Source organism: Corallococcus sp. BB11-1, assembly GCF_026626625.1.
In the GTDB taxonomy this organism is placed as follows: Bacteria; Myxococcota; Myxococcia; order Myxococcales; family Myxococcaceae; genus Corallococcus; species Corallococcus soli.
In genome coordinates this window covers 343,833-427,033 of record NZ_JAPNJY010000022.1, presented here as the reverse complement: position 1 = coordinate 427,033, position 83,201 = coordinate 343,833, and the positions used below count along the sequence as shown (strand labels likewise).

The following is an 83,201-nucleotide window of genomic DNA, read 5'->3' as shown; positions in this document are numbered from 1 at the left end:
GGGTGACGACGGGGCGGGGCCACTTGCCCGACGCGTTGACGCGGGCCTTCACCGTCTCCGCCGTCTTCCTCTGCGCGTCCGACAGGTAGAAGAGGGCGGAGCGGTACTGCGTGCCCACGTCGTTGCCCTGGCGGTTGAGCGTCGTCGGGTCGTGCATGCGGAAGAACCACTTCTCCAGCAGCCCCTCGTACGTCAGCAGCCTCGGGTTGAAGACGACGCGCACCGCCTCCGCGTGGCCCGTCGTCCCCAGGTGCACGTCCTCATAGGTGGGTTGGCTGGACGTCTTCGCGCCGCCCGTGTAGCCGACCTCCGTCTGGATGACGCCGGGGATCTTCCGCAGCAGGTCCTCCATGCCCCAGAAGCAACCACCGGCGAGGTACGCGGTCTCCGTGGTGGCCTCCGTCGGGGTCGCGGCCATCGCCAGCACCACGGCGCCGGTGGCGGCGGGCGTCGCGGCGCCCTGGGATTCGCCCGGGGCCTCGCGGCCGAAGGCCGGCAGCCACGCGCCATAGCCCTTCGCGGCCAGCTCGTTCACGGGGACGAAGCGCAGCGACGCGGAGTTGATGCAGTAGCGCAGGCCGGCGGGCTCCGGGCCGTCCTCGAAGACGTGGCCCAGGTGGGAGTCACCGTCCCTGGAGCGGACCTCCACGCGCACCATGCCCAGGCTCGCGTCGCGCTTCTCCACGACGTGCTCCTTCGCCAGCGGGCGCGTGAAGCTGGGCCAGCCGGTGCCGGAGTCGAACTTGTCGCGCGAGGAGAAGAGGGGCTCGCCGCTGACCACGTCCACGTAGAGCCCTTCCTCGTGGTGGTTCCAGTAGGCGTTGCGGAAGGGCGGCTCGGTGCCTTCCTTCTGCGTCACCTGGTAGACGGACGGGGACAGGGTGCGCCGCAGCTCCTCGTCGGACGGCTTCGTGTACGCGCGGCCGTCCTTCACCTGCGCGACCTCGGTGGCCTTCGTGCCCGGCGCGGCGCCGCGCGCCTCGGTGCACGCGCTCAGCGCCGCGAACAGGACCAGCGCGACGGGCCACAGCCGGCGCGCCACCGTCGGCGGGGCACGACGGGCAGGGGAGGAGACGGTTGGGGCGGGCGACATGGACTCGGGCCTCCAGCACACGCCCGGGGTGGGCGCTTCTCCCTGGTACGCGGGACCCCCGGGTGCGGTTTCAGGGATTGTTGAGTCCTGGGGACACCGGGCCGCCAGACGGGCCATTCCAGCCCCTCGCGCAGGCCCGGGCAGTGGCCGGGAAGGCAGGCCGGCGCTACCTTTCCCCTGACGGGGAGGCAAGCCAATGGGCGAGGGACGTGGACCAAGGGGCCCGATCGGGCGGGTGACGGGCATCTCGCGGGCCGAGGGCGCCAGCGTCGTCCTCCGCATCCGTGCCCTCCACCGGGTGGAAGGCACCACGGCCATCTCCTCCAACACCGCCACGCGGCGCTCGTTCGCGGAGGTGCTGGAGCGCCATGCGCAGGGGCTGAACTGGTCGCAGCCCCTGCCGCTGCCCGTGACGCCCCGGGCCCTGCCGCCTCCCGTGCGGGGCCACGAGGACGCGGAGCTGATGCGCGCGGAGCCGGCGCCGGACACCTTCGCCGGCCTGCTGTGGTTGAAGCTGAAGCGCTCCCGGTAGCGGGTCGCGGGGCCGAGGAGGTCGCCGGACCTGGACACGTCGCTCCGCCCGATGAGGCCCGGGGCTTCCCGTCAGGCGCCCACGCGGCGGTACATGAGGTCGGTGCGGAGCGCGTACTTGCGGCCCTCGGTGACCTCCGCGCCTTCGTGAAGCAGGTGGTGGTTGAAGAGCAGGGCGGTGCCCATGCTCGGCGTCACGGAGTGCCCGAGCGAGAAGAAGTTCGTCGCGCCGCCGTGCATGCCGTCATTCAGGTAGACCATGAAGGTGAGCAGGCTGCGCTCGTCGCGGTGGCGCACGAAGGCGCCGTCGTAGTGCGGAGCGAAGTACTGGCCCACGTCGTAGCGATAGCAGCGCAGTCGCTCGTTCGTCCCGCACGCCTCCCATTCGCGCTCCAGCCGGCGCGGGATGTGGGGAGCGATGCGCTCGAACAGTGTCGCCGCCAGCGCGACGTCGTCGAACATCGCCCGGGTGTTGTTGCGGATGTCGGGGCGCATCACGAAGCCCGACGACGTGGTGATGGGCGCCGCCGTCGGCCCCACGCCCTCGATGCGCTCAATCAGCACGCGGCACTCCTCGGCGCTGAGCAGCCTCTCGACGGTGACGAGGAGCGGGTTGCGCGTGTCGAGCTCCTCCTCGGGGTCCGGAAGGATGTTCAGCATGGGGCTCTCCGAAGGCGCCAGGCGGCGGGTCGCGCCTGGAGCCCATGATGCCCGAAGTGTCCCGCCCTGGGGGCCCTGGCGCTCGTCGGTCTGTCCCGCTCCCTGGTCTCGCGGGCAAGGGCCTATTCAGCGCAGGGGCGGGCCGTGCCGGGCCGCGGCGCCAGGGTGAGGTCCACCGCCACGGCCGGAGCGCCAGCGCCCAGCAGCGCGGAGACGTCACGGCCCCGTGCGTTCGGCGTCACGAGGTCCGGCTTCCCGTCGCCGTTGAGGTGCCCCACCGCGACCGCGTAGGGCCCGTCCCCCGTGGCGAAGCGGGTGCCCGCGCCGAAGGTGCCGTCGCCCCGGCCGGGCAGGACGGACACTGTGTCGTCGAAGAAGTTCGACGTGGCGAGGTCCAGGTCCCCGTCCCCGTCGAAGTCCCCGGTCGCGACGAAGTACGGCCCGCCCTCCACGGGGAAGTCCCTGTGGGGCAGGAACGAGCCGGTGCCCGTGCCACGCAGGACGGACACGCTGCGGCCCAGGAAGTTCGACGTGACGAGGTCCGGTGCCCCGTCACCGTCCACGTCCGCCACCGCGACCGAATAGGGAGAGTTGCCCGTCCGGTGGTCCACCGGGGGCGCGAAGCTCCCATCACCCCGGCCGAGCAGCACCGACACCGTGTCCACGAAGTTGGCGGTGACGAGGTCCGCCTTGCCGTCATGGTTGAGGTCGCCCACCGCCACCATGAAGGGACTGGTGCCGGTGGGCGCGTCCTTCCGGGGCCTGAACGTCCCGTCGCCCCGGTTCAGCAGCACCGACACGGAGTCGGTGCGCGCGTTGGACGCGACCACGTCCCACCGACCATCGCCATTGAAGTCACCGACGCCGACCGACGAGGGCTCCCCGCCCACCGCGATGTCGGTGCGGGGCAGGAACGTGCCGTCACCCCGGCCGAGCAGCACCGACACGGTGCCCACGAAGTTGCTGGTGACCGCGTCCAGGAGACCATCGCCGTTGAAGTCGCCCACCGCGACGGCGTTGGGCTTCAGGCCCGTGGCCGTGTCCAACGGCGCCGCGAACGTCCCATCCCCCAGGCCCCTCAGCAGCGACACGTTCCCCTCGCGGTGGTTGGCCGTGAGGACGTCCATGCGGCCATCCGCGTCGAAGTCGCCCAATGCCAGCGCACGCGCTCCCGTCCCGGTGGGAGACGCCAACGGCGGGTCGAGCAGGGGCAGCGACGGAGGCGGAGTCGCTTGAGGCACCGCGCGCGTCAGCCCCATTCCCAGCAGGCTCGTCACGCTGAAGAGCAGCACGCCCGCATGGGCCATCCCGTGATGTCGCATGTGATTCCCCCTCTACAGGTCTCAACCAGCAAGACCGTACGAACTGGTTTTCCATGACATCCCCGCTCGTGGTTCAAGAGTTATGACGGAAGTCCGTGGGGAACCATGCCCCTGGGGGGAGGGGTGGTGCCGTGCGGAGGACAGACGCAGGCCGGCCTGCACGCGCGAGGTAGGCTGCGCGGCCCGCCATGTCCGCCTCGTCCGAGCCGTCGTCCCCGTCGTCGTCCGAGCCGGTGTCCGAACCCGCCGGGTCGTCCCGTCGCCATGCGCTGGTGGTCACGACGTCGGACCGGGTGGACGCGGCGCTCGCACAGCGTGCGCGGGGTGCGGCGGAGTCGGTGGGGGTGCCCTATGTGGAGCGCCACCACAAGCTGCCCTTGCGGAAGCTGCTCACCGACATGGCGGACGCGCTCATCGTCTTCGAGTCCTCCGCCGTGTCCCTGGTGGACGCGGAAGGCGCGCTGCGCTTCTCGCCGGGGCTCGCGCACCTGCGCGTGAAGCAGCTCGACGCGGGCGTGCCGGAGGACATGCTGCTGCGCATGGCCGGGCTGCGCGAAGGGGAGCGCGTGCTGGACTGCACGCTGGGCCTGGGCGCGGATGCGCAGGTGGCGGCGCGGCTGGTGGGGCCCACGGGGCACGTCATGGCGCTGGAGAAGAGTCCGGCGCTCTACCTGCTGGTCCACCACGGGCTCGCGGGTTTGCCGCGCCATCCGGCCTCGTGCGCGGTGGAGGTGGTGCACGCGGACGCGGCGGAGCACCTGCGCACGTTGCCGGACGGCGCGTTCGACGTGGTGCTCTTCGATCCGATGTTCGAGCGCGAGCGCAAGTCCTCCGTCGCGTTCGAAGCGCTGCGCCGCCACGCGGACTACGCCCCGCTGACGCGCGCCACGGTGGAGGAGGCCCGGCGCGTGGCGCGCAGGGCGGTGGTCATCAAGGGCTCGCGCTACTCGCGGGACTTCAAGAAGCTGGGCATCACCCCGGAGCCCGCCCGCCCCAACGCCACCGTGCTGTGGGCGAAGGTGCCGGGCTCAGGGCTTCGGTGACGAACGACGACGCCCTGGCTTGAAAGGACGCGACCATGCATGCCCGCGCTTGCATCGCACTGCTGCTGATTCTCTCTGCCTGCGCCACGTCGGGGCCGAGCCCAGGCGAAGCCGTGGCCCGGAGCCCAAGGAACGCCAACCTCCAGAGAGCGGCGGCGCTGCCCTGGGAGGATGAGGGGCGGTGTGTCGTCCAGGAGGCCTCCCATCCCTGGCCGGAGGTGGTTGAGCAGTGCTTCCACGCGCTCGACCAGGAGCGGATCCGGTTTCGAGATCCCACGGGGCGCTGCGCTGTCGCCTCCGCGGGCGCGGCTGCCATGGGCATCGGGTTCTGCGTCCTCGCGGCCCCGGAGATCATCGTGGGCGCGGTGATCGTGGTGGGGGTGGTGGTGGTGGGCATCGCCATCAAGGAAGCGCTGGATGCGTATGAGCTGAAGCGGGCCGATCCCGAGGATGCCGTGCCCGTGCTTGAAACGAAGCCCGCTCCGCGTGAGGCCGTGGCGGAAAGACGGCCCAAGCCGCAGCCCGCAGGGCAGGACTGGCTTCCTCCAATGCCCCCCGATGCCCGGGAGCGGGAGCGCCGCCCGGAGTGCAAGCCCCTCCCGGTGCCTCACCTGGGTGGCGATGTCCTGCACAACATGTGCGCCGACAGGGTGCCTCGGAATGGCTTCCCTGGCTCGGACGTGCTCGTCAACGGGAAGCGGTTTGACGCGCTTCAACTCCACGCGCGCGTGCTGTGGGAGGTGAAGACCGACAACTTCGACACGTTCTCGGTCTACCTGCAGCGGACCGTGCCTGAGAAACAGGTGCAGGAACTGCGGCGAGAACGTGACCTCGCGCTGGCCTGCGGATTTGAATTCCGGGTCGGTGTGCGAAGCGCCGCGCACAAAGTCGCGCTGGATGACTTGGATGGCAGCCTCGAAATCGTCGTGATGGACTGGTGCTGACATGTCGCCTGCGCGAAGAGATGAAATTTCCCTCGCTGTCTACGCGCCCGCACTCGTGGGCAACGATGGCCGCCCCCTGGCCATTGTTCGTGCCATGGAACGCGCGTCCCCGGGCTTGCGCTTGGAGTGGAAGATTTCTGACGAGGGGCAACCCGTGCCACTTACAGACCGTGATGCGTGGGTAGTCCAAGGGCGACCGAACGGGCCGGGCTTTCCGCTCATCTGCAACGGCGGCCCCGAGGACGACCTCGTGACGCTCTTCGGGCTGGAGATACCGGCGGGCCTCGGGCCGGGAGGTCGGCCGATATTCGATGTCCATGCGCATCTGCCCCTGAACGCAGGCACCATCGCGGTGGCAGAGGCTGTGCTGGAAGCCATCGCGGAGGGCGCTCGCGCGTTCTGGGGGTACGCGACGCCCTTCAACACGAACGTGGAGATTTCGCGGCAGGTGCGCCATCCGGTGCGCAAGCCGGGAGTTCCGCCAAGGGGCCTGCCAGCACTCAGTCTCAGCGAGTTCATCCGCTCGCCTGAGATTCCACATCGCCTGGGGTGGCTGAACTACTGGTCATCCGCTACCGCAAGCGTCATCGGGTTCCCGGACCCGGCCCGTGACCTGGACCTCCTCTCACGAGCGAGGCGCACCGCGATGGGGGGATGGGTCGTCAGGCTCACGGACGAGCCGCTCGACCTGGACAACCCTGCCCACCTGGAAGTGCTCCTGCGGACCTACGAGCGCTTCCCGGTGATTGGCGGGCGCGCAGCGCCTTGACCCCCGGGGTTTCCCGAGCGCCACCCGGGCTTCGTGAAAACGACCGGGGACGCTGGGGACTGGCATCACGCGCGCCTGAAGGCGCTCGCGTCCGGCAGGCCGCTGCCTCCCAGGTCCGCGCCCATGGCGGTGAGGACGCCGGAGAAGATGTCCGGCTCGTTGGACGTCATCTTGCCCGGCTGCGCCTCTCCGGTGCGCGCGTCGAAGCCGTAGGTGAGCGTGGTGTTCGGGTCCATGCCGCCCAGCACCGTGTTGCCCTTCACCATGGGGGACAGGAGCAGGAAGCCGTTGTTCAGGTCGTGGCCTGAGCCGAACTCGGTGGCGTTGGTGGGGCGCGGGCGGGTGCGGCCGAAGTCCGTGGCCACGTAGATCATCGTGCGGTCCCACATGGACTCGCCAGTCGCCGCGTCGAACGGCTCCGACTTGAGCAGGCCGATGAGCGAGTCCACCGCGCCCAGGATGCGCGCCCACATGAATGCCTGTCCTCCCCGGTGGTCGTTGTGGCTGATGTCGAACGCGAGCGGCGGGTTGGCGATGCCGTTGGCCCCGCCCACCGCGACGTTGAAGTCCGGCCCCAGCGTCACCGACACGGACACGCGGTACTTGAGCAGCAGGAACGCGAGCGCCGCCTGTCCCTCCACCGGGTCGGTGAAGAACGCGGGGAAGGCCGCGCGCAGCCGCGCCCCATCCGGGGAGCTGTCCAGCCCGTACTTCGCCAGGGGAATCTGCGGCGGCGCGTTGGGCAGGATGTTGAGCCGGGTGATGAGGTCCATGCCCTCCAGCTTCGGCTGCTGCACGCTGCGCTGCTCGTTCCAGCGCCGCAGGGCCGCGCTGTCCTGGAAGGTGCGGCCGAAGATGGACTTCTCATCCAGCGCGTTGCGTGTGGAGCGCGCCAGCGCCATGACGTCCTTCGACGGCGCGTTGGCGATGCCGCGCGATCCGTCCAGCCCCAGGGGCCAGAGGGACGGGTTGACCACCGTCTCCCCGAAGCAGGCCAGGGGCAGGTCCGGGTCGGTGCCTCGCTCTGAGTAGCCGCCGGTGCCCATGTTGACGTTGGGCAGCGGCATGCTCGCCCCCCACTGGAGCGCGACCGCCTCCTGGAGCGTGCGGCCCCGCCAGGCCGCGTTGCCCGTGAGCGAGCGCTTCTGGGCGATGCCGTGGTTCACCGACGTGCCCACGGACGTGGCCACCAGCATGTCGTTCATGTGCTTCTTCACGAACGCCAACTGGTCGGTGTTGACCGGGATGGGGATGCTGCCCAGCCGGCTGTTGCTGTACTTCACCGCGCGGAAGGGGCTGCCCGTCACGGACTGCACCTGCGCGTCCGGGAAGGTGTTGAGCGCGCCCGCGTTGGCGCACTCGGACTGGCGCACGGCGAGGAAGCTGTCGACGATGGATGCGCCTCCCGCGGCCCCGATGACGATGAGGAACTTCGGCTTGCCGTCGAGCGCGTCGCGCTCGCGGCCCAGCTTCTCCAGCGCCTCGGGCGTCTGGAGGGACTCCCGGCAGCCGGAGAGGAGGGGGCCCAGGGTGGCGGAGCCCGCCGCGCAGAGCGACAGCGCCCGCAGCATCTCCCGACGCGACAGCCGACCGGTGTGTTTGAGGGTCATGGACGGGTTCCTCAGTAGAAGACGGCTTCAGCGGAAGAGAAGACGGCGAGACACGCGGCCTGCATCCAGGCGACGCCCGGGTTGGACGTGCCGGTGGCTTCCACATCGAGCGCCAGCCGCACCAGCGTGTCGCGCTCCTCCTGGGTCGGGTCGCGCAGCCAGGCTCGCCGCGCCAGGGACGACACCGCCGTGGCGACGGCGGGGCTCGCCGCGTCGGTGAGCTTGCCGTTCGTCAGCGTGACGCCCTTGAACACCACCGCGGTGGCCGGCACGTTGACGTCCAGGGCGATGCGCGCGTTGCAGGCGGAGAGCACGGTGCGCTCCACCGCCAGCGGCGCGGCGGCGCCCGTCACCGGGGCCGTCTCGTAGACGCTGTGCTCGTACGGGTCCACGCCGCCCAGGGACACGCCGTGCACCTTCTGACACGGGTACTGGCCCAGCTCGTTGCACACGGCGGAGGCGGGCAGCTCCAGCGCGGTGGCCAGGTCCAGCGACAGGCGCTCGGGGCCCTTGAAGCGCAGGTTGCCCTTCTGGGACTTCGCGACGCCGCCGTCGTAGGCGGGCGCCACCCCACCTCCGGCGCCAGGGCCCAGGTCGGTGGCGAGGGGGACCTTGTCGGAGCAGCCCGTCAGGAGGAGGCAGGTCAGGAGCAGGCGTTCAGGGCGCACCGTAGGCCTCCGTGCGGATGAGGTCGTGCAGCATCTTCTGCACGCGGTAGTCGTGCGGGCCGCGCAGGGCCTGCCACGTGCGGACGAACTCCTCGTTCTCCTCCGGCGTGGGCGCGTGGCCGATGAGCAGCTTCCAGTAGTCGGTGACGGTGGAGATGGCGAAGGCGTCGCTGTTGCTCGCCACCTGCGCCCACTCCAGGAGGTTGTTGACGGGCTGGCCCAGGATGACGCCCTTCTCCGGCGTCTGCTTCAGGGTCTCGACCTCGTTGGGGAACAGCAGCTCCAGGCGGTTGGGCAGGTAGCGGTTGGACAGCCCGCCGCTGATGCCGTTGTAGTTGCGGTACGGGTACGACAGCGGGTCGAGCGTCGCGTGGCACGCGGCGCACTGTTCGGCCTTCACGCCCTTGGCGTCGTAGTCGCGAGGCTCGCTGGGCACGCTGTGCAGGCCCTCCTGCTTCGCGATGTCCAGGCCCAGGTACGCGCGGTACATCTGCGAGGCGGCGTTGCGCGGCAGCGCGGTGAACATGACGAACGCGGTCAGCGTCCACGCGCTCGTCATGTTGCCGGCGCGGTGCGCGGCGTCCACCGTCTGGGAGGAGAGCGCGTTGACGGACGTGTACGTGGTGGGTTTCGTGCCCGAGCGCTTCACGAAGTACCGGGCGGTGAGGACCTCGCGCGCGTCGTGGTCGTCCGTCTGGGACCAGGCGAAGAGGGCGTAGTCGTCGTAGTAGTCGGCCAGGGGAATCTGGCCCGCGTCCTCGCCGGACTTGATGGAGCCCACGGGCCGGATTTTGGGGTGGGCCAGCTTCCAGAGCTGCCCGTGCTTGCCGCGCCAGAAGTCGGACTGGAGGCAGCGGTCCAGCTCCTGGTCGATGAAGGCGCGCTTCTTCTCCTCGCTGCCCAGCTCCAGGAACGTCCGCACCTGCACGTAGGTGGGGGACACGCCGCAGAAGTCGCTCAGCATCCGGCGGTACACGAAGCGCGTGTCGTACTGGCAGACCTTGAACTGGGGGTTCTCCCCGCCGCCGCAGACGCCGCTGGGCGGGAGGCTCCGGGCGTCGCCGGGCAGCGAGCCCTGCTGAATCTCAAACTGGTTCGGGGCCTGGTCGCCGTCGGTGTCCTCGGTGGCGATGGCGCGCAGCGCGGCGGGCAGCGCCTGGGCGAAGTCCGCGTCGGAGAGGGGGCGCGGCTTGCCGGGGGCCAGCGAGCCCTCCAGCGCGGCGCCGTACGTGTTCCGCTGGGGCGGGGCCACGTGACAGTAGGTGCAGGCGGGCTGGGTGCCCTGGCACGCGGGCGCGGTGGGGTACTCGGCGCAGAAGAGGCCGGGGCCGCCAGGCTTGGCCGCGACCGGGGTCGCGAACCCCAGCAGCAATCCGAGCAGCAGCCAGCGGCTCGGGGGTTCAGGAAGTGGGGGCACGCGGGCTCCGAAGGTCGGGGGCAGTCCTCTACGGACACTTCAACCCGGTGAATCAGAAACGGTTTCGGAGATTCGTGCGAGTGGGGAACTGTCGGACGTTCACCGGGGCCCGGTCACCACGGCTTGCGCTCCAGCAGGTGCCGCGACTGGGGCGAAGGGGAGAGGAAGGTCACCGGGGCACCCGCGACGCGCTCCACCTCCTCGACGTGCCTGCGGGCCGCGTCGGTGAGCTGCTCGAAGCGCCGGGCCCCCCAGTTGGTGGTGGCCAGCGCTCCCCCCAGTCCGAGCACCAGGTCCGTGGGCGCGTTGAGGGACGCCGACCTGCGCAGCCCCACCCAGTCGAACGCGAAGGGCTCCGCGTCCTCCAGCGTGGGGCACACCAGGACCGTGCGGGCCACCCGGCCCGGCGCGATGCCCGCCGCCGCCAGACAGCCGCTCGCCGTCGCGTCGGAGGATGCGGCGCGGGTGGGGGTGCCTTCCAGGAGCACGCGGTGCCGCAGGGCGAAGGCGTCGTCCAGCACGTCGAGCGTGGGGCGCAGGAAGCCCTGGAGCGCCGCGACGGAGTGCGCCTCCTTCACGCCCGGGTGCCCCGCCTCCAGGACGACGGCGCGCGGGTCGATGAAGAGCTGCTCCGGCTGGACTCCCCGCTCCTCCAGCTCCAGGCGCAGGCGCTCCACGCACACGGGTGTCCCCGGGCCCAGCACGAGCCGCGCACCGGAGCTTGTATGGGCGCCGGAGGGGAGCTGCGGGAAGGTGGAGAAGTCCCCGCGATGCTCCGGAGGGAGTCCGCCCACCCGGAGCAGGACGTCGTAGCCGGGCGCGAGGTGCGCCGCGATGGGGCCCGTGTCCTCCTGCCCCCGCGGTCCTCCGATGAGGACATCCACGAGCCGCTCGTCCGGACGTCCATACAGCCCCAGCCGGCTGGCCACGCGCACGAGCACCGCGTCGGCGGAGAGCCGCTGCGTGTCCAGGACGAGATCCGCGAGCAGCTCCAGGTCCCGCAGCGCGTGCTCGGAGGGCTGGCCCCAGGCCGCCTCGGAGTGGAGAGGGGCTGCTTCGCGCGCGGCGCCTGACGCGGCCCGCGCCGGCCCGGACGCCTCCAGGTGGACGTGCACGACGCGGAGCCGGGGGCTCCTGCGAAAGCCCTCCACCTGGGGTGGGCTGCTCACGGCGTCCACCACGACGAGCCCGGGGTGGGCGTGCTGCGTGAGCACGGCCTCCGCCAGCCAGCGTCCCCCGGTCTCCTCGTCCAGCGCCGCGCTCCAGTCCCGGGGCGGGCCTTCACCGTCGCGCGTGGGGAGGAGGTCCCGCGCGCGCAGCAGCCGCGCCCCGAACCGCCGCGCGAGCCCCTGGGCGAGGGTCGTCCTTCCCGCGCCTCCGGCCCCTGACACCACCACCACCGTGACCGCCATGCGTTGCCCCTTCCGTGAAGAGGCGCAACGTAGAGAGCGCCGCGCGGGCCGCCCATACCCCGGAGGAGGGAGGCGCTACCGCCGCTGGGAGACGCGCACCCAGTCCACTTCCATCGTCTGGGGGCCCTGACGCAGCAGGTCCGCGGTGGCCTGCGGCACGCCGAAGTAGGGCTCCTTCGCGCCGTTGACGCCGGAGGGGTAGGTGCCGCCCACCGCGAAGTTGAGGATGATGAACAGGGGCTTGTCGAAGGCCCACGCGCCGTGCTGCTCGACCTCCGCGCGCGTCGTGGTCTTCACCAGCGCCCCGTCGATGAACCACTGGATGTCCGTGGGCGAGGACTCGACGCCGTACTCGTGCCAGTCGCTCACGGGCGTGCTCGGGTGGAAGCGGCCGTTGATGGGCGTGTTGCCGGAGTAGCCCTGGCCATGCAGGGCGACGGAGATCCAGTCGCCGTAGCCGACGTTCTCCATGATGTCGAGCTCACCGCACGCCGGCCACCCCGTCTTCGCGATGTCCGCGCCCAGCATCCAGAACGCCGGCCACAGGCCCGGCCCCACCGGCAGCTTGATGCGCGCCTCGACGCGGCCGTGGCGGAACTCCCGCTTGCCCACGCTCTCCAGCCGGCCGGAGGTGAACGGATAGCCGTTGTTGGACTGGAGGCGCGCGGTGAGCTTCAGCGTGCCGTCGCTCACCGACACGTTGTCGGGCGACGTCGTGTACTGCTGCTGCTCGTCGTTGACGTGCACGTTCGTGTTGATGATCCAGTTGGACGCATCCACGGACGTGCCGTTGAACTCGTCGCTCCACACCTGCACCCAGCCGTCCCCGGCGCGGGCGGCCTCCTCGCGCTGGGGCGCGACCGGCGCTCCCGCACAGGCCATCAGCCCCGCGCCCAGCGCCCAAGCCCCCACCGTCCTGCTCCATGTCGACGCCATCACTGCTCCTCGAATGTGTACCCCGAAGGGGGATGAATGCCGGCCGACCTGCTGGCGAGGCGGTCCGGTGCGCGCACACCGGGCCTGGGTGAAGCCATGCGGACCCTACTGGAGCGTCCGTCGGTCCACCGGCGCGTCGGGGGTCTCCCCGCGGTAGGGCGTGGCGGGAGGCAGCAGCAGCGCTTCGTGCAGCCGGCCCTCCACGTCCAGCGACACGTCCACCACGGGCTGGCGCACCGGCTCCACGCTGCCATCCGCGTGCAGGAGCACGCCGCCGCCCTGCGGAATGCCGAGCCCCCGCGTGGGCAGTCCCCCCTGCCGCACCGCGAGCTTGAGGCCCGGCCAGTCGGGCGGCTCGTGCACGCCGATGAGGTAAGGCGCCAGCCCCAGGGTGGGGAAGGGCTCGCCCTCCCGGGGCAGGTCGCCGCACCACGCGCCCAGCCCCAGGTGCATGGCGCCCGCGGACACGCCCAGCAGCATGGCGCCCGCCTGATGACGCTCGCGCAGGAGGGCATCCACCCCGTGCGCCTGGAACGCCTCCCAGCCCACGCGCGGGTCACCGCCCGCGAGCAGGATGATGTCCGCGTCCTTCAGCCACGCCAGGTCTTCGGCGGAGGGCGCGGCCGGAATGGGCCGGCACCGCGCACCGGAGAGGCCAATGCCCTCCATGGCCGCGGTGAAGATTTCATAGAAGGCCGGCACGTCGCCGTTGGAGGCGCCCAGGTAGGCGGCGCGCACGGGCGGCACGCGCAGCTCCGCGCCGGTGAGCACCCGCACGCAGTCCAGGAACGGGCGTCCGTCCACGCGCCAGAACAAGGGGGCGCTGTCGGCCAGCAGGAGCAGGGGCGGGAGCGGCATGCCCGCGAGGATAGGTGGGGCGGAGGCGGGGAGCCACTGTGTGGCTCCCCGGGACGACTACCGCCACTGATAGGCGCGGACCCAGTCGACTTCCATCGTCTGGGGGGTGTTGCGGATGAGGTTCGCGGTGGACTGCGGCACGCCGTAGTAGGGCGTCGTGGCGCCGTTCAGGCCGAAGGGATAGCCCCCGCCCACGGCGAGGTTGAGGATGATGTACAGGGGCTTGTCGTACGCCCACGCGCCGTAGCGCTCCACCTCACCGCGCAGCGTGGTCTTCACCAGCGCCCCGTCGACGTACCACTTGATGTCGGTGGAGGAGTACTCGGTGCGGTACACGTGCCAGTCGCTCACGGGCGAGCCCGTGTAGAAGCGGCCGTTGATGGGCGTGTTGCCGGAGTAGCCCGGGCCGTGCAGCGCGCCGGACACCCAGTCGCCGTAGCCGACGTTCTCCATGATGTCGAGCTCACCGCACGCCGGCCAACCCACCGTGTTGATGTCGTTGCCCAGCATCCAGAACGCCGGCCACAGGCCCGCGCCCACCGGCAGCTTGATGCGCGCCTCGATGCGGCCGTGGCGGAACTCCCGCTTGCCCGCGCTCTCGATGCGGCCGGAGGTGAACGGATAGCCGTTGTTGGTCTTGAGGTGCGCGGTGAGCTTCAGCGTGCCGTTGCTCACCGACAGGTTCTCGGACGCCGTCGTGTACTGCTGCTGCTCGTTGTTCACGTGCACCGACGTGTTGGGCGTCCAGTTGGACGTGTTGAGGCTGTTGCCGTCGAACTCGTCGCTCCAGACCTGCACCCAGCGGTCCTCGCCGCCGCCGCCCACGATGCCGAAGGAGAACGCCTCCCAGCAGCCCACGCTGGCCCGGTTGGCGTACAGCGGCGCCGTGCTGCCCTGGTTCGCGTCCGCGGACACGAACTGGCCCGTGCTCTTGGCCCTCAGGGCCACGGTGCCGTCGGGCTGGGGCACCCAGGTGAAGCGCTCCCAGTCCCCCAGCGCCGTGCGGAAGCCCGTGACCTGCCCGCCCGCGTTCGGATCCGCCGACACGTACAGCCCCGTCTCGCTCACGCGCAGCGAGATGAAGTCATTGCCCGCGTCCCCCACCACGAACTGCTCCCAGCCCAGGAAGCTGTCGCGGTTGGCGACCAGCGGCGCGTTGGCGTGGATGTTCCGGTCCGCCGACACGTACTTCTGCGTGGCGCACGCCTTGAGCCACACCGTCCGGCCCAGCGGCGCCGCCGTGGCCGACCGCTCCTGCGTGACGAGCGCTTCGGGCGTCACCGCGTCCGGCTCCGTCGGGGCCGGGGCCCCGCCGCACGCCGTCAGCCCCACCAGCATTCCCAGCGCCCACAGCCCCTGCATCCTGCTCGGTCTCGATGCCAAAGCGTCCTCGAAGTCGGGCCCGGACCAGGAAGGGATCCGGGAGTTGTTCAAGTCGATTTGTACGAAAAACCAGTAAAACGCAAGGATGGCTTGCTGCCGCGCTGAAGCAGCCCGGGAACACGGGCGGCCCCCTCTGGAAACCCGGGTTCCGCCCCGTGAGGGCCGGGTGGGGTTGGGTAGGCGCGGGACTGTTGACTACCATTCTTTCCATGCAAAACCGAACTACCTTGAAGCTGGGTGTGTTGCTTGGTGTCGCGCTCGCGGTGGTGCCTTCGGGGGTGTTCGCGCAGGGGCGCCCGTCGCTGGTGAACACGCGCATCCGGACGCCCTTCGGCTCGAACGGACACTCCTCGACGGTGGATGGCCGCGTGTTCGTGGGCAACATCCGGGAGGACTCGGCGACGACGACGACGACGTGGATTGCCCGGGTGTTCCGTCCGGAGGCGGTGACGTACGACGCGGCGGGCAAGCCGTCGTTCTCCGCCGCCTTCTCCGCGGGCAGGACGGTGGACGTGCGCAACGGGGAGAACGCGCTGGCGTTCTGCTTCCCCGACCCGGCGAAGCCGTACACGCTCTCCAACGGCGTCGCGGTGTACCAGCCGTTCCTCTTCGACTCGCAGATGTTCAACGGGGACAACATCTTCCGCCGCCGCCCGGTGGACGTGCGGGTGTCGCAGCCGTTCACGCCGCAGGCGGAGGTCTCGTCCTTCACCACCGGGGCGCTGACGCGGCTCACCACCGTCACGGGCGCGGCCATCCGGGGCATCGAGCCGACGATGACGTCCGACGGGCGGCTGCTCATCTACCAGGGCGGGCCCGCGAACAACGGTGGCATCGACCACCTGATGTACGCGTACAACCCGACGCCGTGCGCGCCGTCGGGCTGGAGCAACCCGCGCCCGCTGTCGATGATGTTCAACGACCCGGACGCGGGCGTGAAGCGCTACCCGCTCGCGTGGAAGCGCCTGAAGGCGGCCACGGGCGAGGACTTCGGGGACACGACGTCCGGGGCGCTGGTCCGGGGCGCGTACGCGTGGGTGGACCACGAGGGGCGCAACCTCGTCTACATCGCCGTCACCTACAGCGATGGTGCGCGGCGGGAGGCGGTCAGCGTGGTGGGCGCGGACACCAACTGGACCGCGTACCACATCGACGGGGCCATCAACACGGACCGCATGGACCTGGCGCACCTCTTCTACTCCGGGCCGATGTGGAACTTCGAGCAGGAGCGCCTGCCCTCGCAGAGCTTCCCTCCGGGCCAGAGCAACGAGGCGCACTACCTGCCGGTGACGAAGACGCACGACGTGCTGGCGCTCTTTGGCAGCAACACGTCGGACTACAACGAGGTGGACCTGGGCGAGCTGATGGACCCCTTCTCCCTGCTCTTCCTGCCCATGAACGAGCTCGTCACGCGCGCGGGCGCGTACGACCTGACGCGCACGCCGGACCTGTCCGGCCACTTCTTCACCGGCACGCTCAAGGGCACTGCCTCCATCTCCCCGGGCAACGCGGTGACGCGCTCGCCCGCGGACTCGCTGTGGCAGCCGCACGGCAAGGGCAAGGCGCTGATGGTGCCCGGCGGCGGCGCGCTCGCGGTGGACCTGACGGACGCCTCTGGCACGGTGCCCGGCGTGGGCGGACTGGTGCGGGGCCTGTCGGTGGAGTTCGCGGTGCGGCCGGACGCGGACATCCAGACGGGGTGCACCAACGGCAATCCCTACCGCTACCTGATGCAGAAGTCTGGCGGGCTGGACGTCATCTACGAGGCGAGCCACCGGGTGCAGTTCTCGCTGGTCGTCAATGGCCAGCGGGTGCGGCTGGGCGTCAGCCCCGTGCTCCCCGTGGGGGAGTGGAGCCACCTGGCGTACACCTGGGATGGCGCCACCGGCGTCTTCAACGAGTACCTCAACGGCGTGCCCACCAACCGCGCGCTGCCCGTGGCGCCGGGGACGGCCCGGCTGGGCGCGGGGACGCTCTACATCGGCGCGGGGGCGAACCTGGACGCGCAGCGCTGCCCGGTGAACGGCGAGGGGTCGTTCCGGGGAGCCATCGACGAGGTGCGCCTCTTCACGCACGCGCGCTCCAACCGGAGCATCTGCATGACGGCGCACGGCGCGAACTGCCGCGAGGAGGCCATCCAGCACACGCCCTCCGCGGGCCAGTTCGCGATGAGCGCGCAGGCGCCGGCCTGCACCGGCACGGCGGCGCTGAACACGCAGGCCTGCGCGTCCGCGATGCACCGGGGCTGCGCGCAGCGGGGCGCGGGGGACGCGATGGCGAACACCTCCAACACCTGGGACACCATCATGCAGCTCGTCAGCAACCGGCCGCCCATCTCGCTCGCGGGGGCTCCGGTGGCGTCCACGGCCACGGACCTGACGGTGGCGTGCGCGCCCATCCAGCACCAGAGCGTGGCGGTGACGTTCGAGGAGCTGGCGCGCATCCACGCGGGCTGCACGGATGAGCGCGTGGTGACGGGCACGCACTGCACCGCCGCGGCGCACCGCTTCTGCAACAGCCAGGGGTGGACGACGGGACAGGTGTTCGAGGTGACGTCCCGGCCGTGGGTGGGCTGCTTCAACTCCGGGCTCCGGACGGACGTGGAGAAGTCCGTCCTGGGGCCGGTGTCCAACCTGGGCGACTACACGCTCCCGGGCTCGCGGTTGGAGGTGAGCCAGTGGTGCCGCGCCCGGGGCTACGGGGCCGGCGTCGTGCAGGAGATTCCCAGCGCTACCAAGGCCCACGTGCACTGCTTCCAGCCGGCGGTGACGGCCACCTGGAAGTACGCGCCGTAGGGCCCCGGAGCACCGCTGGGGCCGGTGTGGCTCCAGCGGTGCACCGGCGCTCTGGGCCTTCGTAGGCCCCTGACGCACGGGAGTGGGGCGTCAGGGACTGGTTGGCTCCAGGAGCCCGGCAGCGGCCAGCCGGTCGCGGACCTGCTCCGCCAGCGCGACGTGTTCCGGGCTGGTGACGGTGAAGCGATCCGGGGTCAGGATGATGAGCGTGCCCAGGTCCTGCACGGGTTCGACGCGCACGGGAGAGGGCAGGGGCGGAACGGTCCCTCGATGGTGAGCGAGGTACGTGACCCAGCCGACATGGGGCGTCTTCTGGGCGCGACGAGGCTCCATCAGGTCGCGATGCGCGTACGACATGGCGACGCCCCAATCCGGTGCCCATGCCAACGCGGTGGCCTTCAGCACGTTCGCGAGCACGGGCCCGGTGAGCACCCTCTTCGCGGAGGGCCCCCGGGTGGGCAGGTCGAACAACCAATAGTTCCGGACCCGCTGTGAGCTACCGCCACAGGTGGTGTCGAAGGCGCTGGCATCGAAGTCGTCGTGCTCCCCATTCCAACCGCTCAGCCGGAAGCCGAGCTCCTCCACCGCCCGGTCTCGACCCTGCTCCAGCAGCTTCTCCAGCGTCCCGGCGGTCGTCTGGATGGGATGCTTCAGCGCGGCCTTGGGGGATGAGCCCTGCTGGAACCAGCAGGCGAACGAAGGGTCGACATTGGACACGGAGGAGAACAACACCTCCGCGCGGGCCGCGCACTGCTTCGCGGTCTCCCTCCGGGCGCCCCAGTAGGCTCCCAGGTAATAGGTTTCGTCCATGCGCGCCCCTCCTCACGGCAGTGGTGGCGTGAAGACCACCTCAATCTCGTAGATATCCCGGCTCTTCAGCAGCTTCTGGATGGCGTCGGCCGCTGACTTCTCCGCGACATGCCAACGGATGGGAATCCCCGCGGGCGCTCTCGCCACCTGCCGCTGTGCCTGTTCCACCAATGCCTGGGCTCCGGAGTTCTTGAACCACCGCTTCGGATCAAGTCCCTCGAAGAAGCTGGCATACCCGGGCCCCTTCGCCTCCAGTAGCACGCCGTCGTTGAACCCGTCGAACTTCACGCCCCCGCTGTTCCTGCCCACGCCGCCAACCCAGTAGGACTCGTCAGCGGAGTGCCCTGAAATCTGCTCCTGATAGCGCCGGGCCGGCGGTGACATGGACTCCTGGGCTGGACCCCAACTGCCGGGTCCCGGGGTAGAGGGAGCGGCGCCCTGGGAGGCCGTGTTGGCGCGCTGAAGAATGAGCGCGGCCCCTGGACCCGCGCTCAACACCGTCGACAGGCGCCCCGCCGGCACCGCGACGTGCTCCAGGGCCAGCGCGCCTTCCGCTGACAGCGAGAGCACTGGCACCGTGGCCTCCGCGCCCAGGGTCAGCCCTTTCAGCGTGCGCGCCGAGACCGAGGCCGCGCCCCAGGTGACGATGAGGCTCGTCGCCAGCCGGGATGCCTCCCGGATCTGCTCGCCTGACGTCATGTACGTGAAGCGCTCCAGATACTCAGGCGATGAGGTGATGAGGGCGGCGACACCGGTCGGCAGGTGTCGCAACGCAGCGAGCGCTTCTGCTGGAGAATGGGAGAGCAAGCCGCCCAGTGCGCGGGCCAGCTCCACGAAGGCATCCTCTGCACCGTCCAGCGAGCGGTTGATGACGTCCGCGTCGTCGTACACCTCCGCGAGCGGAGGCCCATCCACGGTGCGCAACTGCGCATCCGTGTGGCGGAAGACGCCGGTGCGTCCGCTGTAGAAGCGACCCAGCTCGAAGTGGCCCGCGCGAAACACCCCATGTGTCCACGCAAGAGGCGCCACCTTCTGCTGGGTGCTCCCATCCAGGGCCCATGCCAGGTAGCCGTCGGGTCTCAGCACCGCCACCCGCTCATTGCTGAAGCGGGCCACCCGTCGCACCAGCTCCTCGCGGGAGACCTCGCCCCGTGTCAGGACTTCCCGCAGCAGGAAGCCCGCGGCCATCCGGGGAGGGAAGGTGCGCAGCGTGACCGGCTTCTGCATCAGCCGCCCCAGCACCTCGACCGCATCCTCGGGGGTGAAGGGATTGTGTCGCAGCGGAAGCTCGTCCAGTGCGTCCAGCCCCGCGCGCACCAGCAGCTTCTCGAAGGCGTCCACCTCCAGCAGGCCCAGCTCCACCGCCCACCGGCTCTGTTCTCCGGGGCTGTCGGCGACAATCACGGTCCCCGTGGGGATGCGCACCGCGTGCTGCCGGAGTGTCCGCGCGCCAGTCCGACCGGAAGAGGGCGCTACTCCAGCGCAGCCCAGGAGGAAAACGGCCAGACATCCCGCCAGGAGATCCGCGCGCATCCCTCACTCCACGTCGGTGCGCACGATGAGAGCGGTCCCACCGCGTTCCAACTGAAGCCCCACGATGCCGACCCTGAACCGGTGTCTGCCCATTCCCGTCTCCCTTGTCTGACCTGAGTTGCGGCCCAGGCCCTCTAACAAGCGGTGCGTGGAGGGGCAATGACGAGCGGCGCGACGTGCTGTCGCGCCGCATCAAGGGCGGCTGAAGCGCTACACGCGCTCCAGGATGGTGGCGATGCCCTGCCCACCGCCGATGCACATGGTGATGAGCGCGGTCTGCTTGCCGGTGCGCTCCAGCTCATCCAGGGCGGTGCCCAGCAGCATCGCGCCGGTGGCGCCCAGCGGGTGGCCCAGCGCGATGGCGCCGCCGTTGACGTTCACGCGCTCCGGGTCGATGCCCAGCGCGCGCGTCGTCTGGACGACGACACCCGCGAAGGCCTCGTTGATCTCCCACAGGTCGATGTCGCGGGCCTCCATGCCCGCAAGGCGCAGGGCCTTCTCGCTCACTGGCGCGGGCGCCGTGAGCATGAGGAGCGGCTCGGTGCCCAGGGTCGCCATCGCGCGGATGCGCGCGCGGGGCTTGAGGCCCTTCTCCTTCACGTAGCGCTCCGAAGCCAGCGACACCACGGCGGCCCCGTCCACGATGCCGCTGGAGTTGCCGGCGGTGTGGATGTGCTGGATGCGCTTCGCCTGCGGGTAGGCCGCGAGCGCGATGCCGTCCAGCGTTTCACCGTTCGGTCCGACGACCGTGTCACCCATCGCCACGAACGCGGGCTTGAGCGCCGCCAGCCCCTGGGCGCTGGTGTCCGGGCGGGGGAATTCGTCGCGCTCCAGCAGCACCGCGCCGGTGCCAGGGTCCTTCACCGCGAAGAGCGACCGGGCGAAGCGGTTCTCCTCGATGGCGCGAGCCGCGCGCTGCTGCGAGCGCAGCGCCAGCGCGTCCACGTCCTCGCGCGTGATGCCCTCCAGCGTGGCGATGAGGTCCGCGCTGATGCCCTGGGGCACCTGGAAGACGCGCTCGCGCAGGCGCACGTTGCCGCCGTCCTGGCCGCCGCCGTCCGCGCCCAGGGACAGGTGCGACATGCTCTCCACGCCGCCGGAGACCACGAAGTCCATCGCGCCGGAGGCCACGCCCATCGCGCCGAAGTTCACCGCCTGGAGCCCGGAGCCGCAGAAGCGGTTGAGCGACACGGCGGACACGTCCTGCGGCCACCCCGCCGCCAGCACCGCGTTGCGCGCGATGTTCGCGCCCTGCTCGTTCACCTGCGACACGCACCCCGCGATGACGTCCCCCACCTCGCGCGCGTCCCAGCCGCCGCGCCGCTGGAGCGCGTTGAGCGCCTGCGCGAGCAGCTCCTGCGGGTGCAGCCCCGTGAGGGCGCCCTTGCCCATCTTCCCGCGACCTCGCGGCGTCCGGACGGCGTCGATGATGTAGCTGGTCGTCATGCGCGGCTCCTTGGATTTCGAATGTAATATTACGGTCGTAATTTTCAAGTCAAGGCAAGCCGCCTGGAACGACGACGGGCCCGGCGCCTGGGTGGCACCGGGCCCGTCACGGGGGAGCGAAGCGTTGGGGAAGGGACCTACCCGGCGACCCGCAGGGACAGGTGGACGGGGGTGGGGTGCGCCAGGTTGTCGCTCACCGGGCAGCGCGTCTCGATTTCGCGCTGGAGGTGGAGGAGCTGCTCCGGGGTGGCGCTGCCCCGGACGTGGATGGTGGCGGTGAGGGACTGGTAGCCGGCGCGGACGTTCGCGTTCGTGCCGGCGAACTTCGCGGGGTTCAGCGAGCCCTGCACGGTGATCTCCGTGCCCGTCACGGGGATGCCCAGCTCGCGGGCGATGTAGAAGGTCATGTAGTTCAGGCAGCCCGCGTGCGCGGCGAGGACGAAGTCGAGCGGGCTGGGCGCGCCGTTGCTGCCTCCCAGCTCCACGGGCTCGTCCATGAAGATCTTGAACGCCTGCGCCTCCGTGGTGCTGCGGGCCATGCTCTCCCCCACGGTGCGGACCTGTCCGGTGTACAGCGGCTGTGTCATGACGTTTGCCTCCTGACCTGGATACGAACGCACGAGGCCATCCCGGTCGTTCACCGCGGAGTGCGTGAAGACGTCAGGCGCCGCGCGGCCCTCCCCGGCCCGGCAGGGCCATCAGGGTCGTCGCTCCTCGCGTGCCTGTCGGGACGTGTAGAGCCGGTGCAGGAAGTCGTAGAGGACCAGCTCCTGTGCCCGGGCGGCGGTGCGCAGCAGTCGGTTGGTGTGCATGTGGATGAGGCTCTCGGCCACGCGTTCCAGTGGCTGCGTCAACGCACCCTCCAGGGCGTGGGCGCGCAGCCGCGCGGTCACCTCCGCCTGACGTTCGGAGCGGCGGCTCAGCGCGGCGAGTCCCGGCGCGAGCGGCCCGTCGGAAGGCCCCGGCCGCCACAGCAGGGACTCCAGCTCCTGACGGTGCGTGCGGAACCGCTCTCCCAGCCTGCGCTCGAAGGCGCCGTCCACCTGGAACTCCTGGCCGTAGCCCTTGCGCAGGTCCGCGAGCAACCGGCAGCGGTCCTCCAGATTGAAGTCCAGGTCGCCCAGCAGCCGGTCGATGCCGCACAGGAGCAGGCGCCAGCGTGCCTCCGCGCCGTCCTCCCCCGCCACCATGTCGAGCAGCTCCAGCGCCGTCTCGCTGTCCATGTGGAACAGCCGCTCCGCGAGCGGCAGGCCCGCGTCGCCGCCATAGCGTTCGGCCTCGCGCTCGTAGGTGTCCACCTGCACGCGGTGGACGAGCCCGTCCCGTCGCAGCGGGCGCAGCAGTTCGTGGAGCCGCGACAGCACGTCCGTGTGCAGCCGTCGCGGGTCGCCGTGGAAGCGCACGCGCAGGTGCCAGTCCGGGTCCCCGTAGCGCAGGAAGAACCACTGGTGCGCGGCGCCTGAGGCCAGCGCTTCGCGAGCGAGCGGCGCCACGGCCTCCGCCAGCACGCGCTCCGCGAGCGCCGTGCCGGTGTAGAGCTTGACGTACAGCCACTCGGAGCCGGGCGGAAACGACCGCTCGAGCCTCGGGGGCTTCGCGAGCCGCGGTGCGGGCGGAGGCGCGGACGGGGCGTCGCGCACGAAGGGCACCACCACCTCGTGGACGAAGCTTCCTTCGGGCCCCCGCACGCACAGGTCCTCGTTGGTGGGCAGCTCCACCAGGACCACCTCCGACTGGTGCCGCACCAACTGGACGAAGGTGTCGATGCTGAGCACGTTGTCCAGGTCCACGGGCAGCACGTTGTCGCGGTCCTCCAGGCCTACGGTGCGTGGGAGCCCCAGGCGCGCGCGCAGCCGCTGCGCTTCACGGAAGCGCTCGGCGCCCTCCAGCGCTCCAAGCGCGTGGAGCGTGGGCGCCTTGATGCGCCAGCGGGCGCGGTGGAGCACCAGCCCGCCGTGCGTCACGCGGGGAAGGTACGCGCTGGTGGCGAGCGGCCCCCAGTTCCACCGCAGGCCCAGGCTCACGCCCTGCTGCTGGAGCGTGCCCAGGAAGGTGTAGGGCCGCAGGTGCGAGCGGCCGAAGTTGTGGACGTGGGTGACGCGGGGGAGGACCTCCCGCCCCAGGCTCGCGGAGCGCAGGACGATGCGGGAGCCCTGGACGCGGAGGTGCAGGTCCGTGAGCGGGAGCTGTTGCTCCGGCGGCGCGCCCGAGCGTCCCAGGAACACCAGCTCGTGGTCGCGCAGCACGGGCCGGCAGAGGATGTTGCCCACGCGTCCCTCCGGCAGGTGCACCACCTCCGCGAAGACGGCCTCCGGCCGCAGCGCCTCCTCCGCGCGCAGGTGCGCCGTCACGTGCCGCAGCAGCTCCGGGTCGCCATGGCAGAAGCGCCCGAGGAGCGCCGCGCCGGAGGGGCCAATCATCGAATCGAACACGAGCTGGAAGCGCCCCGCGTCCACGTCCTCCTGGGATGCGGCCAGCACGGTCGCCATCACGGCGAAGGCGTCCGGCAGCGGCGAGGGCCGCGGGTTCTCCAGCGCCTCCAGGTCCGCCGCGTCCAGCTCCAGGGGGCCGCCCGTGCGCAGCACCTCCGACAGCCGGTAGTTCAGGTGCGCCCAGGTCTTGCCCCAGGCGACGCGCTCCTCGGCGGGAGGGGACGGGAAGGCCAGGTCGCGCAGCAGGGGGGAGGCCTCGGCGGCCTCGGGACTCGCCAGCTCGAAGCCGACCCCCACGTCCTCATCCAGGGCCTCCAGCAGCGGGACTTCGCGCTCCTCGTAGCGTTGGACGAAGGCCTCGCGGAAGCGCCGCAGGCTGGGTGACTCCGACGCCGGACTCAGCCGGTGCAGCAGGGCCACGCCCCGGGCCATCGCGGCCACCACCCGGGGGCCCAGACTCAGCGCTTCGGTGGGTTTGCGCAGGTCCACCTGGAAGAGGCGGCTGGGGTCGACGGGGGCGGGGAGGGCCTCCAGTCCCTTGGCGAGCGCGCGGTAGCGCGACGGCTCCACGCCTGGCGGTGCGTCATCCAGCGCCGTCAGCGCGGCCTGGACGTGGTGGAGCGTGCGTGCGGTGTCGGCCAGCGCCGGCACGGCCTCCAGGCGCGCGAGCAGCTCGCGCAGTGGCTCCGGCCCGGTGACGAGCGGCGCCAGGTCTGGAAGGAGCAACTGGTGCTCCACGAGCATTTCTACGTAGCCCCGGGCCTCATCGGAGGACACGTCGGGGTCGGCCTCCACCAGCGCCTGGGCGAGCGTCGCGAGCGACGCCCCCGCGCGGGCCCGCTCCAGCGTGGCCTCCAGGTACGCGGTGGGCTCCACGCCGACGAGCTGGTAGGTGCGCGAGCCTCCGTCGCGGCGCGACTCCGCGTAGCGCAGCCTCCCCGCGGCCCGGTACAGGCTGGAGTTGGGCCGGTAGCGCAGGGCTTCGCGCAGCACGGGCAGGGCCGCGAGCTTGTCCGTCAGGGCATCGACGTAGTCCATGTCCAGCCGCGTGTGGCGCCGGTATGACTCGCGCGGGGACAGCGCCAGCCGCGTCATCCCAGCGAACGTGCCCAGGCTGTTGCCGGCGAACAGCCCGAAGGGCGTCGCGCGCGAGGCCATGCGCTGCCAGTAGCGCACCAGCGTGCGCTCCAGCTTCTGGCCATGGGGACTGTCCGGAGCGTGCGTCCACGCGGACAGGTGTTCGTCAAGCGAAGGGGATGCGAGGAACAACGCCTCACGGACTTCCGGGCGGGCAATCGCCGCGGAGAGCCTGTCGCGCAGGAGGAGGCGATCCGCCGCGAGCGCTGCTTCCTGCTCGGCGACCGGGGCCTCCATGAAGTGGAGCGCCTGGAGGCCCTCGCTCCACGCGCGCAGCGCATCGAAAGGCAGCAGCGGGGTGCGCAGGACGAAGAAGCCAGAAGGGGCGTAGCCCGGAAGGGAAGGACGGTGGGGCGTCATGGCGCGTCCGGGGCAGGGTGACGCAGGGACATGAGCAGCATGCGGTCCCAGGTGGGGTCCTCGGAGGTGGTCGCCGCGAGCAGCGCCAGGGCGATGCCGGTGGCGCCCGCGAGCAGGCCCGGGTGGTCGGTCCAGGCCTCGGCGTCGCCGTCGAAGCGCTCCAGCGTCCGGAAGCCGCCCACGCCCGTGCCTGGCTGTCGGTGCACGGTGAGCAGCCGCGCGAACCAGAAGCGGGAAGCGGCTTCGAAGACGGCCTCCCCCGTCGTCTGGAAGAGCCGGTTGTAGAGGTGCGCGAGTCCCGCGGCGCCATGGCAGAGGCCGCCATCCTGCACGGAGGTGACGTCCGTCCAGCGACGCGTGGACTCCCGGCAGAGCGCGAGCGCCTGGGCCTCCCACTCCACGTTGCCCACGGCGCGCGCCAGCGTGTGCAGACCGAGCGACACACCCGGATCGCCGTAACACCACGCGGGACGGCGCGGCCAGGTGAGGGGCTCCTCCTGGAGGCCCACGCGCGTGGGGAAGCGCGCGGGCTCCGTGTCCTTCCCTCGTCGGGCCATGAGCCACGTCCACCCGCCGTGCAGCAGCGCGCGCGCGGAAGCCTCCGCGACCCCGGAGGCCACCGCGCCGCCGAGCACGGTGAGCACCCCCGCGATGCCGTGCGCCACGCCCAGGTTGAAGCCTCCCCGGGGCTGCTCCTCGCGAAGCCGTGGCTCCACGTGTCCAGGCAGGGTCCTCCACCGCCATCCTTCCGGTGTGGGCTCCGCCAGCTCCCCGAGCCGGGCGACCACCGCTTCCAGGCATTGCCGCGCGCCGACGCGGGGAAGCCGCTCCAGGGCATAGACACCCATGCCGACCAGTCCACTCACCAGGTCGTAGCGCTGGGTCCAGGGCCGCGTCTGGAGGAAGTCCCCGAGCGCGGTGTCGATGTCCGTCAGCGGATCCGCGTCGGGTGCCTCGGGAGGACGCTGGACGTGTTGGACGGCCCAGGCGATGCCGGCGAAGCCGTCATAGAAGTCAGGGCCCAGGGTCTCGGAGGTCAGCGCCCCGGTGGCGCGCTCCAGCAGGACCTCCGACGTGGCGCGATGCCGGGCGTCATCGTGGGCCCGGGCGAGCGCGTCGAACAGCACGGCGCGTCCCGCATCCCCCCGCGCGAGGGAGGCCGCGAAGGGCGGCGTGGGGTGTGCGTGCTCCAGTGCTTCGACCAGAGGAGCCAACACCGCCACCGCTTGCGCGTGTTCAACGCCTTGCAGCAAGGGCTTCCATGGCGGCGTCCTTCGCATGTCGTCGGACCTGCTTTCTGGAAAAGGCCGCTGGAGCTTCATTCCCTCGCAGGTACCAGGGAAATGAAATTCAGCGTTTGGAGGTTGTGCCGGGCAGCACTTGTTTGCTTGGGAAGCAGGTGTTTGACTGGGAAGGCCTGACAGCCTCCGTCAGGTGTTGAGAGCCAGCAGGTTGCCGCATTGATTCCAGGTAACGCCGTCGAGCATTGAAACGAAAGGCGATGTCATGGACAAGCAGGACACCCAGAAGCCGAAGAAGCTGAGCCTGAAGCGTGAGACCGTCCGCCTCCTGTCGAATCCGGGTGGCGAGTCGAAGGAGCGCAAGGAGCTGACGACCCCGCGTTGTACGGAGTTCGGTCCGAACTGCGACCTCTGACGTTCCTCACGGTCCCTCGGGCCGTGAGGCATTGCCGGAAGGGAGCGCAAGGCTCCCTTCCGGATTCACGGGCGGGAAAGTCGGCGGGTACCTTGGCCTCTCAACAACGGCTCGTCCTGGCCATCGCCGTCCTGGCTTCGCTCGTCACGTTCCTGGACGCGGCCATCATCAACGTCGCGCTGCCGGCGATGGTCCGGGAGCTGGGCGGAGGCCTCACGCTCCAGCAGTGGGTGGTGGACGCCTACCTCATCACCCTGGGCTCGCTGATGCTGGTCGCGGGCTCGCTGTCGGATGCCTTCGGGCGCAAGCGCATCCTGGGGCTCGGGCTGCTGGGCTTCGGTGCGACGTCGCTGCTGTGCGCGCTGGCTCCCACGGGCCCCGTGCTCATCCTTGCGCGCGGGCTCCAGGGCGCCACGGGCGCGCTGCTGGTGCCGGGCTCGCTCGCGCTCATCGTGTCCTTCTTCTCCGGCCCCGAGCAGGCGAAGGCCATTGGCGCGTGGACCGGCTGGACGGGCGCCGCGTTCATCGCGGGGCCGCTGGTGGGCGGAGCGCTGGTGGACACGGTGGGCTGGCGGTGGATCTTCGCCATCAACGTGCTGCCCATCGCGCTGACCCTGATGCTGCTCGCGCGGCTGGTGGAGCCGCCCCGACCGGCGGGTGCTCACATCGACGTCCTGGGCGCCGTCCTGGCGTGTCTGGGATTGGGGGGCCCTGTCTACGCGCTCATCGAACAGCCGAAGGTGGGTTGGACGCATCCGTCGGTCCTGATCTCCCTGGGCCTGGGCGTGCCGGCGTTCATCGCGTTCCTCGTGCAGGAGCGGCGCACCCCGCATCCGATGATGCCGCTGGACCTGTTCCGCGAACGGAACTTCTGGGTGGGCAACCTCGCCACCACGGCCATCTATGGGGCGCTGTCGCTGGGCATGTTCGTCATCACGCTCTTCCTGCAGGAGGTGGGCGGCTTCCGCGCGACGACCGCGGGCCTGGCGCTGATGCCGACGACGCTCATCATGCTGTTGCTGTCGTCCGCGTTCGGCGGACTCTCCGGGCGCCTGGGGCCCCGGTGGTTCATGGCGGCGGGACCGTGCCTGGCGGGCGTGGGGTTCCTGCTGATGCTCAACGTCGGCACGCCGCTGAACTTCTGGACGCAGATGCTGCCGGGCGTGGGGGTGTTCGGGCTGGGGTTGACGATGACGGTCGCGCCGCTGACGGCGGCGGTGCTCGGATCCATCCGGAGCGAGCAGGCCGGCATCGGCTCGGCCATCAACAACGCCATCTCCCGGGTCGCGGGGCTCATCGCCATCGCGCTCACGGGGCTCATCGTGGGCCCGCGACTGGACGTCGCGGGCTTCCACCGGGTGATGCTCACCACCGCCGTCCTGCTCATCCTGGGCGGAGTCATCTCCGCCGTGGGCATCCGCAATCCGCCGCGGAAGGCATGAACGGCGGCGGCTTCAGGCTTCGCCAGGGCCCATGGAGAAGTACACGGCCTCGGTCCCCAGGTTGAAGGTGTCCCCGTCCGCGATCTTCTGGCGCTTGATGCGCTGATGGTTGATCCACGTCCCGTTCGAGGAGCCCAGGTCCTCGATGAAGAAGTCGTTGCCCACGCGCACGATGGCCGCGTGCTCGCGGGAGACCCGTCCGGACTTCACAACGAGGCTGCACGTCGGACCTCGTCCCAGCGTGAAGCGCTCCACGTCCACCCGCGTCGAGGGACCGTCCGGCGACAGGCGGACGTACAGCTCCGGGGGCGGCGCGGCCTTCGCGGCCTTGGCCGGGGCAGGCGTGCGCTGCTTGCCGACGTCCGTGGGGATGTCCTGCGCCTCCTCCTCCTCCTCCACGGGCGCGAGGATCCTGCCGCGCGAGGACTTCTTGAGGACGGCAGCGGGCGCGACGGGTTTCGGGGCCGGGGGCTCGTCCTGGACCTCGTCCTGGACCTCGTCCTGGGTGTCGGGGGCTTCGTCGCCCGCGTCATCGGCGCTCGCGCCTGATTCCAGGCCCAGGGCTGCCTCCAGGTCGGCATCCGCGCCCGACTCCGCGCCGATGGCCGCCGCGACGTCCGCGTCCGAACTGTCGCCGTCCGCTTCGTCGGAAGACGCGTCCGCTTCGTCGTCGGAGGCAGCGGAGTCGTCCGCGTCGTCGGAGTCAGCGTCGTCGTCCGCGTCGTCGGAGTCCGTGGCGCTGGCGGCGTTGGACGCAGGGGCCGCGTCCTCGTCCGCATCGCTGTCGGAGGCGCCGTTCACGGCCTCCTCGGCGGACGTCTCTTCGTCCTCGTCTTCGCCCGAAGCGTCGTCGGACGCCTCGTCATCCTCGTCCGAGGAGTCGTCGGACGCCTCGTCATCCTCGGAGGCGTCTTCGTCGTCGGACGCCTCGTCATCCTCGGAGGCGTCTTCGTCGTCGGACGCCTCGTCATCCTCGGAGGCGTCTTCGTCATCGGACGCCTCGTCATCCGCGTCCGAGGTGTCGTCGGAGTCCTCGTCATCCGCGGATGCGTCTTCGCCGTCGGAGTCCTCGTCGTCCTCGTCGGATGCTTCTTCTTCCTCCTCGACCGCCACCGGCACGTCTCGCGGCAGCACGACCGCCTCCACGGCCGCGAGCACCTCCTGCATCCGGGCGCGCGCGGACGCGGTCTCCTCTTCCGCCGGCGTCAGGGCACCGGCCGGCGCGGCCTTGGCCTTGGACGTCGCGGCCGGAGGGGGCGCGGGCTCCTTCACGTACATTCGCGGCGGCGTGACGCTGGCGGCCTCTCCCGGGGCAGCCCCGGGCTCAGGGGCCCGAGCCTCCGGCGCCGGCGCCTCCGTGACGGACGGTCGCGGTGCCTCCGGGACCCCAGGCTCAATGGCCTGGGCGACCGCCGCCGTCGCCCCGAGCAACACGGGCGTCGGCGCGACGTAGCCGTTCTGCCGTGCGAGCAGGAACAGCGCCTGCGCCACCAGGGCATTCCGGTCCACGCCCAGGTCGTGGCTCATCTGCTCCAGCGCCCGCCACAGGGGCTCCGCGACTTCAATGGTTTCACGAATCCGATTCATGACTAGCTGCCCCTCAGATTGCTCTGCCACGGCGAGACATGGTCCGAATCACTGAGCCAGTAGAACATCGCCTGCGTCTCCGCGTACTGCCGCTCCGCGATGGTGACGAGGTTCGGGTGCAGGTCGCCCAGCGCCACGCCCTCGAACTGGAAGCCCTCGCCGGGCTTGCTGCCGCCTCCACCCCGGATCCGCCGGTCCCGGCTCTGCCACAGCCGCTGGGAGGCCTGGCCCGCGCCCTGGCCGTAGTCGGCCGGTGGGGACAGCCGCGTGGGCATCCGGAAGGTCTTCTCCCCGCACGCCCACAGCAGCCACGTCAGCGCGCTCCAGTCGCCCCGCAGCAGGAGCGTCAGGTCCGCCAGGCCCTGCTCCAGGTCCAGCGTCTCGTCGATCTCCACGGTGTCGTCCCCGAACTCCCAGTCGAACTGCTCCAGCTTCACCGGCCCCGCGCCCAGCAATGGGGACAGGTCCGGCGGCAGCCATGACACCGTGGCGCCGGGCTTGAACCGCCGGAGCAGCTCCGCGCGGATCGTCTGGATCCGCGTGGCGTACTTGCGCACCACCTGCTGGACGGACTCCAGCGGCTGCTGGGGGCCTTCGGGCAGGCCGTCATAGGTGCAGCGCGGTGCCTCCTGGTCGGGCCAGAAGTCGAACTTCGGGAACAGGGCCCGGGCGTAGGTGGTCAGGAACAGGGCGGTGTCGGGCTCCTCCGTCGCGAGCCCCGCCGCGTCCTGGTGCACCTGCTCCGCGAGCCCCAGGTTCAGCAGGATGAGGCCCCGCGTGAACAGGTACGCCTTGCGCTCCGGGGCGAGCAGCATCGCCGCGTGCAGGAAGTCCAGCGCCGCGCGCGGCCGGTCCGTCTGGTCCAACAGGACGGCATAGGCCCGGAGCAGGGTGGCCGCCTCTCCGCCCCGCATGAGGCAGTCCGCCATGGGCGCCCAGCGCTGCCCCGCCTCCTCCACCACCGACATCGCCAGCGCGTGCGCGGAGGGGCGGGTGCGGGGCAGGGTGAGCTGCTCCAGCCCCTCCTGGAGCGGCTGCACGTCCAGCGACGTGGCGCAGGCGCGGGCCGTGGCCAGCAGGGCCTCCCGGTAGCGCTTGTCCGCGCGGGCCTGTCGCGCGAACTCGCGCCAGCCCTCCGCGGTGCGCGCCAGGTTGGAGAACACCTCCGAGTGCTCCAGCGTCCGCTCATCCTGCGCCAGCCCCAGGTCGCGGGTGAGCACCACCTGGCGCTGTGCATCCAGCAGCGACCACTCGCCACACGCGAAGTCCGCGTGCGCCTGGCCCTCCTCGAAGTGGACGCGGAAGTCCGCGTAGGTGTCCTCTGCGCGCGAGCGGTAGAGGCCCTGGCGGAAGCCGTTCACGTACTCGGCCTCCCAGAGCAGCAGGCCCTGGCGGTCCCAGAACCGCACGAGGCCATGGCGCTCCCCGTCGGCGTTGAGCGACACGAGCGCCCACTGGTCCAGGTCCTCGCGCAGCTCCGCGCCGTCCGGCAGGTGGGCCGGGCGGGTGGGGTAGGGCTCCCCGGTGGTGGGCACCACGCGCTGCCCGGTGCCGTCGAAGTGGAGGATCTGCCGCACCTCGCCCTGGTCGTAGAGCATCACCGTCTTCTTCACCTTCTCGCTCACGCCGTTCTCGTGCATGCGCTCGGTGGTGAAGTGCTCGGAGGCGAACCAGGTGCGCGGGCCGTGCAGCTGCCCCTGGTCGAAGGTGCCCTCCTGCGACACCTCGCCACTTTCGTGGAAGCGCTTGAACACGCCGTGCGGCGTGCCGTGCTTCATGATGCATTCGTTGCAGAGGGTGCCGTCGGCCCGCCAGAACTTCCACGTCCCGTGCTGCCGGCCCTTGGGGTCCTTGGGCCCGAAGGACCACTCCGCGTCACCCGGGTCCCACGTCGCTCCCTTGGGCACGCCCTGCGGAGGTTTGCCCTCCTCGGTGAGCTTGCGGTTCGCGGCGCGGCGCTTCAGCTCCGCCACGTCCACGGACTCCAGCCGGCCCAGCAGCGCGTCCAGGGCGGCGGCGGGCAATGCGCCGGAGGCTCGGTGGATCTCCACCCCCGCCTTGAAGGCGATGAGCGTGGGGATGGACTCGATGCCCAGGGGCTCGGAGAGCGACTCGTGCGCCTCCGTGTCGAGCTTGGCGAAGGTGAAGTCCGGGAACCGCTCGGCCGCCGCCGCGAAGATGGGCGCGAAGGCGCGGCAGGGCGCGCACCACGGGGCCCAGAAGTCTACCACGCACACCCCGGGCTGCTGGGTGACTTCCTCGTAATTGTCCGGGGTCAGTTCGACCGGTGCGCCTGCCACGACCACTCCTGCTGAAGGGGAGGCAGGATAAGACGGGCGCGGAGGGCGCGCGTCAACCGGCGTGTCTCGGGTTGGCGACTTCCGTCCTCCTGGCCCCCTGTCGATGCGTTGGACCGGTGCGTGCGACACTGGCCGGATGCGGCCCACACTGGCGGTCATCAACGGCGAGCAGTATTGGCAGTCCTACCTTCCGGAGTTCGAGGTGGTCTCCCGGCGACTCCAGGACTGTGCCTGGGTGCTGCGCGGGGGGAACTCTGGTGCATCAACCGTGAGTCGGCCACGCGTCTTGACGGCGTACTGTGGCGGGTGGGCGCCATCCGTCCGGATCCGAAGCACCGCGCGACGCTGGACCTCATCCGGCTCAGTGGGGTGCCCTGCACCAATCCGGCGTCGGTGCTCGCGCGCTGCCACGACCGACTGTCGATGCTGGCGGAGATGCGTGAGGCGGGCCTGCCCGTCATCCCGTTCGACGTCGCGATGGGAGACGACATGCTGCGCAGGCTGGAGCGTCCCGCGCCGTTCGTCGTCAAGGTGGGCAACCACCACGCGGGGCTGGGCAAGGCGCTCGTGCGCACCAACGCGGACTGGCCGGAGGTCGCGGACCTCCTCTTCGCGGCGGACGATTACGCGGCGGTCGAACCCTTCATCGACTACCAGCGCGACGTGCGCTGCCTCGCGGTCGGCGAGCGCATGTGGGCGATGACGCGCGAGGGAGCAGGCTGGAAGGCGAACGTCGACACGCGCAGGCACCACGTCATCGAGCCGCCGCCGGAGCTCGCGGCGCACACACGCCAAGCGATGCGGCATCTGGGCGCCGACATCCTGGGGCTGGACTTCCTCCAGGCGAAGGACGGCACGTACACGCTGCTCGAGTGCAACGACACGCCAGGTCTCTCCGGCTTCCCGGAGGCGCTGCGCGAGGACGTGGCGGAGTGCCTTCGCGACCGAATGCGGCGGCGGTAGGCGCCCACCGCGCCCGGGAAGCGGCGGGTTCGATTCCCGCCGCCTTCACAAGGACGCCCGGCCCTCAGTCGATCTGCAGTTCGGAGATCTTGTGCGGCTTGTCGCTGATGGCATCCATGATCTTCCCGATGCCGAAGGTCAGCAGGCCGATGCCCGCGCCCACCGCCATGCCCAGCGGTCCACCAATCGCGCCTACCGCCACCGCCCCACCGATGCTGCCCGCGATGCCGACGGCGCCCATGGCGATCTGCGCCCCGTCGTTGACCTTCGCGCCGTTGACGATGTCGAACACGCCGCCCACCGTGCCGCCCGCCGCGCCCAGCACGTTGGCAGCGCCACCCACGCCCTTGAGGGCGGAGAGCGCCTTGCTCCCGGCGCTCGCCGTCGCGCCGGCCACCTTGCCGATGCCGCCCATCCCCTTCACCGAGTCCAGCACCGTGCTGGTGACGGCGCCCGCGACCTTGGGGTTCGCCAGCGCCTTCGCCCACGGCATGGCCTTCGCCGCGACGGGGGCGGAGGTTGTCTCCCACCTGCACCGCGCGTCCTGGTGACCCCTGATGGGGGCCTGATGACCGCAGACACCAGGCAGGCGGCCTGGATGACGCATCGCGGGAGAAGATGCGGAGCGGGCAAGGGCCGGGGGTAGAGTCCTGCTCCGGGTGCACCACCGATGACCAAGAGAGACACCGGCAGGGGCGGAATGAACACGGGCGCTTCGGACGCCGCGCGCTCGGGCGTGGGCACGGGGCATGGAACCGGGCGGGGGACGGGGACCGGCGGCTCACGCCGGGCCCCGGAGGACGTGCCGCCTGTTCCCCAGGTGGGGCGCTACCTGCTGCTGCGCAAGCTGGGGCAGGGCGGCATGGGCGTGGTGTACGCCGCCTATGATCCGGACCTGGACCGCAAGGTGGCGCTCAAGCTCCTGCACCCGAACCACCAGCGGGAGTCGGAGGAGGCCCGCTCCCGGCTGATGCGCGAAGCGCAGGCCATGGCGCGCGTCTCCCATCCCAACGTCATCCCCGTCTTCGACGTGGGCATCTGGGGCGACCAGGTCTTCGTCGCGATGGAGCTGGTGGACGGCGGCACGCTGGGCACCTGGCTGAAGGAATCCAGGCGCTCGTGGAGTGAGGTGCTGGAGCGCTACCTCCAGGCCGGCCGGGGGCTCCAGGCCGCGCACGACGCGGGGCTCGTGCACCGCGACTTCAAGCCCGCCAACGTGCTGGTGAGCCGCGCGGGCCGCGTCTACGTGACGGACTTCGGGCTGGCGCGGCAGGTGGGCGACGCGCCGGAAGCGGCGACGTCGCCGGAGGAGGCGGAGGTCCTCCAGGCCGCGGACCGGCGGATGCTGGAGACGACGCTCACCGAGGCGGGCCTCCTCGTGGGCACGCCCAACTACATGTCCCCGGAGCAGTTCCGGGGCACGACGCTGGACGCGCGCACGGACCAGTTCAGCTTCTGCGCCGCGCTCTACGGGGCCCTCTTCGGCACGCGCCCCTTCGACCCGGGCAGCCTCAGGGCGTACGCGTCCTCCAGCCGGGGCGTGGAGGCGGAGGGCACGCAGTCGCTGGGGGGCACCGCGCCCCTGACGGCCCCGGGCCCCACCGCGCCGCCGCCCGTGCTCATCCGCGAGCCGCCGCGCGACACGAAGGTGCCCGCGTGGGTGCGGCAGGCGGTGCTGCGCGGCCTGTCGCTGGACGCGGACGCGCGCTTCACCTCCATGCGGACCCTGCTGGACGCGCTCTCCCAGGAGCAGCGCCGCGGCCAGCGCAGGCGCTGGGTGACGGCGACGGGCGCGATGGCCGCCACGCTCGCGGTGGCCGGGGGCGTGGCGTGGCAGCAGTCCCAGGTGTGCGCGGACGCCGGGGCCCTGATGGACGACGTCTGGACGCCGGACGCGAAGGCGCGGCTGGAGTCCGCCTTCCGCGCCACCGGCAAGCCCTTCGCGGAGGCCATGGCCCTCCGCACCGTGCAGGTGCTGGAGAACTACGCGGGCGCGTGGAAGCAGCAGCGCGTCCTGGCGTGCGAGCAGACGCGCGTGCAGGGCGTCGTCCCGGAGGACCAGCTTGATCGGCAGGTGGTGTGCCTGGAGCGGCGCCGCAAGGATTTGCGCTCCACGGTGGACCTGCTGGCCAGCGCGGACGCGGCGCTGGTGGAGAAGGCCGTGGACGTGGCGCACGCGCTGCCCGCGCTCCACGACTGCGAGGACGTGGGCTCGCTGGCCGAACAGCAGCGCCGGCCCTCCGACCCCGCCCTGCGCGAGGCGATTGATCAACTGGAGGGGAGGCTGTCGGAGGTCCGCGCGCAGGTGGACGCGGGGCGCTACCCCGCGGCGCTCGCGGCGGTAACGCCCCTGGAGGCCCCGGTGCTGGCCACGGGCTTCCTGCCGCTGCGCGCGGAGCTGCGCTTCCACCAGGGCTGGCTCCAGGAGCAGCTGGGGGACTCGCCCGCGGCCTCGACGCTCCTGTCGCGCGCCGTGTTTGACGCGGAGGCGGGCCGGGCGGACCGGCTGAAGGTCGCCATCCTCAACAAGCTCCTCTACGTGGAGGACGGGCTGAAGCACTTCGACCCGGCGGCGAACTGGGGACAGCTCGCGGAGGCCACCCTCCAGCGGCTGGGCGGCGAGCCGGTGCTGGAGGCCGACGTGAAGGTGAACCAGGCCAACCTCGCCGCGTCCCAGGACCACCTGGAGGACGCCGTCGCGCGGCTGTCGGAGGCGCGGGCCCTCTATGAGAAGGCCCTGCCGCCGCAGCACCCCAAGCGCGCGCGGACGCTCTTCCTGCTGGGCCGGATGACGCTCGCGGCGGGCAAGCCGACGGAGGCCCTGGCGCTCCTGGAGGAGTCGCTGAAGCAGACCGAGGCGGCGGTGGGCCCGCTCCACCCGGACATGGCGCGCCGGCACGTCCTGCTGTCCCTGGCCCTGCGCGAAGCGAAGGAGGACGCCCGGGCGCTGCCCCATGCCCGGGCGGCGGCGGACATCCTCAAGGCCGTCCACGGCGCGGACAGCCCCTGGTACGCGGATGCGCTGGACGAGGTGGGCATGTGCCAGCTCGGGATGAAGCGCTACGACGACGCCCTGAAGACCTACGAGCAGGCCCTGGCGCTCAAGCGCAAGGCGCTGCCCGCGGACGACGAGGGGCTCCAGCCCTCCTATGACGGGGTGGGGCAGGCGCTGCTGGGCCTGGGCCGGGCGCGTGATTCGGTGGCGCCGCTCCAGCAGGCGGTGTCCTTCGCGTCCGCGCCCGCGGATGCGCTGGCGGAGTCGGGCTTCGCGTTGGCGCGCGCGCTGTACCAGGCGGGCCGTCCGCCGGAGGCCCGGGGCGAGGCCACCCGGGCCCGGGGGCGCTTCACCGAGGCGGGGATGGACGAGCGCGTGGGGGAGGTGGACTCGTGGCTGAAGTCCCTGCCGACCGAGGCCGCGCGCCCGCCTGCCCGCAAGCCCCCCCGCTCACGGCGGCGGTGAGGCCGCGCGCACGCGCGGGTGGCAGCCCCGGCGAGGCGTGGTAGCGTCCGCCGCGTGTCGCTGCCGCCAGACGAGGATGAGGCGCTCCTGGATGCCACGGCCACCCTGCAGCGGGGCCGGTCGGGTCAGGTGCGGATGGTGCTGCGGGTCCTGTCGGGCGCGGAGGCCGGCAAGGCGCACGCGCTCAAGCAGGGCACGTACGTGCTGGGCAAGGCCCCCACGTGCGACATCGTCCTGTCCGACAAGGCCGTCTCCCGGCAGCACCTGCGGCTGGAGGTGCATGACGAGCACGTGCTCGCCACGGACCTGGGCTCCCACAACGGCTCCTTCGTGGACGGCCTGCGCTTCAGCGCCATGGAGCTGCGCCCGGGCAGCGTCTTCACCCTGGGCACCACGGAGCTGAAGCTGGTGCCGGAGGACACGCGCGACCGCTCGGTGACGCTCTCCTCCAAGGACCGCTTCGGCGCGCTGGTGGGCAACAGCCGCAAGATGCGCGAGGCCTTCACGCTGCTGGAGCGCCTGGCGCCCGGCGGCGCGGACGTCCTCATCCACGGGGAGACGGGCACCGGCAAGGACCTGTGCGCGGAGGCCATCCACCAGCAGAGCCCGCGCGCGAAGGGCCCCTTCGTCATCGTGGACCTGGCGGGCGTGCCCTCCACGCTCATCGAATCCGAGCTCTTCGGCCACGTGAAGGGCTCCTTCACCGGCGCCCAGGCCGACCGCGCCGGCGCCTTCGAGCGCGCCCAGAACGGCACCGTCTTCCTGGACGAGATTGGCGAGCTGCCCCTGGAGCTGCAGCCGCGCCTGCTGCGCGTGCTGGAGCGCCGGCAGGTGAAGCGCGTGGGCGGCAACGACTACTTCACGGTGAACATGCGCGTGGTGGCCGCCTCCCATGTCAACCTGGAGCAGGCCGTCCAGCAGGGGAAGTTCCGCCGCGACCTCTTCCACCGGCTCGCCGTGCTGCGCGTCACGCTGCCCGCGCTGCGCGAGCGCCCGGACGACATCCCCCTGCTCATCGACTCCATGCTCAAGCAGATGGGCCGGCCGCCCAGCGCCCTGTCCGACCAGACCCGCGCGCTGCTCCTCCAGTACCCCTGGCCCGGCAACGTGCGCGAGCTGCGCAACGTGGTGGAGCAGGTGGTGAACCTGGGCGAGGAGGCCCTGCCCGACCTGGAGCCGCCCACGGATGGGACGCGCAAGGGGGCGGAGCTGGACCTGCCCTTCAAGGAGGCCAAGGAGCACCTCATCGAGGTCTTCGAGCGCGACTACCTGAAGAACCTCATCGAGCGTTGCGAGGGCAACATCTCCCGGGCGGCCCGGGAGGCGGACATTGATCGTGTCTACCTGCGGAAACTTCTGCGGAAACATGGCCTGGACCCGGCCGGGGACCCTTAACACGGGGCGGCATCCCAGGTAGGATGGCATCCCCCATCCCCCTCCAGGAGACCTCCCCTTGAGCGTGACCCTCCCCCCGAACCTCCAGCGTCCCGTCGCACCGCGTGCGGAGCTGACGCCGACGTCCCAGAAGCCGGAGCCGGCCGCGCAGCAGGCGGCGCTGCCCCTGGCGAAGGTCGTCACCTCGGTCGAGTCCGCGCCCACCGCGGTCCAGACGGAGCACGCCTCGGACGCCTTCGCGGCCGAGGACGCCATCCGGATGCTGCAGGGCTGGGCGAACCGCTTCGCGTCGGGCGCGGGGGCCTCCCCGGAGGCGGACGCGCTGCGCGTGGGCCAGGCCTGCGCTCCCCAGGAGGCGGCGCCGCAGATTGGCGACTGGGAAGACGACGCGTCGGTGGTCCAGCAGACGAAGGAGCAGAACTGCGGCGCCGCGGTGGCGGTGATGCTGGGCAATGAGAAGGGCACCGGCAAGACGCAGGCCGCGTCGGACACGGAGAAGATGGACGCGCTGGACTCGCGCTTCACCGACGGCGACGGCACGACGCCCATCGAGCTGTCCAACATGCTGGCCAGCCAGGGCGTCAAGGTGACGGAGTCGGCCTCCAAGCTCGACAAGGGCCTCCTGGACGACGCGCTCAGCCGCGACGGCAAGGCGGCGGTGCTGGTGGACTCCTCCAAGGTGGACCCCCGGGCGCAGGCCGGCGAGAAGGGCCAGGCGCACTGGGTCACCGTGGAGGGCAAGGACGACCAGGGCCGCTACAAGGTGAAGGACCCGGGCACGGGCAAGAGCGTCAAGATGGACGCCGACACGCTGTCGGACGCCGTGGACACCAGCCTGCGCGAGCACAAGACGGGCGGCATGGTCATCGTCGAGGGCGCCAACGGCGCCTCCGAGGAGCAGGTCGCGGCGGAGAGCAACTCGAAGGTGGCGTCGCTCGCCAACGAAGAGGGCGGCGGCTCTCGCGCCATGTCCCGCTTCGGCCGCGAATCCTCATAAGGACGTCCGCCTCCCACGGTCCGCTGCGCGTCGCCCTGCCGGAAGGTGGGTTCGACGCCAGCCACATCGTGTCGCTCAGACGACCAGGTGCTCCACGGCGCGCAGCCGCAGGAGCTGGCGCGCAAGCTCCTGCACCTGCTCCACCTCCTGCTGGCCCAGGGCCTTGCGCAGCGACAGCTTCATGTCCGTGGACGCGCGCAGCAGCAGGGTGCGCAGCTGGGCGTTGCTGAGCAGCGGGTTGAGGCGCCGCAGGTGGCCCACCAGCGCCCCCAACTGGGCCAGCGTCAGTCCGGCGACCATCACCTGCGTGTGGGAGCCCTCGTCCGGGCTCTGGCTGATGGCCAGCATCCACGGGGACAGGAGCAGGGAGCGGGTGAACTCCCGCCCGTACGTCTGGCCCAGCCGCGCGCACTCCTCCAGCAGCGGGCCGGTGTCGTGGCCGGCGATGACGGGCTGGATGCGGGCGGCCTCGTACTTCTGGAGCACCGCGTCGTATTGCTTGCGCACGTCGACGCCCTGCGGGCTGCGCAGGAACTCCGTGAAGGCTTCATTCACCTCGCGCCGCAGCGCCTGGAGCAGCGCGGCGTCGTCCGTGACGGGGGGCTCGCCCAGCGCCAGGGCCAGGTACTGCCGGTCCTCGGGGACCGCGTTCGCGGACTTCCACCACTCGTGGGCGACGGAGCTTTCGCTCAGGACCACGGGCAGGGTGACGACGCCCTGGCGGCCGGGGTTGGCGAGGAAGTTCGTGAGCTTCATCACCACTTCGGACAGCCCGCGGAACAGCCGGTTGATCAGCGCCAGGCGCAGCTTCGCGCGGCCCTCCGCGGCCTCCTTCGCGGCGTTCGCGCCCTGTCCGTCCGTGGCGGTGCGCTCCCGCGAGGCCCCGGACGAAGGGGTGGGCAGCTGGCGCGCCTGGAGCGGGGCGACGTCCACCTGCGGGGCCGGCGCCTGGGGCTGGGCCTGCGGCTGGGGCGCGAGCGTGGGTTCGGGGATGGCTGGCTTCTCCACCAGGCCCGCGAACCCGGCGGCGGCGGCGCCGCGCTGGGTGCTGGGCGCCATCCCGTCCTTCTGCTGGGAGCCCTTCGCGGCGTCGCCGCCACCGCGTTCGGCTTCCGCGGACCGGGCGGCCGTGCCCTCCTGGCCCGCGGACTCCTGGGCGCCGCCCTTCGCGGAGGTGCCCTTCGCGGAGCCACCCTTGACGAGGCCGCCCTTCGCGGAGGCCTTGCCGGAGGCCTTGCCCTCTCCGGGCTTCGCCTTCTCGCCCGGTCCTTCCTCCCGCAGGCCTCGCGCGGGCACGCCCGGCCGGGGGAGGTTGGGAGGAAGGCGGACGCTCATGGGACGGTGCCTCTAGGGGGAGAGGGACTCAGGCCAGGTTCTTCAGGTGGACGACGAGGTTGCTGTCGCTGCTGCCCAGCGTGCTCGCGTCGTCGGTGGGGATGACGTAGCCCTGATCCGCGCCGACGTGCTTGCGGAAGAAGTCTACCACCTCCGGATCCTGCACGTTGGAGGTGGTGCTCTTCTTGATGCCGTACGCCTGCCCGTCCGCACCCTTGGCCTTCACGGAGTCCGGGGCGGAGGCCAGCAGGTTCTCGGTGGTGCCCGACAGGCGACCGCCGCTCTGCGGCTGCATCGTCATGGCGGCGTTGTGACCCTCGATGTAGCTGACGTCGTAGTAGGTCTTCCCGTGCCCGCCGTCGAACTTCACTTCACCGAGCGTCGCGTTCTTGCCGTCGCCAGCGTCGGTGCGGAAGTTGCCGGACCAGCCGTCCGGGAACTGCACCGTCCTGCTCTCACCGGGCTTGAGGGTGACGGCGTCCACGGCCTTCTCGCCCGCGTTGGGGGTGAAGTTCACCTTCATCGGCGTGGTGCCGTCGTTGTGCAGGGTCATGGTGTTCTTGCCCGTCACCCCGCCCTGGGACTGCGAAGCGCCCTGGGCGCCCGCGACGGCGGGCTCTCCGCCGAAGGCCGCGCTCTCGCCGCCCAGGTCCGGCACGCCGCCGTCGAAGGAGTCGCCTTGCGCGCCCAGGCCCATCGCGGCGCCATTCGGCCCGACGACGCCCGTGTTGCCGACGTTGTTCGGCCCGACGACGCCCGTGTTCCCGCCGCTGGCGCCCTGCGCGCCACCAAGGCCTTCGGCGCCCAGGAGCTTCGACAGCTCTCCCAGCATCGCGAGCATCTTCCCCAGCTTCTCCATCCCGCCGCCCTTGCCCGCGCCGTCCAGCGAGTCGAAGCCGTCCTGCTGCATCTGGCCCCGCAGCCCGAGGCCCTTCTCCAGCGCGCCGCTCTTCATCGCGTCCGTCGCGACCTGCTGGAGCGGGGCGACCTGCCCGGTGGCCGGGGTGCGGGAGAGGGCGGGGCTGGGAACGGACGACTTGGAGAGGGGAGAGATCGCCATGGCGGTGTTCCTCGAAAGAAAGAAGCGGGGTCGGCGGGGGGCGCCGACCGTATCGGCTGATGTGGGGGACTAGAGCAGGAGGCATGCCAGCGCTCCACCAAGTCCTCCGGTGCGCCAAACCCCTGGGATTACTCATGAGGGCTTGGGCGCCTGGGCTGCTGGGAAGGCCGTGACAACCCGCGCCCTGATGACAGCCCTTGGGCCCTGATGACTGGTGTCATCAGGCTGGTGCGCTCCGAAACAAGCCCGGACTCCTTCCGTGGAGGAGGAGGACGGGGACCTGTGCAAAGGAGGCGTCAGGCGAGAAGGCGAGGCGCTGCGTCACGGCTTCAAGGGGCTCGTCGCTGCCCTGGGGGCAGGGCGCAGCGGTGAGATGAAAGGGCTGCCACCTGCCATCGACGCTCTTTCACTCGGCCCATGAGCTCCCTCGGCCGTCCTTCCGAAGACGACGTGGACGTCCCGTCCGGTGTCTTGGACGCGCGAGTAACGGCCTCCGTCTCGCCATGCCCCCTGAAGGCAGGCGTGAGTGACCCTGTGTCTGGTGTCAGCGCCTCCTGGAATGCCACGTTGAACAACCGCGAGTCGGTGTCTTCGACGCAGAAGGACGTGACCTGGAACTTCCCGGGTAGTGCCTCACCCTGGGGTTTGTAGTGAGTCCGAATGTCATGGCAGACCCACTTCCAAGGTTGGCTTCTATGCTTGGTCAAAATTTGCACATCTGCGATTGGATGCTACGAATTAAAGACCGCTACCCGCAGTGTGGTGAGCGGTAGCGTTCCCCGCGCGCTCCAGGGTCCTGCGGGTCTTCCCTTCGCCCCCCCACCCATCCATGTCAGCTCAAATGCCTTTCCGGGCTCCGCCCCCCGTATGGGGACGGTTCCTGATTGTCGTGTCCGCAGTGCTCACTCTCGCGGGCTGTCAGCGGGAAGTCGCACCCGCGCTCGTTCCTCCCGAGAATGCTGGCTCCGCCCGCTTCGTCGTCGCCGTGCAGCAATCCGTGACGGCGTCTGATGTCCAGCGAGTGGACCTGACGGTGGATGCCGTGGATCTCCCGGAGACCACCGTCCAGCTCGCTGCGGATGGGTCGGTGTGGACGGGCTTGCTGAGCCAACTGCGCGCGGGCACCGGGCGTCGCTTCCGGGCCTTCGCGTATGACTCAAACGCGCGCCTCATCTATCAAGGAGAAGCCACGGAGGTCACCATCACCGCGAATCAAACGGTCCAGGTGAACATCCTGCTCCAGCAGGTGGACCCCTCTCCCGCATTCGAGAACGCCGGTCCGCTCATCACCGCGCTTGTCGTGTCGCGCTCGTCAGTCGAGGTGGGCGGTTTTGTCGACGTGCAGGCCACCGCGCGCGACCCGAACACCGGCGATGTGCTCACGTTCTCCTGGACCGCTACGGCGGGCAGCTTCAACACGCCCACTGCGCTGGGGTCCCGCTGGACCGCGCCTCTGACGGAGGGCGTCCAGACGCTGACGCTCATGGTGGCGGATCAACTGGGGGCCTCGACTTCCGTGAGCTTTCCCATCCAGGTGGAAGGCACGGGCGTGGGGGAAGCGGAGGTATTCGTACGCTTCAACTCCTGGCCGGAAGTAATCGCCCTGTCTGGCTTCCCAACGCAGGTTGTCCCGGGCCAGTCCATTGGCGTGAGTGTCCACGCGACGGACAACGATGACGTCCAGGCATCCCTCCACTACGCCTGGACCGCGAGCTGCGCGGGCACCTGGACGGACGAGGGCTCCGCGAGCGCGCACTTCACCCCGACAGAGTTGCCCGCCCAGAATACCTGCGACAACTGCCAGCTCACCGTGCGTGTGACGGACGGTCGGGGCGGCGAGGGCCTGGGCCACCTGGGGGTCTGCGTGGGCGCGCCAGTGTCCCCCAATGTCGCGCCGCGCATCACCAGCGCGTTCCAGACGGCCCGGACCGTTGGCCCTGGCAACACCGTGCGCTTCAACGTCCGTGCTGTGGATCCGGAGGGCACGGCGCTGAGCTTCGCGTGGGAGGCGCCGGTGGGGAGCCTGGCCGTGCCCGTCCCCCTCGGTGACGGCAGCGAAGTCGCATGGACGGCGCCCGCCTGCGTGGACGCGCGGTCGACGCCGGTGGTGCGCGTGCGAGTGACGGACGCGGAAGGATTGGAAGCCCTCCAGGCCTTTTCCCTGACGTGGAACGGCCCGGCATGCGCCACGACGCTGGGCTTCCTCACGCAGCCCACGGATCGGCTCGCGACGCAGACCCTGGCGCCCGCGGTGCAGGTGGTGTTGATGGACAGCCTGGGGCGTACGTCCCTGGCTCCTTCCGGACCGGTTCGGTTGGAGGTGGGGGCGAACCCTGGTGGGGCCACGCTGTCGGGCACGGTGGAAGTGGCACCTGTGTCGGGCATCGCCACGTTCGCGGACCTGAGCCTCAATGCTTCGGGTGTGGGCTACACGTTGGTGGCGTCGGTACCAGGGTTGCCCTCGGCGGTGAGCCAGGCGTTCACGATCCATCCACTCGCCATCCAGGGCGCGTCACTGAACCACTACCTGACCACGGGCAATGCGATGGCGACCCAGGGCTCGGACCTGGGAAGCTCCGTCATCCAGGCGCTGGTGGAGCAGCCGAACGGCACCTTCATGACCTTTTCTGGGACTGGTGCGGTGGACGGAACGTTCTCCATCGAGGGCGTCCCCTCGGGGCTGTACTACCTGCGGCTGGGCACGGACTACGTCGTGACGTCCTCACGGGCCCCGGACCTGGGACGCGATGGACAGGGGCGTCCGGATGCGATTCCCGCGAATACCAGCACGTTCCTCGCCGTGGATTTCCAGGGCTTGGCGCCATGGAAGTCGGGCGATTCCATCGAGGTCTTCTCGCAGGGAACGGGGCTCTGGACGTCCAGCGTGTCGGCACTGGGGCCGACGGGTACGTCGCCCGTGGTGGGGGCCCATCAGTGGGCGCAGCCCTTGAAATACTGGCAGATGCGCAACGCGCACCTCGTCGACGCTGCATCGGGTGACGTGGCAACGTTCCACCAGCTCTCGCGAAAGACGGACGGCTCGCTTCCTGCCGAGCCCTTCACCTACAGCGCCGCCAGCCGGGCCTACAGCGCGCCGCTGGCCATTGCGCAAGGTGCCACCGCGAGCATGTCGGGGATGATGTCGGTGCTGCCCCAAGATCAGGCACTGATGGTGGATGTGCGCGCCCAGGCGTTCGAGTCTCTGCGCACCGCGGTGAACCCCGGCGCCCAGGCGGCGGTCAGTCACTCACTGTACGTCGCGGCGTTCCCGGACGGAACGCGGGGCAGCTACGCGGCGGCGCCGGACCTCGTGACCTTCCAGCCACCTGCGGGTGGGCGGGACCGGATCTTTTCCTTCACCTACGGCAATCCCCATCCTGACTTCGTCCAGGCGGGCATGGTGGAGACGTCCTACCTCGTGCAGCACACGCTGCCGGGCGGCGCGGCGCGGGCGCTGAGCATCCGTCCGTCTGTGGGATACGTGGACGCACTGCCGGCCTTCTCGGCCACGGCCCTGGTACCCCACCTAAGCCCCGCACGCACGCCAACGCTCAACGGTCAGGACGCCTTCGGGACGCTGGCGGGTGTGGGCCTGATGCCGCGTCTTGCCTGGATGCAGCCCGCCGTGGGAACGGCCACGCACTATCGGATCCGCGTCTATGAAATCTTCGTGGATGCCCAGGGCCGGACCGCGCAGGTCGCCGACCCGGTGGCGCAGTTCTACACGGCACGCACGGACATCCGCTTTCCTCCAGGGGTGCTGGTGGAAGGAAGGCGCTACTTCGCCATCCTTGAGGCCCGGGCCAATGGCAACGCCGACTTCCAGGGGCACCCGTTCCGGTCCGCCTGGCCAGAAGCGCACGCGATGCTCGTGACGGGCGTCTTCGCGCCCTGAGCTCCTTTCCCCTGGCCCCCCGAATACCCCTTCCCCTTCGAGCCCCCATGTCTCGTATCCGCTCCCTTCGTGCCCTGACAGGCACCGCCGTATTGTGTGTCTTCGCCTTCTTCCTGGCTCAATGTGCCGCGGATGTTCCCGAGGACTCCTGCGACGCGGGTTGTGTCGCAGGAGAGGCCTGTCAGGACGGAGGTTGTGTCGACGAAGCTTGTATTGGAGTGGCATGTCCCGAGGGGCAGACTTGCTCCAACGGCGGGTGCGTCCAATCCGTGGAGGTGCCTGACAGACCGGTGAAGGCGCAGTGGGGGCAGAAGGTGGAGAATGGGGAGACGTGCGCCACCGACCTCGACTGCTACAGCGGTGCATGCGCGGATGGCGTCTGCTGCGATTCGGCCTGTGAGGGGCGGTGCGAGGCGTGCAACATGGTTGGCAGTGAAGGCGTCTGCTCCGTTGTTTCCCAGGGGACTTTCTGTGACGACGGTGACGCCTGCACCCTCGCGGATGTCTGCGATGGGACGGGGCCGGATTCCTGTGGGGGAGCGCCCAAGGCATGCGACAGCCCTCCGGACCAGTGTCATGTGGCGGTGGGCACCTGTGCTCAGGGGGCGTGCTCCTACGCGCCCAAGCCGGTGGGAACGATGTGCGACGACGGCAATGCCTGCACTCGCGGCGAGACATGCGGCGCCGACACGGCCTGCGGAAGCGGAACGATGAAGACGTGCGACACGCCGCCCGGTGTGTGTCTTGAGAATGCGGGTGCGTGTCTACCCGCGACGGGGGAGTGCGCGTATGTTCCCCGGCAGCAGGGGGCGGCATGCCGCGCGGCCACGGGCCCGTGTGATGTCGTGGAAGTCTGCACGGGAGCCAATGGCGAGTGTCCTCCGGACGCGAAACAGCCTGCGGGTTCGGCCTGCACGGACGATGGCAATCCCTGTACGACGGATGTGTGTGATGCTTCGGGGACCTGTCTGCATCCGACGATGGAGGCGGGAACCAGCTGTGGCGCGGAAGGTGTCTGCACGGGTGCGGCACAATGTGCCCAGGGCTGCTGGATCGACGGGGCGCTCCACGCATCCGGAACGACCAACCCCGCAGGGGCCTGCCAGGTATGCGACCCGACCCAATCGAAGACGGCCTGGAGCTTCAAACCCGCGACGACGCAGTGTCGGGGCGCCTCCGGCGTTTGTGACGCGGCTGAATACTGCACGGGCAGCAGTGCGCAGTGTCCGGGTGATGGAGCGGTAGCCAATGGCACGACCTGTGGCTCCAGCAGCGAAGGGAGCTGGGGGGCATGTGGCGGCTTCTCCGGCACATGCGGTGAGTCGGGAACGGAGTCCCGGACGGTCACAGCCCAGGCATGCTTCAATGGAGCCTGCCAACCCTCCTCGACTACGGAGTCCCGAACGTGCGGACGGAGCACGGAGGGCAATACCTGCGGTTCATCCAGTTCGGGAAACTGGAGCTCGTGCAGCTATTCGGGGACCTGCGGTGAGGAGGGCAGCCGGAGCCGCACGGTTTCAGGTGGTGTCTGCTCGGCGGGGACCTGCCATCAATCGTCGTACACGGAGACGGAGGATTGCTACCGCAGCACCGAGGGCAAGGCCTGCGGGACGAACAGCACGGAAGCATGGGGCAGTTGTAGCTTCTATGGCGGTGTCTGCGGTGAAACTGGCGCCCGAGGCCGCACCGTCCACCGAGGCATCTGTTCCAGTGGATCCTGCAATCAGTCCACATACCGGGAGACGGAAGGATGCTCGCGGAGCACGACGGGGATTCGCTGTGGCGATACCAACTACTACCCCTGGGATATCTGCCGAAACGAGTCGAATGATTGCGCCACGACCGGGACAATGACCCGCTCCGTCACAGAGCGGCTGTGCGAGTGGGGGATGTGCAGGGACGTGTCGTACTACCAATCAGCTGGCTGTACCCGGAATCCGGCCGGCCGTACTTGCGATGACGGCAATGCCTGTACGACGGGAGACGTTTGCACTGGTGGAGGCGGCTGTTCCGGAACCTCGATGTCCTGTCCGGCGGGCCAGTCCTGCTCGGGCGGCGTCTGCAGTGGCGGTAGCGGATGTTCAGCAGGACAGCAACGGTGCAATGGCTCCTGCACCGATCTCTTGTTCGACAGCTACAATTGTGGCGGTTGCGGCATCCAGTGCAATCCGAACCAGAATGAAGTCTGTTCGTACGGCTCGTGCCAGTGCCAGCAGACCCCCGGCAGTCCCTACCAGTGCCCGTGACGGTCAGGAGGATCACGCCTGTCCACGGATGCCTCGATGTACAAGGGTCGGACTGGTGAGCACGTACCGGTCGGGCCCTGCTTCTTCCTCACGGAAGGCAGTGCGCAAAAACACGCTCGCAAAATAGGAACGGCTCCCTCTTCGTACAGGAGGGAGCCGTCGTGCTTCAGCGCTCCGCGGTCAGGCTTTTCGGACCGTGGCCGAGCGGATGGCCCTCAGGATCAACAGCAACACCACCGCTCCGATGAACGCCACGAAGATGGTGCCCGCGATGCCACCGAACGGAGCACTCGTGCCGAGCGCCCGGAAGATGAAGCCGCCCAGGAACGCGCCGACCACGCCCACCACGATGTCGCCCACCACGCCGTAACCGCCACCCACCACCGCGGACGCGAGCCACCCCGCGATGAGGCCGATGACCGCCCACAACAGGATTGCTTCCAAGCCCATGCCGTTCCCCCTTTGCAAATGGACGGGAACAACATGGGCATGGTTCCTCCTGGATGCTCGTCCCGCCCCGCGGAACGATGCGCGGCGCCCCTGGAGCCCTGGCTTCCAGCCACCCTGGCGTTCACCACCGGACGTCCGGACGTCAGCCCTTCGCGGGTGAAGCGCCTCCCAGGGACCGACGCCTGATTCCCCCGGGGCCGCGAGGCGTACGGACACTGTCCGTGCGCCCTCGCCTGTGGCGCCTCCGGGCCCCGCTTGTCGTGTGAGCCATGGCCCACGACGTGTTCATCACCAGCCTTGGGAAGTTCGGGCCCATCTCCATCCAGACGATGCCGAACGGGTGGACGAACTTCCTGGACTTCCAGTCCGCCATCGAGATCTTCACGCCGGTGTACCAGTTGATCCTCACGGACCGGGACTTCTGGCGCGCGAGCAATTCGTTGCAGTTGGATGAGACCCTCGCCATCTACGTCGCGACGCTGCTCCAGGCGCCCGGGCTGGTGGCGCTGGTGAACCACTGCCACCCCATGGTGCCGCTGACGACGATGCGCGCGGGCTTCCGCTTGATGCTGCACGGCCTGTCCGCGGAGCTGCTCCACGGCTTCCTGGTGGAGTGCAAGCACGGGCGGATGCCGCAACTGGCGCGCATCGTGGCGCCCACGCTCCAACTGCCCCAGCCGGTGAGCGGCGCGGCGTAGGTGCCCTCCGCGCTGCATCCGGGCGACTCACTGCGAAAAGCCCCTCTACTTCCGGAGGATTGACGGGCCGGGGCTTTAAGATGCATTCTGAATGCATCTTTAACGGGCCTGGTTTCAGGCCGGGGAGCGGCGGCATGTCGAGCGTGTACGAGCAGATCGGTGGAGAGCCGGCGATGGCGGCGGCGGTGGAGCTCTTCTACCGGAAGGTGCTGGGCGACGAGCGCATCAGCCACTTCTTCGAGACCGTGGACATGGAGCGCCAGGCCGCGAAGCAGAAGGCCTTCCTGACGATGGTGTGCGGTGGCCCCGCGAACTACACCGGCAAGGACATGCGGGAGGGCCACCGGCCGCTGGTCCAGCGCGGCTTGAATGACATGCACTTCAACGCCGTGGCGGGGCACCTCAAGGAGACGCTGGAGGAGCTGGGCGTGCCCGCGGAACTGGTGGGGAAGGTGATGGCGGTCGCGGAAGGCGCTCGCGCGGACGTGCTGAACCGCTGAAGCCGGAAAGGGGGCACGTCATGGCGAAGGTGAAACACGAAGCCGCGTGGTACCCGCTGGAGCCCGAGGAGACGGTGCTGGACGGGCTCCTCCGGCAGGGCGTGAACGTGCCCCATTCGTGCCGGGCGGGGGCCTGCCAGTCCTGCCTGATGCGGGCCGTGGAGGGCTCCGTGCCCCCGGCCTCGCAGGTCGGACTCAAGGACACGCTCCGGGCCCGCAACTACTTCCTCGCGTGCGCCTGCAAGCTGCCGGCGGACGCCGCGCTGGAGGTGGCCGGGGTCCGCGAGCTGCGCATCCCCGCGAGCATCGTCGCGTTGGAGTCGCTGTCGCCGGACGTGCTGTCGGTGCGCCTGGAGACGGCGACGCCGCTCGACTACCGCGCGGGACAGTACGTCTCCCTGGTGCGCGCGGACGGGCTCGCGCGCAGCTACTCCCTGGCGAGCCTGCCCCGCGAAGGCACCCTGGAGCTTCATGTGCGGCTCATCCCCGGGGGCGCCATGAGCGGCTGGCTCGCCCGGGACGTGCGGCCCGGTGAACGCGTGGAGATCCAGGGCCCGGCGGGGGACTGCTTCTACGTGCCCGGGCAGCCGGAGGCCCCCCTGTTGCTGGCGGGCACGGGCACGGGGCTCGCGCCCCTGTATGGGATTGTCCGGGACGCGCTGGAGGCCGGCCACACGGGGCCCATCCACCTGCTCCATGGGGCGAGGGACCCGGGGGGCCTGTACCTCGTGGACCGACTGCGTGAGTGGGCCGCCTGGCACCCGAACGTCCACTACTGGCCGAGCGTGCTGGCCGGTGGCGGTGGGGACATCCAGGAAGGAACGCTGGAGGCGCTCGTGCTCGCCCGCCTCCCGAAGCGGCCCACCGGCTGGCGAGCGTTCCTCTGCGGCAACGCCGAAGGGGTGCTATCCCTGCGCAAGAAGCTCTTCCTGGCGGGGTTCTCGCTGAAGGACATCCACGCGGATGCCTTCCTGCCGAGCGCGTCGCCAGCAGGGCGTGTCGCTGGAGCCGCCTGACCTTGCACCTGACCCTTCACGCCGACTACGCGCTGCGCGTCCTCATGTACCTGGCCGCGCGCTCCGACACGCCGTCGTCCACCCAGGAGATGGCGGACGCCTACCGCATCTCCAAGCACCACCTGGTGCGCGTGGTGCAGACCCTGGGACAGCAGGGCTGGGTGGAGGTGCGGCCGGGGCGCTCCGGCGGTGTGCTGCTGGCGAAGGCCCCGGGGGACATCCGCCTGGGCAAGGTGGTGCGCGCGGCCGAGCCGGACTTCCACCTTGTGGAGTGCTTCGACCGGGAGCGCAACACCTGTCCCATCGCGCCGGCCTGCGGCCTCAAGGGCGTGCTGGCGGAGGCCCGCGACGCGTTCCTGGCCACGCTGGACAAGTACACGCTGGAGGACCTGCTGCGGCGCTCCAAGCCGGGCCTGGTCGAACTCTTCTTCCCCGCGGCCACGTCGGAGGGCTGAGGCCCCCGACGTGGGCGCAGAGGGGCTTCAGCGCCTCCACGTTCACGGCGTGCACGACGATGAAGTAGCAGTGCGCGCCCCGGCCCGGTTCTTTTCTGGGACACGAGGATCAGGAGAAATCTTGCCGGTCCTTAACCGCTGACGGCATCTATGCGGCCAGCGACGTCAACCCCGAAGAATACTTCGCCGACATGTTGCGGCGTGTGTAGACGCGCTCTCACTCGTGTATCGGCGATTTACCGTCCCACGAAGGGCCGAGCCTGCCCGCCGCTGCCTTCTGCTGAGTTCCGTCAAGCAGAGCCCCTCTGTTAACCCTCTGATTTCCACCCTCACGACTACCTTCGAGTTCGGCGCTCGGACCATCGCCAACCGGCGTAGCCGACGGTTGCCGGACGAAGAGCACGCGCCTGACACCATGGACTTGGTCCTTCCCTTGGTCGGAGATTTGAGGGACGGACAATGAGCGGCCTGCCAGGGCTCTCCGATGACGCCACCTCATGCTGAAGAGCACTCAGGCGCAGGCTTGACCGAAGTCTTGTGCACCGGGGGCCAGCCGACGGAGCCAAGGGGGAACTTGACTTGGTGTTGAAGAGACACTAAGTCTATAGTCGCGCCTCGCGGGGCATGGAGAACCGCGCCCTTTGGATGAATCAAGCTTTAGCTTGGAGTGGTGGTGAGCATGAGTGCGATGCTGACAGGTCTCTTCTTGGGTGCGGGCGCCTCATATGAAATTGGCATGCCACTTGTCTGGGGGCTTACTGCAAGGTTGAAGAATTGGCTTACGCCGGAAAACCTTCGTGCTCTCAACAGTTCTTGGCGAGCCCAAGGTGGGGGGTACTCAGATGTCGTTATTGACGATCTGGTGCGCATCCTCGTCCAGTCTAATTTGCATTATGAAAGCATTCTTGGATACTTGGAAACCCAGTTTAGGCGACATGCTACGCCTAAGAATCATAAGCAAGAATATCATGGGCTCTATTCTTGGCTTGTCGAAATTATCTATCACCTGTTGTATCTTCAGCATGTTAATCAAGCCTCGAATATTCAGCGAAACCTTCGATATTTCGAGGGGATTGCTCGCCTTGCCGCGAGCAATAATCCGTTGTGGATTTTCTCACTTAATCACGATCTTGTCATTGAATGTCTCGCGGCATCCTACGGCATCCCGCTAAATTGTGGTTTCGGCCCAGAGATCGTGACCCTGCCTCGGCGTGATAAGTCTGGCAGGAAGACAGGGGAGCTGCGGGCTGAAGTGATTTCATCTGAACAGCTTGAAAAGAAGGGCATGCCATTTACCCGAAATGGATTCCCAGGGATTAATTTGTTGAAGATTCATGGGGCACTAGATGTTTTTACGTTTAGAGACGGGGGGGACTTGTTGAGATTGCTTCCCATGGAGTCGAGCGTGGAGGGCATAATGCAAGCGCTCCGCTCCGCCAATGAGGATTTGATCTATGTCGACCCCGTAGTTCCTGAGCGGCCGGCAAAGGTGATAAATGAAATCACATATGCAGACGACCAGGGTGAGCTTCAGTTTTTGCGGCGTTCCATATTGTCGGGTGCTTTTAAGTTTGACAGGCGGCATACGCAGGTGCTGCCGATGCGCCTCCTTGAGTATTTCAAGTCCCATATTAACTGCGTGGGTTCGCTAGTCTGTATTGGCTACGGATTCGGTGATGAGCATGTGAATATGGTTATTCGTGGATGGTTGGAGTTTAGTGCTGACCGGCGACTTGAGATTGTGGGGCCTGATGTAAAAAATATTCCGTCGTTCCTTCTTCATGTAGCGCCTCAGGTTGTGCTGAAGCAGTCCGTGGCCACGGACTATCTTGATAGCGCTACGGGCATCAAGCGAGAGAGAAGTGACGTCCTCCGCAAGCAAGTTCTAGCGTGGGTGCGCAGACGGCGGGCCTGACTCCTTCTCGCTGTGTCCAGTAGTATTGAGCTGTGAATGAAGATAGTCGTTGCGCGCGCTCATTGGATAGAACCAAACGCCGACGCACCTCCAGTCGGATGGTTTGTCATCGCGCTGGAAACGCCTTTACTTCAAGAACGTTCGCACAAACGTTACGTAGGGTCCGCGATTGCCAATTCGTAAAGGCTTTTCTGCGCAAAGTGCTGCGATGCGGCTTTCCAATGAAGGAGGCCCTCGACGCGTTCCTGGCCACGCTGGACAAGTACACGCTGGAGGACCTGCTGCGGCGCTCCAAGCCGGGCTTGGTCGAACTCTTCTTCCCCACGGCCACGTCGGAGGGCTGAGGCCCCCGACGTGGGCGCAGAGGGGCTTCAGCGCCCGTAGGTGCCGACGAGCGTGGCGCGCGCGAGCGTGTGGCTGAAGAGGTTGAAGCCCAGCAGGCCGGGCGAGGCGTCCTTCGGCACGTCGAGCGACTCCACGTCCACGGCGTGCACGACGATGAAGTAGCGGTGCGCGCCATGGCCCGGCGGAGGCGCGGCGCCGATGTAGCGCGCGACGCCGCCGTCGTTGCGGAGCTGGAAGGCGCCAGGGGGCAGCTTCTTGCCGTCCTCGGAGCCCGCGTCGGTGGGCAGGCTGGTGGTGGCGCGGGGCAGGTTGACCACGGCCCAGTGCCAGAAGCCGCTCGCGGTGGGCGCATCCGGGTCGTAGACGGTGACGACGAAGCTCTTCGTGCCTTCCGGGAAGCCGCTCCAGGACAGCTGCGGTGACACGTCCTTGCCGCCCGCGCCGAAGATGCCGCTGAGCTGCGCGGTGGCCAGCGTCTCGCCGTCGCGCACGTCGGTGCTGGTGACGGTGAAGGAGGGCACCTTCGGCAAGGCGTCGTAGGGGTTGAACTTCATGCGCGTGGGCTCCAGGGGAGGAAGAGGGGCGCGAAAATAACCACCCGCTCCGGGAGTCGCGCGCACCCGCGCGCCGACTGTCGCAATGTGGAGGGTTGAGACTGGCCGCATGACGCGGATCCGCGCGCTCCATCCACCGGCTCAGGCAGGGGACAGGGCCGCCATCGCACGGAAGGTGTCGGGCTTCGTGCGGCGCCCCCGCGATGACGAGGCGCGTCGGTTCGCTGTCGTTGACAGGGGACACCCGGGCCCGGACAGTCGTGCGCGCCATGGCCACCTATCCCGCGTCTCCCCGTGAAGCCTTCCTCCAGCTTCGCTCGCTCGCCGAGGCGCTGAGCCAACCGGAGCAGCGCTCCCGCGCGCTGGTGGAGCTGCGCGAGCTGGCGGAGCTGTCGCGCGACAAGCCGGAGGGCGCGCCGCTGCGCCTCGCGTCGGTGGTGGTCGCGGTGGGCGCGTCGCAGGAGCGGCTGGAGCTGTTCATCCCGCCGTCCATCTTCGCGCCCGAGGCCTGGGCCTTCACCTTCCTGGAAGGTCTGCTGAAGGTCCCGCTGGACGAGTACGCCGGCAAGCACCTGGTGGAGGTGGGCGCGGGCTCCGGGTGGATCTGCATCGCGCTGGCGAAGTTCACCGGCCTCGCGCGCATCCGGGGCCTGGACCTCAACCCGCAGGCTCCCGCCGTGGGCCTCTGCAACGCGTGGCTCAATGGCGACGAACACCTGGTGTCGCGGCTGTCCTTCGGGGAGAGCGACCTCTTGCGCGGCCTGCCCCAGAAGCCCGACTGGGACTTCATCGTCGGGTGCATCCCCCAGGTGCTGCGCGGCGACGAGCTGCCGGCGGAGCTGGCGCAGGCGGATGAGCAGGCCCTGCTGGACCTGTCCAACTACACCTCGCTCCAGAACGTCTACGAGGACCACTTCGGCCTGGGCCTCATCGCGCGGCTGCTGGACGAGGCCCCGGAGCGACTCCACGCCGGCGGACGGTTGCTGCTGAACCTCGCGGGCCGCCCGGGCCGCGCCATCATCGCGCGCATGTTCACCCGGCGCGGCTTCACCACCCGCGTGCGCGTGGCCCGCCGCGTGATGCAGGCGGCGGACACGGACATCCGTCCCCTGGTGTCCCTGGAGCAGCGCACCGGGCGCGAGTTCGAGTTCTTCATGGAGGCCCACAGCCCGGAGCCGCTGCGCGCCGCGACCGCGCTCGGCTGGCTCCAGGCGGGCCACCCCATCTGGCACGAGGTGGCCGTGTGGGAAGCGAACCTGTCGCTGCCCCGTGAAACGCTGGCCCTGCGCGCCGCCCTGCGCTCCCTGGGCATCGCGGCGCTCCAGGAGGAGCTGGACCTGGGCACCGCGTCCGCCGAACAACTGGGCTTCGTCACGGCGCTCGCGGAGCGGCTGTCACAGTCGCCACACCTGCCCTACGCGCACGAGGCCGGGGACGCGTCCTTCCGCCGGCTGGTGGCCCGCTACCTGGACCGCCACTTCGGCCTGCGCCTGTCGGAGGACTCCCTGTTCGTCGCCCCCGAGCGCGAGCAGGCCGTCTATTCGCTGCTGCTCGCCACCTGCGACCCCGGCGACACGGTGCTGGTGTCGCGCAGCCTGCACCCGCTCTACGCCCGGGCCCTGGAGAAGGCGGGCGTGCGCGCCGCGGTGACGCACAACGCGCTGGGGGAGATCCGCCGCCTGCTCACCGCCTTCGACGTGAAGGCCGTGCTCCTGACGGTGGAGCCGGGGGAGCGCACGAACCTCGCGGTGCTGCGCGACATCGTGGCGGAGGCCGCGCGGCGCGGCATCTGGGTGGTGCTGGACGAGAGCGCCTTCTTCAACATCACCGGGGAGGTGGAGCCGCGCACGCTCTTCGAGTTCCTGGCCCGGACGCCGCAGGCGCCCAACCTGGTCATCCTGTACGGGCTCATCAAGAACGCGGTGTGGCCGGACCTGGAGCTGACGCTGCTGCTGCCCGTGCCCGAGCCGCTTCGCGCCGACCTGGAGGTGGCCGCGGAGGTGACGTACTCGCGCATCAGCGTCTTCGCGGAGTGGTTCTACGAGCGCACCTTCTCCGAACTGCTCGCCTTCCGGATGGCCTTCGCGGAGCCCGAGCCGCCCACGCCGCCCCGCGCGCCCGAAGTGCCGCTGCCCCGCGCGCAGCGCATCGCCCGGCTCTCCACGCTGCCCGCGTTCGCCCCCCGCTTCTTCCGCGAGGACGACCCGGAGCTCGTGCGCCTGGACTACGGCGAGAACGAAGGCCCGCTGCCGCTGCCGCTGATTGAAGGCCTCATCGCGGCCGGCGTCGCCCCGCGCGCGGACGCCGCGCAGACGGGCCTGGCGGAGTCGGTGGCCGCCTTCCTGCTGGAGACGCGAGGCGCCCGCTACGCCGCGGAGGAGGTGGTCGTGGCCCCCGGCGTCTGGCCCCTCATGCACCACCTGGGCGTGGCGCTGCTCAAGCGGCTGGGGCGGGTGCCGCGCGTGTTCCTCGTCACGCCCTGCTACGGCGTGCTGGCGCCCACGTTCCTCGCGGCGGGCTGCGAGGTGGACTCAGGCCCGCTCTCCACGCTGCTGTCGCGCCGCGCGCGCGGCGGGGCGCCGGACGCGGTGGTGCTGTCCCAGCCGGCGAACCCCACGGGCCACTACCTCTCCCACGAGGAGCTGATGGCGCTGGCGACGTACGTGGTGGAGCAGCGCTGCCTGTGGGTGTCGGATGAAATCTTCGGGCTGGTGAACCTCACCAACCCCACGGCGGAGACGGTGCACAGCCCGGTGACGCTGGAGGGCGCGGTGCCCGGCATCGGCGCGCACACGGTGCTCCTGGGCGGGCTGTCCAAGGAGTTCGCGGCCGGGGGCCTGCGCGTGGGCTGGCTCGCGACGAAGGACCGGGCCCTGGTGGCGGCGCTGCGCGACAGCGCCCCGGGCGTGCTGCACGCGCCCACCGCGCGCGCGGCGGCGTACCTGTACGCGGCCCATGCGCGAGGCCCGGACGGACAGCTGCTCTATCCGGCGCGCCACAAGGCGCTCCGGGCCTTCCTGGCGAGGATGCGGCGCGACCTGGCGGAGAAGCGCGCGCTGCTGGCCGAGGCGCTGCCCGACGACGGCCGCGCGGAGTCCACCGAGGCGGGAGGCCTCTTCCTCGCGCCACCCATGACGGCCTGGCTGGGCCGCACCGTGGACGGGGTGAAGCTCACGCCGGAGAACCTGCCCCGCATCGTCTACGAGCACACCCACGTGGTGCTCAACGGCGGCGCGTGGTGCGGCGACCCGGAGCGCGTGCGCGCGGTGTTCTCCATCCCCAGGCAGAAGCTGCTGAAGGCCCGCGACCGGCTTCGCGCCTTTGGACAGCGGCTGCGCTGAGCGCGCGGGCTACAGTGCCTTCGCACATGCTCCGACCGTTCGTCCTGCTCCTCTGCTGCCTGCCGACGGCCGTGTTCGCCGCCCCCGAGTCCTGGCTGGTGACGACCGACCTGTGGGGCAACCCCGCGTACCAGACGCTCACGCTCGAGCGCTCCGGGAAGCGCCTCACCGGGGAGCTGGACGGCGACGCGCTGGAAGGGGAGCGCGTGGGCAACGACCTGCGCTTCGTCGTCACGGACTCGCGCAAGCAGACGTATGTCTTCAGCGGCAAGGTGACAGGGGACGCGCTCCGCGGCACCGCGGACTATCCCGACAGCAACAACCCGAAGACGCGGCTGCCGCACGCCTTCACGGCGCGGTTGCTGCCGCGGCGCCCGGCCGGGCCCCCGCGCGTGCACACGTTCAAGCCCACCACCTGGTCCAACGAGTTCTCCGCCCACCGCGCGCCGGTCCTCACGGTCTGGCCCGGAGACACCGTGCGCACCACGACGCTCGACTCTGGCGGCATGGACGAGCAGGGCGTCACGCGCGCGCTCTTCGGCAATCCGCAGACAGGGCCCTTCTTCATCGCCACGGCGAACCCGGGGGACACCCTGGTCATCCGGCTCAAGCGCCTGCGGTTGAACCGGACGTTCGCGGACAGCCTGGACAGCATCGTGGGGCGGGCCCTCACGCCGGGCCTGGCCGCGAAGGCGACGGGCCTGGGCAGGCCCGTGCGCTGGAAGCTGGACCTGGAGCGCGGCGTCGCGAGCCCGGAGACGCCGACGGAGCGCCTGAAGCACTTCACCGTTCCCCTGCGCCCCATGCTGGGCGGACTGGCGGTGGCGCCAGGGTTCGGATCCGCGTCCGCGTCCACCGGCGACACGGGCCGTGCCGGCGGCAACATGGACTTCAACGAGGTGGTGGAGGGCAACACCGTCTTCCTGCCCGTGTCCCAGCCCGGCGCGCTGCTCTACCTGGGGGACGCGCACGCCGCGCAGGGCGACGGTGAGACGTCGCAGTACGCGCTGGAGACGTCCATGGACGTCGAGTTCACCGTGGACGTCGTGCACGGCAAGCCGCCGCCCATGACGCCCCGGGTGGAGTCCCCCACGCACCTGATGGCGCTGGGCCAGGGCGGCTCCCTGGACGACGCGCTGCGCTCCGCGACGCAAGGGCTCACGCAGTGGCTGGAGCAGGAGTACGGCCTCACCCTGTCGGAGAGCGCGCAGGTGCTGGGCAGCTCCGTGCAATACGTCGTCGCGAACCTCGCGGGGCGCAGCGTGGGCGTCGCCGCGAAGCTGGAGAAGGCGCGGCTGGAGCGCCTCCGCCCTTCCGGGAAGTAGGCCACGCCTTGTTGCCTCCCCGTCCACGGGGAGCGCGCTGCTGTTGCCTGCCAGTCCACGAAGGCGGGGTGACTCCCTGCCTCGCGCCCATGTCGTCCCAGGCAAGTGTTGCCGCCGCGTCGTCCGGGGTTGGTTGGTACGGCCCTTGAAGGGTTACGCGTGGCCTGCCGCGTACCGGGAGCGGCTCCGGAGCAGGCGGAAGGGAGACAGGCTGATGCCGGGCCTCGTGACATCACTTCCGGGCGTTGAGGATGTGCTGGAGCAGCTGCCGCGAGATGCGCAGCAGCTTCGCCGCGCCGCGCACGCTGCCCTCGGACTTCGCCAGGGCTTCGTCCACCAGCGTGTCGCGGACGACGCCCTCCAGTTGGTGCAGCGGCACCTGTCCGGCGCTCGCCCTGAGCGCGTGCACCAGGTCCGGAGGCCGCGACAGCGTCCGCGTCCACACCTCCTCCAGCAGGGCCAGGTCCAGGGGCTTGGGGAGGAAGGCCCGCACCCCTCCCGACGCCAGCCGGAAGGCCTGTTCGGCGGTGGCGTTGCCGCTGATGGCGATGACGTGCGGCAGGGGCTCCACCGCCTGGAGGTCCTCCAGCAGCGTGTCGCTGGTGCCGTCCGGAAGGCTGACGTCCAGCAGCACGGCGTCCGGAGGCCGCTCCTTCAGCACCTGTCGGGCCGCGGCGAGCGTCGTCACATGGGTGATGTGCTCGGCGTGGGGGCGCAGCGCGTCCTCCAGCACCGTGGCCAGCCGCTCCGAATCCTCCACCAGCAAGAGATGTCGCACCCGTCCCACCCCTTGAAACCTACCACCTATGTCTGAACAGCCTCCGCCGGCCACGCCGGAACAGATTGCCCACCGGGTGCTGTCCGACGCCTCCAACGACGGAGAGGCGTTGGTGAGCGCGGTGCGCATGGTGTTCTGCGGGCTGGTGCTGACGCGCTTCCTGCTGCTGGGCGGCATCCACGCGGAGGGCGGCGTGCCGGCCGCGCTGGTGCAACTGCCCGTGCTGTGCTTCAGCATCGCGCTGTCCGCGGTCGCGATGCGGGCGGCCCGGCGGCGCCTGTTCGGCCCCGGGTTGCTGGTCGCCTCCGCGGTGCTGGACGCGGTGCTCGCCCATGCCTCGCTGCTGTCCACGCTGGTGTGGCACGGCCCCCACTACACGGGGCTGTTGCGCATGCCGGACCCCGCCGCCGCCATCGCGGTCGTGTTCATCACCGCGCTGCGACTGTCCCCCCGGGCCGCCTGGGCGGGCACCGCCGCCAACCTCCTGCTGACGGGGGGACTCGTCGCGTTGGATCTCCACCTCAACGCCCGCTTCGCCACCTACGGCGCGTCGGAGGTGGCGCTGCTCTTCATCTTCATCGGCAGCGTGGGGGCGGTGGCCTCCATGGCCTGCGACGTCGCCCGGCGGATGGTGCTCAAGGCGGGATGCGAGAGCGCCCGCGTCGAGAGGACCCGCCGGCACCTGGACCTGCTGCTGCGGGAGCACCATGACGTGAGGACGCTGCTGTCCTCGGCGCGCCTTCGCGCGGACCTGCTCGTGCGGGACCCCGGCAACGCCGCGTGCTCGCGCTACGCCCAGGGGCTCGTGCAGGACCTGCGCGAGCTGGGAGACTTCGTGTCCAGCGTGAAGTCCCGCACGCTGGGCGAGCTGGCGATGATCGACGAAGCAGCGCTGGTGGACGTTGGCGCCACGCTGCGCCACGCGGCGGACGTGGTCCGGTCGCGCTTCTCCCACGTCCACATCGTCGTCGGGACGGAGGCGCCCGACCTGCCGCGCGGGCAGGCGCCGCGTGCCCGCATCGTCGGAGGGGAGCGGGGCCTGTCCCACGTGGTGACCAACCTGCTCGTGAACGCCTGCGAAGGCGACGGCCAGCGCGGGGCCCGCACGGTCCGGGTGAGCGTGGAGCCGGATGGCAACCCCCTGCTGATCCGGCTGCGCGTGAGCGATGACGGCCCCGGCTTCCGCGCGGGCGTGTTGGAGGGCGCGCGCCCCTGGGGTGGCACGACGAAGCGCGACGGTTCGGGGCTGGGCATGCTCCTGGTGGGAGGCCTGGTCGAGGCGAGCGGCGGCTCCCTGTTCGCCTCCAGCCCTCCGGGAGGCGGCGCACGGGTCGACGTGCTGTTGCCGTCTGGCGGCTGAGTCCTCAGCCTCGCTGGGGCCGCGCCTCCAGCCGAGGAGCCGCCCTGGCGCCCCGGTGCCACGGGCGTCCCCAGGCCACCCCGAAGCCCAGGTGGGCGACGAGCATCAACGCCAGCGGCTCCCGGAGGTCCTGCGCGGAGGCGGGCAGCAGCTCCAGTGCCACCGCGAGCAGGGCGCAGCCCGTGAGCCCTCCCACGCAGGCGCGCGTCCACCGCTCCGCGCGTCGGCTCCCGAACGCCACCCCAACGCCCAACGGGACGAGCGCGAGCGCGAGCGGGTTGAACAGCAGCAGGTTCGCGTTTCCACGCAGGGCGGCGTGCTCGGAGACGCACGTCAGCAGCAGTCCCAGGAGTCCCACCGCGCCGGACGTCAGCCCGAACAGGGCCTGGTACAGGCCGAACGCAAGGCGGGCTCCCTCCGTCGTGCCGCGCTCACGGAGGACGGAGAGCAGGATGGCTCCGAGAGCGACGGCCGCTCCCAGGAGGAAGAGGCGAGGGAGGGCGGCGGAGTCAGCCCCTTCGGGCAACGGGCGCGAGCGCGAGATGTGGACGTCCGCGCGGTGGCTTACGAGGCCCACGTGGCCACCCCGTCCATCCGGCACGGAGGTGGTGTCCAGCATCCGCGCCAGCTCCCGGGGCACGTAGGCCTCCTCCCAGCGCGTCCTGGGCATGTCCATGACGGCGTTCACCCACGTCAACAGCAGCAGGCCCAGGACCGGGTGGTGTCGCACGTGCTGCCGCAGGTGTTCGCGCCAGGTGAAGCGCGCGGGGAGACTGGAAGCACTCCGGAGTGCCCCTGCCAGTGCCTCGTCCAGGGCGTCCCGCACGCGCGTCGCGCAGTTGTTGTCGGTGGGGTGGTACGCGTAGAGGCGGTGCTCGGGGCGCACGTCCCGCTCCAGCCGGGCCAGCAGCCGCCGTCGCGCTTCCAAGGGGAGCCGCAGCTCCTGCACATGGATGGAGCGGTCCTGACGCTGGTAGCCGGCGAACGTGTGCGCCACCGGGAGGCGCGCGGACCAGAACGGCTGATGCCGCACGAGGAAATGGAGCGGGCTGCCCTGTCCCTCCTGCGTCGTCATCCCGTAGCTGTAGAGGACATCGGCGCCCAGGCGCGTGTCCTCGATCCACAGCGCGCTGTGTCCGAAGAGCTGGTGGGCGTCCTGCCCTGGACCGAACGTCACCAGCTTCACGCGCAGCGCCTCGGGATGTTCGCCAAAGCCCGGCGGCGGCGCGGCCCGGGCGGAGGCGCTCCAGAGCACTCCGATGATCAGCAGGAGCGGGAGGTGTCGGACCATGCGCGCGGGTATCGCGCCACCGCCGCGTCCGGGGCAGTGCAAGAAGATTGGCAGTGTTCGCGTCCGGGGCTTGCCGGCAGGGTGTTTGGAGCCCGCACCCTTGGGAGGTGGCGGGTGACGTGTCCGTCCCACTCCCCATCAAGAGAGAAGCCTGTCATGACTGGAATCCGCTCCCTGGGCGCTGTCTCCCGCCGCGCCTTCGCCACCCTCGTCGCCGCCTTCGCGGTGGCCGTCGTCACCCTGTCGCCCGGTGAGGCGTTCGCCGTCGATGACGCCAACCGCGTCGTCTCCTTCAAGGTGACCATCGGCACGGGCGGGGACAACCTGCGCAACGCGAGCCAGGCCGTGGCCCTGTTCCGGTACATGCGCGAGGACGGCCAGCAGTTCGTCACCAGCGTGAACCTGAACAACGGCGCCGAGTGGCCCAACTACTCCACGAAGACCGTGACCCACACCGCGCCGGGCGGCATCTATCAGGGGCTCCTGCTGGACTTCTCCATCCAGTTCACCTCCGGCCAGTCGAACCCCTTCGAAACCGGCGACAACTGGAACATGAACTCCGTGATTGTGACGGTCCGCCTGGGTGATGGGTCCGACGTCATCCTGGTGAGCCAGGCCGGCAGCCCCCTGCACCGCTTCCAGAGCGACACCAACACCCGTTGGGCCACTTCGCTCTAACGCGACGCCCGTCACTTCTGGTGGACCCGGCGGGGCGATGGGGTAGGCCGGGGTACGACTTCCCGGTCGGGGGGACCTCCTCACTCTCGCGGGAGCACCGGAAGAAATGCCGTGTCGAATTCGCGGCCCCTCGTTCGACGTGAAGATGAAGCCTCCTGGGAGCCACCCGGGAGGCGCTACTTCCAGAACAGGAGCCGCCCCATGGCCATCAAGCTCGCCGTCGCTGCATTCGTCCTCCTCATCGCGCTGGGGGCCTTCATCGCCACCCGCCCGGACCGCTTCAGCGTCGAGCGCAACGCCCAGGTCCACGCCTCCCCGGACGTCGTCTTCGCGATGATCAACGACCTGCGCCAGTTCGACGCCTGGTCGCCGTACCGCTTTGAACTGGCGCCGGGCCTGAGCAAGTCCTTCGAGGGGCCCGCCACGGGGCAGGGCGCCAGCTACACCTGGGAAGGCGGCGGCAAGGCCGGCTCGGGGCGCATGATCATCGTGGAGAGCCGGCCCGGGGAGCGCGTCGTGCTCAAGCTGGAGTTCTTCAAGCCGTTCGCCGCGACGAACCAGACCGTCTTCACGCTCATGCCCGTGGAGGGCGGCACCCGGGTGAGCTGGCGCATGGAGGGGGAGAACACCCTGATGGGCAAGGCGTTCTCGCTCGTCATGAACATGGACACGATGCTGGGCAAGGACTTCGAGAAGGGGCTCGCGAACCTGGATGCCGCCGCGCGCGGCGGGACGCAGGTTGCTTCCCAGAGCGCCCAGGCCGGCGCGGCGACGCCCGCCTCCGCGCTCTAGCCGAGCGCCGCGTACGCCGCCTTCGAGAAGGCCACGGCGAAGGCTTCGTCGTCGGGGCCGCCCATGAGCTGCTGGGTCAGCAGGATGGCCGCAAGGCCCTGTCGGGGGTCGATGAAGAAGGTGGTGCCGAAGCCGCCCGCCCAGCCAAAGCGACCGGCCGTGGGGGAGATGCCATCCGGCCGTGTCGTGACGGCGCCCCCGAAGCCCCAGCCGGATGTGTCCCAGAAGCCCGGGAAGAAGGGCGAGGCATCCTTCTGCTCGGGGGGAATCTGATCCGTCAGCAGCTCCTGGATGCTCCCAGGCGACAGGATGCGCGTCGCGCCGTGGCGGCCCGCGTTCAACAGCATCCGGCAGAAGGTGAGGAAGTCGTCGGCGGTCGTCACCAGCCCACCTCCCTGTCCTCCGCCAGCAGGGAAGGTGGGAGGACGTGAAAACCGCCCCGTCCGGGGCGTGTCCACGACCGTCATCGCCCCGGTGTCGGCGTCGCGCTGATACGCCGTGGACAGCCGGTCCAGCTTCGCCTCCGGGACGCTGAACGCGGTGTCGTGCATGCCCAGGGGCTTGAAGAGGCGTTCGCTCAGGAACGCCTCGAGCGACATCCCGGAGGCGCGCGCGACCAGCACGCCCAGGACCTCGAAGCCGGTGTGATACATCCACCGTTCTCCGGGTGGATGGATGAGCGGCAGCGCTCCCAGCCGTCGCATGAACTCGTCGGGCGGGTGGGGAATCGGCTCGAAGCCGGGCGCCACCCCGGCCTCCTGCATCGCGCGCTGGATGGGGTACGTGTCCGGTGGCGCCATCACCGCGCCAATCCCCAGCCGCAGGGTCAGCAGGTCGCGCACCGTGATGGACCGGCGCGCCGGAACGGTGTCGTCGAGCGGGGCGTCGAGCGCGCGCAGGACGCGGCGGTTCGCCAGCTCCGGAAGCCACCGGTCCACGGGGCCATCGAGCTGCAGCACCCCGTCCTCCACCAGCATCAGCGTGGCCACGGCCGTGATGGGCTTCGCCATGGACGCGGTGCGGAAGAGGGTGTCGCGGCGCATGGGCACGCCGGACTGGAGGTCCTGCACGCCCAGCGTGTCGACGTGGACGTGCCCGTCGCGCGCCACCAGGGCGACGAGGCCGGGCAGCTTGCCCTGATCCACGGGGCCCCGGAGGACGGCGGTCACGTCCGCGAGTCGCTCAGGGGACAGCCCCCCCTGGGGCTTCCGCGAAGGCGCGTCCTGGTCCGGTCGTTCCGTCAGTGTCATGTCGAGCCTCCGCTGGATCCCTCACGCTGAACGCGTGTGGGGCTCCGGGCCTTCGGGTGAGGGCGGGCAGCCTAGCGGACCGCCCGCTCCCTGGCTCACTGCTTCGCGAGCATGAAGGCGGTGATGGAGTAGCGCTGGTGGCCCTGCGCCGCAGGCAGCCACTCCGTCACGCGGTGGGGTGCGTCCACCGCGCGGAAGATGAACACCGAGTTGAAGATGGGCGGGACGCGCATCAGGTCCCGGTCGCCGTCCGGGTGCGGGAAGGTGAGGACCCCGCCGAAGCCCTGCTCCCAGGGCCGGGTGAAGTTGTAGACGACCGCGAGCCCTTCCTCGTCCGTGTCCCGGTGCTCCGGGAATTGTTCGCCCACGTCCATGCGCGACACCTGGACCTGCCGGGTCTCCAGCTTCTGCGGCCAGTCCACGAGCGCCGCGTGGAAGTCCGCGCCGTCCTCGCTCGCGAGCCAAGCGCAGAAGTCCGTCAGGACGCCGGGCGCCTGCTGCGCCAGGGGCGCGATGTGCAGCGGATAGGGCCCGTGGTGGTGGCGCTGGAAGTGGGCGTCGCGGAGCGCCTGGTGCATGGCCTCGGCGCGCTCGGGCAGGAGCACGCGCTGGAGGCAGACGTGCGGCACCCGTCCACCGGAGACGAACTCGTGGCGGATGGCGTCGTGCAACTTCGGGGATGCGCCCGCGAGGGGGGACCACCCGGTCGCGGAAGGGGGGAACGCGCTCGGCGGCTTCGCGCGAACGGGGCCGAAGACGCTGTCGGCCAGGTTCGCGATGAAGAAGCCGCTGGGGCGCTCAGGCCTTGGCGACCAGGTGGCTGGCGAGTCGGGTGATGACTTTTCCGTCGCGCGGATCATCGAAGAAGGAGATGGCGGGAGTGGGGTTGAATTCAAGGGCCACGAAGTCGCCCTCGGGGGTACGGCGCAGGTCCACCGCCGTGAAGACCATGCCCAGCGCCTTCGCGCCGCGGATGCACAGCTCCCAGGCCTCCTTGGGCAGGCGGCCGGGCTTCACCTTGTCCAGGTTCTGCCGCGCGTCGACCACGCCCTCGGTGGGGATGCGGAAGGCGGCCACGGGCTCGCCGTCGAGCACGTAGGCGCGGAACTCGTCGCCGTGGATCTGCTGCTGGAAGAGGACCGGGCAGTTGGCGAGCAGCGCCATCCGCTCCTCGGTGAGGTCCGCTTCGCCAATCTTCTGCACGAGCGCGCCGCCGCCCAGCGGCTTGTAGATGACGGCCTTGTGGCGGGCGACGAACTCCCGCACCGCGTCCGCGGAGGCGGTGCCCAGGCTGGCGGGCACGGGAATCTTGTGCCGCCGCAGCAGGGCCAGCTGGTGGAGCTTCAGGTAGTGCAGCTCCACCGCCTCCATCGGGTTGATGAACGAGCACCCGCGCTTGTTGAGCGAGCGCAGGACGGAGTGCAGCAGCGACTGCCGCTCCCGCTCCGCGAGGTACTGCTCCTGCCAGCGCGGGAAGTTCCGCGCGGACAGGGCTTCGGCCTCGGGGACCGGGAGCGAGAGGCGGAGGGTCTTGACGTAGAACGAGCGCAGGTCGCTGAGACATTCACCGTCCCAGAGCACGTCGCCGTCCTCCCAGCTCAGCGTGGCGGAGTCGGGCACCCGGTCGGTCTCCACGACGATGGCTCGCGCGCGCCGACGCTCCACCGCTTCAGCGACGAAGCGGGTGGCGTCATCCGTCCGCGAGCCAATGAGCACGACCTTCTTCTTGGACGCCATGAGGACCGTGACTCCGCCAGGAGGCTGCCTAGAACGGGCTGTCCATGCGGACCTTCAGCACGTTGCCTTCCAACGGCTTGAGCTCCGGGGGCTTCGCCTTGCCGCCGACGAGGTCGGGGGTGTCCATCCTCACCTTCAGCACGTTGCCTTCCAGCGGCTTGCGCTCCGGGGGCTTCGCGCTGCCGCCGACGAGGTCGGGGGTGTCCATCCTCACCTTCAGGACGCCCTCGAGGTTGCCGCCACCCTTGACGGGGTTGGTGGGCTCGTCGGCGATGACCTTCACGATGACGCCGTCGTCGATGTCCTTGATCTTGCTGTCGCCGCCACCCTTGATGGGGTTGGTGGGCTCGTCGGCGATGACCTTCACGATGACGCCGTCGTCGATGTCCTTGATCTTGCTGTCGCCGCCGCCCTTGATCGGGTTGGTGGGCTCGTCGGCGATGACCTTCACGATGACGCCGTCATCGATGTCCTTGATCTTGCTGTCGCCGCCGCCCTTGACGGGGGTGGTGGGCTCGTCAGCGATGACCTTGATGGGCCCGCGCGGGAAGCCGATGTCCTTGAAGTCGCCCTTGCCGCCGATGTTGCCCTTGAAGCCGATGTCGTCCCTGAAGTCGCCCTTGGCGCCACCGACATCACCCTTGAAGCCGATGTCCCCGCCGCCCTTGATGGGGTTGGTGGGCTCGTCCGCGATGACCTTCACGATGTGATCATCGATCTTCAGGCCGGAGTCCCCGCCGCCCTTGACGGGGGTGGTGGGCTCGTCCGCGATGACCTTCACGATGACGCGGTCATTGACCTTGAGGCCATCCTTGCCGGCCTTCGGGGCCTGCTCGAAGGAGTCGCCCGGGCGCTTGAGGGCCTTCTTCAGCTCGGGCGCGCCCGCGGGCTTGCCCTCGGTCGTGGCGCTCTTCTGCGCCGTCTTGGGCGTTGAAACGAATCCCGTCGGAGACTTGATCTTGGTCATGGGGGGTCCTTTGCGAAGGGTTATCGCGCCGGATGCCCCGGGAGTTGCTTGATTCTCCGAAGACGAGAGGCTGGCCCGCCTGCGCCCCTCCGCCCGCCGTCCGCGCCGCGAAAGCCCCTGTGTCTACGGGGACTTGGAGGGCCGGTGGTACAGCTTGCGCAGCTCCTCCTTGGCCTCCTGGAGCGCGCGCTTGCGGGAGGCCGGGAGGTTCCGCCCCGCGCGGTTGCCGTAGAACGTGAGCATCGACATGGCGGACTGGAACGGAGAGGCCTTCCGCCGGGTGCTGCGTTCGGCGGAGCGTTTCACCGAGCGTGCGATCTCCTTCGGGGAGCGCGTGAAGATCCGATCCTCCAGCGTCATCGCGTCGCTGTGCTCCGTCACCGACTGGGACCAGCGTCGCTGCTTCGGTGAATGGGACGCGGTGGACGTCTTCCGGGTGGGCGCGCGCTTTCGAGGGCTGTCATGGCCCCCCGTCTTCCTGGTGACGGCTGCCATCGCGCGCTACCTCCCCGTCCGGAGCTTGCCCCGCTGCGCCGCGCTCTCCGCCGAAGCTGACGGAGCCTTCTGGGGAGCGCGTGCGGGGTCCGGCTCCTCGCGGATGAACTCCCCCTGGACGGTCATGGGGCGCTTGTCCTCGCGCGGGTCCTTCCTGGTTTTGTCGGGGGGCTGCTTGTCGGGCATGGAGTCCTCCTGACGGGCTGCGCGCACCATCCTCCCAAACCTGTGGCCGCCGCGCGGAGGGACAAGGTGGGGGCCGCGCCAGCCTTCGCATCGCCTCCTCCGTCTGGTCGCCTGGTCGCCCACCGTTCATGGGAGGAGCCCCGTCCACTAGGCTCCGCGTCCATGCCTTCCGGAGGGGCGCGTCCCTTGAAGAGCCTGAAGCCGCATTGGGGTGTCCTGGCGTTGCTATTCGCCTCGTGCGCGACGCACGAGACCACCCGCGCGAAGGACCGGGACGACACAGTGGCGCGGGACCTGCGGGCCCGCATCTACCTGGCGAAGGGCGAGGCGGCGGTCGAGTCCCGGCGCTGGGGCGTGGCGGCGGCCTCCTTCGCGATCGCTCGGGCCTCCCAGGACTCGCTGGCGGCCCGGTGGGGACAGGGGCAGGCGTCGGGCCGGGCCTCCACGCTGCGCTGGACGAAGTCGTTCGAAGGCTCCGTCCTCGCCGTGGCGTTCTCTCCGGATGGGCGGGTGCTGGCCTCCGCGGGCTACGACGCCATCGTCCGGCTCTGGGATGTGGAGCGCGGGGACCTGCTGGCGGAGCTCAAGGGGCACACGGCGGAGGTGCATGCCGTGGCCTTCGCGCCGGACGGGCGTTGGCTGGCGTCCGCCGGCAGGCCTGGGGAGGTTCGTGTCTGGGATTGGCGGCAGGGACGCCAGGTGGCGCTGTTGCAGGGACATGCGGACGTCGTGCGGGGGCTGGCGTTCTCCCCCTCGGGCGACCGGTTGGCTTCCGGAGGGTTGGACAAGGCGGTCCGCGTCTGGGGCCTGGCCACCGGCACGGAGCACCTTCGCTTCGAACATGACGAGCACGTCATCGCGGTGGCCTTCTCCCCGGATGGGAAGCGACTGCTCTCCACGAGCATGGACCGGAGCGCGCGGGTCTGGGACCTGGAGACGCGCAAGGAAGCGCACCGCCTCGTCGGTCACGGGGAGAAGGTGGAGTCGGGGGCCTTCTCCCTGGATGGACAGCGGATCATGACCGCCGCGGCCGACCACGCGCTGCGCTTCTGGGATGCGCGGTCGGGGCAGCTCGTGGACGTCCTGCGAAACAGCGGGGATGTGTCGGCCGCCGCCATCGACCCCGCGTTCACGCTCGTCGTCCAGGCGGGGTGGGATGGGCGTGTCCAGCTCGTCGACGCGCGTGGCGGAGCCCTGGTGGAGCGGCTGGAGGCGCATCGGGGATTCGTGATGTGTGTCGCGCTGTCTCCCGACGGGCGCACCTTCGCTTCCGGCGGGATGGATGGCGTCCTCAAGGTCTGGTCCCGGCCGGGTGCACCGCCGGACACGCTCCTTCGCGGACATGGGGCCTGGGTGGAGGCGCTGGCGTTCTCCCAGGAGCAGGAGTTGATCTCCGGCGCGGAGGACGGGCTGCGACGGTGGCGCGTCGCGGACTGGAACAGCGTCGTCTCAAGCGCGGAGGGGACGGAGGCCACGGTGTCGCTCGCAGTGAGCCCGGACCGGAGGCTCCTCGCGGCGGGCACCTTGAAGGGGAGGGTGCGGGTGTTGGAGGCCGGCTCGGGCCGACCGCTGCTGGAGCTGTCGGGCGTGAAGGGCTCCGTGCGCGCGGTGGCCTTCAGTCCGGATGGGAAGCTGCTCGCCGCCGCGGGAGACCCGGACCTCCACCTCTGGTCCCTGCCCGAGGGCACGCCCGCGGGGCGGCTCCAGGGGCACACCGGGAAGCTCTGGGCCCTGGCCTTCGATGGGACGGGGCGCCGGCTGGTGTCGGGCGGCGCGGACATGACCGTGCGGACCTGGGACGTGGACACGCGTCAGCCGTTGCTGCGACTCGAAGCAGGGGAGCGGGTCCGGGCGGTGGCGTTCACCCCGTCCGGTGACCGGCTGGTGACGGCCGGCATGCGGCAACCCATCCGTCTCTGGGACGCGGTGACGGGCCAGCCGTTGATGGCGATGGATGAGGGCACGGTCGGGGTCCTGTCCCTCGCCCTGTCACCTGACGGGCGGTTCCTGGCCTCGGGGGGCCTGGACGCGGAGGTGAAGGTCTGGGGCCTGCCCTCCGGGGAGCTGATGGGGCGGGTCAGGGGGCAGCAGGGCTTCCTGTCGGCGCTGGCCTTCTCACCCGACGGCGCGATCCTGGCTTCCGCGGCCTCCGACCGGACCGTGCACCTCATCGGGTTCCAGGCCCTGGCCCATCCACCCCCGGCGGGGGCGGGGATTGAGGACCTCCTGCGACGCCATGGGCTCGTCTGGGATGAGGCGCGGCTCCTCGTCGAGCCCCGCTGACGCAGCAGGGGCCCGCGCTCAGCGCGAGGGGGCCGTCCCGCCGCTGGCCGAAGTCACCCGGGCGTACAGGTCGCGCTTGAGGCCCATGGAGAAGAGCACCAGGGTGATGAGGTACACGGGTTCGATGAAGAAGAGCAGCGGGCCGCCCAGGGACAGCCCGTGGGTCTTCTTCTCGAAGACGACGTGCGCGCCCACCACCAGCGCGAACCGCGCCACCATCACGCCCACGGCCACGCCCACGGCGGTGCCGGTGGGCAGCCGGGCCACCGCCTCCGCGGCCATGAGGGTGGGCACCAGCGGCAGCGCCATGAGCAGGCCCGCGGTCCACTCCAGCGTCACGGCGTAGAGGACCACCGCGAGCGCCAGCAGGTGCGCGGCGGTGAGGGCCACCCCGGGCACCGGCAGGTGCACCCAGGACAGGGGCACGAGCAGGGAGAACGTGAAGAGGTAGGCCCCCAGGAAGTGCACGGCGCGGCTGACGCCGTTCTCGTGCAGGGGCAGCCAGGGGCGCAGCTTGTCGGCGAAGCTCATGGGGGCCGAGCGTAGGCCATCCCGGGGGGACGGGGCACGCCCCGCGCGTGGCGGCGGCCCGGAAGGTCGCCACCGTCCCGGCCCGCTCCCGGGATGTCTGTCATTGCTGGCGGCGGGGACGGGCCTTCGCTGGACACGAAGCGCAGTCGGCTGGATTGAAAGACAGGCGATATCTGCCGGCAAGCTGTCGCAGGACAGGCAAGTATTGCCGCAAATGCATACACGGGGTGCCATGGCCGAAGGCAGGCGTAATCTGCCTTGGGTTGAGCCCCAAGGGCAGGCGATTTCTGCCCTTCCCCAGAGGGAGACGTGTCTCTGGAACGCCCAAGTCCAGTTACATTGAATTAACCGGATTAAGTCGGTTGATACGATATTTCAGCTATCGCTCTGGCTTTTGGGATGCTATGTGCTGTGCCGGTCGGTTGGGATGAATCAAGCCGCCGGCCTGACCCGTCATGGGTCGTGGTTTCAGAGGGGGAGTGATGGAAGAACATTGTAGCGGTATGGGGATGCATTCGACGACCGCCTGACGAGCCGCTCCTGGAAGGGCGCTCGGTCACCTGCGCGTTCTCCCTTCCAGCGGGCTCCAATCCATTGCCAGAAAACCGTGGTCGGTCTGGACGTGTCTCCAGGACGGACGGCCATGTGCTTCGCCGTGTCGTGGGTGCCTTGGGGGCGCTCATGGCGCTGGCGCTGACGGACCCGTTTTATCTCGAAGGAAGCAGCCTGCTATGTGCGGATTCATTGGCGTCTACCAGCGTACCCCCGCGTCTTTTGACGACCGGGCCCTCCTCACCGCGCTGACCACCCTCCACCACCGTGGGCCCGACGAGCGCAGCCTGTGGCATGACCCCGCCGGCCGCGCCGTGCTGGGGCACGTCCGCCTGAGCATCATCGGTCTGGACAACGGCAAGCAGCCCATCGTCGCGGACGAGGGTGACATCACGCTGGTGGTCAACGGCGAGCTCTACGACCACGAGCGGATCCGCCGCGAGCTCCAGGCGCTCGGCTGTCAGTTCAAGACGGACTCCGACAGTGAGATCGCCCTGCACCTGTACCGCCGCTCCGGCCTCGCCGGGCTCAAGCAGCTGCGCGGTGAGTTCGCCATCCTGCTGTTCGACCGGCAGCGCCGCCTGATGCTGGCCGTGCGCGACCGCATGGGCATCAAGCCCATGTTCTACGCCCAGCACCGGGGCGCCTGGTACTTCGCGTCGGAGATCAAGGCGCTGCTGGCCGCCGGGGTCCCCGCGGAGTGGGACGAGGACGCCTACGCCAGCCGCGCCTTCTATCTGCGCGACCACACGCTCTTCAAGGGGGTGCGCAGCGTGCAGCCGGGGTGCTGGGTGATGGCCGACAGCGGTGGCCTGCACCACGGCCGCTACTGGGACATGGAGTTCGCCCGCCAGGACGCGCCGGATCCCTCCGACGAGCAGGGGATGATTGAAGCCGTCCGCGCCGCGGTGGAGAAGTCCGTGCGCCTGCGCCTGCGCGCGGACGTGCCCATGGGCGTCTACCTGAGCGGCGGCATTGATTCCTCCGCCATGCTGGGCGTGGCCACCCAGCTGTCGGGCCAGCCCCTGGACGCGTTCAACCTGTCCTTCACGGACATGGACGACTACGACGAGAACCGCTTCGCCCGGCTGGCCGCGGAGCACAACGGGGCGCGCTTCCACACCGTGGCCGTGTCCCAGGACGACCTGGCGGACCACTTCGAGCAGGCCCTCTGGCACAACGAGACGCCGTTCTTCAACGCGCACGGCGTGGCCAAGTACATCCTCAGCCAGACGGTGCGCGACGCCGGGATGAAGGTCGTCCTCACCGGCGAGGGCGCCGACGAGGTCTTCGCCGGCTACCCGCACTTCCGCCGCGACATGCTCCTGTACAACCCGGAGCGCCAGGACCCGAAGCTCGTCACCCAGCTGCGCCAGCGCATCCAGGAGAGCGAGAACGGCTACCAGCGGCCGGACATGCCCCAGGACATCCACTGGATGGTGGAGCAGCTCAGCCACGGCGTGTCCTGGCTGGACAACCAGGCCGGCTGGTTCAAGGCGCTGGAGGCCCTGTACCGCAAGGACTTCCGCGAGCGCTTCGAGGGCACGGACCCCTACCGCCAGTTCTACGACCGGCTGGATCACCGCAACCTGGAGGGCCGCGACCCGGTCCACAAGTCCATGTACCTGTGGGCCAAGTCCTACCTGCCCAACTTCGTGCTCACCACGCTGGGCGACCGCATGGAGATGGCCCACAGCATCGAGGGCCGCGTCCCCCTGTTGGATCACCACGTCGTGGAGCTGGCCTGCCAGATGCCCGTCTGGATGAAGGTGCGCGGCTCCACGGAGAAGTACGTCTTCCGCGAGGCGATGAAGTCGTACCTGCCGGATGCCCTCTACAAGCGCAAGAAGCACTACTTCCGCGCGCCCCCGGCCACGCTCCAGCAGAAGGGCCGGCTCTACCAGTTGGTGCGCGACGTGCTGAACGGCTCGGAGCTGGACTCGCTGCCCTTCTTCGACCCGGCCCGCGTGCGCGACCTGCTCCACCGCCTGCCGCAGTTGAGCGCCCATGAGCAGGGCCTGTTGGATCCGATGCTGATGGAGCTGACCAGCCTGTGCCTGTTGCAGAACCGGTACTCGCTGCGCTCCTCCGGCTCGCAGCCCCTGTGGAGCGCCCGCGAGGAGGCCGCGTGAGGGTCGCCATCATCGGCGCGGGCCTCAACGGCCTGGCCTGCGCCGTCATGCTCAAGCGCCTGGGCGTGGACTGCGTCGTCTTCGAGCGGGGCAAGGGACCCCGGGACTCGGGCACGGGCATCTACGTGTGGCCGCAGGCCATGCAGGTGCTGAGATTCGTGCTCAAGGACCGGAAGTTCCTCTCCCGGGGCCAGCCCATCGAGTTCCTGGACACGCACGACAAGCAGGGCCGGCTCATCCACAGCCAGCCGGTGCGCCCGGACGGCCTGGGCCTGCCCGCCCCGGCGATGATGTTCCTTCGCACGGAGCTGTTCCGCCTGCTGGCGGACAGCCTGGAGGAGGACGACATCCACTACGACATGGGCTGTGAGCGGCTGGAGAACGTGGGCGACCAGGTGCGCCTCACCTTCACCAACGGCCACTGCTTCGACTTCGACCTGGCCGTGGGCGCGGACGGCGTGTCGTCCACGACGCGCGCGTTCGTCAACCCGGGCCTCGTGCCGCATGACACGGGGCTGGTGGCCAGCCGGGGCGTGGTGACGTTCGACTCGCCCCTGCTGCACTCCGACCGCTGTCAGATCTTCACGTCCCACCATTCCCGCGTGGTGACGTACCCGCTCAACAAGGCCAGCTCGCTGCGCTACTGGTTCGCCGCCTACCAGCACCGCAACCAGCCCCTGCTGGACAGGCAGGGCCTGCTGGAGCTGTTCGCGGCGCTGCCGGAGGACCTGCTGCGGATGATGGGACAGACGCCGGAGGAGGACATCCTCACCCACAAGCTCAAGGCGCTCACCGGCGAGGGCCAGTGGTTCCGGGGCCGCGTGGTGATGCTGGGCGACAGCATCCACGCGATGCTGCCCACCCTGGGCTACGGCCTGACGCTGGGGCTGGAGAACGGCTTCATGCTGGCCCAGGCCCTGGTGGGGCACTGCGACGCTGGCCTGGAGACGGCGCTCCAGCGCTATGAGATCCGCGCGGCGCGGCGCTCCCGGGAGATGCTCCAGGTGATGAACGACTTCACCCAGCTCTACTACTTCGAACCGGAGGGGGAGGTGTCCCCGGCGCGCCTGTCCCCCATCGTCCAGCGCTTCCAGCACCTGGCGCAGACCACGGTCTTCTAGGGTGGGCACGGACACGATGCCGCAAGCGTTCCGGGAGCAGGTGCGCGCCTTCGTCAACGACCACGTGCGGCCCCACGTGGACGCCTGGGAGCGCGACGGCGAGTACCCGCTGGAGCTCTACCGGCAGGCGGGCAGGGCGGGCCTGCTGGCCCTGGGGCGCTCCCCGGAGCAACTCCCCGACGACCCCCGGGCGCTGGCGGTGCTGGTGGAGGAGCTGACCCTGGGCGGCGCCCAGGGCATCACCATGGGGCTGGCGTCGCACTTCGTCAGCCTCAAGGCGGTGCAGGGAAGCGACGCCCGGGTGGCGGCGCGCGTGGTGCCGGCGGTGCTCAAGGGCGACCAGGGCATCGTCCTCGCGCTGACCGAACCCCAGGCGGGCTCCGACCTGCGCGCCTTCGAATGCCGGGCCGAGCCGCACGACGGTGGCCACCGGCTCACCGGGGAGAAGCGCTTCATCTGCAACGGGGGCCGCGCGGACCTGCTGCTGGTGGGCGCGGTCCACGAGGGCGCCCTGGGGCTGTTCCTGGTGGAGGGCTCCGCGCCCGGCCTGTCCAGCGCGCGGCTGTCGTGCCTGGGCTGGCGGTGCCTGCCGCTCGCCGCCCTGCGCTTCGACGCGACGCCCGCGCGCCTGCTCATCGCGGGGCGCGAGGCGGGGCGCCTGCTCCAGCAGTGCCTGCAACAGGAGCGGCTGAACCTGGCGGTGATGGCGGTGGCGTCCGCGGAGCTGGCGCTGCGCGACACGGTGGCGCACTGCCGTACGCGCCGCGTGGGCGGCGAGGCGCTGCTGGACAAGTCCGTCCTGCGCCAGCGCCTGGCCGAACGGCACTCCGAATTGAGCGTGGTGCGGGTGTACGTGGAGCAGGCCGTGCGCTGGCAGGCGGAGGGGCAGCTGTCCCCGGCGCAGGCCGCCATCGCCAAGAACTCCGCGGTGGACGTGCTGGAGCGCATCGCGCACGACGCGGTCCAGCTCCAGGGCGCGCACGGCTGCGTCGAACCGGCCGTCGTGGAGCGCATCTACCGCGACGCGCGGCTGCTGGGCATTGGCGGGGGCGCGCGGGAAGTCATGCTGGAAGTCATCGGACGGGCCTTGTGACGGGAGACACGATGAAGGACCTGAGTGAACACGCCCGGGCGCACTCGCAGGCGCTCCTGGAGCACGCGTACCAGCGCTACTGCGGCCTGCGGCTGATTGAGCAGCGCCCCGGCTTCTGCCAGTGCCGCCTGCGCGTCACGGAGGCCATCGACAACCTGAGCCACACCCTGCACGGCGGGGTCATCTACTCCATGCTCGACGTGGTCAGCATGCTGGCCACCCTGCCCACGCTGGGGCCCGACGAGTACGCGCTCACCAACAGCTTCAACAGCATGATGATGTCCGCCACCCCCCTAGGCGCGGAGGTCCTCTTCGAGGCGAGCGTGCTGCGAAGCGGCCGCAACCTCATCTTCACCCAGAGCCAGGCCTGGAAGATCGCGGAGGACGGCCAGCGCACGCAGATCGCCTCCGCGCAGCTGAGCAAGTTCCGCATGCGCGTCGACTGGAAGGATGGCGCGGCCCGCAAGGGCTGACGCCCGCCGTCGTGCCTCAGCCGCGCTTCGTCGCGGCGGTGTGGCTCCAGCCCGTGTCGCTCGCGAAGCGCCGGGCCAGGAAGTCCACCCAGGCGCGGATTTTCGGGGTGAGGGTGCGCCCCGGCGTGGCGTGCACGGCCCAGATGGACAGGTCCGGCAGCGCGTGGTCGTCCAGCACCTCCACCAGGTGTCCGCCGCGCAGCTCCTCCGCCACCGCGAACAGCGGGAACTGCCCGATGCCGGCGTGCCCCAGCACCGCGGTCTTCAGGGCCAGGCTGCTGTTGGCCTGCAGCGGCCCGGTCGTCTCCACCAGGGTCTCCTGGCCGTCGGGCCCGCGCAGCTTCCAGGCCGTGCCGGAGGCCAGGTAGGTGTACTGCACGCACCGGTGCTGCCGCAGGTCTTCGGGCCGGTGGGGCGTGCCGTGGCGGTTCAGGTACGCGGGCGTCGCGCAGATGACGCGGCGGCTGGACGCGAGCTTCCGGGCCACGAGCGACGAGTCCGGCATCTGCGCGATGCGGATGCAGACGTCGAAGCCGTGCTCCACCAGGTCCACCACGCGGTCATCCAGCTGGATGTCCAAATCTATCTCCGGGTAGCGCTCCAGGAACTCCGGCATCGCGGGCACCACCTGCATGAGCCCGAACGTCATCGGGATGCTCACGCGCAGCCGGCCGCGCGGCTTGCGCCGCAGCAGCAGCACCTCCGCCTTGGCCGCCTCCAGCTCCTCCGTCATGCGCTGGCAGCGCGTGGCCAGCGCGTGCCCCTCCGCCGTCGGCGACAGCTTGCGCGTGGTGCGGTGCAGGAGCCGGACGCCCAGCGTGCTCTCCAGCAGCATCACCTGCTTGCTGACCGTCGCCTTCGACAACCCCAGCGAGCGGGCCGCCACCGTGAAGCTGCCGGTCCGCACCACCTCCGCGAACGTGAAATAGGGCGCGACGTGCTCCATTGGTCACCTCCAGGAAACAATCCTTTTCCCTCCTGCGCGTAGTGTCCAGTCGTCAACCCGCTCTATAGGAAAGTCATGGTTTCCCGAAGGAAGGTCCTCGGGGTGCACGTGGCGCTGTTGTTCGCCGCGACGGCCTGCACCCCCCCGGCGAATGAAGTGCCCCGCGCGGAGGCGCCGGGCGTGTCGCGGGTGCTGGCCTCCACGGCGCCGGAGCCGTCCTTCCGCCTGGCCGCGCGCAAGGGCCCGCGCCCGGAGACGACCGACGCGCCTCCGGGCACGCCGCTGGCGCACCGGCAGCTGAGCCAGGTGTCCCCCCCGGACATCCAGGAGCGCCTCTTCACCCGCGCCGCGGCCCTGCCGGACGTGACGGTGGCGCCCAGCGGCATCTCCGTGCCGGGCGCCCGCGCCTTCTGGCTGCGGCCGGAGGCCGTGCGAGGGCCCCGGGCGGCCTTCCAGGTGGGCACGGAGTTCGCGCACATCCACCCTTCGGAGGACGGCAGCCTGCACGTGAAGTTCCCGCCGGACCTGGCGCGGCAGGTGTTCCAGCAGGGCTGGGGCATGCCCCATCCGCGCTCCGGGACGCCCATGCTCTACGGCCCGCGCGACGCCGAGGAGCTGGAGGTCGTGTGGCAACTGCTGTTGCGCTCCTACGCCTGGGCCCATGACGGCCAGGTGGTGGGGGTGACTGTCCAATGACTCAACCTGAACTCAAGAAGAGGCTGAACATGAAGATCCTTGTCACGGGCGCGACGGGCTACATCGGCGGGGCGGTGGTGGATGCGCTCATGCGCGCGGGCCACCAGGTCGTGGGCCTGGCGCGCTCCGACGATGCGCGCAACAAGCTCACCCAGCGGGGCGTCCAGGCCGTGGCGGGGGACCTGGCGGACACCGCCGGGCTGGCCTCCCTGGTGAAGGACCTGGACGCGGTCGTCTGGACCGCGACGACCAACAGCGAGGCGGTGGACGCGCCCGCCGTCGCGGCGGTGCTGGACGCGCTCAAGGGCACGGACAAGACGTTCGTCTACACCAGCGGCGTCTGGGTGCACGGCGACACGCGCGGCAACGTCGTCACCGAGGAGACCCCGCTGAGCGCGGCGGCGCTGGTCGCCTGGCGCCCGGCCGTGGAGCAGCGCACGCTGGGCACGCCGGGCGTGCGCGGCATCGTCATCCGCCCGGGCATCGTCTACGGCAAGGGCGCCGGCATCCCCACCCTGCTCACGTCGTCCGTGAAGGACCACGGCGCCGCCCGCTTCATGGGCACGGGTGAGAACCACTGGCCGGTGGTGTTCGTGGAGGACCTGGCGGACCTCTACGTGCGCGCCGTGGAGAAGGCCCCCGCCGGCACGGTGCTGGTCGCGGTGCAGGGCCCGTCCGTGAAGGTGAAGGACGTCGCCGCCGCCGCCAGTGAAGGCGCTGGCGCCGGAGGCAAGACGGTCGCCTGGCCGCTGGAGGAGGCGCGCAAGCAGTTCGGCGCGTTCGCCGACGCCCTGGCCCTGGATCAGCAGTTCTCCGCCCAGCACGCGCAGAAGCTCCTGGGCTGGATGCCCAAGGGCCCCGGCATCATCGACGAGCTGCGCAGCGGTTCCTACGCGCGGCGCTGAAGACGGACGGTCCCCGCCCGCGCGTCGGTGCCTCCAACACCGAAGCGCGGCGGGCCACCGCCAGCAGCACGGGTCCTCCGGTGAACGCGGAGCACCCGACGGCGGCAGGGCGGGGTTGGGGCCCCGCGTGAGCCGCCGGCCTTGATTCAATGACACACATGGCTTCCCAGGCCACCACGTCCGTGGGGCACGGGAGGCGTGTGCGCGGTGAACACAACGAAGCACCCGAGGGGGCAGTCATGCAGGTGGGCCTGGAAGCAATCGGTGTCGCCGTTCCGGACACGTACGTGGAGTTGGCGGACCTGGCGATGGCGCGTGGGGTCGCGCCGGGCAAGTACGTGGACGGCCTGGGCGTGACGCGCATGGGCGTGCCGCTGGTGGACGAGGACACGGTGACGCTGGCGGCGCGCGCGGCGCGGATGGCGCTGGAGTCGGCCCGCTGCTCGCCCGACGACATCGGCCTGCTGGTGGTGGGCACGGAGACGGCGGTGGACCACTCGAAGCCGGTGGCCTCCTACGTCCAGGGCCTGCTGGGCCTGTCCACGCGCTGCCGCATCTTCGAGACGAAGCACGCCTGCTACGGCGGCACCGCCGCGCTCCAACTGGCGCTGGACTGGGTGCGCTCCGGCAGCGCCAAGGGCCGCAAGGCGCTCATCGTGTGCTCGGACATCGCCCGCTACGGCGTGGGCACGCCGGGCGAGCCCACCCAGGGCGCGGGCGCGGTGGCGATGCTGGTGTCGGACCACCCGGCCCTCGTCGTCCTGGAGGCCGGCAAGACGGGCGTCTACTCCAAGGACGTGATGGATTTCTGGCGTCCGCTGTATTCGAAGGACGCGCTGGTGGACGGGCACTACTCGGTCCAGTGCTACCTGGACGCGCTGGAGGGCGCCTACCGGTCCTACCAGGAGGCCGCGGGGGACGCGGGCGGGGAGGGCGCCTACAGCGACCGCTTCGCCGCGCTCGTCTACCACGTGCCCTACGGGAAGATGTCCCGCAAGGCGCACCGGCACCTGCGCACGCTGGACGGGGACGCCGCGCCGGACGCCAGCTTCGACCGGTTGGTGGGCCACAGCCTGGTGATGCCGTCGCAGGTGGGCAACATCTACACGGGCTCCATGTACCTGGCGCTGGCGAGCCTCCTGTCGTCCGCCCCGGAGGACCTGACGGGCAAGCGCGTGGGCCTGTTCTCCTACGGCAGCGGGTCCTGCGCGGAGTTCTTCAGCGGCGTGGTGCAGGACGGCGCCCAGGCGCGCGTGAAGGCCCTGGGCCTGGAGGCGCGGCTGGCGCGCCGCCGCGCGCTGTCCATCCCTGAGTACGAAGACGTGATGCGCGCCCGGGAGCACCTGGACGAGCGGCCCGCCGCGGACGCCGCCGGTTCGGGCTTCCGCTACCAGGGCACGCGCGACCACAAGCGCATCTACGCGACCTGATTCCTGGCGGCCCCCGTCCACGGCGGGGGCCGCGTGATGGTTTTCCCATTGGAGAGCAACACCATGACGTCGTTCCTCAAGTCCCTCGCCTTTGCCGCCGTCCTCGCCGTCCCCTCGCTCGCCGCCGCCACCGAGTATGAGATCCACCCGACCAACTCGTCGGCGCTCTTCTCCGTCAAGCACATGATGGTGTCGAACGTGCGCGGCTCCTTCTCCAAGGTGACCGGCACGGCGAACATCGACGAGAAGGACCTCACGAAGTCGTCGGTGGAGGCGGTCATCGACGCCGCGACCGTCAACACGAACGACGCGAAGCGCGACGAGCACCTGCGCGGCCACGAGTTCTTCGACGTCGCGAAGTTCCCGACCCTCACCTTCAAGTCCACCAAGATTGAGAAGGCCGGTGACGGCCTGAAGCTGATGGGCAACCTCACCATCCACGGCGTGACGAAGCCGGTGGTGCTGGAGGCGGAGGGCTTCACCGTGGAGTCCAAGGACCCGTACGGCAACGTGAAGCGGGGCGGCACGGCGACCACGAAGGTCAACCGCAAGGACTTCGGCCTGACGTGGAACGCGGCCCTGGAGACGGGCGGCGTGGCGGTGGGGGAGCAGATCTCCATCACCCTCGAAATCGAGCTCGTCAAGAAGCAGCCGAAGGCGCCGGTGAAGTCGGCCACGAGCACCACCCCGTAACACCGCCGTCTTCCGGCGGTCTTCCCCCCTTCCCCTGGGAGTTGGTGTCATGGCTCGGACCACCGCGCATCCCCCGGCCAGCCGCCAGGTCGGGCTCGAGAATCGGCGGCGGCAGTGCGCCGCCTGTGGCGGGCAGGCGCCCGCGGACTACCGGGCGCGCCGCAACGTGGTGACGCTGAACGGCGTCGTCGCGCTGAAGGTGCAGGTGCGGGTGTGCCACCGGGAGGGCTGTCCACTGCGCCTGAAGGCCGTCCGCGCGGAGGAGGAGGGGCTGTGGGTCCTGCCGGAGCATGAGTTCGGCCTGGACGTCATCGCGCTCATCGGGGCGCTGCGCTATCAGGAGCAGCGCAGCGTCCCGGCCATCCACGCGGCCCTGCGCTCGCGGGACGTGCCCATCTCCGAGCGCAGCGTCACCAACCTGCTGGCCCGGTACGATGAGCTGCTGGCCCTGCGGCTGGCGGACTGCCTCCGGCGCAAGGCGGTGACGCAGAAGCTGGGCCGGGTGGTGCTGTCCATGAGCGCCCTGCGCCCGGAGGTGGGCAGCGAGGTGCTGTGGGTGGCGCGGGAGTGTCTGTCCTCCGAGGTGCTGGGGGCCTGGAGCCTGCCGGATCACCGCGCGGAGGAGCTGGTGCCGCGCTTCCAGGAGATGGCGAGCGCCCTGGACGTGCCGGTCGTCGGGGTCGTCTCCGACGGGCAGGGCCCGGTGGTGCGCGCGGTGACGGAGTCGCTGCCGGGGGTGCCGCACCAGTTGCGCCCGTCGCACGCGCGCTTCGATGCGGCGCGTCCCCAGCCGGAGCCGGAGCCGGAGCCGGAGTCCGAGAAGGTATTAGCGCTGCCGTCGTGCGAGCCGTGCACGGACGCGCACCCCGTCCCGCCCCGGCCGGCGGAGCGCGAAGCGTTCGCCACGTTGTGTCTGGCCTTCCTCCTGGGCCCGGAGTTGCTCCAGTTCGGCGCCGCGTGCGCGCCCGCGGCGCTCTGAGCGTCGGGCTTCCCTCTCTTTCTTTTCACCGCTGCCCTCCACCGTCATGACTCCTTTCATTCGCGCCCTTGGCGCCGCGCTCCTCTTCGCCTCCCCGGCGGCCCTCGCGCAGGGGCCCGCGCCGCGCCCGCCCAACGCGCTGCTGTATGAGACGTATGCCTATTCCGGGTCGCTCAACGGGCAGCCCACCACGGTGTTCGCCCCGGCGCTCTCCGCCTCGGTGGCGCTGTCTGAACGGCTGAGCCTCAGCGCCGCCTGGCTCTTCGCCTATGCCCCGTCCCGGGGGGGGGGCCCCACCGCGTTCCAGGCGGGCAACCCGTCCGTGGGCCTGGGCGGCGTGCTGAGCGACGACGGCGCGTTGAAGGTCCGCACGGGTGGAAACCTGGTGCTGCCCTTCACCCTCATCACCGACCCGGACGACTTCGGCTCCGCGCTGCTGCGGCGCGCGGCCACGCTGCGGGGCAACAGCGCCTTCAGCCTGGTGAACCCGGGGCTGCTGGGCCTGACGCCGTGGGTGGACGCGACGCTGAAGACGGGGCGCTTCCGCTTCGGGCTGGACGGGCGCATCCCCATGTCCGCGCAGCTCTCCGAGAAGCGCGGCCAGCGGGTGGACGCGGTCATCCAGGTCTCCGGCTCCGCGAGCATGGACGTCTCCTCCCACGTCCTGGTGGGGTCCACCTTCCAGGCCATCTACCTGGCGACGGCGGTGGAGGGCGCGGACCCCACCTTCCTCGCGCTCATCCCCCACGCGCGCTTCTACGGTTCGGCGGGCTTCGTGGAGGCCCGGCTGGTGATGAACCTGGATGCACCGCTGGGCTTCGCCTTCTCCGAAAACGGGCTCTGGGCGGCGGCGCTGGCGCTGGGCACGACCTTCTGATGAGCGCCCCCCTGCCGCTGACGTCCTCCTCCCGGGCGGGCTCCCGCCTGCGCCAGTGGGGGGACGCGCCCCTGCTGCTGCTCATCGCCACCGGGATGCTGCTGGGCAGCATGCTGCCCATGTCCCGCGTGGCGCGCGCGGAGGGCTGGTCGCCGCTGGAGTTCGCCTTCTGGCCGGCGCTCGGCAGCGGGCTGGTGCTGGCGTTCGCCGGGGGCCGGAGCGTGACGGGCTCCCCGGAGGCGCGGCCCGTGCTGCTCTACAGCCTGATCGCCGGCGTGCTGAGCGTGGCCGTCCCCAACAGCGTGACCTTCATCGTCATGCAGAGCGTGGGCACCAGCGTGACGTCGCTGGTGTACACGCTGCCGCCGCTGTTCACGTATGCCTTCGCCTGGGGGCTGGGCATTGAACGCTACCGGCCGCTGCGGCTGGCGGGCATCGTGGTGGGCCTGGTGGGCGCGGCCATCCTCGTGCTGGGCCGCACCAGCGCGCCCGGCACCGGGTCCTCGTGGTGGCTGGCGCTGGCGCTCTGCACGCCCATCAGCATCGCGGCCGGCAATGTGTACCGGAAGCTGCGCATGCCCAAGGGCGTGCCCGCGAGCCTGCTGGCGGGGGGGATGCTGCTGGGCGGGGCGCTCGCGCTGCTGCCGCTGCTGCTGATGAACGGGGGGCTGCCGCGCCCCGGCCTGGCGGGGTGGAGCGTCATCCTGGCCCAGTGCTGCTTCACCAGCCTGGGCTACCGCGTGTACTTCCATTTCCAGAAGGTCGCGGACCCGGTGTACTTCAGCCAGTTCGGCTACGTCGTGTCCGCGACGGGCGTGCTGTCCGGGCTGCTCTTCTTCAACGAGCACCTGACGCTGCCCAT

The 83,201-nt window shown here is 70.3% G+C and carries 68 protein-coding genes (1 of these 68 only partly in view); 35 read left to right on the top strand and 33 right to left on the bottom strand.

What is annotated here, in order from left to right; genetic code table 11:
* Positions 1-1,093, bottom strand: a 1,093-nt coding sequence (gene msrB / locus OV207_RS18425) for a peptide-methionine (R)-S-oxide reductase MsrB (protein WP_267556463.1), incomplete at its 3' end; no start/stop codon positions are given.
* Between the two features lie 235 nt (positions 1,094-1,328).
* On the opposite strand from msrB, the gene OV207_RS18420 reads away from it, so the two are divergent.
* A complete protein-coding gene (locus tag OV207_RS18420) occupies positions 1,329-1,625 on the top strand; it encodes a hypothetical protein (protein ID WP_267556462.1) in 297 nt (98 codons plus the stop codon).
* 71 nt (positions 1,626-1,696) lie between these two features.
* On the opposite strand, the gene OV207_RS18415 is transcribed toward OV207_RS18420, so the two are convergent.
* Together OV207_RS18415 and OV207_RS18410 are read right to left on the bottom strand one after the other, a co-directional pair.
* The gene (locus tag OV207_RS18415; RefSeq protein WP_267556461.1) at positions 1,697-2,284 is read right to left on the bottom strand and encodes a prolyl hydroxylase family protein; all 588 of its coding nucleotides are present in this window, start codon (positions 2,282-2,284) and stop codon (positions 1,697-1,699) included.
* Between the two features lie 122 nt (positions 2,285-2,406).
* Positions 2,407-3,606 (bottom strand): FG-GAP repeat domain-containing protein, encoded by a 1,200-nt coding sequence (locus tag OV207_RS18410; RefSeq protein WP_267556460.1) that lies wholly within the window; start codon positions 3,604-3,606, stop codon positions 2,407-2,409.
* Positions 3,607-3,794: 188 nt separating this feature from the next.
* Here OV207_RS18410 and OV207_RS18405 point away from each other — a divergent pair, with 188 nt between their 5' ends.
* The 3 genes from OV207_RS18405 to OV207_RS18395 are packed head-to-tail and all read left to right on the top strand — an operon-like array spanning position 3,795 to position 6,362.
* Positions 3,795-4,649, top strand: a complete 855-nt coding sequence (locus OV207_RS18405; protein ID WP_267556459.1) for a class I SAM-dependent methyltransferase — start codon at positions 3,795-3,797, stop codon at positions 4,647-4,649.
* Between the two features lie 35 nt (positions 4,650-4,684).
* On the top strand, positions 4,685-5,593 hold the full coding sequence (locus OV207_RS18400) for a DUF6310 domain-containing protein (RefSeq protein ID WP_267556458.1): 909 nt from the start codon (positions 4,685-4,687) through the stop codon (positions 5,591-5,593).
* A 1-nt stretch (position 5,594) separates the two neighbouring features.
* Positions 5,595-6,362: a DUF5953 family protein gene (locus OV207_RS18395; protein WP_267556457.1), complete on the top strand. Its 768-nt coding sequence runs from the start codon at positions 5,595-5,597 to the stop codon at positions 6,360-6,362.
* 65 nt (positions 6,363-6,427) lie between these two features.
* Here OV207_RS18395 and OV207_RS18390 read toward each other — a convergent pair whose 3' ends face one another.
* The 7 genes from OV207_RS18390 to OV207_RS18360 all read right to left on the bottom strand — a co-directional run bounded on the left by OV207_RS18390 (position 6,428) and on the right by OV207_RS18360 (position 14,625).
* Positions 6,428-7,972 (bottom strand): hypothetical protein, encoded by a 1,545-nt coding sequence (locus OV207_RS18390; protein ID WP_267556456.1) that lies wholly within the window; start codon positions 7,970-7,972, stop codon positions 6,428-6,430.
* Positions 7,973-7,983: 11 nt separating this feature from the next.
* Positions 7,984-8,640, bottom strand: a complete 657-nt coding sequence (locus tag OV207_RS18385) for a hypothetical protein (RefSeq protein ID WP_267556455.1) — start codon at positions 8,638-8,640, stop codon at positions 7,984-7,986.
* A complete protein-coding gene (locus OV207_RS18380) occupies positions 8,630-10,057 on the bottom strand; it encodes a hypothetical protein (protein ID WP_267556454.1) in 1,428 nt (475 codons plus the stop codon). Before OV207_RS18380 ends, OV207_RS18385 begins: the two co-directional genes overlap by 11 nt.
* Positions 10,058-10,170: 113 nt before the next feature.
* A complete protein-coding gene (locus OV207_RS18375; protein ID WP_267556453.1) occupies positions 10,171-11,469 on the bottom strand; it encodes a hypothetical protein in 1,299 nt (432 codons plus the stop codon).
* A gap of 75 nt (positions 11,470-11,544) precedes the next feature.
* Positions 11,545-12,405 carry a glycoside hydrolase family 16 protein gene (locus OV207_RS18370; RefSeq protein WP_267556452.1) on the bottom strand — a complete coding sequence of 287 codons (861 nt, stop codon included), beginning with the start codon at positions 12,403-12,405 and terminating at the stop codon, positions 11,545-11,547.
* 105 nt (positions 12,406-12,510) lie between these two features.
* Positions 12,511-13,263, bottom strand: a complete 753-nt coding sequence (locus tag OV207_RS18365; protein ID WP_267556451.1) for a Type 1 glutamine amidotransferase-like domain-containing protein — start codon at positions 13,261-13,263, stop codon at positions 12,511-12,513.
* A 57-nt stretch (positions 13,264-13,320) separates the two neighbouring features.
* Positions 13,321-14,625: a family 16 glycosylhydrolase gene (locus tag OV207_RS18360; protein ID WP_267556450.1), complete on the bottom strand. Its 1,305-nt coding sequence runs from the start codon at positions 14,623-14,625 to the stop codon at positions 13,321-13,323.
* A 260-nt stretch (positions 14,626-14,885) separates the two neighbouring features.
* Between OV207_RS18360 and OV207_RS18355 the strand changes: the two genes are divergently transcribed.
* Positions 14,886-17,441 (top strand): LamG domain-containing protein, encoded by a 2,556-nt coding sequence (locus tag OV207_RS18355; RefSeq protein WP_267556449.1) that lies wholly within the window; start codon positions 14,886-14,888, stop codon positions 17,439-17,441.
* A gap of 90 nt (positions 17,442-17,531) precedes the next feature.
* Here the strand turns inward: OV207_RS18355 and OV207_RS18350 are convergent, their stop codons facing one another.
* The 6 genes from OV207_RS18350 to OV207_RS18320 all read right to left on the bottom strand — a co-directional run bounded on the left by OV207_RS18350 (position 17,532) and on the right by OV207_RS18320 (position 26,376).
* The gene (locus OV207_RS18350) at positions 17,532-18,251 is read right to left on the bottom strand and encodes an immunity 52 family protein (RefSeq protein WP_267556448.1); all 720 of its coding nucleotides are present in this window, start codon (positions 18,249-18,251) and stop codon (positions 17,532-17,534) included.
* A gap of 12 nt (positions 18,252-18,263) precedes the next feature.
* Positions 18,264-19,784 (bottom strand): Tox-REase-5 domain-containing protein, encoded by a 1,521-nt coding sequence (locus OV207_RS37670; RefSeq protein ID WP_324291543.1) that lies wholly within the window; start codon positions 19,782-19,784, stop codon positions 18,264-18,266.
* A 210-nt stretch (positions 19,785-19,994) separates the two neighbouring features.
* Positions 19,995-21,230: an acetyl-CoA C-acetyltransferase gene (locus OV207_RS18335; protein WP_267556447.1), complete on the bottom strand. Its 1,236-nt coding sequence runs from the start codon at positions 21,228-21,230 to the stop codon at positions 19,995-19,997.
* Between the two features lie 137 nt (positions 21,231-21,367).
* Positions 21,368-21,817 (bottom strand): OsmC family protein, encoded by a 450-nt coding sequence (locus tag OV207_RS18330; protein ID WP_267556446.1) that lies wholly within the window; start codon positions 21,815-21,817, stop codon positions 21,368-21,370.
* 111 nt (positions 21,818-21,928) lie between these two features.
* Positions 21,929-25,159, bottom strand: coding sequence for a lantibiotic dehydratase (locus OV207_RS18325; RefSeq protein ID WP_267556445.1), 3,231 nt, complete (start codon positions 25,157-25,159; stop codon positions 21,929-21,931).
* Positions 25,156-26,376 (bottom strand): lanthionine synthetase C family protein, encoded by a 1,221-nt coding sequence (locus OV207_RS18320; RefSeq protein WP_267556444.1) that lies wholly within the window; start codon positions 26,374-26,376, stop codon positions 25,156-25,158. Before OV207_RS18320 ends, OV207_RS18325 begins: the two co-directional genes overlap by 4 nt.
* 289 nt (positions 26,377-26,665) lie before the next feature.
* On the opposite strand from OV207_RS18320, the gene OV207_RS18315 reads away from it, so the two are divergent.
* Positions 26,666-26,815, top strand: coding sequence for a hypothetical protein (locus OV207_RS18315; protein WP_267556443.1), 150 nt, complete (start codon positions 26,666-26,668; stop codon positions 26,813-26,815).
* Between the two features lie 92 nt (positions 26,816-26,907).
* Entirely contained in the window at positions 26,908-28,257 is a 1,350-nt protein-coding gene (locus OV207_RS18310) for an MFS transporter (protein ID WP_267556442.1), read from the top strand.
* 12 nt (positions 28,258-28,269) lie between these two features.
* Here OV207_RS18310 and OV207_RS18305 read toward each other — a convergent pair whose 3' ends face one another.
* Both OV207_RS18305 and OV207_RS18300 read right to left on the bottom strand, forming a co-directional pair.
* A complete protein-coding gene (locus tag OV207_RS18305; protein ID WP_267556441.1) occupies positions 28,270-29,844 on the bottom strand; it encodes an FHA domain-containing protein in 1,575 nt (524 codons plus the stop codon).
* A 2-nt stretch (positions 29,845-29,846) separates the two neighbouring features.
* A complete protein-coding gene (locus OV207_RS18300; protein ID WP_267556440.1) occupies positions 29,847-32,144 on the bottom strand; it encodes a thioredoxin domain-containing protein in 2,298 nt (765 codons plus the stop codon).
* 306 nt (positions 32,145-32,450) lie between these two features.
* Between OV207_RS18300 and OV207_RS18295 the strand changes: the two genes are divergently transcribed.
* The gene (locus tag OV207_RS18295; RefSeq protein ID WP_267556439.1) at positions 32,451-33,107 is read left to right on the top strand and encodes an ATP-grasp domain-containing protein; all 657 of its coding nucleotides are present in this window, start codon (positions 32,451-32,453) and stop codon (positions 33,105-33,107) included.
* Positions 33,108-33,171: 64 nt separating this feature from the next.
* On the opposite strand, the gene OV207_RS18290 is transcribed toward OV207_RS18295, so the two are convergent.
* Complete coding sequence (locus OV207_RS18290) at positions 33,172-33,600, bottom strand: hypothetical protein (protein ID WP_267556438.1); 429 nt, start codon at positions 33,598-33,600, stop codon at positions 33,172-33,174.
* Positions 33,601-33,777: 177 nt separating this feature from the next.
* Here OV207_RS18290 and OV207_RS18285 point away from each other — a divergent pair, with 177 nt between their 5' ends.
* The 3 genes from OV207_RS18285 to OV207_RS18275 all read left to right on the top strand — a co-directional run bounded on the left by OV207_RS18285 (position 33,778) and on the right by OV207_RS18275 (position 38,959).
* A complete protein-coding gene (locus tag OV207_RS18285) occupies positions 33,778-36,567 on the top strand; it encodes a serine/threonine-protein kinase (RefSeq protein WP_267556437.1) in 2,790 nt (929 codons plus the stop codon).
* Positions 36,568-36,702: 135 nt separating this feature from the next.
* Positions 36,703-37,962, top strand: a complete 1,260-nt coding sequence (locus OV207_RS18280; protein WP_415835727.1) for a sigma 54-interacting transcriptional regulator — start codon at positions 36,703-36,705, stop codon at positions 37,960-37,962.
* 58 nt (positions 37,963-38,020) lie between these two features.
* A complete protein-coding gene (locus OV207_RS18275) occupies positions 38,021-38,959 on the top strand; it encodes a hypothetical protein (protein ID WP_267556435.1) in 939 nt (312 codons plus the stop codon).
* A 75-nt stretch (positions 38,960-39,034) separates the two neighbouring features.
* Here OV207_RS18275 and OV207_RS18270 read toward each other — a convergent pair whose 3' ends face one another.
* Entirely contained in the window at positions 39,035-40,294 is a 1,260-nt protein-coding gene (locus OV207_RS18270; protein ID WP_267556434.1) for a hypothetical protein, read from the bottom strand.
* A 28-nt stretch (positions 40,295-40,322) separates the two neighbouring features.
* Complete coding sequence (locus OV207_RS18265; protein ID WP_267556433.1) at positions 40,323-41,354, bottom strand: hypothetical protein; 1,032 nt, start codon at positions 41,352-41,354, stop codon at positions 40,323-40,325.
* 997 nt (positions 41,355-42,351) lie between these two features.
* On the opposite strand from OV207_RS18265, the gene OV207_RS18260 reads away from it, so the two are divergent.
* Complete coding sequence (locus OV207_RS18260) at positions 42,352-45,249, top strand: hypothetical protein (RefSeq protein ID WP_267556432.1); 2,898 nt, start codon at positions 42,352-42,354, stop codon at positions 45,247-45,249.
* A 2,426-nt stretch (positions 45,250-47,675) separates the two neighbouring features.
* Here the strand turns inward: OV207_RS18260 and OV207_RS18255 are convergent.
* Entirely contained in the window at positions 47,676-47,945 is a 270-nt protein-coding gene (locus OV207_RS18255; RefSeq protein ID WP_267556431.1) for a GlsB/YeaQ/YmgE family stress response membrane protein, read from the bottom strand.
* A 269-nt stretch (positions 47,946-48,214) separates the two neighbouring features.
* On the opposite strand from OV207_RS18255, the gene OV207_RS18250 reads away from it, so the two are divergent.
* The 6 genes from OV207_RS18250 (at position 48,215) to OV207_RS18225 (ending at position 52,873) form a co-directional block, all read left to right on the top strand.
* Complete coding sequence (locus OV207_RS18250) at positions 48,215-48,643, top strand: DUF6999 family protein (protein ID WP_267556430.1); 429 nt, start codon at positions 48,215-48,217, stop codon at positions 48,641-48,643.
* 134 nt (positions 48,644-48,777) lie between these two features.
* Positions 48,778-49,143: a group I truncated hemoglobin gene (locus OV207_RS18245; protein WP_193347573.1), complete on the top strand. Its 366-nt coding sequence runs from the start codon at positions 48,778-48,780 to the stop codon at positions 49,141-49,143.
* 20 nt (positions 49,144-49,163) lie between these two features.
* Positions 49,164-50,159, top strand: coding sequence for a 2Fe-2S iron-sulfur cluster-binding protein (locus OV207_RS18240; protein WP_267556429.1), 996 nt, complete (start codon positions 49,164-49,166; stop codon positions 50,157-50,159).
* A 2-nt stretch (positions 50,160-50,161) separates the two neighbouring features.
* Entirely contained in the window at positions 50,162-50,614 is a 453-nt protein-coding gene (locus OV207_RS18235) for an RrF2 family transcriptional regulator (RefSeq protein WP_193347575.1), read from the top strand.
* A gap of 679 nt (positions 50,615-51,293) precedes the next feature.
* On the top strand, positions 51,294-52,529 hold the full coding sequence (locus OV207_RS18230) for a hypothetical protein (protein WP_267556428.1): 1,236 nt from the start codon (positions 51,294-51,296) through the stop codon (positions 52,527-52,529).
* 221 nt (positions 52,530-52,750) lie between these two features.
* Positions 52,751-52,873 (top strand): hypothetical protein, encoded by a 123-nt coding sequence (locus tag OV207_RS18225; RefSeq protein WP_267556427.1) that lies wholly within the window; start codon positions 52,751-52,753, stop codon positions 52,871-52,873.
* Between the two features lie 27 nt (positions 52,874-52,900).
* On the opposite strand, the gene OV207_RS18220 is transcribed toward OV207_RS18225, so the two are convergent.
* Positions 52,901-53,428: a YbhB/YbcL family Raf kinase inhibitor-like protein gene (locus tag OV207_RS18220; RefSeq protein ID WP_267556426.1), complete on the bottom strand. Its 528-nt coding sequence runs from the start codon at positions 53,426-53,428 to the stop codon at positions 52,901-52,903.
* A gap of 269 nt (positions 53,429-53,697) precedes the next feature.
* Between OV207_RS18220 and OV207_RS18215 the strand changes: the two genes are divergently transcribed.
* Both OV207_RS18215 and OV207_RS18210 read left to right on the top strand, forming a co-directional pair.
* On the top strand, positions 53,698-56,769 hold the full coding sequence (locus tag OV207_RS18215; protein ID WP_267556425.1) for an aminotransferase class I/II-fold pyridoxal phosphate-dependent enzyme: 3,072 nt from the start codon (positions 53,698-53,700) through the stop codon (positions 56,767-56,769).
* Between the two features lie 26 nt (positions 56,770-56,795).
* On the top strand, positions 56,796-58,094 hold the full coding sequence (locus OV207_RS18210; protein WP_267556424.1) for an acetamidase/formamidase family protein: 1,299 nt from the start codon (positions 56,796-56,798) through the stop codon (positions 58,092-58,094).
* Positions 58,095-58,326: 232 nt separating this feature from the next.
* Here the strand turns inward: OV207_RS18210 and OV207_RS18205 are convergent, their stop codons facing one another.
* Positions 58,327-58,872 (bottom strand): response regulator, encoded by a 546-nt coding sequence (locus tag OV207_RS18205; RefSeq protein ID WP_267556423.1) that lies wholly within the window; start codon positions 58,870-58,872, stop codon positions 58,327-58,329.
* A 28-nt stretch (positions 58,873-58,900) separates the two neighbouring features.
* On the opposite strand from OV207_RS18205, the gene OV207_RS18200 reads away from it, so the two are divergent.
* Positions 58,901-60,232, top strand: coding sequence for an ATP-binding protein (locus OV207_RS18200; protein ID WP_267556422.1), 1,332 nt, complete (start codon positions 58,901-58,903; stop codon positions 60,230-60,232).
* A 4-nt stretch (positions 60,233-60,236) separates the two neighbouring features.
* Here OV207_RS18200 and OV207_RS18195 read toward each other — a convergent pair whose 3' ends face one another.
* Entirely contained in the window at positions 60,237-61,523 is a 1,287-nt protein-coding gene (locus OV207_RS18195; RefSeq protein ID WP_267556421.1) for a DUF4105 domain-containing protein, read from the bottom strand.
* A gap of 156 nt (positions 61,524-61,679) precedes the next feature.
* Here OV207_RS18195 and OV207_RS18190 point away from each other — a divergent pair, with 156 nt between their 5' ends.
* Together OV207_RS18190 and OV207_RS18185 are read left to right on the top strand one after the other, a co-directional pair.
* Complete coding sequence (locus OV207_RS18190; RefSeq protein ID WP_267556420.1) at positions 61,680-62,201, top strand: hypothetical protein; 522 nt, start codon at positions 61,680-61,682, stop codon at positions 62,199-62,201.
* 201 nt (positions 62,202-62,402) lie between these two features.
* On the top strand, positions 62,403-62,993 hold the full coding sequence (locus OV207_RS18185; protein WP_267556419.1) for an SRPBCC family protein: 591 nt from the start codon (positions 62,403-62,405) through the stop codon (positions 62,991-62,993).
* Here the strand turns inward: OV207_RS18185 and OV207_RS18180 are convergent.
* The 6 genes from OV207_RS18180 to OV207_RS18155 form a co-directional block, all read right to left on the bottom strand.
* A complete protein-coding gene (locus OV207_RS18180; protein WP_267556418.1) occupies positions 62,990-64,243 on the bottom strand; it encodes a serine hydrolase domain-containing protein in 1,254 nt (417 codons plus the stop codon). The two genes, OV207_RS18185 and OV207_RS18180, sit on opposite strands and share 4 nt — an antisense overlap.
* Positions 64,244-64,338: 95 nt before the next feature.
* Complete coding sequence (locus tag OV207_RS18175) at positions 64,339-64,914, bottom strand: 2OG-Fe(II) oxygenase (RefSeq protein WP_267556417.1); 576 nt, start codon at positions 64,912-64,914, stop codon at positions 64,339-64,341.
* Between the two features lie 127 nt (positions 64,915-65,041).
* Positions 65,042-65,980 (bottom strand): ATP-grasp domain-containing protein, encoded by a 939-nt coding sequence (locus OV207_RS18170; protein ID WP_267556416.1) that lies wholly within the window; start codon positions 65,978-65,980, stop codon positions 65,042-65,044.
* Between the two features lie 28 nt (positions 65,981-66,008).
* Positions 66,009-66,947 carry a hypothetical protein gene (locus OV207_RS18165; RefSeq protein ID WP_267556415.1) on the bottom strand — a complete coding sequence of 313 codons (939 nt, stop codon included), beginning with the start codon at positions 66,945-66,947 and terminating at the stop codon, positions 66,009-66,011.
* A 123-nt stretch (positions 66,948-67,070) separates the two neighbouring features.
* Positions 67,071-67,442, bottom strand: a complete 372-nt coding sequence (locus OV207_RS18160) for a DUF3175 domain-containing protein (RefSeq protein ID WP_193347589.1) — start codon at positions 67,440-67,442, stop codon at positions 67,071-67,073.
* Between the two features lie 6 nt (positions 67,443-67,448).
* On the bottom strand, positions 67,449-67,628 hold the full coding sequence (locus OV207_RS18155; protein WP_267556414.1) for a hypothetical protein: 180 nt from the start codon (positions 67,626-67,628) through the stop codon (positions 67,449-67,451).
* A gap of 186 nt (positions 67,629-67,814) precedes the next feature.
* Between OV207_RS18155 and OV207_RS18150 the strand changes: the two genes are divergently transcribed.
* Entirely contained in the window at positions 67,815-69,911 is a 2,097-nt protein-coding gene (locus tag OV207_RS18150; RefSeq protein ID WP_267556413.1) for a WD40 repeat domain-containing protein, read from the top strand.
* 18 nt (positions 69,912-69,929) lie between these two features.
* On the opposite strand, the gene OV207_RS18145 is transcribed toward OV207_RS18150, so the two are convergent.
* On the bottom strand, positions 69,930-70,442 hold the full coding sequence (locus OV207_RS18145; protein WP_267556412.1) for an Mpo1-like protein: 513 nt from the start codon (positions 70,440-70,442) through the stop codon (positions 69,930-69,932).
* 731 nt (positions 70,443-71,173) lie between these two features.
* Here OV207_RS18145 and asnB point away from each other — a divergent pair.
* The 4 genes from asnB to OV207_RS18125 are packed head-to-tail and all read left to right on the top strand — an operon-like array spanning position 71,174 to position 75,813.
* Positions 71,174-73,126 (top strand): asparagine synthase (glutamine-hydrolyzing), encoded by a 1,953-nt coding sequence (gene asnB / locus OV207_RS18140; protein WP_193347593.1) that lies wholly within the window; start codon positions 71,174-71,176, stop codon positions 73,124-73,126.
* A complete protein-coding gene (locus OV207_RS18135; protein ID WP_267556411.1) occupies positions 73,123-74,247 on the top strand; it encodes an FAD-dependent monooxygenase in 1,125 nt (374 codons plus the stop codon). Before asnB ends, OV207_RS18135 begins: the two co-directional genes overlap by 4 nt.
* Positions 74,248-74,263: 16 nt before the next feature.
* Positions 74,264-75,340, top strand: a complete 1,077-nt coding sequence (locus OV207_RS18130) for an acyl-CoA dehydrogenase family protein (RefSeq protein ID WP_267556410.1) — start codon at positions 74,264-74,266, stop codon at positions 75,338-75,340.
* An 11-nt stretch (positions 75,341-75,351) separates the two neighbouring features.
* Entirely contained in the window at positions 75,352-75,813 is a 462-nt protein-coding gene (locus OV207_RS18125; RefSeq protein WP_267556409.1) for a PaaI family thioesterase, read from the top strand.
* Positions 75,814-75,829: 16 nt separating this feature from the next.
* Here OV207_RS18125 and OV207_RS18120 read toward each other — a convergent pair whose 3' ends face one another.
* Positions 75,830-76,759 carry a LysR family transcriptional regulator gene (locus OV207_RS18120; RefSeq protein WP_267556408.1) on the bottom strand — a complete coding sequence of 310 codons (930 nt, stop codon included), beginning with the start codon at positions 76,757-76,759 and terminating at the stop codon, positions 75,830-75,832.
* A 75-nt stretch (positions 76,760-76,834) separates the two neighbouring features.
* On the opposite strand from OV207_RS18120, the gene OV207_RS18115 reads away from it, so the two are divergent.
* From OV207_RS18115 to OV207_RS18085, 7 genes are all read left to right on the top strand, one after another.
* Complete coding sequence (locus OV207_RS18115; protein WP_193347598.1) at positions 76,835-77,455, top strand: luciferase family protein; 621 nt, start codon at positions 76,835-76,837, stop codon at positions 77,453-77,455.
* A gap of 29 nt (positions 77,456-77,484) precedes the next feature.
* Positions 77,485-78,360 (top strand): NAD-dependent epimerase/dehydratase family protein, encoded by an 876-nt coding sequence (locus tag OV207_RS18110; protein WP_193347599.1) that lies wholly within the window; start codon positions 77,485-77,487, stop codon positions 78,358-78,360.
* Between the two features lie 239 nt (positions 78,361-78,599).
* A complete protein-coding gene (locus OV207_RS18105; protein ID WP_193347600.1) occupies positions 78,600-79,790 on the top strand; it encodes a hydroxymethylglutaryl-CoA synthase in 1,191 nt (396 codons plus the stop codon).
* 63 nt (positions 79,791-79,853) lie between these two features.
* A complete protein-coding gene (locus OV207_RS18100; RefSeq protein WP_193347601.1) occupies positions 79,854-80,483 on the top strand; it encodes a YceI family protein in 630 nt (209 codons plus the stop codon).
* A 49-nt stretch (positions 80,484-80,532) separates the two neighbouring features.
* Positions 80,533-81,462: a hypothetical protein gene (locus OV207_RS18095; RefSeq protein WP_267556407.1), complete on the top strand. Its 930-nt coding sequence runs from the start codon at positions 80,533-80,535 to the stop codon at positions 81,460-81,462.
* Positions 81,463-81,508: 46 nt separating this feature from the next.
* Positions 81,509-82,339: a hypothetical protein gene (locus tag OV207_RS18090; protein ID WP_267556406.1), complete on the top strand. Its 831-nt coding sequence runs from the start codon at positions 81,509-81,511 to the stop codon at positions 82,337-82,339.
* Positions 82,339-83,201, top strand: the 5' portion of a protein-coding gene (locus OV207_RS18085) for a DMT family transporter (RefSeq protein WP_267556405.1). The gene runs 61 nt beyond the window's last position; the window shows 863 of its 924 coding nt (coding positions 1-863); its start codon is at positions 82,339-82,341; its stop codon lies beyond the right edge, outside the window. Before OV207_RS18090 ends, OV207_RS18085 begins: the two co-directional genes overlap by 1 nt.

Excerpts from the sequence above, each read along its gene's own strand:
- OV207_RS18105 (WP_193347600.1), top strand. The coding sequence starts at position 78,600 with ATGCAGGTGGGCCTGGAAGCAATCGGTGTCGCCGTTCCGGACACGTAC.
- OV207_RS18265 (WP_267556433.1), bottom strand. The coding sequence starts at position 41,354 with ATGGCGATCTCTCCCCTCTCCAAGTCGTCCGTTCCCAGCCCCGCCCTC.
- OV207_RS18335 (WP_267556447.1), bottom strand. The coding sequence starts at position 21,230 with ATGACGACCAGCTACATCATCGACGCCGTCCGGACGCCGCGAGGTCGC.
- OV207_RS18395 (WP_267556457.1), top strand. The coding sequence starts at position 5,595 with ATGTCGCCTGCGCGAAGAGATGAAATTTCCCTCGCTGTCTACGCGCCC.
- OV207_RS18325 (WP_267556445.1), bottom strand. The coding sequence starts at position 25,159 with ATGACGCCCCACCGTCCTTCCCTTCCGGGCTACGCCCCTTCTGGCTTC.
- OV207_RS18090 (WP_267556406.1), top strand. The coding sequence starts at position 81,509 with ATGACTCCTTTCATTCGCGCCCTTGGCGCCGCGCTCCTCTTCGCCTCC.
- OV207_RS18095 (WP_267556407.1), top strand. The coding sequence starts at position 80,533 with ATGGCTCGGACCACCGCGCATCCCCCGGCCAGCCGCCAGGTCGGGCTC.
- OV207_RS18155 (WP_267556414.1), bottom strand. The coding sequence starts at position 67,628 with ATGCCCGACAAGCAGCCCCCCGACAAAACCAGGAAGGACCCGCGCGAG.
- OV207_RS18190 (WP_267556420.1), top strand. The coding sequence starts at position 61,680 with ATGACTGGAATCCGCTCCCTGGGCGCTGTCTCCCGCCGCGCCTTCGCC.
- OV207_RS18255 (WP_267556431.1), bottom strand. The coding sequence starts at position 47,945 with ATGGGCTTGGAAGCAATCCTGTTGTGGGCGGTCATCGGCCTCATCGCG.
- OV207_RS18360 (WP_267556450.1), bottom strand. The coding sequence starts at position 14,625 with ATGCAGGGGCTGTGGGCGCTGGGAATGCTGGTGGGGCTGACGGCGTGC.
- OV207_RS18115 (WP_193347598.1), top strand. The coding sequence starts at position 76,835 with ATGGTTTCCCGAAGGAAGGTCCTCGGGGTGCACGTGGCGCTGTTGTTC.
- OV207_RS18100 (WP_193347601.1), top strand. The coding sequence starts at position 79,854 with ATGACGTCGTTCCTCAAGTCCCTCGCCTTTGCCGCCGTCCTCGCCGTC.
- OV207_RS18125 (WP_267556409.1), top strand. The coding sequence starts at position 75,352 with ATGAAGGACCTGAGTGAACACGCCCGGGCGCACTCGCAGGCGCTCCTG.
- OV207_RS18415 (WP_267556461.1), bottom strand. The coding sequence starts at position 2,284 with ATGCTGAACATCCTTCCGGACCCCGAGGAGGAGCTCGACACGCGCAAC.
- OV207_RS18230 (WP_267556428.1), top strand. The coding sequence starts at position 51,294 with ATGAGTGCGATGCTGACAGGTCTCTTCTTGGGTGCGGGCGCCTCATAT.
- OV207_RS18390 (WP_267556456.1), bottom strand. The coding sequence starts at position 7,972 with ATGACCCTCAAACACACCGGTCGGCTGTCGCGTCGGGAGATGCTGCGG.
- OV207_RS18160 (WP_193347589.1), bottom strand. The coding sequence starts at position 67,442 with ATGGCAGCCGTCACCAGGAAGACGGGGGGCCATGACAGCCCTCGAAAG.
- OV207_RS18245 (WP_193347573.1), top strand. The coding sequence starts at position 48,778 with ATGTCGAGCGTGTACGAGCAGATCGGTGGAGAGCCGGCGATGGCGGCG.
- OV207_RS18200 (WP_267556422.1), top strand. The coding sequence starts at position 58,901 with ATGTCTGAACAGCCTCCGCCGGCCACGCCGGAACAGATTGCCCACCGG.
- OV207_RS18375 (WP_267556453.1), bottom strand. The coding sequence starts at position 11,469 with ATGGCGGTCACGGTGGTGGTGGTGTCAGGGGCCGGAGGCGCGGGAAGG.
- OV207_RS18145 (WP_267556412.1), bottom strand. The coding sequence starts at position 70,442 with ATGAGCTTCGCCGACAAGCTGCGCCCCTGGCTGCCCCTGCACGAGAAC.
- OV207_RS18165 (WP_267556415.1), bottom strand. The coding sequence starts at position 66,947 with ATGACCAAGATCAAGTCTCCGACGGGATTCGTTTCAACGCCCAAGACG.
- OV207_RS18120 (WP_267556408.1), bottom strand. The coding sequence starts at position 76,759 with ATGGAGCACGTCGCGCCCTATTTCACGTTCGCGGAGGTGGTGCGGACC.
- OV207_RS18250 (WP_267556430.1), top strand. The coding sequence starts at position 48,215 with ATGGCCCACGACGTGTTCATCACCAGCCTTGGGAAGTTCGGGCCCATC.
- OV207_RS18400 (WP_267556458.1), top strand. The coding sequence starts at position 4,685 with ATGCATGCCCGCGCTTGCATCGCACTGCTGCTGATTCTCTCTGCCTGC.
- OV207_RS18130 (WP_267556410.1), top strand. The coding sequence starts at position 74,264 with ATGCCGCAAGCGTTCCGGGAGCAGGTGCGCGCCTTCGTCAACGACCAC.
- OV207_RS18315 (WP_267556443.1), top strand. The coding sequence starts at position 26,666 with ATGGACAAGCAGGACACCCAGAAGCCGAAGAAGCTGAGCCTGAAGCGT.
- OV207_RS18280 (WP_415835727.1), top strand. The coding sequence starts at position 36,703 with ATGGTGCTGCGGGTCCTGTCGGGCGCGGAGGCCGGCAAGGCGCACGCG.
- OV207_RS18220 (WP_267556426.1), bottom strand. The coding sequence starts at position 53,428 with ATGAAGTTCAACCCCTACGACGCCTTGCCGAAGGTGCCCTCCTTCACC.
- asnB (WP_193347593.1), top strand. The coding sequence starts at position 71,174 with ATGTGCGGATTCATTGGCGTCTACCAGCGTACCCCCGCGTCTTTTGAC.
- OV207_RS18210 (WP_267556424.1), top strand. The coding sequence starts at position 56,796 with ATGCTCCGACCGTTCGTCCTGCTCCTCTGCTGCCTGCCGACGGCCGTG.
- OV207_RS18270 (WP_267556434.1), bottom strand. The coding sequence starts at position 40,294 with ATGAGCGTCCGCCTTCCTCCCAACCTCCCCCGGCCGGGCGTGCCCGCG.
- OV207_RS18330 (WP_267556446.1), bottom strand. The coding sequence starts at position 21,817 with ATGACACAGCCGCTGTACACCGGACAGGTCCGCACCGTGGGGGAGAGC.
- OV207_RS18180 (WP_267556418.1), bottom strand. The coding sequence starts at position 64,243 with ATGACACTGACGGAACGACCGGACCAGGACGCGCCTTCGCGGAAGCCC.
- OV207_RS18185 (WP_267556419.1), top strand. The coding sequence starts at position 62,403 with ATGGCCATCAAGCTCGCCGTCGCTGCATTCGTCCTCCTCATCGCGCTG.
- OV207_RS18350 (WP_267556448.1), bottom strand. The coding sequence starts at position 18,251 with ATGGACGAAACCTATTACCTGGGAGCCTACTGGGGCGCCCGGAGGGAG.
- OV207_RS37670 (WP_324291543.1), bottom strand. The coding sequence starts at position 19,784 with ATGCGCGCGGATCTCCTGGCGGGATGTCTGGCCGTTTTCCTCCTGGGC.
- OV207_RS18215 (WP_267556425.1), top strand. The coding sequence starts at position 53,698 with ATGGCCACCTATCCCGCGTCTCCCCGTGAAGCCTTCCTCCAGCTTCGC.
- OV207_RS18410 (WP_267556460.1), bottom strand. The coding sequence starts at position 3,606 with ATGCGACATCACGGGATGGCCCATGCGGGCGTGCTGCTCTTCAGCGTG.
- OV207_RS18405 (WP_267556459.1), top strand. The coding sequence starts at position 3,795 with ATGTCCGCCTCGTCCGAGCCGTCGTCCCCGTCGTCGTCCGAGCCGGTG.
- OV207_RS18195 (WP_267556421.1), bottom strand. The coding sequence starts at position 61,523 with ATGGTCCGACACCTCCCGCTCCTGCTGATCATCGGAGTGCTCTGGAGC.
- OV207_RS18285 (WP_267556437.1), top strand. The coding sequence starts at position 33,778 with ATGACCAAGAGAGACACCGGCAGGGGCGGAATGAACACGGGCGCTTCG.
- OV207_RS18290 (WP_267556438.1), bottom strand. The coding sequence starts at position 33,600 with ATGCCGTGGGCGAAGGCGCTGGCGAACCCCAAGGTCGCGGGCGCCGTC.
- OV207_RS18370 (WP_267556452.1), bottom strand. The coding sequence starts at position 12,405 with ATGGCGTCGACATGGAGCAGGACGGTGGGGGCTTGGGCGCTGGGCGCG.
- OV207_RS18305 (WP_267556441.1), bottom strand. The coding sequence starts at position 29,844 with ATGAATCGGATTCGTGAAACCATTGAAGTCGCGGAGCCCCTGTGGCGG.
- OV207_RS18110 (WP_193347599.1), top strand. The coding sequence starts at position 77,485 with ATGAAGATCCTTGTCACGGGCGCGACGGGCTACATCGGCGGGGCGGTG.
- OV207_RS18225 (WP_267556427.1), top strand. The coding sequence starts at position 52,751 with ATGAAGGAGGCCCTCGACGCGTTCCTGGCCACGCTGGACAAGTACACG.
- OV207_RS18240 (WP_267556429.1), top strand. The coding sequence starts at position 49,164 with ATGGCGAAGGTGAAACACGAAGCCGCGTGGTACCCGCTGGAGCCCGAG.
- OV207_RS18170 (WP_267556416.1), bottom strand. The coding sequence starts at position 65,980 with ATGGCGTCCAAGAAGAAGGTCGTGCTCATTGGCTCGCGGACGGATGAC.
- OV207_RS18365 (WP_267556451.1), bottom strand. The coding sequence starts at position 13,263 with ATGCCGCTCCCGCCCCTGCTCCTGCTGGCCGACAGCGCCCCCTTGTTC.